Origin of the sequence: Streptomyces sp. NPDC052701 (assembly GCF_040678355.1) — a bacterium.
GTDB lineage: Bacteria > Actinomycetota > Actinomycetes > Streptomycetales > Streptomycetaceae > Streptomyces.
On sequence record NZ_JBFATO010000001.1, the window covers coordinates 187,328 to 297,628 of the forward strand.

The following is a 110,301-nucleotide window of genomic DNA, read 5'->3' on the forward strand; positions in this document are numbered from 1 at the left end:
CGAGACCGGCCCCGTGCGGTACGACGAGGGCCAGGGCGTGTGGCAGGTGACCGACCACCAGGGCGTCGCCGCGGTACTCGCCGACCCGGCGACGTACTCCTCGGACCTCTCCGCGATCGCCCCCACCCAGCAGGACTTCGAGGCCTTCCGGCAGGGCAACTTCGTCGGCATGGACCCGCCGGAGCACCGCAAGCTCCGCACCCTGGTGAGCCAGGCGTTCACCCCGCGGGTGGTGCAGGGGCTGCAGCCGCGCATCGAGGCCGTGTGCGCGCGTCTGCTGGACGCCGTCGAGGACCGCGACCGCTTCGACCTGGTCGACGAGCTGGCCTATCCGCTCCCCATCATCGTGATCGCCGAACTGCTCGGCGTACCGGCCGGCGACCACCGGCTGTTCCAGGAGTGGGCGAGCGTGCTGTTCGGCGGCGACCAGCTCGGCGAGGCGCCCGACATGGCCGACCTGGAGCGGGCGCTGGAGGCGATCGCCCCGACCGTGCGTGAGATGAACGGCTACATGCTGGACCACATCCGCCACCGCCGCGCCCATCCCGGTGAGGACCTCACCAGCAGACTGATCGCCGCGGAGGTGGACGGCGCCCGGCTGACGGACCAGGAGATGGTCGGATTCGTGGCCCTGCTGCTGGTCGCCGGGCACATCACGACCACGGCACTGCTCGGCAACGCCGTCGTGACCTTCGACCGGCATCCCGGCACGCTCACCGCCCTGCGCGCCGATCCCGGCCGGCTGCCGGACGCGCTGGAGGAAGTGCTGCGCTGGCTGCCGCCCTTCCCCGAACTCGGGCGCCGCGTCACCCGCCCCGTCGAACTCGGCGGCCACCGGCTCCCCGCCGACGCGCTGGTGATGGCCCACCTGGGCGCCGCCAACCGCGATCCGGCCCGCTTCACCGCGCCCGACGTGCTGGACGTGGGCCGCAGCCCCAATCCCCATCTGACCTTCGGACACGGCATCCACTTCTGCTTCGGCGCGCCGCTCGCCCGGCTGGAGGCCAGAATCGCGTTCCGCCTGATGACTGAACGTTTCCGCGACCTCGCCGTCCCCTCCTACGCGGACGTCGCCTTCCAGAACCCGGCCGTCATCGTCGGCGTGCGCCACCTGCCGGTCGAGGTCAAGAGGACGTAGACCCGCGGCCGCCCGGCGGCAACGCGACACGTCACCCGCACCGACGCAGCACCCGCACCGACGCGCCCCGGCCCGTCCCCCACCGCCAGCCGGCCGGCGCGTCCCTTCCATGAGCCCAACCAACGGGAGATCCCCCTCATGCCGTACACCCCTGCCGCTCGGGTCGTCGACCGGCGACCGCTCCTGACACACCAGACGCTGCAGTACCGCCTGGACGCCCTCGCCCGCACCCACCGGGTGCCCGGCGCCCAACTCGCCGTGCACACCGGCCGCGAGGTCCTGAGCGTGCACACCGGCACGGCCGACGCCGTCACCGGTACCCCGCTGACCGAGGGCACGGCCGTCCCCCTGGGGTCCCTCACCAAGACCTACACCGCCGCCGCCGTGGCGCTGCTGGCCGACGACGGCGACCTCGACCTGGACGAGCCCGCCGCCGTGTTCCTGCCGGAATTACGGCACATACCCGAGGTGACGGTTCGTCAGCTGCTCGGTCACACCGCCGGCCTGCCCACCGGGCCCGACTCGGACACCGCCGCCGGCACCACCGTCTCCCGCTACCTGTCGACGGTGTGCACCGCGCGCGACGCGCTCTTCCCGCCCGGAACCGGATTCTCGTACTCCAACGCCGGCTACGTCGCCGCCGGCCGGCTGGTGGCCGCGGTGACCGGCATGACCTGGCAGGAGGCCGTCCGGGCGCTGCTGCTGGACCCCCTGGGCACCGTCCCCGCCTTCCTCGGCGACACCTTCCCCGTCCGCCCGGTCGCCTCCGGCCACGCCCGCAACACCGCCTCCGGCCGGCTGATCCCGGCGCACCAGAACCTGGCGCCGCTGGAGGCACCGGCCGGCGGCCTGCTGGCGAGCGCCGCGGACCTGCTGACGCTGGGCAGGGCCCTGACCGGCCGCTCCGCCGCGCTGCCCGCCGACGCCGCCGCGCAGATGCGCCGCCCGCAGCCGGGCGCCGTCCCGGCCGGCCTGGCCGACGCCTGGGGGCTGGGCCTGGCACTGTTCCGCCAGGACGATCTGTGGTGGTGCGGCCACGACGGCAACGCCCAGGGCACCTCCTGCCATCTGCGGGCGGAACCGGACAGCGGCGTGGTGGTCGCCTTCACCGGCAACTCGAGCGGCGCGACCGCCCTGTGGCAGGACCTCGCCGACGACCTCACCCGCCTCACCGGCCTGCGGGTGCCCACCGTCTGCGCCCCCGTGCGCCGGGGCCCCGCCGTCCCCCTCCCCGACTGCGCCGGCACCTACCGCAACGGGCAGAGCGAGTACCGGATCACCCTCGGCGCGGACGGCTCCTTGACGCTGTCCGTGGACGGCGACCGCCCGATCCCCCTGATCTGCTACGAGGACCTCACCTGCGACCTGGTCGACCCGGACACCGGCCGGCCGCAGCCCGGCGGCCTGTTCCACCGCGACCGGACCACCGGCGTCATCGACCGCGTGCAGATCTCCGGGCGCGCCGCCCGCCGCTCCGGCACCGTCTGACCCGCGCCCGGCCGCCACCGGGCCCCGCCCTCCGCGCGGGCCCGCCGGCCGCCCGGCCCCACCTCCTGGACGACGTCCCCGGTCGTCCGTGCCCGCGTGCCCGCACCGTCCCCGCCCCGAAGGACTTCACCCATGACGGACCTGCACCACCAGCCCGCACCGGCGTCCTCCCCGCAGCAGACCGGCCCCGCGCGTCCCGCGGCGGACGGCGACGCGGACCGCCCGGCCCCGCACCCGCCGCTCGGCGAGCTGTTCGCCGCGTGGGCGGCCCGCACCCCGCACGCCCCGGCGGTCACCGACGGCCGGCGCACCTGGAGCTACCGGGAACTGGCGGCACGGACCCGGCGCCTGGCCGAGGACCTGGTGCGGCGCGGGGCAGGACCGGACCGCACGGTGGCACTGGTCCTGCCGCGCTCGATCGAACTCGTCGCGGCCGAACTGGCCGTGGCCCGGGCGGGCGCCGCCTTCCTGCCGGTGGACCCGGACTATCCCGCCGAGCGCCGGGCCCTGATGCTCGCCGACGCCCGGCCCGCCGTGGTCCTCGACGACCCGGCCGAGGTCCGCGGCCTGCTGGACGACCGCGCCGCGCGGCCGGCCGACGAGGCCGCACCGCCGGACCCGGAGCCGGGCGTCGCGGTGGGCGCCGACCACGCCGCGTACGTCATCTACACCTCCGGATCCACCGGGACGCCCAAGGGCGTGACGGTCACCCACCGGGGCATCGCCGGCTTCACCGCCGCCGCCGCCGAGCAGTACGCCGTCGGCCCCGGCGACCGGGTGCTGCAGTTCTCCTCGCCCAGCTTCGACGCCTCCGTCCTGGAGCTGTGCGTCTCCGTCCTGTCCGGCGCCACCCTGGTCGTCCCCCCGGACGGGCCCTGGCTGGGCGACGAACTCGCCGCCGTCCTGGACGAGCACCGCATCACCCACGCCCTCATCCCGCCCGCCGCCCTCGCCACCCTGCCCGACCCCGCCACGGCGGGCACGGCCCCGCACCTGCGCACGCTGATCGTGGGCGCCGAGGCGTGCCCGGCCTGGCTCGTCGACCGCTGGGCGCCCGGACGGCGCATGATCAACTCCTACGGACCCACCGAGGCCACCGTCGTGGCCACCTGGACCGGACCGCTGTCCGCGGGCGGCGGCACCCCGGCCATCGGCAGCCCCCTGCCCGGCACCGAGGCCCACGTCCTGGACACGGCGATGCGGCCGGTCCCGCCCGGCACCGACGGCGAACTGTACGTGGGCGGCGACGGCGTGGCCCGCGGCTACCTCGGCCGGCCCGGCCTGACCGCCGCCCGGTTCGTCGCCAGCCCCTTCGGACCGCCCGGCGCCCGGCTCTACCGCACCGGCGACCGGGTGCGCCTGACCGCCGGCGGGGAACTGGAGTTCCTCGGCCGGCTCGACCGCCAGGTCAAGCTGCGCGGCTTCCGGATCGAGCCGGGGGAGATCGAGGCGGCCCTGCTGCGGCACGGCGCGGTGCGCGACGCCGTGGTGGTGGTCCGCGAGGACGAGCCCGGACGGCAGCGGCTCGTCGGCTACGTCACGCCCGCCGATCCGCAGCGGCCCGCGCAGCCTGGCGAACTGCGCGCGGCGCTCGCCGCCGCCCTCCCGGCGCACCTGGTCCCCTCCGCCGTCGTCGTCCTCGACGCCCTGCCCCTCACCCCGCAGCGCAAGGTCGACCGGCGTGCCCTGCCCGCCCCCGGCCCCACGCCCGCCGAGGGACACGTCCCGCCGCGCACCCGCGAGGAACGGATCCTGGCCGCCATCTGGGCCGACGTGCTCGGGGCCGACCTCGTGGGCGTGCGCGACGACTTCTTCGACCTGGGCGGCGACTCGATCCTCGCCGCGCGGACGCTGTCCCGGATCCGGGAGGAACTGGGCGCGCGGCTGTCGGTGCGCGACGTGTTCACCGCCCGCACCGTCGCCGCCCTCGCCCCGCTGGCGGGCGACCCGTCCGCCGCCGCGCCGCCGGAGCCGATCCCGCCCGCCCCGCGCGACCGGCCGCTTCCCCTCTCCAGCGGGCAGCGCCGGCTGTGGTTCCTCGACGGCCTCACCGCCGGCGGCACCGAGTACAACACCGGCGTGGCGCTGCGGCTGCGCGGGCCGCTGGACACCGCGGCGCTGCGCCGCGCCCTCGACCGGCTCGCCGCCCGCCACGACTCCCTGCGGACCACGTTCACCACGGTGGACGGGCAGGTGATCCAGCGGGTGGACGACACCGCCGCCCTCCCGCTGCGCACGGCCGACCTGCGCGAACTGCCCGCCGAGCAGCGCGAGGAGGCCGCCGAACGCCTGCTGGCCGAGGAGCTCGGCCGCCCCTACGACCTGGCGGCGGGACCGCTGACCCGGGCCCTGCTCGTCCAGCGCGCCGACGACGACCGGCTGCTGCTGCTGGCCCAGCACCACATCGTCACCGACGGCTGGTCGGTGGGCGTCCTGACGCGCGACCTGGCCGCCCTCTACGCCGCGGAGGTGTCCGGCACCCCGCACGGCCTGCCCGCGCCGGCCGTGCAGTACCCGGACTTCGCCGTGTGGGAGCAGCGGCGCCCCTCGGACGGCGACGCCGGCGACCTCGCGTACTGGAGACGGCACCTGGCCGGGATGCAGCAGCTGGACCTGCCCGTCGACCGGCCCCGGCCCGCGGTGCGCACCACCGCGGGCGCCGCCCACCGCCACCGGATCCCGGCGGACCTGGTCACCCGGCTGCGCCACCTGGCCGCCGGCCGCGGCACGACCGTCTTCACGCTGTTCGCCGGGGCGTCCGCCGTGCTGTTCTCCCGGTACTCCGGGCAGCGGGACGTGGTGTTCGGCACCGTCACCAACGGACGGGACCGCCGGGACCTGGAGGACGTCACCGGCTTCTTCGTCAACACCGTGGTGCTGCGCGAGGAGGTGGACGACACCGTCACCGTCGACCGGTTCGTGCAGCGCATGCGCGCGACCGTGCTGGACGCCTTCGCCCACGGCGGTGTGCCGTTCGACCGCGTGGTGGAGGAACTGGCCCCGCCCCGGGACCCCAGCCGCACCCCGCTGGTGCAGGCGCTCGTGGTCCAGCAGACGGCCCCGGCCCACCCGCCGCGGGCCGGCGGGATACGCATCGAGGACCACCCGCTGCCCCGCCCGGCCGCCCGCTTCGACCTCGTCCTGGAATTCGCGCCGTGCCCGGACGGCGGGTACGAGCTGACGGTCGAGTACAACACCGACCTGTTCGAGGCGCGCACCGCCGAGCGGATGAGCCGCCACCTGCACCGCCTGCTGGACGGCATGGCGCAGGGACCGCACCGCACGCTCGCCGAGCTCCCGCTGCTGTCGGACGAGGAGCGGCGCACCCTGCTGGACGCCTGGAACCCGCCCGCGCCCGCCGGACGGGACGCCGCGGACCGCACCGGCCGCACCGGCCGCGCGGACCGCGCGGCCACGACGCTGCCGGCGCTGTTCGAGGCGCAGGTGGCCCGCACGCCGGAGGCGACCGCCGTGGTCCACGGCGGGCAGCGGCTGTCCTACGCCGAGGTGAACCGCCGCGCCGACCGGCTCGCCCGGCTGCTGAGGGCCCGGGGCGCGGGCCCGGAGACACTGGTGGCGCTGTGCCTGCCCCGCACCGCCGACCTGTTACCGGCCCTGTGGGCCGTCCTGAAGTCCGGCGCGGGCTACCTCCCCGTGGACCCCGCCTACCCGGCCGAGCGCATCCGCCTGATGCTCACGGACGCCGCCCCCGCCCTCGTCCTGGCCGCCCGCGAGACCGCCGGCGCGCTGCCCGGGGGATGCGAGCCGCTGATCCTGGAGGACTGCCTGGCCGGCCCCGCGTCCCCGGGCGACGGGGACCCCGGGAATCCCGCGGACGCTGACGCGGACCGTCCCCGGCCGCTGGACCCCGAGCATCCCGCGTACGTCATCTACACCTCGGGCTCGACCGGGCGGCCCAAGGGCGTCGTGGTCACCCACCGCAGCGTGGCGGCGCTCGCCGCCTGGGTCCAGGAGCGCTTCGGCGCCCGCCGCCTGGCGCACGTGGTGGCCTCGACCTCGCTGAACTTCGACGTCTCGGTCTTCGAGATGCTGTGCCCGCTGCTGGCCGGCGGCACCGTCGAGGTGGTCGCCGACCTGCCGGCCCTCGCCGACGGGTCCGGCCCGCGCCGGGCCGCACTGGTCAGCGGCGTGCCGTCGGTGGCCGGCCGGGTGCTCACCGGGGCCGCCGCCTTCGAGGCGGACACCGTCGTACTGGCCGGCGAGGCACTGCCCGCGCAGACCGTGCGGGACCTGCGGCAGGCCATGCCGTCCTGCGAGGTCGCCAACCTCTACGGACCGACGGAGGCCACCGTCTACGCCACCGCCTGGTTCGCCGGCGGCACCGTGCCCGACCAGGCGCCGCCGATCGGCACGCCCGTGGCCCGCACCCGCGCCTACGTGCTGGACCGGCTGCTGCGCCCGCAGCCCCCGGGCGTCACCGGGGAGCTCTACCTCGGCGGCGAGGGCCTGGCGCGCGGCTACCTGCGGCGTCCCGGCCTGACCGCCACCCGGTTCGTCGCCGACCCCTTCGCCGGGCCGGGGGAGCGCATGTACCGCACCGGGGACCTGGTGCGGTGGAGCGCCGACGGCGAACTCGAGTACCTCGGGCGCATCGACCAGCAGGTCAAGGTGCGCGGCTTCCGCATCGAACTGGGCGAGGTGGAGGAGGCGCTGCGGCACTGCGCGGGCGTGGCCGAGGCCGCCGCCGTCGCCCGGGACGGCGACGGCCACCGCCGTCTGGTCGGCTACGTCGTGCCCGCCGCGGGAGCGCGGGTGGAGCCGGAGGAGGTACGCCGGGAACTCGGCCGCACGCTGCCCGACTACATGGTGCCCTCGACCGTCGTGGTGCTCCCCGCCCTGCCGCTCAACCCCAACGGCAAGCTGGACCGGGGCAGGCTCCCCGACCCGGGGCCCGCCGGGCACACCGCGCGGCACGTCCCGCCGCGCACCCCCACCGAGCGGACCCTCGCCGCGATCTGGGCCGAGGTCCTGCACGTGGAGCGGGTCGGGGCGGACGACAACTTCTTCGCGCTGGGCGGCGACTCCATCCTGAGCATCCAGGTGGTGGCCCAGGCCCGGCAGGCCGGCCTGACGGTCACCTCCCGGGACGTCTACCGGCACCAGACCGTCGCCGCCCTCGCCCGGTGCGCGGACGCGGCGGGAAGCCGCCGGACCGCCGCGCCGGCCGCCGTGCCGGCCACCGGTCCGGCGCCGCTGACGCCCATCCAGCGCTGGCTGTTCGACGCCGTCGCCGAACGGGCCGGCCACTACGCCCAGACGCTGTCGGTGGAGCTGGCCGACCCGGTCGACGCCGCCGCGCTGGAGGACGCCCTCAACGACGTGGTCGCCCACCACGACGCGCTGCGCTCCCGCTTCCCCACCCGGGACACCCAGGGCACCCAGGACGCCCGGGACGCGGGCGGCGTCCGCTGGCACATCGCCGAGCGGGCGCCCCGCATCCGGCTGGCGCACCACACCGGACCGGACACCGACGCCCCGCACCTCGGCCCCTTCGACCTGCGGCACGGCCCGCTGCTGCGCGCCGTCCTGCACGACCGGGGAGCCGGCCGGCCGCGCGTCCTGCACCTGGCCGTCCACCACCTCGTGGTCGACGGGGTCTCCTGGCGCCTGCTGCTGGAGGACCTCGACCGGGCCTACCGGGCCCGCCGCGACGGCCGCGACGGCACGGCGGCACTGCCGCCCCGGTCCTCCGCACTGCGCCACTGGGCGCAGCGGCTGGCCGCGTACGCCGCCGAGGGCGGCTTCGACGGCGAACGGGAGTACTGGGCCCGCTCGGTCGCCGGCGCCGCGGCGAGCCTGCCCACCGACCTGGCCGGCGCCAACACCTACGCCACGGCCCGCGCGGTCACCGTGCGCCTCACCCCCGAGGACACCGCCGTCCTGCTGCGCACGCTGCCCGACACCTACCGCACCCGGATCAACGACGTGCTGCTCAGCGCCCTGGGCCGGGTGCTGTGCGCGTGGACCGGGCACGACCGCGTGCTGGTGGACGTCGAAGGGCACGGCCGCGAGGAGCTCTTCGCCGACGTCGACACCAGCCGCACCGTCGGCTGGTTCACCACCCGTCACCCCGTCGCCCTCGCCGTCCCCGCGGACGCCGGCTGGGACGCCGTGCTCAAACAGGTCAAGGAACAGCTGCGGGCCGTGCCCCGGCACGGCCTCGGCCACGACGCCCTGCGCCACCTGGCCCCGTCACCGGCACCCACGGACGGGCCCGCCGCGCAGGTCGGCTTCAACTACCTGGGCCGCTTCGCGCTGCCGGACCGCCCGGACGGCCTCTACCGCGCCCCGCTGCGCCCGCTGGAACTGGACGCGGACCCCGGCGCCGAGCGCCCGCACCGGCTGGAGGTCATCGGCCGGCTGGCGGACGACACGCTGGAGTTCACCTGGACGTACAGCGAGGGGCTGCACCGGGAGGAGACCGTCGCCGGCCTGGCCGGACGGTTCGCCGACGCGCTGGCCTCACTCGCCCGCCACGCCGCCCGGCCGGGCGCCGGCGGCCGTACCCCCTCCGACTTCCCGCTGGCCGCGCTCGACCAGGCGGCCGTGGACCGGATCACGGGGGAGGACCCCGCGGCGGTCGAGGACGTCCACCCGCTCACGCCCACCCAGGCCGGCATGCTCTTCCACGGCCTGGGCCAGGACGACCGCGGCACCTACTTCCAGCAGCTGACCTTCGTCCTGGACGGCGTGCCCGACCCCGGCGCGCTCGCGGACGCCTGGCAGCGGGTGACGGACCGGACGCCGGTGCTGCGCTCCCGCGTCCTGTGGCAGGACGTGCCCGAACCGCTGCTGGTGGTGGAGCGGCACGCGCCCGTGCCGGTCACCCGCCTGGACTGGCGGGACCTGTCCGAGGCCGAGCGGGACACCCGGCTGCGCGAGCTGATGGACCGCGACCGCGCGCGCGGCATCGACCTGGCGCGGGCCCCGCTCCAGCGCCTGGTGCTCGCGCGGGTCTCCGACACCGCCGTGCGCGTGGTGTGGTCCTTCCACCACCTGGTCCTGGACGGCTGGAGCCTGTTCCAGGTCCTCTCGGACGTCTTCGCCCGCCACGCGGGCCGGGCCCTGCCCGACCGCCGGCCCTTCCGCGACTACGTGGCCTGGCTGCGCGACCGCGACCGGGCCGAGGCCGAGCGGCACTGGCGGGCCCGCCTCGGCGGCGTCACCGGGACCACCGCGCTGCCCTTCGACCGCGAACCGCGCGAGACCCACCGCGCGGAGTCCACCCGGGCGGTGCGCGTCACGGTGCCCGCCGCCACCACCCGGGCCCTGGAGGAGACGGCCAGGAACGCGGGGCTGACGCTGAACACCCTGGTGCAGGGCGCGTGGGCCGTCCTGCTGAGCCGTCAGGCCGGCCGCGACGAGGTCGTCTTCGGCACCACGGTCTCCGGGCGGCCCGACGAACTGGCCGGGGCCGACACCATGACCGGCCTGTTCATCACGACCCTGCCCACCCGGGTCACGGTGCCGCGCCGGACGGCCCTGCTCGACTGGCTGCACCGGCTGCAGCAGGAGCAGAGCGAGGACCGGCGCTTCGGCCACGTACCGCTCACCCGTCTGAAGGCGTTCACCGAACTGCCCGAGAGGGCCGCCCTGTTCGACAGCATCGTCGTCTTCGAGAACTACCCGGTCGACGACGGTCTCGCCGCCGCCCACGGACTGCGCCTGAGCGGCCTGGACGGCATCGAGACCACCAACTACCCGCTGAGCCTGGTCGCCTACCCGGGCGAGCGGCTGGCCCTGCGCCTCGGCTACGACCCGGAGCTGTTCGACGCCGCGACGGTCTCCCGCATGGGCGAGTACCTCACCGTCCTGCTGGAGGGCATGGCCACCGGACCGGAGCGGGCCCCCGCGCGGCTGCCGCTGCTGACGCCCGAGCGCCGCGAGCAGGTCCTGCGCGCATGGAACGACACGGCGACCGACGCGCCCAGGGCCACGACGGGCGGCCTGTTCGCCGCCCAGGTGGAGCGCACCCCCGACGCCGTCGCCCTGACGGCCGGGGACGAGCACCTCACCTACCGGGAGCTGGACGAGCGGGCCGCGCGCCTGGCCGCGTCCCTGGCCGCGCTCGGGGTGTCGGCCGAGCGCCCGGTGGGCGTGCTGATGGACCGCTCCGTCCCGCTGGTCGTCGCCCAGCTCGCCCTCGCCCGCACCGGCGGCGTGTACGTGCCGCTGGACGGCCGGGCGCCGCGCGAACGGCTGCGGCGGATGACCGCCGAGGCCGGCGCCGACCTGCTCCTGACCGACGGGACGTGGGAGGAGACGGCACGCGCGGTGCTGGCGCAGGGGACGGTCGTACGGGCGGACCTCCCGGTCGCCGGGCCCGAACCGGCCGCCGCGCCGGACCCGGCCCCGGCACCGCACCCGGACAACGTCCAGTACCTGATGTTCACCTCCGGCTCCACCGGCACCCCCAAGGGCGTCGCCGTGCGCCACCGGGACGTCGCCGCGCTCGCCCTCGACCGGGCCTTCGCCGGCCACGACCGGGTCCTGGTGCACTCCCCGCACGCCTTCGACGCCTCCACCTACGAGCTGTGGGTGCCGCTGCTGCGCGGCGGCACCGCCGTCCTCGCCCCGCCCGGCGACGTGGACGCCGCCGTGGTCCGCCGCGCGATCACCGAGCAGGGCGTGCGGTGCCTGTGGCTGACCGCGGGCCTGCTCCGCCTCCTCGCGCAGGACGATCCGGCCTGCCTGCGCGGCGCCCGGGAGGTGTGGACCGGCGGCGAGGCCGTGCCGGGCGCGGTGGTGCGCCGGGTCCTGGACGCCTGCCCCGGCCTGACCGTCGTCGACGGCTACGGCCCCACCGAGACCACCACCTTCGCCACCCGGCGCGTCTTCCGGACCGGCGACCCGCTGCCCGCGGTGCTGCCCATCGGGCGCCCGCTCGACAACATGCGGGTCTACGTGCTCGACGACGCGCTCCAGCCGCAACCACCGGGCGTACCGGGCGAGTTGTACATCGCCGGTGCCGGACTGGCCCGCGGCTACGCCGGCCGGCCCGGCGCGACCGCCGCCCGCTACCTGGCCGACCCGTTCGGCCCGCCCGGCGGGCGGATGTACCGCACCGGCGACATCGTGCGCTGGAGCGCCGACGGCGAGCTGCACTTCGTGGGCCGCGCCGACGACCAGATCAAGATCCGCGGGTTCCGTGTCGAGCCCGCCGAGATCGAGGCCCGGCTCACCGCCCACCCGGCCGTGGCCGAGGCGGTGGTGTCGGTGTACGCGCACGACGGACGCAAGCGCCTGGCCGCCCACCTGGTGCCCGCCGGCGGGGCAGCCGTGCCGCCGGCGGCCGAACTGCGCGCCCACCTCTCGGCCGGCCTGCCCGACTACATGGTGCCCGCCGCGTTCGTCACGGTGGCGGAGCTGCCGCTGACCGCCAACGGCAAGGTGGACCGGCGCCGGCTGCCCGCCCCCGACTGGTCGGCGGCCGGGCAGGGCGCCTACCGCGCGCCGCGCACCGGTCCCGAACGCGTCCTGGCCGCCGTCTGGGCGGAGCTGCTGGGAGTGGAACGGGTCGGTGTCGACGACAACTTCTTCATGCTGGGCGGCGACTCGATCCTCAGCATCCAGGTCGTCTCCCGCGCCCGCGCCGCCGGTCTCGCGCTGACCCCCCGGGACCTGTTCCGGCACCCCACGATCGCCGCGCTGGCCGCCGCCACCGCCGCGGCCGGCGGCTCTGCCGCGCCCGTCGCCGGGACCGGGCCGGTGACCGGCGACGTCGAACTGACCCCCATCCAGCACTGGTTCCTGCGGCCCGGCCCCGAACGCCCGGAGTTCTTCGACCAGTCCGTGGTCGTGGAGAGCGCCGGCGCCCCCGACCCGGACGCCCTGCGCCGCGCCCTGGCCGCCCTGTGGACCCACCACGACGCCCTGCGCGCCCGCTTCGTCCGGCACGGCGACGGGACCTGGCACCAGCACTGCCCCGCCCCCGGCGAGGAACCGCCCGGGCTGCTGCGCGTGTGCGACCTCGCCGGGCTCGACGCGGCGGCGGCCGAGGAGGCAGAGGCCCGCCTGACGGCCGAGGCGCACGCCGCCTTCCGGCTGGACACCGGGCCGCTGTTCGCCGCCCGTCTGTTCACCCGGACCGAGGACCGGCCCGCCCGGCTCCTGCTGGCCGCGCACCACCTGGTCGTCGACGGCGTCTCCTGGCGCGTGCTGCTGGAGGACCTGGAGACCGCCTACCGGCAGGCCCGCGCCGGCGAGCCGGTGCGCCTGCCGCAGCGCACCACCTCCGTGCAGGAGTGGGCGCGGCGGCTCGCCGCGCACACCGCCTCCGGCGGGTTCGCCGCCGAGCGCGCCCACTGGGAGGCCGTCTCCCGGCACTGCGCCCACCCGCTGCCCGCCGACTCCGACGGCGGCAACACCGCCGCCGACCTGCGGGCGGTGACGGTCCGGCTCGATCCCGCACGCACCGACGCCCTGCTGCGCGAGGTCCCCGGCGCCTACCGCACCCGCGTCGACGACGTCCTGCTCACCGCCCTCGGCCGCGTCCTCGCGGACTGGACCGGGCGGAACACCGTCGCCGTCGGACTGGAGGGCCACGGCCGCGAGGACCACCTGTTCGACGACGTCGACCTGTCCCGCACGGTCGGCTGGTTCACCTCCCTGTTCCCCGTCGCCCTGGACGTGCCGCACGGGGACTGGGGCGCGGCGCTGAAGTCCGTCAAGGAGCAGCTGCGCGCGGTGCCCGGCCGGGGCCTCGGCTACGGCGCCCTGCGCTACCTGGCCGGCGACGAGGAGCTCGCCGCCGCGCCCGCGCCCGGCATCAGCTTCAACTACCTGGGCCGGTTCGACTGGTCCGCCGACGACACCGCCGCCCTGGTGCGCTCCGTGCCCGGCGGCCTGGGCGGCGCCGACGCGCCCGAGTCCGAGCGCCCGCACCTGCTGGACGTCGTGGCCCGCGTCCACGACGGCGAGCTGGAGATCACCTGGCACTACAGCGCCGGCCGGCACCACGAGCGGACGGTCGCCGGGCTCGCCTCCGGCATGCTGCGGGCACTGGAGGAGATCGTCGCCCACTGCCTGCGCCCGGACGCCGGCGGGCGCACCCCGTCGGACTTCCCGCTGGCCCGCCTGGACCAGACGGCCGTGGACCGGGTCGTCGGGGACGGCCGCGCGGTCGCCGACCTGTACCCGCTGACGCCGATGCAGGCGGGCATGCTCTTCCACAGCCTGATGGACCCCGACTCGCGCACCTACGTCAACCAGGTGCAACTGGTGCTGCGCGGCGTCACCGACCCGTACGCCCTGGCCGAGGCCTGGCAGCAGACGGCCGACGCCAACGCGGTGCTGCGCACCCGGCTGGTGTGGCAGGAGACCGCCGAACCGCTCCAGCTGGTGCAGCACCGGGCCACCGTGCCCGTCACCCACCACGACTGGTCCGGCCGGCCCGACCGGTGGTGCGCCCGCGAGCTGGACGCGCTGCTGGAGGCGGACCGCCGGGCCGGTGTCGACCTGACGGCGGCGCCGCTGATGCGGCTGGTCCTGATCCGGCTGTCGGCGGACCGGGTGCGGCTGGTGTGGACCTTCCACCACGTGCTGCTCGACGGGTGGAGCGCGGCCCAGGTCTTCGACGAGGTCTGCGAGCGGTACGCGGCACTGACCGCCGGGCGCCGCCCCGACGTCCCCGAGCGGGCCCCGTTCGCCGACTACCTGCGCTGGCTGGCCGGGCAGGACACCACGCGGGCGGAACGCCACTGGCGCGAGACGCTGGCCGGTTTCCCCGCCCCCACCGAGCTGCCGCGCGACCGCCGCCTCGCGCAGGCGCACCGCACCTCCTCCTCCGGGTCGGTGACGGTGACGCTCGACGCCGCGTGCTCGGCGCGGCTGCGGGAGACGGCCCAGCGCGCCGGGCTGACCCTCAACACCGTGCTCCAGGGCGCCTGGGCGCTGCTGCTGTCCCGCTACGGCGGCGGTGACGACGTGGTCTTCGGCACGACGGTCTCCGGCCGGCCCGCCGAACTGCCCGGCGTGGAAGGCATGGTGGGCCTGTTCATCAACACCCTGCCCACGCGGGCGCGGATCGACGGGCGGCGCGGCCTGCTCCAGTGGCTGGGCGAGCTGCAGGCCGCCCAGTCGGAGGCCCGGCGCCACGACTTCGTCTCCCTGGCCCAGTTGCAGTCCTGGAGCGAGGTGCCGGGCGGCACGAACCTGTTCGACAGCATCGTCGTCTTCGAGAACTACCCGTTCGACGAGGGCGCCCTGGCCCGGCACGGGCTGGCCGTCGAGCACGAACGCGACGTCGAGCCGACCAACTACCCGCTCAGCGTGGTCGTCGCCCCCGGCGAGCGCCTGACGGTGGCCCTGGACTACGACCCGGCCGCGTTCGACGCCGCGACGGTCGAGGAGCTCGGCGCGAGCCTGCGCACGCTGCTGACCGGCATGGCGGCCGACCCGGACCGGCCCCTGGCCGAGCTGCCGCTGATGGACCCGGCGCGGGGCCGCGCCCTGGTGGACCGGTTCGGCGGGCCGGTGGTGCGGGCGCCGCACCGGACCCTGCCCGCGGTCTTCGAGGAGCGGGCCGCCCGCACCCCCGACGCCGTGGCCGTCCTGGCCGGCGACGAGTCGCTGACCTACCGGGAGCTCGACGAGCGCGCCAACCGGCTGGCCCGGCTGCTCGTCGAGGCGGGTGCCGGACCCGAGCGGTTCGTCGCGCTGGCGCTGCCGCGCACCGCCGAGCTGGTCGTGGCGCTGCTGGCCGTCCTCAAGAGCGGCGCCGCCTACCTGCCGGTCGACCCCGGCTACCCGGACGAGCGGCTCGCGTTCCTCTTCGCGGACGTCCAGCCGGCCGCCGTGGTCACGACCACGCAGACCTCCGCCCGGCTCCCCGACGGCCCGTTCCCGCGGATCACGCTGGACGACCCGGCCTGCGCCGGCCGGCTGGCCGCCGCGTCCGCCGCCGGCCTCGGCGACGCCGACCGGATCGCGCCGCTGCTGCCCGCCCACCCGGCCTACGTCATCCACACCTCGGGCTCGACGGGCCGCCCCAAGGGCGTCGTCGTCGCCCACGCGTCGGTGGTGGCGCTGACCGACTGGGCCGCCGCCGAGTTCGCCGGCCGGGGCCTGGACCACGTGGTGGCCTCGACCTCGCTCAACTTCGACGTGTCGGTGTTCGAGATCTTCTCGCCGCTGCTCGCCGGCGGCCGCGTCGAGGTCGTCCGCGACGTGCTGGCCCTCGCCGAACGCCGCGGCCCGTGGCGGGCCGGACTGCTCAGCGCGGTCCCCTCGGCCCTGGGCCGGCTGCTGACGGACGACGGCGTCGAGGTCACCGCCGACACCGTCGTCCTGGCCGGCGAGGCACTGCCCGCCGCCACCGTCCGCCAGGTGCGCGCGGTGGTCCCCGGCTGCCGGGTGATGAACATCTACGGCCCCACCGAGGCCACCGTCTACGCCACCGCCTTCACCTGCGACCCGGCCGACCCCGACCGGGTCCCGCCGATCGGCCGGCCGGTCGGCGGCGCCCGCGCCTACGTCCTGGACGCCCGGCTGCGCCCGGTGCCCGCCGGAGCCCCCGGCGAGCTGTACCTCGCGGGAACCGGCGTCGCCCGCGGCTACCTGGGCAGGCCCGGACTGACCGCGTCCCGCTTCCTGCCCGACCCCTACGGCCCGCCGGGCAGCCGCATGTACCGCACCGGCGACCTGGTGCGCTGGAGCGCGCGGGGCGACCTGCTGTACCTCGGCCGCTCCGACGACCAGGTCAAGGTGCGCGGCTTCCGCATCGAACTGGGCGAGGTGGAGGCCGCGCTGGCCCGGCACCCGCAGGTCGCCGCGGCCGCCGCCCGGGTGGTGGAACGCGACGGCCACCGGCGGCTGGTGGCCTACGCGGTGCCGCGCGACACCGGGACCCCGGACCCCGCCGAGCTGCGCGCCTTCCTCCGGCGCACCCTGCCCGACCACCTGGTCCCCGCGGCCGTGCTGCCGCTGGACCGCCTGCCGCTCGGCGCCACCGGCAAGCTGGACCGGCGCGCGCTGCCCGAACCCGTGTGGGCCGCCCCGGCCTCCGGCGGCGGCCGGCCGCCGCGCACCGGCGCCGAGAAGACGCTCGCCGCGATCTGGTCCGAGGTGCTCGGCGTACCCGACGTGGGCGCCGAGGACAACTACTTCGCGCTCGGCGGCGACTCCGTCCTCGGCATCCAGATCGTCTCCGCCGCCCGCCGGGCCGGCCTCGCGCTGACCCCGCGGCACCTGTTCACCCACCAGACCGTCGCCGAACTGGCCGCGGCGGCCGAGGACCTGCCCGCCCCGGTGGTCACCGCCGAGCAGGGCGCGGTCGTCGGCGACGCGCCGCTCACCCCCGTCCAGCACTGGCTGCTGCACACCCTCACCGGCGACCCGGCGCGCTTCACCCAGACGGTCTCCTTCCACCTGGCCGCCGACACCGACCCGGACCTGCTGCGCGCCGCCCTGGCCGCCGTGACGGACCACCACGACGCGCTGCGCCTGCGGTTCGAGCCGGCCGGCGAGGGACGGTGGCGCCAGTACGGCACCGCGCCGGGCGCCGCACCGCACCTGGAGGTGCACGACCTCCCCGACGCCGCGGCGGCGGACGACCTCGCCGGCCGGCTGAGCGGCGGGTTCGACCTCACCGGCGGCCCCCTGCTGAAGGCCGCGCTGTGCCGCCCGGGCGACGGCGCACGCCCCGTCCTGCTGCTGGCCGCCCACCACCTGGTGGTGGACGCGGTGTCCTGGCGCGTGCTCCTGGAGGACCTGGACACCGCCTACCGGGCCCTGCGGACCGGGAACCCGGCGGACCTCGGGCCGAAGACCACCTCCTTCCGGGCCTGGGCGCAGCGGCTCGCCGCGCACACCGCCGCCGGCGGCTTCGACGACGAACTCGCCCACTGGCGGGACCTGGCGGACCCGGCGGACGCGGCCCCGCTGCCCACCGACCACGCCGGCGCCAACACCGCCGCCTGCGAGGAGACCCTCACGGCCGGCCTGGACGCCGAGGACACCCGCCGTCTGCTCCAGGACGTGCCGGACGTCTACCGCACCCGCGTCAACGACGTCCTGCTCACCGCCCTGGGCCGGGTCCTGGCCCGCTGGACCGGCCGGGACCGGGTCCTGGTGGCGCTGGAGGGCCACGGCCGCGAGGACCACCTGTTCGGCGACGTCGACCTGGCCCGGACCGTCGGCTGGTTCACCTCGATGTTCCCGGTCGCCCTCGACGTGCCCCGCGACGCGGACACCGGGACCGCGCTGAAGTCGGTCAAGGAGAGCCTGCGGGCGGTGCCGCGCGGCGGACTGGGCTACGGCGCCCTGCGCCACCTGCACCCCACGGCCGGCCCGGAGCTGCCCGGCCTGCCGCAGATCGGCTTCAACTACCTCGGGCAGCAGGACTGGAACGCGGCCCCCGGCGGCCTGCTGCACGCGCCGTCCGGCCCCCTGGCGGGCGGCATGGACCGCTCGGCCGGCCGGCCGCACCTCATCGACGTCCTCGGCCGGGTGACCGACAGGCGGCTGGAGTTCACCTGGGCGTACTCCCGCGAGGTGCACCGGCGCGAGACCGTCGCCCGGCTGGCGCAGGAGCTCACGGAGGAACTGCGCCGGATCGTGCGGCACTGCGCCGAGCCCGGCGCCGGCGGCCGCACCCCGTCGGACTTCCCGCTGGCCCCGCTCGACCAGGCGGCCGTCGACCGGCTGGTGGGCACCGGCCGCGACGTCACGGACGTCTACCCGCTCACCCCCACCCAGACCGGCATGGTCGTCCACGCCATGGACGAGGCCGGGCAGGGCCTGTACGTCGAGCAGATCACGTTCGTGGTGGACGGGGTGCGCGAGCCGAGGCTGCTGGCCGCCGCCTGGCAGCACGTCGTCGACCGCACGCCCGTGCTGCGCACCGCCGTCGCGCTGCGCGGGGTGCCCGTGCCGCTCCAGGTCGTGCACCGCACCGCCGCCCTGCCGGTCACCGAGCACGACTGGAGCGCCCTGGCACCGGCCGTGCGCGAGACCGAGCTGGAACGGCTGCTGGCCGAGGACAAGGCCCGCGGCCTCGCCCTGGACCGCGCGCCGCTGCTGCGCCTGCACCTGATCCGCCTCGCCGAGGACCAGGTGCGGGTCGTGTGGACCTTCCACCACGTCCTGCTGGACGGCTGGAGCGTCTTCCACGTCCTGTCGGACGTCCTGGCGAGCCACGCCGCGCTCGCCCGGGGCGAGGAGCCGCGCCTGCCGGAGCGCCGCCCGTTCGCGGACTACGCCGCCTGGCTCGCCGGCCGGGACACCGCCGAGGCCGAGGAGCACTGGCGCGCCGCGCTCGCCGGTCTCACCGCGCCCACCCCGCTGCCCTACGACCGCCGGCCCGGCCGGGACGCCACCGCCCGCTCCGGCACCTGGCTGTCCATGCGGCTCGGAGCGGGGGAGACCGCCCGGGTGCAGGACTTCGCGCGCCGCCACCGGCTCACCCTCAACACCGTCGCGCAGGGCGCCTGGGCGCTGCTGCTGGCCCGCTGGAGCGGCGAGCGGGAGGTGTGCTTCGGCACCACCGTCTCCGGGCGGCCCGCCGACCTGCCCGGCGCCGACACCATCACCGGCCTGTTCATCACCACCCTGCCCGCCCGGGTCGCCGTGGACGGCGACGCCCCCTGCGACGCGTGGCTGCGCGCGCTGCAGTCCGCGCGGGCCGAGGACCGCCGCTTCGACCACGTGCCCCTGACGGACCTGCACCGCCTCAGCGAACTCCCCTCCGGAACAGCCCTGTTCGACAGCCTGCTGGTGTTCGAGAACTATCCGGTCGGCGACGCGACGGCCGGTGAGCACGGCATCGCGGTGCGGGACCTGGACGCCCGCGAGGCCACCAACTACCCGCTCACCGTGGTGATCTCGCCCGGCGACGAACTGGTCGTCGAACTCGGCTACGACCCGCGCCACTTCGAGGAGGCCACCGCACGCTCCCTGGCCGGCCAGCTGCTGCACACCCTGCACGCCCTGGCCGCGGCGGACGGCACCGTACCCCTGGAGGCGCTGGACGTGCTGCCGCCCGGCCAGCGGGCGCGGCTGCTGGACGCGCCCGCCCGGCCCGCCTCCCCGCCCCCGGCCCCCGTGCCGCTGCCCGCGCTGGTCGAGGCCGCGGTGGACCGGTGGCCCACCGCACCGGCGCTCCAGGCACCGGGCCTGCTGCTCACCTTCGCCGAGGCCGAGACACGGGCCAACCGCCTGGCGCACCGCCTCATCGCGCGCGGCGCGGGCCCCGGCGACCTCGTCGCCCTGGTCCTGCCGCGCTCGGCGGACATGGTCCTCGCCCAGCTCGCGGTGGCCAAGGCGGGCGCCGCGTTCCTGCCCGTCGACCCCGGCTACCCGCCCGAGCGGGTCGCGCTGATGCTGCGGGACGCGGCCCCCGCCGTGACCCTCGACGCCGACGAGGTCGCCGGCCTGCTCGCGGCGGCCCCGGACGGCGGCCCGGAGCACCGCCCCACCGACGCCGACCGCACCCGGCCCCTGGACCTCGACGACCCGGCCTACGTCATCTACACCTCCGGGTCCACCGGCACCCCCAAGGGCGTCGTCGTCACCCACCGGGGCCTGGCCGCCTTCGCCGCCGCCGAGGCCGAGCACTACCGGGTCGCCCCCGGGGACCGGGTACTGGCCTTCGCCACGCCCAGCTTCGACGCCTCGGTCCTGGAGCTGTGCGCGTCCCTGCCGCACGGCGCCCGGCTGGTCGTCCCGCCGCCCGGCCCGCTGCTCGGCGCCGGACTGGCCGCCGTCCTGCGCGAGGAGCGCATCACCCACACCCTGCTGCCGCCGGCCGCGCTCGCCACCCTGCCGCCGGACACCCCCGGCACCCTGCCCGCCCTGAAGACCCTGATCGTCGGCGCCGACGCCTGCGGCGCAGACCTGGTGGCCCGCTGGGCGCCGCACCACCGGATGGTCAACTCCTACGGGCCCACCGAGGCCACCGTGGTCGCCACCTGGTCGGACCCGCTGGAACCGGACGGCACCGCGCCGCCCGTCGGCCGCCGCCTGCCCGGCACCCGGGCCTACGTCCTGGACGCCCGGCTGCGGCCGGTCACCGACGGCGTGCCGGGCGAACTGTGGCTGGCCGGCCCGGCCCTGGCCCGCGGCTACCTGAACCGGCCCGGCCTGACCGCGGCCCGGTTCACCGCCGACCCGTTCGGCCCGCCCGGCGGCCGCATGTACCGCACCGGCGACCTGGTGCGGCGCGACGCCCGCGGCGAACTGCACTACCTCGGCCGCACCGACCACCAGCTCAAGCTGCGCGGCCACCGGATCGAGGCGGGCGAGGTCGAGGCCGTCCTGGTGCGCCACCCGGCCGTGCTGGACGCCGTGGTCGGCGTGCGCGAGGACGAGCCGGGGCTGCCCCGCCTGGTGGCCCACCTGCTCGCCGCGCCCGGCGCCGAGCCGCCCGCCCCGGCCGACCTGCGGGACCTGGCCGCCCGCGCCCTGCCCGGTCACATGGTCCCGTCGGCGTTCGTGGTGATGGACCGCTTCCCGCTCACCGAGAACGGCAAGACCGACCGGGCCGCCCTGCCCGCGCCCGACGCCCTCCAGAGCGCCGGGGACCGCGGGCACATCGCCCCCCGCACCCCCACCGAGGAGGCCCTGGCCGCCCTGTGGGAGGAGGCCCTGCACACCGCGGTCGGCGCCGAGGACGACTTCTTCGCCCTGGGCGGCGACTCCCTGCGGGCCGTGCTCGTCGCCTCCCGGGCGGGCGAGATGTTCGGCGTGACCCTCACGCCCCGCGACGTCCTGGTCAGCCGCACGGTCGCCGCCCTGGCGGACCTGGTGGAGGAGCAGGTGCTCAGCGAACTCGAAGACGCCGCACGCGGCGACAGCGACCACGACGAACGGTGAGGACCGGACGACCATGACGTCTTCGAAGCGAAACCGCGCCGAGGCCCTGCCCCAGGACCTCCAGGAGGCACTGCGCCGCCGGCTGGCCGGACGGGCCGGCGCGGCGGACACGCCCGCCCGCCGGGGCATCCCGCGGGCGGACCGGACCCGGCCCCTGCCGCTGTCCTTCGCCCAGCAGCGGCTGTGGTTCCTGGACCGGCTGCGGCCCGGCGACGCCCGCTACAACAGCGCGGTCGCGCTGCGGCTGACCGGGGCGCTCGACCGCGCCGCCCTCGCCCGGGCGCTGGACCTGGTGGTGGAGCGCCACGAGGCGCTGCGCACCACGTTCGACGAGAGCGACGGCCGGCCGGTGCAGACCGTGCACCCGGCCGGCCCGGTGCCGCTGCCGGTCCGCGACCTGACCGCACCGGACGCACGAGCCCTGGACGCGCAGCTGCTGGCCGAGTACTCCCGCCCGTTCGACCTGCGCACCGGACCGCTGCTGCGCGCCCTGCTGCTGCGCGAGTCGGACACCGCGCACGTGCTGCTGCTGACGGCCCACCACATCGTCACCGACGGCTGGTCGATGGGCGTGGTGCTCCAGGAGCTGTGCGCCGCCTACGACGCCTTCGTGCGGGGCGCGGCCCCCGGGCTGCCGCCGGTGGCGACGCAGTACCCGGACTTCGCGGTGTGGCAGCGCGAGGACCTGTCCGGCGCCCGGCTGGAGCGCCACCTCGCGTACTGGTCGAAGCAGCTGTCCGGCGCCGTACCGCCCGAACTGCCGCTGGACCGCCCGCGCCGCGGCGAGGAGTCCGGGGCCGGGGCGGTCCACGCCTTCACCGTCCCCGCGCCCGTCACGGCCCGGCTGCGCGAGCTGGCGGCGCGGCAGCACACCACCCTGTTCACCGCTCTGGTCGCAGCCTGCCAGGCGCTGCTGGCCCGCTGGTCCGGGCAGGACGACATCACCGTCGGCTCCCTCACCCCCGGACGCTCGCGCACCGACCTCGAACGGGCCGTCGGCTTCTTCGCCAACACCGTCGTGCTGCGCACCCGGGTGGAGGCCACCGGCTCCTTCCGCGACCTGCTGAGCGCCGCCGCCGACACCGTCAACGACGCCTTCGCGCACGGCGACACCCCCTTCGAACGGCTCGTGGAGGCCGTGGGCGCGCCCCGCGAGGCGGGCCGCAACCCCCTGTTCGACGTGATGGTCCTGCTCCACCCGGACCCGCCCGCCGCGCCCGACCCGCAGGGCCTGGCCGCCGCCCCGGTCGCCGTGCCCCGGCAGGCGGCCACCTTCGACCTGAGCGTGGAGTTCGTGCCCGACGGGGAGGGCCTGACCGGGCTGCTGGAGTACCGCACCGACCTGATCGACCCGGACACCGCGCGGCGGATGGCCGACCAGCTGCTGCGGACGCTGGAGGGCGCCGCCGCCGAGCCGGACCGGCCGCTGGGCACCCTGCCCCTGCTCTCGCCGCGGGAGGTGCGGCGCGTCACCGACGAGTGGAACGCCACCGCCCGCCCGGTCCCCGCCACCCCCTGCCCGCAGCTCTTCGAACGGCAGGCCGCCCGCACCCCGCACGCCACCGCCCTGGTCGCCGGCGACGAACACCTGGACTACGCGACGCTCGACGCCCGCGCCGACCGGCTGGCCCACCACCTCGTCGCCCGGGGCGCCGGCCCCGAGAAGCTGGTGGCGCTGCGGCTGCCGCGCACCGCCGACATGATCGTGGCGATCCTCGCCGTGTGGAAGTCCGGCGCGGGCTACCTGCCCGTCGACCTCGCCCTGCCCGAGGACCGCGTGGCGTTCCTCCTCGACGACGCCCGGCCGGCCCTGGTCCTCGACGAGGCCGCCCTGCGCGCGGTGCCCGCCACCGCCCCGGACACCGCCCCGGCCGGCGTCGGCCGGCTCGCCCCGCCGCACCCGGACCACACCGCGTACGTGCTGTACACCTCCGGCTCCACCGGCCGCCCCAAGGGCGTCACCGTGACGCACCGCGCCCTGGGCAACCTGCTGGCCGCCCACCGCGAGGGGTTCGTCGCCGACGCGGGCGGCGGCCCGCTGCGGGTGGCGCTGACCGCGTCGTTCTCCTTCGACACCTCACTGGAGGGCGTCCTGCTGATGGCCGACGGCCACCGGCTGCACCTGGTCGACGAGGCCACCCGGCTGGACCCGGCCGCCCTGGTCGAGTACGTCGTGGAGCACCGCGTCGACTTCCTCGACCTGACCCCGTCCTACCTGCGGCAGCTGCTGCCCGCGGGGCTCCTCACCGACCCGCGCCACCACCCGCGGGTGCTGATGCTCGGCGGCGAGGCGATCGGCCCGGCCCTGTGGCGCGAACTGGCCGCGCACGACGGCGTCGCCGCGTACAACTTCTACGGCCCCACCGAGTGCACCGTCGACGCCCTGTCCTGCCGCATCGAGGGCGACGGCCGCCCGCTGGTGGGCCGGCCGCTGCCCAACGTGCGGGCCTACGTCCTCGACGACCGGCTCCGGCCCGTGCCGCCCGGGGTCGGCGGCGAACTGTACCTGGCGGGGGCGCAGCTGGCCCGCGGCTACGCGCGCCGCCCCGGCCTGACCGCCGCGCGGTTCGTGGCCGACCCGTTCGGGCCGCCCGGCGGGCGGATGTACCGCACCGGCGACCTGGCCCGCTGGACCGCCGACGGGCGCCTCGACTACCTCGGCCGCGCCGACGACCAGGTCAAGGTGCGCGGCCACCGCATCGAGCCGGGGGAGATCGAGGCCGCGCTGCTGGACCTGCCCGGGATCACCGCCGCGGCCGTCGTCGCGGTGGCCGACGCGCACGGCCACACCCGCCTGGCCGCCTACGTCGTCCCCGCCGCCGGTGCCGCCCGCCCCGCCGCCTCCGGGCTGCGCGAGGCCTGCCGCCGGGTCCTGCCCGAGCACATGGTGCCGTCCTCCTTCACCGTGCTCGACGCCCTGCCGCTGACCACCAGCGGCAAGCTGGACCGCCGGGCCCTGCCCGCCCCCGACGTCGACACGGCCTCCCGCGAACGGGAGTTCACCGCCCCGCGCACCCCGGAAGAGGAGACGCTGGCCGGCATCTGGTCCGAGGTGCTGGGCGTGCGCCGGGTCGGCGTCACCGACAACTTCTTCGAGCTGGGCGGCGACTCCATCCTCGGCATCCAGGCCGTCTCCCGGGCCCGCGCCGCCGGCCTGCACCTGAGCTCGCAGGACGTCTTCCGCCACCAGACCGTCGCCGACCTGGCCGCCGCCGTGGCCCGCCGGACCGGTCCCGCCGTACCCGCCCCCCGGCGGCCGCACCACGACGGACCCGCCCCGCTGACCCCCGTGCAGGAGTGGTTCCTCGCCACCCACGGCCCGCTGCGGCACTTCGGCATGTCGCTGCTGCTCGACCTGCCCCGCGACCTCGACGAGCCCGCCCTGGAGCGGGCGCTGGAGGCGCTGGCCGCCCACCACCCGGCGCTGCGCACCCGGTTCGCCCGCACCGGCGGCACCTGGGCCCAGTACCCCGGCGAGGGCCCGGCCACCGGCCTGCTGACCCGCCACCCCCTGCCCGCCGGCGACACCGCGGCGGCGGTGCGCGAACAGGCCGCCGACGCGGCCCGCGCCGCCCTCGACCCGGCCACCGGCGCCCTGCTGCGCGCCGCCCTGCTGCTGCCCCCGGCCGGGGAACGCCCCCAGCTGTTCCTGACCGCCCACCACCTCGCCGTCGACAGCGTCTCCTGGCGCATCCTCCTGGCCGACCTGGAACAGGCCTACCGCCAGGCGTCCGCCGGGGAACCGGTCCGGCTGGAGCCCGCCGGCACGCCGTTCACGGACTGGGCCGCGCACCTGTCCCGCCGGGTCCGGGCCGGCGACCTCGACGACGACCTGCCGTACTGGACGGCCGAGGCCGCCGTCCCCCGCACCCCGCTGCCCGTCGACCGCCCCGGGACGCCGCTGGCCGGGTCGGTGCGCACCGTGCGGACCCGCGTCGGCCGCGCCACCACCGAGGCGCTGCTGCGCCGGGTGCCCGGCGTCTACCGCACCCAGGTCAACGACGTCCTGCTCAGCGCGCTGGGCCGGGTGCTCGCCGACTGGGCGGGCAGCGAGCACGTGACCGTCGCCCTGGAGGGGCACGGCCGCGAGGACGACACCGTCGACCTGTCGCGCACGGTGGGCTGGTTCACCACGCAGTACCCCGTCACCCTCACCCCGGCCGGACCGTCCGGCGCGCCCGACTGGGGCGCCACCCTGAAGGCGGTCAAGGAGCGCCTGCGGGCGGTGCCCCGGCGCGGCCTGGGCTACGAGGCGCTGGCCCGCCTCGGCTCGCCCGACCCGGCCGCCCGGGCGCTGCGGGACCTGCCCCTGCCCCAGGTGTCCTTCAACTACCACGGGCAGTGGGAGACCCCCGCCGGGCGGGACTTCGCCCCGGCCGCCGACGTGCCCGGCCGGGACATCGCGCCCGACGAGCCGGTCGACCACCTGCTGGACGTCACGGCCGTGGTCGCCGGCGGCGAACTGGAGATCACCTGGCACTACAGCGACCAGGTGCACGACGCGGACACCGTCCGGTCGCTCGCGGACGCCCTGACCGGGGCGCTGACCGCGATCACCGAGCACTGCGCCCGGCCGGACGCCGGCGGCCGCACCCCCTCCGACTTCCCGCTGGCCCGCCTGGACCAGGCCGGCGTGGACCGGCTGGCCGGCGACGGCCGCGGCGTGGAGGACATCCTGCCGCTGACCCCGCTCCAGGAGGGCATGCTCTTCCACCGCCTGGTCGGCGGCCCCGACGACGTCTACGTCGACCAGGCAGCCCTGCTGCTGGACGGCGTGGCCGACCCGCACGCCTTCGCGCTCGCCTGGCAGCGGGTGACCGACCGCACGCCCGCCCTGCGCACCTCGGTGGTGTGGGAGGACGTGCCCGTCCCCCTCCAGGTCGTGCACCGCGACGTGCGCGTGCCCGTCACCCACCTGGACTGGCGGGAGACGGACCCGGCCGGGCGCGCCGAGCGGCTGGCGCGGCTGCGCGCCGAGGACCTGGCGCGCGGCATCGACCTCGGCACGGCCCCGCTGATGCGGCTCACCCTGGTCCGGCTGCCCGACGCGCGGCTGCACCTGCTGTGGACCTCCCACCACCTGATCCTGGACGGCTGGAGCCTGGCCCAGGTCCTCACCGAGGTCACCGAGGAGTACGCGGCCCTCACCGCCGGAAGCGCGCCGACCCCGCCGGTGCGCCGGCCCTTCGGCGACTACGTGCGCTGGCTGGCCGGCCAGGACACCGCCGCCGCCCGCGAGCACTGGAGCGAGGTCCTCGGCGGCTTCGCCGCCCCCACCCCGCTGCCCGTCGACCGCCCCCTGCGCGAGACGCACGAGACCCGCTCCGCCGCCGTCCACACCACCGCCCTGCCCGACGCGGCGTCCGCGGCGCTGACCCGCACCGCCCGGCAGGCCGGACTCACCGTCAACACGGTGGTGCAGGGCGCCTGGGCGCTGCTGCTGGCCCGCTACAGCGGCGAGACGGACGTCGTGTTCGGCACCACCGTCTCCGGACGCCCCGACGACCTGCCGGGCGCCGAGTCGATGGTCGGCATGTTCATCAACACCGTGCCCACCCGCGTCCGCGTCGACCGGCGGCGCACGACCGCCGCGTGGCTGCGCGACCTGCAGCAGGCGCAGGCCGAGTCGCGGCGCTTCGCCGCCGTCTCCCTGGCCGAGCTGACCGCCCTGAGCGACGTACCGTCCGGCACCCCGCTGTTCCACAGCATGGTCGCCTTCGAGAACTACCCCTTCGACGAGGCCCGCACGGCCGGCTCCGGGGTGCGCCTGGCGGACGTCACCTCCCGCGACGCCACCAACTACCCGCTCGTCCTCCGCGCCTACCAGGGCGAACGGCTCGGCTTCGACCTGGCCTACGACCCCGGGCTGTTCGACGGGGCGACCGTCCGGGCGCTCGCCGACCGGCTCCGCCTGCTGCTGACGGAGATCGCCGACGACCCCGGCCGCCCGCTGCGCGCCCTGGCCTGGACGACCGCCGGGGAACGGCGGCGGATGCTGGCCGACTGGAACGGCACCGCGCACGGCCGCCCCACCCGGACCCTGGTCGACCTGTTCGAGGAGCAGGCCGCCCGCACCCCCCACGCCACCGCCGTCACCTGCGGCGACGACCGGCTCGACTACGCCGCCCTCGACGCGGCGGCCGGCCGTCTCGCCCACCGTCTCGCCGAGGCCGGCGCGGGCCCCGAGCGCCACGTCGCGCTCGCCCTGCCCCGCTCCACGGACCTGGTCGTGGCGATCCTCGCCGTGCTGAAGGCGGGCGCCGCCTACCTGCCGGTCGACCCGAAGCTGCCCGCCGACCGCGTCGCCCGGCTGCTCGCCGACGCCGCGCCGGTCACCGTCGTGACCACCACCGGGACCGCCGGCCGGCTGCCCGGCGCCGGCGTGCCCGTCCTCGCGCTGGACGACGCCGCCGTACGGGACGATCTCGCCGCCCGCCCCGCCGGCCCGGACCCGGCCCGCCGCCCGCTGCCGGAGAACGCCGCCTACACCATCTACACCTCCGGCTCCACCGGCCGCCCCAAGGGCGTGGTCGTGCCGCACGCCAACGTGGTCCGGCTGTTCACCCGCACCCGCCACTGGTTCGGCTTCGACGAGCACGACGTGTGGACGCTGTTCCACTCCTACGCCTTCGACTTCTCCGTGTGGGAGCTGTGGGGGGCGCTGCTGCACGGCGGCCGGCTGGTGGTCGTCCCCGACGACACCGCCCGCTCCCCGGAGGACTTCCTGCGGCTGCTCGCCGACGAGCGGGTCACCGTCCTCAACCAGACCCCGTCCGCCTTCTACCCGCTGATCCGCGCCGACGCCGAACACCCCGAGCTCGGCGAGCGGCTGGCCCTGCGCACGGTCGTCTTCGGCGGCGAGGCGCTGGACGTGACCCGGCTGGCCGACTGGTACGCGCGCCACCCGGACACCGCGCCGCGCCTGGTCAACATGTACGGCATCACCGAGACCACCGTGCACGTCACCCACGCGCCCCTGGACCGCGCGACGGCCGGCGCGGGCGCCGCCAGCCCGATCGGCACGGGCATACCCGACCTGCGGATCCACGTCCTCGACGACGACCTCGCCCTCCTGCCGCCCGGCGCGGTCGGCGAGATGTACGTGGCGGGGGAGGGTCTGGCCCGCGGCTACCTCGGCCGGCCGGGACTGACCGCCGGCCGGTTCCTCGCCGACCCGTTCGGGCAGCCCGGCAGCCGCATGTACCGCACCGGCGACCGGGCCCGGTGGCGGGCCGACGGCACCCTGGAGTACCTCGGCCGCGCCGACCAGCAGGTCAAGATCCGCGGCTACCGCATCGAACCCGGCGAGATCGAGGCCGCCCTGCACACCCACCCGGGTGTCGGCGCCGCCGCGGTCGGCGTGTACGAGGACGGCGCCGGGACCCGGCGGCTGGTCGCCCACGTCGTCGGCGCGGGCGGGCGGGCGGAGCCGCCGCCCGCCGCGGAGCTGCGCTCCCACCTGGAGCGGCTGCTGCCGGCCCACATGGTGCCCGCCGCCTACGTCCCGATGGCGGCCCTGCCCCTGACCGCCAACGGCAAGCTGGACCGGCGGGCGCTGCCCGCGCCCGGACCGGACGGCTTCGCCGCCGGCACCGACCGCACCGCGCCGCGCACCCCCGCCGAACGCGCGGTCGCCGCCGCCTGGACGGACGTCCTCGACACCGACGAGGTGGGCGCCGGCGACGACTTCTTCGCCCTCGGCGGCGACTCGATCCTCGCCGTGCGCGTCACCTCCCGCCTGCGCGCGGCCTTCGGCCCCGACGTCTCCCCGAGGCTGCTGTTCACCCACCCCAGACTGGCCGACCTGGCCGCCGCCCTCGGCGACCCCGACCCACGCCGGGCGGCGGAGGTCATACCGGCCGCGGACCCGGACGCCCCGGCGCCGCTGTCGTACGCGCAGCAGCGCCTGTGGTTCCTGGACCGCTTCGAGCCGGGCAGCACCGAGTACACGACGCTGTCCGTCCTGCGGCTGCGCGGCCGGCTCGACGAGGCGGCCCTGCGCACCGCCCTGGACGGCCTGGTGGCCCGGCACGAGGCGCTGCGCACCACGTTCGCCGAGCGGGACGGCCGGGCCCGGCAGATCGTGCACCCGCCGCACCCGGTGGACCTTCCGGTGGACGACCTCACCGGGGGCGGGCCCCGGGCGCTGGACGACCTCCTCGAACGCGAGGCCGCCACCCCCTTCGACCTGGGCGGCGGGCCCCTGCTGCGGGCCCGGCTGGCCCGGTCGGGCGCCGACGAGCACGTCCTCGTCCTGGCCGTCCACCACATCGTCACCGACGGCTGGTCCGTCGCCGTCCTCGGCCGGGACCTGGCCGAGCTGTACACGGCGGCACACGAGGGCCGCGAGCCCCGGCTGCCCGAGCCGCGCGTACGGTACGCCGACTACGCCGTCTGGCAGCGCGCCCGCGCCGACCTGGCCGAGAAGCAGCTCGCCTACTGGCGCGCGGCCCTGGAGGGCCTGACCCCGCTGGAGCTGCCGACCGACCGGCCGCGCCCCGCGGTCCGCACCCGCGACGGCGCCCTGGTGACCTTCCACCTGCCCGCCGCGCTCACCGGACGGCTGCGCGAGAGAGGCCGGGACGCCGACGCCACGCTCTACATGACCCTGCTGACGGCCTGCAAGGTGCTGCTGGCCCGCTGGGCCGGCCAGGAGGACATCGCGGTCGGCACCGTCACCGCGGGCCGGGAACAGCCCGAACTGCACGACGTGGTCGGCATGTTCGTCAACACCCTGGTGCTGCGCAGCCGGGTGAGCCCCCATCTGACGTTCCGTCAACTGCTGGGCGAGGTCCGCACCACCGTCCTGGAGGCGTTCGCCCACCAGGAGGTGCCCTTCGAACGGCTCGTGGACGTCCTGCAGCCCGAGCGGGACACCAGCCGCACCCCCCTGTTCCAGGTCATGGTGGCCTTGCACAACCTGGGCGCCGAGACCCCCGGACTGCCCGGCCTGGACGTCGAACCGGTGACACCGCCGGTCCGCAACGCCGCCTACGACCTCGCCTTCGACTTCGTCGAGCGCGACGGGGGCGTCACCGGCTACCTGGAGTACAACACCGGCCTGTTCGACGCCGGCACCGCCGAACGCCTGGCCACCCGGCTGCGGCTGCTGCTGGAGGCCGCCGCCGAAGACCCCGACCGGGCCGCCGGCGCGCTGCCGCTGATGACCGGCGCCGAACGCCGGCGGGTGCTCCGGGACTGGCAGGGTGCCCGGCTGCCGGTGGACGCCGCCACCTTCCCGGCCCTGTTCGAGGCGCAGGCCGCCCGCACCCCGCACGCCACCGCCCTGGTCGCCCGGGACGCCACGCTCGACTTCGCCGCCCTCAACGACCGCGCCAACCGGCTGGCCCACCACCTCATCGCCCGGGGCGTGGGCGCGGAGCGCGTGGTCGCCGTCCGGCTGCCGCGCACCTGCGACGCGTACGTGGCGCTGCTCGCCGTGCTCAAGGCGGGCGGCACCCTGCTGTGCCTCGACCCGGACCTGCCCGAGGAGCGCGTCGCGTTCCTCCTGCGGGACGCCGCGCCGCACACCGTCCTGACGGCCGGCGCCCTGCGCGAGGTGCCCTGGGACCGGCTGCCCGCCCACGACCCGGCCGACACCGACCGCACCGCACCGCTGCACCCGGACAACACCGCGTACGTCGTCTACACCTCCGGCTCCACCGGCCGGCCCAAGGGCGTCGCGGTCGAACACCGCCACCTGGTCAACCTCTGCCACGACCACCGCGAGGGACTCGTCGCCCCGCACACCGCCGACGGGCGCCGGCTGCGCGCCGCGCTCAGCGCGTCCTTCGCCTTCGACACCTCCTGGGAGGGGCCGCTGCTGCTCGCCCTCGGCCAGGAGGTCCACCTGGTCGACGAGGACGTGCGCCTGGACCCCGACGCGTTCTGCGCACTGGTCGCCGAGCGCCGCCTCGACCTGGTGAACGTCACCCCGTCCTTCCTGCGCGAACTGACCGCCGCCGGGCTCCTCGCGCCCGGCCGCCACCATCCGCGGCTGCTGCTGGTCGGCGGCGAGGCGGTCCCCGCCGCCCTCTGGCGGGAACTGGGCGATGCCGAGCGGGACCTCGGCATCGCCGTGTACAACATGTACGGGCCCACCGAGTGCACCGTCGACGCCGTCTACGGCCGCGCCGGCCGCCGCGACCGCCCGGTCATCGGCCGGCCGGGCCGCAACCTGCGCGCCTACGTCCTCGACGGCGCGCTGCGCCCGGTCCCGCCCGGCGTCCCCGGCGAGCTGTACCTGGCCGGGGCCCAGGTCGCCCGCGGCTACCTGAACCGGCCCGGCCTGACCGCGGCCCGCTTCCCCGCCGACCCCTTCGGCGCCCCGGGGGAGCGGATGTACCGCACCGGCGACCGGGCCCGCTGGGACGACGACGGGCTGCTGGAGTTCCTGGGCCGCGTCGACGAACAGGTCAAGATCCGCGGGTTCCGCATCGAACCGGGCGAGGTGGAGGCCGCCCTGCTCGCCCACCCGGACGTCACGGAGGCCGTGGTGACCGCCCGCGAGCACGCCGGCCGGCTGATGCTCGTGGCGTACGTGGTGCCCGCCGCGGACCGCACCCCGCCGCCGGCCGACGAACTGCGCGTCGCGCTGCGCCGGACGCTGCCGGACCACATGGTGCCCGCGGCGTTCGTGCCGCTGGCCCGCATCCCGCGCACCAGCAGCGGCAAGACCGACCGGCGCGCCCTGCCCGCCCCGCCGGAGCGCCCCGACGACGGCACCCGGTACGTGGCTCCGCGCCCGGGCGCCGAGGAGCGCCTGGCCGCGATCTGGGCGGAGGTCCTCGGCGTCGCACGGGTGGGCGCGCGGGACAACTTCTTCGCCCTCGGCGGCGACTCGATCCTCAGCATCCAGATCGTCTCCCGGGCCCGCCAGGCCGGACTCGCCCTGACCACCAAGGACGTCTTCCGCCACCAGACGGTCGCCGAACTCGCCCTGTGCGTCACCGACGCGGACCCGCACCCGGCCGGTCCGCACGACGCCCGGGAACCCGCCGAAGCGCCGCTCACCCCGATCCAGCACTGGTACCTCGACGGCCGCCGCCCCGGCGACCCGCTGCGCTTCACCATGACCCAGCGCCTGGAACTGGCCCCCGGCACCGACGCCGCCGCCCTGCGGCACGCGGCCGACGCGCTGGTGCGCCACCACCCGGCGCTGCGCACCCGCTTCCGCCGCACCGGCGGCGGCTGGCGCCAGGAGGTCCTGCCGGACGCGCCGGACGGCGTCTTCACCCGCCACGACGTGGCCGCGCTGGACGACGCGGCGCTGGAGGCGGCGGTGCAGGACGCGGCGGACGCGGCCCAGGCCTCGCTCGACCCCGCAGAGGGCCGGGTCGTGCGGGTGCTGTTCCTGGACCGCGGCCCGCACCGCCCCGCCCAGCTCGTCGTCACCGCGCACCACCTGGTGATCGACGGCGTCTCCTGGCGGATCCTGCTGGCCGACCTGGAGACCGCCCACCGGGCCGCCGCCGGCGGCCGGCCCGTCGCCCTGCCCCCGGCGGGCACGCCGTTCGGCCACTGGGCGGCCCGGCTGGAGCGGCACACCCGCTCCGGGGCCCTGGACGCCGACCTCGCGTACTGGCAGGACACCTGCGCGGCCCTGGCCGGCCTGCCGCCCGGCCGCACCGGCCCCAACACCCACGGCACCGCCGCCACCGTCACCGTGCGGCTGGAACCCGAGGACACCGAGGCCCTGCTGCGCCGGGTCCCCGACGTGTACCGCACCCAGGTCAACGACGTGCTGCTCAGCGCCCTGGGCCGCACCCTGGCCCGCTGGTGCGGACGCGACACCGTCCTGGTCGGCGTGGAGGGACACGGCCGCGAGGACCTCTTCGACGACCTGGACCTGTCGCGCACCGTCGGCTGGTTCACCGCCGAGTTCCCCCTCGCCCTGCGCGTCGCCCCCGACGCCGGCTGGCACGACACCCTGCGGGGCGTCAAGGAACAGCTGCGGGCCGTGCCGCTGCGCGGCCTGAGCCACGGCGCGCTGCGCCACCTGCTGCCCGGCAGCCCCCTGGCCGGTGCCCCGCACCCGCAGGTCGGATTCAACTACCACGGCCGGTGGGACGCGGGGCGCGGCACCGGCGACGGCCTGTACCGCGCCGCCCTGGCGCCCGCCGGCCGCGACACCGACCCCGACGAGCCCCGCCCCTACCTGCTGGACGTCACCGGCGTCGTCCAGGACGGCCGGCTGGAACTGGGCTGGACCTACCCGGCGGCCGTCTACGACGAGGCGGTCGTACGGCGGCTCGCCGAGGAGATGCGCGAGGCGCTGCGCGAGATCGTCGCGCACTGCGCCCGCCCGGACGCGGGCGGCCGGACCCCGTCCGACTTCCCGCTCGCCGGCCTCACCCAGGACCGGCTGGACCACCTGGTCGGCGACGGGCGGGGGGTGGCCGACGTCCTGCCGCTGACCCCGCTGCAGTCCGGCATGCTCTTCCACGGCCTGGTCGACGACGCCGGGGCCTACTTCGACCGGACGGCGGTCCGGCTGTCCGGCGTGGCCGACCCGGAGGCGTTCGCCGCGGCCTGGCAGCAGGTCGCCGACCGCACCCCGGCACTGCGCACCTCCGTCCACTGGCGGGGCCTGCCGCACCCGGTGCAGGTCGTGCACGACCACGTCGAGCTGCCCGTCACCCACCTGGACTGGCGGCATCTCACCGACGAGGGGCGCGCGGCGGCCACCGAGCGGCTGCTCGCCCAGGACCGCGCGGCCGGCATGGAACTGACCACCGCGCCCCTCACCCGGATCACGCTCGCCGCGCTGCCGGGCGACGAGGTCCTGCTGCTGTGGTCCACCCACCACCTGATCCTGGACGGCTGGAGCACCGGACACCTGCTCACCGAGGTGTGCGAACGCTACGCCGCGCTCACCGGCGGCCCGCAGGCCGCCCCGCCCGCCCGGCGCCCGTTCGCGGACTTCCTGCGCTGGCTGCACGCCCAGGACACCGGCGAGGCCGAACGGTACTGGGCCGGCACCCTGGCCGGTTTCACCGCCCGCACCCCGCTGCCGTACGACCGCACGCCCACCGAGGCGCACCGCGCCCGCTCCGGCGCGGCCGTGACCCGCGAGCTGGACGAGGACGTCTCGCGGCGGCTGCGGGAGACCGCCGCCCGCGCCGGGCTGACCGTCAACACCGTGGTGCAGGGCGCCTGGGCGCTGCTGCTGGCCCGCTACGGCGGGCAGCGCGACGTGGTGTTCGGCACCACCGTCTCCGGCCGGCCCGCCGACCTGCCGGGCGTGGAATCCATGGTCGGCATGTTCATCAACACCGTGCCGACCCGGGTGAGGGTGCCCGAGGACGGCGGCGTGCTGCCGTGGCTGCGCGCCGTGCAGGAGGAGCAGAGCGAGGCCCGCCGCTTCGACTTCCTCGCGCTGTCCCGCATCCAGGCCCTCGGCGACCTCCCGGCCGGCGACACCCTGTTCGACAGCATGGTGGTCTTCGAGAACTACCCCGTCGACGAGTCCGCCACGGCCCGCACGGGCGTGCGCGTCGAGGAGGTCCGCGCCGACGACGCCACCACCTTCCCGCTGTGCCTGCGCGCCCACCTCGCCGACCGGCTCGCCTTCGACCTGGCCTACGACACCGCGCTGTTCGACCGGGCCACGGTGGAACGCGCCGCCGCCCGCCTGGCCACGCTGCTCACCGCCCTCGCCGACGGCACGGACGGCGACGTGGCCGCGCTGGACCCGCTCACCCCGGCCGACCGGGAGCTGCTGCGCGCCTGGAACGCCCCCGCGCGGCGGGCGACGCCCGCCTCGCCGGTGGACCTGTTCGCCGAGCAGGTGCGCCGCACCCCCGACGCCGTCGCCCTGCGGGACGGCGGCCGGCGGCTGACCTACCGCGACCTCGCCGACTGGTCCGACCGGCTGGCGGCCCGGCTGCTGGCCGGCGGCCTGGCTCCCGAGGACCGGGTCGCGCTGCTCATGGACCGCTCCGCCGAACTCGTCGCCGCCCAGCTCGCCGTCCTCAAGGCCGGCGGCGCCTACGTGCCGATGGACACCCGCGCCCCCGAGGAGCGCCGCCGCGCCCTGCTCGCCCGGGCGGGCGCCACGGTCCGGCTGACCGCCGGGGAAGTCGCCGCGGCCCGCACCGCCCCGGCGGACGGACCGGCCGCCTTGCCCACGGACCCCGCCCGGCCGGCGGCCCCGCCCGCCGACCCCGACCGGCTGGCCTACGTGATGTTCACCTCCGGTTCCACCGGGGAGCCGAAGGCGGTCGCGGTGCGGCACCGCGACGTGGCGGCGCTGGCCACCGACAGCCGCTTCGCCGGCGGCGTGGGCGCCCGCGTGCTGCTGCACTCGCCGGTGGCGTTCGACGCCTCGACCTTCGAGGTGTGGGTGCCGCTGCTGGGCGGCGGCCGCGTCGTGGTCGCCCCCGACGGCCCGGTGGACGCGGCCCTGCTGCGCACGCTGACCCGCGAGGACGGGCTGACGGCGCTGTGGCTGACGGCCGGCCTGTTCCGGCTGCTGGCGCAGGACGCGCCGGACTGCTTCGCCGGACTGCGCCAGGTGTGGACCGGCGGTGACGTGGTCCCCGCGGCGGCCGTGCGCCGGGTGCTCGCCGCCTGCCCCGGCCTGACCGTGGTGGACGGCTACGGGCCGACCGAGACGACGACCTTCGCGACCTCCCACGCCCTTGCCGACCCGGCCGCGGTGCCCGCCGCCGTGCCCATCGGCCGGCCCCTGGACGACATGCGGGTGCACGTCCTGGACACCCGGCTGCGGCCCGTCCCGCCGGGCTGCGCGGGCGAGCTGTACGTGGCGGGCGAGGGCGTGGCGCGCGGCTACCTGGGCCGCCCCGGCGAGACCGCCGCCCGGTTCCTCGCCGACCCGTTCGGCCCGCCCGGGGAGCGGATGTACCGCACCGGCGACCTGGCCCGGCGCCGCCCGGACGGCACGGTGGAGTTCCTGGGCCGCGCCGACGACCAGGTCAAGATCCGCGGGTTCCGCGTCGAACCCGGCGAGGCGGAGGCCGCGCTGGCGACCGCCCCGGGCGTCGTGGACGTGGCGGTCCTGGCCCGCGAGGACCGGCCGGGCAGCCGGCGCCTGGTGGCCTACGTGGTCGGCCCGGCCGGCGACGACCCGGCCGGGCTGCTGGCCCACGCCCGCCGCACGCTGCCCGACTACCTCGTCCCCTCGGCGTTCGTCCCGCTGGCGGCCCTGCCGCTGAGCGGCAACGGCAAGGTGGACCGGGCCGCGCTGCCCGTGCCCGGGCCCGGGTCCGCGACGGAGCCCGGCACGGCGAGGACCGAGCCCCGTACCGAGTCCGAACGCCGCACGGCGGAGATCTTCGCCGAGGTGCTGGGCGGCGAACGGCCCGGCATGGAGGACGACTTCTTCCGGCTGGGCGGCGACTCCATCCTCAGCATCCGCCTCGCCTCCCGCCTGGCCGAGGCCTTCGGCACGGAGCTGTCGCCGCGGGCCGTGTTCACCCACCCCACCCCGGCCGCGCTCGCCGCCCTGCTCGCCCGGGCGCGGTCCGGCGACGGCCCGGAGGAACGGCCCGCCATCGTCCCGGTCGCCCGCGACACCGCGGCACCCATGTCCTACGCCCAGCAACGCCTGTGGTTCCTGGAGGAGTTCGCGCCCGGCGGCGCCGAGTACGTCACCGCGCTCGCGCTGCGCCTGCGCGGCACGCTCGACACCGGGGCGCTGGCCGCGGCCCTGCGCGCGCTGGCCGCCCGGCATGAGTCGCTGCGCACCACCTTCGATACGGTGGACGGCCGCGGCGTACAGATCGTCCACCCGCCGCAGGACGTGCCGCTGCCGCTGCACGACCTCACCGGGCTGCCCGAACCGGACCGCACGGCCCGGCTGGAGGAGCTGCTGGCCGGCGAGCGCGACCGCCCCTTCGAGCTGCGCCGCGGCCCGCTGCTGCGCACCGCGCTGGTCCGGCTCGCCGACGACGACCACGTCCTCGCCCTGGCCCTGCACCACATCGTCACCGACGGCTGGTCGACGGCCGTGCTCACCGGCGACCTCGCCCACCTGTACCGGGCCGAAGTGGGCGCCGCCGAGGGGCAGTTGCCGCCGCTTCCGGTGCAGTACGCCGACTACGCCCACTGGCAGCGCACCACGGGCGCGGCGGACGCCGGCGAACAGCTCGCCTACTGGAAGGAGCAGCTGTCCGGCATCGAGCCGCTGGACCTGCCCACCGACCGGCCGCGGCCGGCGGTGCGCACCCGCGCCGGCGCCACCGCCCGGCTCACCCTGCCGCCGCACACCGCCCGCCGCCTGGCCCGGGTCGGCCGGGACCGGGGAGCCACCCTGTTCACCACGCTCGTCGCCGCCGCGCAGACCTTCCTCGCGCGGCTGTCCGGCGGGCGGGACATCGCCGTCGGCACCGTCACCTCCGGCCGGGACCGGGCCGAGACCCAGAACCTGATCGGGTTCTTCGTCAACACCCTGGTGCTGCGCTCGCGCGTCGAACCGCAGCAGCCGTTCCCCGAGTTCCTCGACGGGGTGCGCGCCACGGTGCTGGACGCCTTCGCGCACCAGGAGGTGCCGTTCGAGCAGGTCGTGGACGAGGTGCAGCCGGTGCGCGACACCAGCCGCACCCCGCTGTTCCAGGTGATGGTGGTCCTGCAGAACACCCCGGCCGCCGGCCTGGACCTGCCCGGCCTGGACGTCACCGACGTCGAGACGGACCTGCGGCACGCGGCGTTCGACCTCACCCTGGAGTTCGCCGAGACCGGCTCCGGGGCCCTGGACGGCCTGCTCACCTACAACACCGACCTGTTCGACGCGGCCACGGCCGAGCGCATGGCCGACCAGCTCGCCACCCTGCTGACCGCCGTCGCCGAGGACCCCGACCGGCCGCTGGGCGCCCTGCCCCTGGCCTCCGAGGAGACGCTGAAGGCCCTGCTGGAGCAGGGGCGGGGCACGGCCCGGCCGGTGCCGGCGGCGACCCTGCCGGACCTGTTCGAGCGGCAGGCGGCCCGCACGCCCGACGCCGTCGCCCTGGCGGACGGCGCCCGGCGGTGGACGTACGCCGAGGTCGACCGGTGGGCCAACCGGCTGGCCCACCGGCTCATCGGCCTCGGCGTAGGCCCCGAACGCGTCGTCGCCCTGGCCCTGCCCCGCGCCGCCGAGACGGTCGTCGCCCAGCTCGCCGTCGCCAAGGCCGGCGGCGCCTTCCTGCCCGTGGACCCCGACTACCCCGAGCAGCGGCGGAAGTTCATGCTGCGCGACGCCGGCGCCCACCTGGTCCTGGCCGACCCCGCGCAGGTCCGGGACGCCGACGGGCCGGACACCGCCCCCACGGACGCCGACCGCACCGCCGCGCTCACCCCCGGCCACCCCGCCTACGTGATCTACACCTCCGGGTCCACCGGCACCCCCAAGGGCGTGGTCGTCACCCACCGGGGCCTGGCCGGCTTCGCCGCCGGCGCCGCCGAGCGCTACGCGGCCGGCCCCGGCGACCGGGTGCTCCAGTTCGCCTCGCCCAGCTTCGACGCCTCCGTCCTGGAACTGTGCGTGTCCCTGCTCAGCGGCGCCACGCTGGTCACCGGCGAGGAGGGACCGCTGGTCGGGGAGCGGCTGGCCGAGGTCCTCGCCGGCCGCCGCATCAGCCACGCGCTGATCCCGCCGGCCGCCCTGGCCACCGTGGCGCCCGGGACGTCCGGCGCGCTGCCGGAGCTGCGGACCCTGATCGTCGGCGCCGAGGCGTGCCCGGCGGACCTGGTGGAGGTGTGGGCCCCCGGCCGCCGGATGATCAACTCCTACGGCCCCACCGAGGCCACGGTCGTCGCCACCTGGACCGGCCCGCTGGCCCCGGGGGCGGGCGTGCCGCCGATCGGCCGCCCGGCCGGCGCCACCCGCGTCCACGTCCTCGACCACGCCCTGCGGCCCGTCCCGCCCGGGGTGACCGGCGAGCTGTACGTGGCCGGACCCGGACTCGCCCGCGGCTACCTGAACCGTCCGGGCCTGACCGCCCGGCGGTTCGTCGCCGACCCGTTCGGCGCGCCGGGGGAGCGGATGTACCGCACCGGCGACCTGGCGCGCTGGGACGCCGACGGACAGCTCCGGTTCGCCGGACGCGCCGACGACCAGGTCAAACTGCGCGGCTTCCGCATCGAGCCGGGCGAGATCGAGAGCGCGCTGCGCCGCCACCCCCGGGTCCGCGACGCGGCGGCCGTCGTACGCGCCGACGGCCCCGGACGGCTCGTGGCCTACGTCGTCCCCGCCGAGGACACCGCCGGGGACGCCGCCGGGGAACTCGACGTGGCGGAGCTGCGCGAGCACCTGGCCGGGCTGCTGCCGCCGTACATGGTCCCGTCGGCGTTCGTGCCGCTGGAGCGCCTGCCGCTCACCCCGAACGGCAAGACCGACCGGCGGGCCCTGCCCGAACCGGGGCCCGGGCAGGCCGCGGCCGGGCCGCGCACCGCGCCGCGCACCGACACCGAACGCCGCATCGCCCGCATCTGGGCCGACGTCCTCGGGGTGGACGAGGTCGGCGCGCACGACAACTTCTTCCACCTGGGCGGCGACTCCATCCTGACCATGCAGGTGGTGTCACGACTGCGGCGGGACGGCCTGTACGTCGCCACCCGGGACCTGTTCACCCACCAGACCGTGGCCGAGCTGGCCGCCGTCGCCGGCGACGCGCCGCGGCGCTCCGAGGACGGCCCGGTCACCGGCGAGGTACCGCTCACCCCGATCCAGGAGTGGTTCCTCTCCACCCCGCGCGCCAGCCACGACCACTTCAACCAGTCGGCCCTGTGGGAACTGGAGGGCACACCCGACCCGGCGGCCCTGCGCACGGCCCTGGAGTCGCTGCTGGAGCACCACGACGCCCTGCGCATGCGCTTCACCCGGGACGCCGGCGGCTGGCACCAGTTCAACCCGCCGCCGGGCGGGGGCGACGACGTCCTCGCCCACCACGACCTGGCCGGACTGCCCCCCGCGGAGGCGGAGGCGGCCATGCGCGAGGCCGCCGACGAACTGCACGCCGGCTTCGACATCGGGCGGGGCCCGCTGCTGCGGGCCGCCCTGTTCACCGGTGACACCGGCCGCCCGGCCTTCCTCCTCCTGGTCGCCCACCACCTGGTGGTCGACGCCGTGTCCTGGCGGATCCTGCGCGACGACCTGGAATCCGCCTACGGGCAGGCCCTGCGGGGCGGCCCCGTCACGCTGGGGGAGCGCACCACCTCCTTCCGGGACTGGGCCCGCAGGCTCGCCGCCCACGTCGCCGACGGCGGCCTGGACCACGAACTGCCGTACTGGGAGGAGACGGTGGCCGCCGCACCGCCCCCGGCGGCCGGCGGCGACACGCCCCCGGCGGACGCGGGGGAGACCCGCACGCTCAGCGTGGAGCTGGACGAGGAGGACACCCAGGCCCTGCTGCGGGCCGCGCCGAGCGCCTACCGCACCCGCGTCAACGACGTCCTGCTGGCCGCCCTCGCCCTGGCGCTGGCCCGCTGGACCGGCGGTGACCGCGTCCGCCTGGACCTGGAGGGCCACGGCCGGGAGGACCTGCTCGAGGACGTGGACCTGTCCCGCACGGTCGGCTGGTTCACCACCGTCCACCCGGTCGCGCTCCGGGTCGACCGCCCCGGCGACCTCGCCCCGGACCGCGACTGGCGCTCCCTGGTGAAGTCGGTGCGCCGCCAGCTGCGCGCGGTGCCCGGCAACGGACTGGGCTTCGGGGCCCTGCGCACCTTCGGTCCGCCCGAGGTGCGCGAGCGGCTGGGCGCGGCGGCGCACGGGCAGGTGGTGTTCAACTACCTCGGCCAGTGGGACGCCCGCGCGGCCTCCGCCCCGAGCGGACCGCAGGGCGCCCTGGTGCGTGCCGAGCACGGCTCCTTCGGCCAGGACCACGATCCCCGGGACGGCGGGTCGCACCCGCTGGAGGTGGTGGGCGCGGTGCAGGACGGGCGCCTGGCCTTCACCTGGCACCACCGTCCCGCGGTCCACGACACCGCGGGCGTGCGGCGCGCCGCCGCCGACTTCGCCGAGGCCCTGCGCCACATCGCACGCCACGCCCGGGACCGCCGGTGACGCCGCCGCGCCCCCGGCACGGGCCGGGAGCGGCACGAGCGCCGTGCCCCGGCGCCACCGCCCGCACCACCGCGCACGACCGACCCGCACCACCCCGCACGACTCACACAGCCCGTACAGCCCGTACAACCCATACGGCCCGTACAGCCCGTACGGCCCTCACGACAGGAGAGCACGCGATGGACGAGAACACCCGCTACCAGGTCCTGCGCAACGACGAGGAGCAGTACTCGCTGTGGCCCGTCGACGTGGAGGTGCCCGCCGGCTGGCACCCCGTCGGCAAGGAGGGCACGGAGGCCGAGTGCTCCGCCTACGTGGACGAGGTCTGGACCGACATGCGGCCGCGCAGCCTGCGCGAGCGGATGGAGAACGCCGGAGCCTAGCCCACGGGGCCCGGGAGGGCGGGGCCGCGGACCGCTCCGCACCCTGCCCTCCCGGGCGCACTGCCATCCGAGGAGTCCCTGATGACGCCAGAACTGCGCACCGAACGGATCCGGTTCAGGCCCTACCGGCCCGAGGACGAGGACGCCTTCGTCGGCCTGCTGCGCGACGAGGAGGTCTGCCGCTGGATGGGCCAGGAGCTGATACCAGAGGCCGACATCCGCACGCTCTTCCGCGCCATCCTCACCGAGGTGTACCCCACGCGCCGGTTCGACGTGTGGGGTCTGTGGCACGAAGGTGCGTACGTGGGCCACGCGGAGGTGAAGAAGACCGGCAACGTCGACGGCCACGAACTCGTCACCGCCCTCGCCCCGCCGTACTGGGGCAGGGGCCTGGGCACCGAAGTGGTCCGCGGCCTGCTGCGCCACGCCGCCGGCGACCTGGGCCTGAAGGAGGCCTACGGCATGGTGGGCGCGGAGAACACCGCCAGTCTGGCCATGTGCCACCGCCTGGGCTTCCGGCACCTGCGCGACGTGGTGGGCGACGACGGTTCGGTGACGAAAATGCTGGTGATCTCCACGACGGACCCGGAGCCGCGAGGGGGATGACCGCGGGATCCGGGACCGCGCACTGGGGCTGCGCCGCCGTCGCATACGCGTTGTAATACGGACGTGGTCGGTGAGGGCGCTACGAGACGCAGAACGCGAACGCTGCGTGCCGAAAGCGCCCTCGGAGCGATCGCGGCCGATCAGGAATCACCCGAGCGGGTGCGCCGGGTCCTCGAACAGGCGCTCGTCTTCGCGGATGCGTCGTTCGCGGCCGTGTACGCGCCCGGTGACGGCGGCGAGCTGCTGTGCCTGGTGGAGTCGGCCGGGGTGCCGAGGGCGCTGTACGGCGTGCGGGACAGCTACTCCGCCGCCGGCGGGTCCCCGGTCGCCGAGGCCCACCGGGAGGGCCGGCCGGTGTGGCTCGGCCCCGAGGAGCTCACCTCGCGCGCACAGACGCGACGCGTGCCGTCCGACTTCTTCCTGGCGGCCCTGCCCCTGCGCGGGCGGGGCGGCGCGGGCTGTCTGCTCGCCGTGAGCGAGCACCCCGACGGCTTCGGCCCCGACGACCGCGCGTGCCTGGAGCTCGTCGCCGCGGCCGTCACCCTCCCGGCCCCGGCCGCGGCCGCCGACGGCGGGGAGCTCCCGCCCAACGCGTTCAGCCTCGTCGTGGACACCGGCCGGGTCCGGGTCGGCGACGCCATCCTGGACCTGTTCGGCCTGGACCCGGCCGCGTTCGACGGCCGCGTGGAGGCCCTGCTGGGCCTGACCGTGCCGGAGGACCTGCCCTCGCTGATGTCGGTCGTGGAAGCCGACCACATGTCCATCGGCGACCGGGAACTGGAGTTCCGGGTGCTGCAGCCCGCCGGCCCGCCCAGATGGCTGCGGCTGAGCGGCCGTCTGGTGCCCGGCGGCGAGGGCCGCCCGACCCGTCTGGTGGGCACCGTCGTCGACGCCTCCACGCTGCGTCCGGACGTCACCGACGTGGCCCGTGTGCAGCGCCTGGCAGCCGCCCTGGCCACCGCCGTCACCGTCCGCGACGTCGGCAGGGCCGTGGTCGCCGCCCTGCGCCGCCCGCTGCGGGCCGACCGGATCGCGTTCGCCGAGCTGGAGAGCGACCGGCTCGTCGTCACCGTCCTGGACCCGCCCGAACCGGAGGCCTGGCCCGAGCTGTGGCGCACCGAGTGGCGCAGCGAGTGGCCCGACGCGCCGGTGCGCGCCATGCCCACCCTCGCCGCCGCCCTGCGCGAGGGCCGCGCCCGGATCTGGCCCGCCGGAGCCCCGCTGGAACCCGCTCTCGCCGATGTCGGCCGCGGCGGCCTCGCCGTCCTGCCGCTGCCCGCCGGCAACCGCACGGCCGGCTGCTGCCTGATCGGCTGGGACGCCCCGCACGACTTCGGCGCCGACGAGCGCGCCCTGCTCACCGCCTCCGCCGGCCTGGCCGGACAGGCCCTGATGCGCGCCCGCGCCTTCGACGCCGAGCACGAACTCGTCGGCATGCTCCAGCGCCAGCTGCTGCCGCGCCGCCTGCCCCGGCTGCCGGGCGCGGTCGCCGTCGCCCGCTACCTGCCCAGCACGGCCGGTCTGGAACTCGGCGGCGACTGGTACGACGTGATCCCGCTGCCCGACAACCACGTCGCCCTCGTCATCGGCGACGTCCAGGGCCACAGCGCGGGCGCCGCCACCCTCATGGGGCAGATGCGCACCGCGCTGCGCGCCTACGCCGCCGAGGGGCACCCGCCGGACGTCGTGGTCTCCCACGCCAACCGCCTGCTGATGGACATGGAGACCGACCTCTTCGCCACCTGCGCCTACGTCGACGTCGACATGGAGGAGGGCTCCGCCTGGTGCGTGCGCGCCGGGCACCTGCCGCCGGTGCTGCGCCACCCGGACGGCAGCACCCGGCTCGCCGAGACCGAGGGCGGCCCGCCGCTCGGCGTGGTGACGCAGGCCGACTACCCGATGAGCCCGCTGCGGCTGCAGCCCGGCACGGTGCTGGTCCTGACCACGGACGGCCTGGTGGAGTCCTCCGGGACCGACATCGACGAGGGCGTGGACCGCCTCGTCCGCCGGCTGGCGGCCTGCGACCCCGCCCACCTGGGGCTGGTCGCCGACACCCTGCTCGGCAGCGCTCCGCGCAGCGACGACGTCGCCCTGCTCCTCATGCGCTACGACGGGATGGCGCTGCGCCCGCTGCGGGAGAGCTGGACGGTGTGGCGGGTGCCCCAGGCCGTCGGGCACGCCCGCCGCTTCGTCCGGCGCACGCTGCGTTCCTGGGGCGTGGGGGAGGGGATCGACGCCGCCCTGCTCATCGTCTCCGAACTCGTCACCAACGCCCTGGTGCACACCGACGGCCGGGTCCGCCTCGACCTCACCCTCCTCGGCAGCCGGCTGCGCATCACGGTCGCCGACGCCTCACCCCGCACGCCGATCAAGCCGGCCGGCATCGGCTGGGAGGCCACGGGCGGCCGCGGCATCCTCCTGGTCGAGGCGGTGTCGGCGGCCTGGGGGACGGTGCCGGCCAGCGGTGGCAAGCAGGTGTGGGCCGAGCTGGCGCTGGGGAGCTGAGCACCCCGCCCCGCCGTCCCGGCCGGCTCCGGCCCGGGACGGCGGGGCGGAGCCGGTGCGTCGTCTCAGGCCAGCTTCTTCAGCAGCTCGTCGGCGAGCGGGGCGGAGGAGGCGGGGTTCTGACCGGTGACCAGGGTGCGGTCGACGACCACGTTCGGCGCCCACGGCTGTCCGGCCCGTACCGTGATGCCGGCCTCGGTGAGGCGGTCCTGCAGCAGCCACCGCGCCTTGTCGCCGAGGCCGCCCTGGAGCTCCTCGGCGTTGGTGAACGCGGCCACCTCGTAACCCGCGAAGGCATTGCTCCCGTCGGCCCGCACCGCGGCCAGCAGCGCGGCCGGGCCGTGGCAGACCACACCGAGCGGCTTGCCCGACTCCAGCGCCTCGACCAGCAGCCGGCCGGAGTCGGCGTTCACGGCGAGGTCCTCCATCGGGCCGTGGCCGCCGGGGTAGAAGACGGCCGCGTAGTCGTCCAGGTCCACCTCCTCCAGCCGGACCGGGCGCCGCAGCTCACCGAAGGAGGCCAGCGCCTTCGCGATCCGGTCGGCGTTGTCCTGGCCGCCGTTCACCTCCGGCGCCAGGGACGCCTGGTCGACGGTGGGCACGACACCGCCGGGCGTGGCGACGACGACCTCGTGACCGGCCGCCCTGAACGCCTCGTACGGGGCGACGGCCTCCTCGGCCCAGAACCCGCTCGGGTGCCGGGTGCCGTCGGCCAGGGTCCAGTGGTCGGCGCCGGTGACGACGAAAAGGATCTTCGACATGTGGTGCTTCTCCTTGCATCGGTCGATGCCCCGACCGTAGGACCCCAGACCCCGGTGATTCCAATGACTGCTCCAATAGCTGCCATAGGGATCCCTATGGAGGCGTTGCCCTAGGCTCGGACCCGTGAGCCACCACGACCCGCACGGTTCCCCAGGGCCCGGCCCGGGCGTCCCCGCGCCGCCCGACCTCAATCTCCTGCGCACCTTCCTGGCCGTGTACCGCTGCGGGTCCTTCACGGCCGCCGCTCGTCTCCTGGGCCTGTCGCAGCCGACCGTGACCACCCAGATCCGCGCCCTGGAACGGCAGACGCGCCGCGAGCTGTTCGAGCGGCTGCCGCGCGGCGTCGCGCCGACCGCGGTGGCCGACGAGCTCGCCGCCCGGATCGCCGGACCGCTCGACGCGCTCGCCGCGGCCACCGGGCACGGCTCGCCCGCGCGGGCGCGGCCCGAGCCGGTCCACCTGGGCGGGCCCGCCGAGCTGCTGTCCACCCGTGCCCTGCCCGCCCTGGCCCCGCTCGTCACACGGGGAGTGCGGCTGCGGGTCACCACCGGGCTGACCGACCCGCTGCTCGACGAGCTGCGCGCGGGCCGCCACGACCTGGTGATCGCCACGACCCGGCCGCGCGGCCGCACCCTGTCGGCCGTGCCGCTGACCGACGAGGAGTTCGTGCTGGTGGCCGCGCCCGTCTGGGCCGACCGCGTCCGGGAGCGCCTGGCCGCCGAGGGACCCGCCGCCCTGCACGACGTGCCGCTGATCAGCTACGCCGAGGACCTGCCCATCGTGCGCCGCTACTGGCGGCACGTCTTCGGCAGGCGCCTGACCTGCCGGGCCGCCGTCTCCGTACCGGACCTGAGGGCGGTTTCGGCCCTGGTGGCGGCGGGCGCCGGTTTCAGCGTCCTGCCCCGCTACCTGTGCGCCGACCAGCTGGCGTCCGGCGCGCTGGTCCTCCTCGGCGAACCCGCGGACGCGCCGATCAACACCGGCTTCCTGGTCCAGCGGCCCGGCACCCCGGACAACCCGCACGTCGCCCTCGTACGCGACCGTCTGCTCCGGGCCGGCCGTAGCTGGTGACCGAGGCGGCCCGCCGGGTACCCGGAACACCGTCAAGACGGAGAAATCCGAGCGAAGCCGAGGAGACCTGCGCAAATCCCGCAGACCGGGGATCCTGCAGACCGGGAGAGCCCGGGGAACGCAGGGACACCGAGGCGCACCGAGAGAGAGGGACATCATGGTCCAGCACATCCGCGACATCATGACCAGCGCCCCGGTGACCGTCGAACCGCAGACGTCCGTCGCCCAGGTGGCCCGCATCATGCGCGACGAGGACCTCGGAGCCGTCCTGGTCACGGACGGCGACGAGCTGCGCGGCCTGGTCACCGACCGCGACCTGGTGGTCCGCTCGATCTGCGAGGGCGGCGACCCGGAACAGACCACCGTGGCCGGCGCGTGCAGCGAGGACCTGGTGACCGTCACGGCCGACGAGGACCTCGACCAGGCGATCCGGCTCATGCGTGAGCACTCCGTGCGCCGCATCCCGGTCGTCGACGAGGAGCGGCACCCCGTGGGCATCGTCTCCCTCGGCGACCTGGCCATGGAGCGCGACCCGGAGTCGGCGCTGGGCGACATCAGCGTGGCCAAGCCCAACACCTGACCTCGGTACGGCCCCCGCCACCCCGGTCCCGCCCGCGCCCCGGACGAGGGGCGCGGGCGGGACCGTCGTACGGCCCGGCGGTGAACCGCGGTGCCCGGAAGGCCGGTTGGACTGGGCCAGGGCCCGCCGGCGGATCCGGAGGGCGACATCACCAGGGGCGAGGACTGGCGGCGACGTGGGCGGGAAGCTGCCGTAATCAACAAGTAAACAAAGCTTGTTCCGTTCCGCCGGAGTGCGGCTAAGGTGAGGCAGATGAAGGCTCTCGTGCTCGCCGGCGGCGCCGGAACACGGCTCAGGCCGATCACCCACACATCGGCCAAGCAACTGGTGCCCGTGGCCAACAAGGCCGTGCTCTTCTACGGGCTGGAGTCCCTCGCCGAAGCCGGTGTCACCGAGATCGGCATGATCGTCGGGGACACCGCGGCCGAGATCGAGGAGGCGGTCGGCGACGGCTCCCGGTTCGGCCTGAAGGTCACCTACATCCCGCAGGAAAAACCCCTGGGGCTGGCCCACGCGGTGCTGATCGCCCGGGACTACCTCGGCGACGACGACTTCGTGATGTATCTGGGCGACAACTTCATCGTCGGCGGCATCACCGACCTCGTCGAGGAGTTCCGCCGGACCCGGCCCGACGCCCAGATCCTGCTCACGCGCGTGGCCGACCCGCGCGCCTTCGGCGTCGCCGAACTCGACGCCTCCGGACAGGTGATCGGGCTGGAGGAGAAGCCCGAGGACCCCAAGAGCGACCTCGCCCTGGTCGGCGTCTACCTGTTCACGCCCGTGATCCACGAGGCGGTGCGCGCCATCGAGCCGTCCTGGCGCGGCGAACTGGAGATCACCCACGCCCTCCAGCACCTGATCGACGCCCACGCCGACGTGCGCTGCACGATCATCCAGGGCTACTGGAAGGACACCGGCAACGTCGGCGACATGCTGGAGGTCAACCGCATGGTCCTGGAAGGCGTGGAGCGCCGGATCGACGGCCGGGTGGACGACGGCTCGCAGGCCATAGGCCGGGTCGTCGTCGAAGAGGGGGCCCGGGTCGTCAACTCACGCATCGTCGGGCCCGCCGTCATCGGCTCCGGGACCGTCGTCGACAACTCCTACGTCGGGCCCTTCACCTCCATCGCGGAGAACTGCCGGATCACCGACAGCGAGCTGGAGTTCTCCATCGTGCTGCGGGACTCCTCGATCCGCGGCGTCGGCCGGATCGAGTCCTCGCTGATCGGCCGGCACGTCGAGGTGACACCGGCCCCCGGTGTCCCCAGCGCACACCGCCTCGTCCTCGGAGACCACAGCAAGGTGCAGATCCATTCATGAACCTCCTCGTCACCGGCGCCGCCGGGTTCATCGGCTCCCGCTACGTCCGCATGCTGCTCGACTCCGACGCGCCGGACGCGCCGGACGCGCCGCGCGTCACCGTGCTGGACAAGCTCACCTACGCGGGAACCCTGGACAACCTCCGACTCGACCATCCCAGGCTGGAGTTCGTGCGGGGCGACATCCGCGACGCCGAACTCGTCGACAAGCTCGTGGCCGAGGCGGACCAAGTGGTGCACTTCGCCGCCGAGTCCCACGTGGACCGCTCGATCCTCACCGCCTCCGACTTCGTCCTCACCAACGTGGTCGGCACCCAGACCCTGCTGGACGCGGCCCTGCGGCACGGCCTGACGACCTTCGTGCACGTCTCCACCGACGAGGTGTACGGGTCGGTCGGGACCGGCTCGGCCACCGAGGAGTGGCCGCTGCGGCCCAGCTCCCCGTACTCCGCCTCCAAGGCCTCCTCCGACCTGCTCGCCCTGGCCTACCACCACACCCACGGCCTGGACGTGCGGGTCACCCGCTGCTCCAACAACTACGGCCCGCACCAGTTCCCCGAGAAGGTCATCCCGCTGTTCGTCACCAACCTCCTCGACGGCGGGACGGTGCCGCTGTACGGTGACGGCCGCAACGTCCGCGACTGGCTGTACGTCGACGACCACTGCCGGGGCGTCGACCTGGTGCGCACCAAGGGCCGGCCCGGCGAGGTCTACAACATCGGAGGCGGCACCGAGCTGACCAACAAGGAGCTCACCGGCCTGCTGCTGCAGGCCTGCGGCGCGGACTGGGACCGGGTCGAGTACGTGGCGGACCGCAAGGGCCACGACCTGCGCTACTCCGTCGACTGGAGCAAGGCCCGCGACGAGCTCGGCTACCGCCCCCGCCACGACTTCACCGCCGGCCTGGCCGAGACCGTCGCCTGGTACCGGGACAACCGGGCCTGGTGGGAGCCCCTGAAGCGGCGCGTCGCCGAGGAGCGCGCGTGAGGTGGCTGGTCACCGGCGCGGGCGGCATGCTCGGCCGGGACGTCGTCGACGAGCTCACCCGGCGCGGCGAGCACGTCACGGGCCTGGACCGCGCCGCCCTGGACGTCACCCGGCCCGAGGCCGTCGGGGCCGCCGTGGCGGACCGGCGCCCCGACATCGTGGTCAACTGCGCCGCGTACACGGCCGTCGACGACGCCGAGAGCGACGAGGAGCGCGCGCTGCGCGTCAACGGCGACGGCCCGCGCCTGCTGGCCCGCGCCTGCGCCGCGCACGGCGCCCGCCTGATCCACGTCTCCACCGACTACGTCTTCTCCGGCGACGCCCGCACCACCCCCTACCCGGAGGACCACCCCCCGGCCCCGCGCACCGCCTACGGCCGCACCAAGCTCGCCGGGGAGCGGGCCGTGCGCGAGGAGCTGCCCGGGGCGAGCGTGATCCTGCGCACCGCCTGGCTCTACGGCGCCCACGGCACCAGCTTCGTGCGCACGATGATCGGTCTGGAGGCCCGCCGGGACACCGTGGACGTCGTCGACGACCAGCGCGGGCAGCCCACCTGGAGCGCGGACGTCGCCGAGCGGATCGCCGACCTCGGCCCCCGCGTCGGATCCGGCGCGCACGGCGTCCTGCACGCCACCGGCTCGGGCGAGGCCACCTGGTACGACCTGGCCCGGGAGGTGTTCCGCCTGATCGGCGCCGACCCGGAGCGGGTCCGCCCCACCACCAGCGCGGCCTTCGTGCGGCCCGCGCCGCGCCCCGCCTACAGCGCCCTAGCGCACGGCCGCTGGCAGGAGATCGGCCTGCCCCCGCTGCGCGACTGGCGCGCCGCCCTGCACGAAGCACTGCCCAGCATCCGCAAGGAGAGTCCTCTTCGTGAAACGCCATGAGTTCCTGCGGGAACTGCACAAGGTCAGCGCCAACCGCAACTACCTGGAGATCGGTGTCAACGACGGCCGCAGCCTGCGGCTGTCCCGCGTGCCCAGCATCGCGATCGACCCCGCCTTCAAGGTGGTCACGGAGCTGAAGTGCGACGTCCACCTGGTGAAGGCCACCAGCGACGACTTCTTCGCCCGCGACAACCCCCTGCAGCACCTCAAGGGCGGCCGGCACCCGCTGCGCAACCTGCGCCGCGGCCGCAGCCCCTTCGGCTACTGGCGGCGCACCACCCTGGACCTGTCGTTCATCGACGGCATGCACCTGTTCGAGTACGCGCTGCGCGACTTCATGAACGTCGAGAAGCACTCCGACTGGTCCAGCGTGATCGTCTTCGACGACATGCTGCCGCGCAGCGTCGACGAGGCGGCCCGCGACCGGCACACCGACGCCTGGACCGGCGACGTCTACAAGATCACCGAGATCCTGGCCCGGTACCGCCCCGACCTGGTGACCGTCCTGGTCGACACCCGCCCCACCGGCCAGCTCGTGGTCTTCGGCGCCGACCCCGGGAACACCGTCCTGCGCGACAAGTACGACGAGATCGTCGCCGAGTACGAGGTGCCCGACCCGCAGAAGGTGCCGGAGGCGATCCTGGAGCGGGCCGGGGCGGTGCCGCCCCAGGCGCTGCTGGAGGCGGGCTTCTGGCGCCCGCTCGCCCAGGCCCGCAACCGCGGCCTGCCCCGTTCCGTCGGCTGGGAGCCCCTGCGCCGGGCCCTGCGGCAGGTCGGCGTCAGCCGCTGAGCCGCCTGCCGCGCAGCTCCTCGTAGTACGCGCGGCAGGCCTCGTACGACGGCAGCAGGCCCGTCCGCTCGGCCTCGGCCAGGGACGGCGCCTGCTCGTCCTTCGGCGACAGCACCGGCGTGATGTCCTCGGGCCACTCGATGCCGAGCGCCGGGTCCAGCGGGTGCACCCCGTGTTCGCGTTCCGGCGCGTAGCCCGTCGAGCACAGGTACACGACCGTGGTGTCGTCGGTCAGCGCCATGAACGCGTGCCCGAGGCCCTCGGCGAGGAACACCGCGCGCCGGGTGTCCTCGTCGAGCCGTACGGCCTCCCACCGCCCGTAGGTGGGCGAGCCCACGCGCAGGTCGATCGTCACGTCCAGGGCGGCGCCGCGCACGCAGGTGACGTACTTCGCCTGGCCGGGCGGCACGTCGGCGAAGTGCACCCCGCGCAGCACGCCCCGGCGCGAGATCGAGCAGTTGGCCTGCGCGAGCTCCAGGTCGTAGCCGACGGCCTCGCGGAACTCCGCGCCCCGGTACCACTCGTGGAAGCTGCCCCGGTCGTCCGGGAACACCTCGGGTTCCAGCACCCAGGCGCCTTCCATCCCCAGCGGTCGCATCAGGTCACCGTCCTGCGGACGTGACGCGGTGCCGGGCGGCGGCGAGCACGCGCCGTGCCCTGCGGACCAGCCGGCGTGCGGGGCCGGGGCGCGGCACCGGCACCACCCGCACCACGCCGCCGCGCGCGCCCCGCCCGCCGCGCAGGGCGAACGGCAGCCCCGTGAAGCGCGGTTCGGCCGCGTCCGGGGCGAGGCACAGCGCGGCCCGCCACACCCCGCGGGCCCGGGCGGAGGGCAGGGTGGCCGTCAGCAGCGCCCGGCCCTCCCCCGGGGCGGGGGACAGGGTGCCGGACACCTCCACGGACCTGCCGCCCGCGGTGAGCCGCAGCCGCACCCCGGTGTCGCCCGGCACGTGCAGCGGCAGCAGGGCGCGCAGGCGGTCGCCGGAGACGGTGGCGTCCGTGGGCTCCGCCCGGCCCAGCCCGAGCCGCCTGCCGCGGACCCCGGCGTCCAGGGAGAGATTGCCGTGCGGCTCGGTCCAGTAGGGCAGGACCGGGCGGCCGCGGACGAGTGCGGCGTGCGGTGCGGGGCGGCTCGCGCGCGGCGCCGGACCCAGCCGGCACTCCTTCGTCCAGCCGCCCAGCCTGACCCGGACCACGGCGTCCCAGACACCGTCGCCCGGCAGGGCGGACGGGTCGACCGCGGCCGTCGCCCGCAGCACCAGCCGGACCCGTTCGCCGTCCCCGACGGGCACGGTCTCGCGGGTGAGCTGCACGGGCTGGAAGTACTGGGCGGCGCTGGCGCGCTCGCGCAGCAGCAGGTCCGCCGTGGCCTGGCCGAAGCGGGCGGCGGTCTCCGCCTCCACCCACGCCACGGCCTCCCGGACGTCCTTGGGCGTGTCCTCCAGCGGGGTGCGGGCGGCGTCGGCGGGGAACGTCATGGGCTCACCGGACGAGGCGTACTCGGCGGTGAAGCCGATCCGCAGCGTGCCGCCGTCCCACGTCACGCCGCCGGGGGCCGTCTTGGGCGCGACACCGGCCTCCCACTCGGCGAAGGCCACCACGTCGTCGTACCGGTCGGCGGCGGTCAGCGCGGCGACGACCTGCTGCGTCGGCTGCAGTCCGGCCGCGACGCCGGGCCCGAAGCGCTCGACGACGACCTTGTGGATCTCCGCGAACAGCTCCCTGCGGTAGTCGTCCGGCAGTACGAGCAGACGCCGGCCGCGCAGCCGCTCCACCATCTCCACGCGCAGCCAGCGCCGGAAGAGCCGGTCGCGCACCGGACCCGGCTCGGTGTGGCGCTCGACGACGTCGAGCGCCTCGCGCAGGTTGGCGAAGTAACCGACGGGGTCGAAGCGCTGGAAGCCGGCGTTGGAGGCGTCGTCGCGCCGGACGTGGTAGTAGCAGACGTAGTCGCTGAGCACGGAGACGTTGTCCGCGCGCAGGAACGCCTCGGCGACGAAGACGTGGTCCTCCAGACGCCGCCGGCCCTCGGGGAAGCGCAGGCCGATGCGGTCCAGGAACGCGCGGCGGAACATCTTGTGCGGGGTGAGGCTGTCGATGAGCGGCGCGTTCTCGACGGTGGCCCGCGGGTGGTTGCGGCGGAAGAGCTCCACCGGCACCCCGCGGTTCCTGCCGGCCATCTTGCCGACGACGACGTCGGCGCCGTGGGCCACCCCGTAGTCGTACATCCGCTCCAGGGCCTCGTCGCCGAGGTAGTCGTCGTTGTCGACGAACATCACGAACTCGCCCCGGGAGGCCTCGATGCCGACGTTGCGCGGCTTGCCCGACCAGCCCGAGTTCTCCTGGTGGATGACGCGCACCCGCGGGTCCTCGGCGGCCAGGGCGTCCAGCCGGGCCGGGGTCGCGTCGGTGGAGCCGTCGTCGACGTAGATCACCTCGTACTCGTCGGGCGGCAGGGACTGCCTCTGGAGCGAGGCGATGCAGTCCTCGATGTAGGCGCCCGGGTTGTAGACCGGGACGATGACGCTGACCTTGACCGGCATCGGGATTTCAGGGCCCTTCGGGTCGTTTGCCGTTGACGTGCTGGTTGGCTGCGCGTTGCCTGATGCTAACCCTGCGGGGCGCTCCGTCTCACCCGCCGGCCGGTGCCGAGACCGTGCCGTGATCATTCCAGGCGCGCTGCGGCCCGGACGGCCGCACCCCTCATGTCCGCCTGTCCGCAGGTCAGTTGGCGAAGCCCCCGCCGGACGCGGACGGTTCGCCCCCGGTCGGCCGCGAGGCCGGACCGGCCGGTCCCGCGCCACCGTCCCGCGCGCACGTCCGTGCGGGAGCACACCCCCTGGGCGTGCTGTCCCGGGACGCCCTGCGCGCACTCCCGCCGCACCGGGCGCCGACCCGGGTACATCCCCGTACGGGGGCCGGCGCCCGGTGCGCCGGGAGCACGCACCCGACGCCGCGGGGCCCGCCCTCCGGCGGACGGCGGGAGTCCGACGACAGGCCTAGGCTGGATCCGTGCGTCTGCTCCTGATGTCCGACACCCACCTGCCCAAGCGCGCCAGGCAGCTGCCCGCCGGGCTGCTGGCGGAAATCCCGGACGCGGACGTCGTCCTGCACGCCGGGGACTGGGTCGACACGGCCACCCTCGACCTGCTGGAGGACCGCTGCCGCCGGCTCGTCGGCGTGTACGGCAACAACGACGGGCCGCAGCTGCGGGCCCGGCTGCCCGAAGTGGCACGCGTGGAACTCGGCGGCCTGCGCTTCGGCGTCGTCCACGAGACGGGCCCCGCCCAGGGGCGCGAGGCCCGCTGCGCGGCCCGCTTCCCCGACCTGGACGTCCTGGTCTTCGGCCACAGCCACATCCCCTGGGACAGCACCGCGGCCACCGGCCTGCGCCTGCTCAACCCCGGCTCCCCGACCGACCGCCGCCGCCAGCCCTACTGCACCTACATGACGGCCACGGTCACCGGCGGCCGGCTGGAGGACGTCGAGCTGCACCGCCTGCCGCGCCGCTAGGGCTGTGACCGCACGGGTTCACCGGGTTGGGTCCCCGGTCCGGTTGACGCGGCGGCCCACCGCGATGATCTCCTGCTGGTCGGCCTGCCGGGTCTCTACGGGATCGGGCAGGCCGAGCAACGTGGAGACTCGCGCCCGCGCCGGCCGACGGGTTCGACGGTCCGGTTCCGCCGGGTCACCTCGTGTCGCGCGGGGACCTGCCGTCCGCGGCGTCCGCGGTCAACGCGGCTCGGGCGGCGGGTCGCCGACGGCGGTGGCCCGGCGCCCGCGACGCTGTTCGCGCCGCGGGCCGGGGCCTTCGGGCAGGGAGGCGCACTCACGGGAGGACGATGTTGCGGCCGGGTCCGCCTTCGAGGGCGTCCTCTCCGGCGCCACCCCAGACGAGGTCGTCGCCGCCTTCGCCGTCCAGCGTGTCGTCGCCGGGGCCGCCGAGGACGATGTCGCGGCCGTCCCCGCCCATGGCGTGGTCGTCGCCGGGGCCGGCGTGCACGGTGTCGTCACCGCCGTAGCCCTCGATCATGTCGTCGCCCCGGCCGCCCCACATCTGCTGGTTGCCGCTGTCACCCATCAGGTGGTCCATGCCGTCGCCGCCGTGCAGGGCGGCGGGTCCCATGACCATGTCGTTCCCCGCGCCGCCCAGCACCGTGCGTGCGGTGTGGGCGTGCAGTTCGTCGTCGCCGGGGCCGCCGCTGACGGTGCCGACCCCGGGGGTGAAGGCGGCGATCGTGTCGTTGCCGTCGCCGAGGAAGACGTCGATCCTGTCGGGCCGGGGGCTGTCGGCGGGCAGTTCGCAGACGACGGAGGTGGTGTCCTCGGCTCTGGAGTACGCACAGTGGTCGCCCGGTTCGAGCGGGACCACGTCGCTGAAGCCGATCCGCCGGATCCCGTCGCTGGTGTACATGGAGAATATGTTGAGGTTGTTGGTCTGCCCTGCGGCGGCGGTGAAGACGATCGACTGAGTGGCCCAGTCGGCTCCGACGCGGGCCTTCGCCTCGGTGGCGGCGGCTGCCGGGCCGACGGCGAGACCGGCGGCGAGGCCGGCGGTGAGCAGGGTCACGGCGACCGCGCTGACGGCGGCTCGGTTTCGGTTCACGAGACCTCATCTCGGTGGAGTGACGGTGGACCGACCTGCTTGGCGTGGTGCTGCCGGGGACCGGGCGGACCCGGTCGTGAAGGCAGTCTCCCCTGCTGGTCCGGATCTGCAAGACCGCGAACTGACGCGGCGTCATGGTAAGCCGATGTCCCTCCGGATGTGAGGGCCGGGCTTCTTCGGCCAGGCATGGTCCCGCTGCGTGCCATCGGCCGCGTTCCCCGCCCGATGCGCCCTGCAGTCACAGCTCCTGCCAGGCGACTTGCCCGGCGAGGCCGACTCGGGTGTACGGAGGCGCACCATCGGGACCTGGGATCTCGCGTGGTGTGGAACCGGACCGCCCTCACGCCGGAACCAGGTCCCGTCGCCGTGCCGCGAACGCCCCTCCCCGGCATCGCCCCGCACACCGGTCCAGGCCGCATCCTCGCTTTCCGGTCCCGGGAACGGTTCTGGCTCCTGACTCCCGGCTCACGGCAGATTCCCTGCTCGCCGCCCGCCCCTGTGATCAACTCCGTTTGTTTCATTGACATTTCACTCAGAAGACCTACCGTTGGGAGCGCTCCCATAACAGCCTTGCAACTGGAAGGAGTTCCCCCCACATGCGCAAACAGAGTCCGTTAACCGGGCGTTCGCGGTCGTCCCTCCGCCGGCCTCTCCAGGTGCTCGTCATGCTGTTCGCCGTGGTTGTCGGCGCACTGACCTGGTCGGCCCCCGCCCAGGCGCACGGCACCATCGTCAACCCCGCCTCCCGCGCGTACCAGTGCTGGAAGACGTGGGGCAGCAACCACACGAACCCGGCCATGCAGACCGAAGACCCCATGTGCTGGCAGGCCTTCCAGGCCAACCCCGACACCATGTGGAACTGGATGAGCGCGCTCCGCGACGGCCTCGGTGGCCAGTTCCAGGCGCGGACCCCCGACGGGACGCTCTGCAGCAACAACCTCTCGAGGAACGCCAGCCTGAACAAGCCCGGGCAGTGGAAGACGACCAACGTCAGCAACAACTTCACGGTCCACCTGTACGACCAGGCGTCCCACGGTGCCGACTACTTCAAGGTCTACGTGAGCAAGCAGGGCTTCAACCCCAAGACCCAGACCCTGGGCTGGGGCAACCTCGACTTCATCACGCAGACCGGCCGCTTCGCCCCGGCGCAGGACATCACGTTCCCCGTCCAGACCTCCGGCTACACCGGACACCACATCCTGTTCGTGATCTGGCAGGCCTCGCACCTCGACCAGGCCTACATGTGGTGCAGCGACGTGAACTTCGGCTGAGCCGGGGAGCGCCGCACACGGCACCGGCCTCTGCCGGGCGCCGGTAACCCGCCGCCCGGCCGACCGAGCCCCGTCGGGGCAGGGGACCCCTTTGGTCACCCTGCCCCGACGGGGCCTCCTGCGCTCCTAGTGCTGTGACCGGGAACCTCTGCCGGGCCGCTCGTTGTGCTGGATGTCAGGACGGCGTGTGGCAGGGGGGCGGGTACGGCATCACCGGTGAGGGTTCGCCGGCCGACCGGGCAGGAGGGGCAGAAGCTGCAGCGGATCGTTCGGCGGGCGAGCACCGGTTCGGCGCGGTTCCGGCGGGCGATGACGCCGCCGGCCTCGTCGGGCAGGTCCCGGCCGAGGCGCTGCGCCGGGCGGGCGCCCGGGGTGCGAACCGGTGCCCCGTTTCCGTGCCGGGGCCCCGGCGGACCCGCCGGGCGCGGCCCGCGCCGGGCCGGCGCGGGCCGCGGAAGGGACCGGACGGAAGGCCGGACGGAAGGCCGGGCAGGAGGCCGGCCGGGGCCGGCCGCTGGTCAGCCGGCGGACGGACCGCTCCAGTCGGCCGCCACCCGGCCGAGCCGCACGCGTTGCGGATGGTCGCCGACCGGCACGGACACCGTCTTGCGCCCGGTGGCGAAGTCGATGGCCGTGACCCGGTCGGCGCCGCTCTCGGAGACGACGCAGGCCTTGCCGTCCCCGCTGACGGTCGCCCAGTAGGGTTTGGAGGCGGTGACGAGCGGGCCCTGCTGGAGGGTCGTGCGGTCGACGACCGTGGCGTAGTCGTCCATGGTGCCCGCGACGCACAGTTTGCTGCCGTCCGGCTTCATCGTGATGCCGTGGTGGCGCGAGTCGTTGACCCAGGTGGTGCGGTCTTCGCTGGTGTCCGGGTTCTCGGGCAGCGTCTTCACCCGGGTGATCCGGTCCGTCGCGACGTCGTACTCCAGGAAACCGTTGAAGAACGAGACCTGGAAGTACAGCTTGGACTCGTCCGGCGAGAACACGGCGGGCCGGACGGCGTCGGAGTGGTCCTCCAGCCCGATCGCGTCCAGACGCTCGCGCATGTCGATGACCTTGACCTGCCGGTACGTCGTCGCGTCGGCGACCGTGATGCGCCGGTCGCCCTTCGTCCAGTCCAGCCACGGGGCGTCCAGGGCGGTGTTCACCTCGCCGATGGACATGTTCCAGATGTACCGGCCGTCCCGGCTGAAGACGTTCTCGTGCGGCTTGTCGCCGGTGGCGAACGAGCCGAGCTGCCTGCCGGTGGCGATGTCCAGCACGTGCACGGTGTTCGCGGTCGAGGCGGAGACCGCGACCCGGGTTCCGTCGGGGGAGACGGCCATGTGGTCGGAGCGGTGACCGGCCACCGGGAAACGCCAGTTGATCCGGCCGGTGGCCAGGTCGATGGAGACGACGTCGGCGAAGCTCGGCCGGGAGACGACCACCGATCTGCCGTCCGGTGTGGAGTACATGTCGTCGACGAGCTGGTCGTGTCCCTCGCCGACGCTGTTGCGGATGGCCGTGAAGTAGATCCACTTGATCGGGTCGGCCTTGATCTCCGCCAGCCGCTCCTCCTTGTCGGGGACGACGTCGACGCGGCCGATCCTCGCGAAGTCGCCGGTGGATTCGATGACGTCGGCGGTGCCGTCCCAGTTGTTGCCCACGAACAGCACCTCGCGCAGGGCGGCGGGGGAGCCGGGGGCGGCGGTGGCGGCGGTCGCGGGGGCGGTCAGGACGAGGGCGAGGGCGGCGGCTACGGAGCACAGGTACCTGGGTCGCGGGGCAGGCATGACTGCTCCCTCCTGTGGAGGCGGGGTCTCATGGCGAATCGTGATCGGAACATGCCAAAAACGGGCCCGGAATCTGAACAGGCGTGCTTTCACAGTGAACTTACTGCAAAGTAAGGAGATGGTGGCCTTCTCCACAAGACCGCGTACACGACAAAATCGACCAGCGACCGGGGCAGGGAGGGCGGGTGCAGGGCAGACTCAGGGCGCCGACCGGCCGTTACGCGGGCAAGTCCGCCGAGGAACGGCAGGCCGAGCGGCGCCGGCGCTTCCTGGACGCCGCGCTCCAGCTGTTCGGCGGCGCTCCGGGGTTCCGCTCCACGACGGTCGCGGCACTCAGTGAGGCCGCGGGCCTGTCGACCCGCCAGTTCTACGAGGAGTTCCGCACCCTGGAGGACGTGCTGGCCGCGCTGCACCTCCAGGTCAACGACTGGGCCGAGGAGGCCGTGCTCAAGGCGGCGGCCGGCGCCACCGGCCTGCCGCTCCCCGAACGCGCCGCGGTGATCTTCCGCGCGTACGCCGGGAACGTCGCGGCCGACCCGCGCCGGATCCGCATCACCTTCGTCGAGATCATCGGCGTCAGCCCGCGCCTGGAGGAACAGCGGCTCGCCCGCCGCGCCCGCTGGATCGGCCTCATCCGCGCCGAGGCCGAGGCGGCCGCGGCCCGCGGGGAGGCGGCCGTGCGCGACTACCGCCTGCCCGCGGCGGGCTTCATCGGCAGCGTCAACGGCCTCCTGCACGACTGGAGCGCCGGCTGGGTGGACGCGACGCTGGACGAGGTCGTGGAGGAACTGGTCCGGCAACTGCTGGGCATCCTGCGGCCGCCCGGCTGGCGTCCGCCGCGGGAGCCGTGACCGGCGCCCACGTCCCCGTACGGGGGGACCGGGCCCCGTGCGGACGGCCGAGCCGCTCTCCGGCGGCCTCCCCCACCCCGCCCGGACGCCCGGCGTACGCCTCCGCCGGGGCGGGCGGCCCTCGCCCCCGGGACGGCACACGGCGCTCGCCCCTCCTCGCGAGCCCCCGGCGGGGCTTACGGGTACGACGACTCCGGAGTGCGCCGCACGCTGATCCTCGACCCGGCCACCGGGGCCGTACCGGCCCCGGGCCCGGGCCGGCGGTGGTGGCCCGGGCCCCGCGCCCGTCCTTCCTACTCGTCCCAGGCCTGGATCAGGGTCTGCTCGGTGATCTTGCCGTCCCGCAGGGAGAGCATCGACTCGGACAGGACCCGGACCCCGTCGCGGTACTCGCAGGACTCGCTGTAGGCGGCCTGATCGCCCTGGACGACGCACCGCTCCAGCCGGTGCGTCATGTCACGGCTGTAGACGTCGCCGAGCATCCGGGCGATCTCGTCCCGGCCGTGCAGCACCTTGGGGTGGCTGGGCTGGGTGGTGCGGTCCACGATGCGGTATTCCGCGTCGTCGGCGTAGAGGGAGACGAGAGGCTCGGGGCTCCGGCTCTCTATCGCCCGGCGCAGGGTCTCGGTGTCGAAGGCGGGGTCCGCCGCGGTTGCCATCATGACCTCCTTCGGGGCCCCGGCCCGGTCGGGAGCGGGCCGCGCGGGGCCTCCCCTTTCGAGGCTCCTCCGGCCCGGCGGGCCCGGCAACCGCGGCCGCGGTCGCCGGGCCCGCAGGCGGGGGCGCAAGCCGCCCGGGCCGGGGCGGCCCCCGGCGCCGGTCGGTACGCGCCCGGCGCCGCGGCTCAGTCGTCCGCGCCCAGGAACTGGGTCGCGGCCAGCTCGGCGTAGAGCGGGTCGGCGGTCACGAGCTCGCGGTGGGTGCCGACGGCGCGGACCCGGCCCGCGTCCATCACCACGATCCGGTCGGCCGCCGTCACCGTGGACAGCCGGTGCGCGACGACGAGGACCGTGGTCGTGCGGGCCACGTCGGCGACGGTGTCGCGCAGGGCCGCCTCGTTCACCGCGTCCAGCTGCGAGGTGGCCTCGTCGAGCAGCAGCAGCCGGGGGCGGCGCAGCAGGGCGCGGGCGATGGCGACGCGCTGCCGTTCGCCGCCGGACAGCTTGGTGCCGCGGTGCCCGACGAGCGTGTCGAGGCCCTCCGGCAGCCGGGCGACGAGACCGTCCAGGCGGGTCGTCTTCAGCACCCGCGCGAGCGCGTCGTCGTCCGCCTCCGGGTTGCCCAGCAGCAGGTTGTCCCGCAGCGAGCCCGACAGGACCGGCGCGTCCTGCTCCACGTAGCCGATGGCGGCCCTCAGCCGGGGCAGCTCCCAGTCGGCGAGGTCGCGCCCGTCGAGCGTGATCTCGCCCGAGTCGGGCTGGTAGAACCGCTCGATGAGGGAGAACACGGTGGTCTTGCCCGCACCGGACGGGCCGACGAACGCCGTCATGCCGCGGGCGGGCACGGCGAACGTCACCCCGTGGTGGACGTACGCCAGGTCCTCGGCGTAGCGGAAGCGGACGTCGCGGAAGGCGACACTGGCGGGTTCCGCGCCGGGGGAGGGCAGCGGGGCGGGCCGGGCGGGCGGCTCGGCGGGCAGGCGCAGCGCCTCCTGGATGCGGGCGAGGGCCGCCGCGCCGGTCTGGTACTGCGTGACGGCGCCGACCACCTGCTGGATCGGCGCGATGAGGTAGAAGACGAACAGCAGGAACGCCACGAGCGTACCCACGTCGATGGCTCCGGTCGCCACCCGCGCCCCGCCCACCGCGAGCACCGTGATGAACGCGACCTGGATCGCCAGCCCCGCCGTGTTGCCCGCCGCCGCGGACCACTTGGCGGCGCTCACGCTCTGCCGCCAGGACTCCTCGGCGGCCTCGTGCAGCGTCCGCTCCTCCCGGGGCTCGGCGCCCGACGCCTTCACGGTGCGCAGCGACCCCAGGACCCGTTCCAGCGCGGCCCCCATCACGCCGACCGCCTGCTGCGCCTGCTTGCTCGCCCGGTTGATGCGCGGCACGATCACCCCGAGCACGACGCCCGCGCCCGCGATCACGGCCAGTGTGACACCGAGCAGCACCGGTTCGACCAGGCCCATCAGCACGACCGTCGCGACGAGCGTGAGGCCGCCGGTGCCCAGCCCGATCAGCGAGTCGGTGGTGACCGACCGCAGCAGGGTGGTGTCGGAGGTGATGCGGGCCATCAGGTCGCCGGGCTCGCTGCGGTCCAGGGCGGTGATCCGCAGCCGCAGCAGGTACGACGACAGGGCGCGCCGCGCGCCGAGCACCACCGACTCGGCGGTGCGCTGCAGCACGTACGCGCCCAGCGCGCCCAGCGCCGCGTTGGCGACGACCAGGGCAGACATCGCCAGCAGCGCGCCGGTGACGGCCCGGTCGTGCGCCAGGTCGTCGATCAGCCTCTGCGCCACCAGCGGCAGCATCAGCCCGGTCGCCCCGGTCACCAGCGAGAGCAGGGCACCCGCCGACAGGGCCCTGCGGTGCGGCCGTACGTACTCGAGAAGCAGCCGCCAGGCGGGCGGGCCGGTCTCCGTCGCTGCGATGCTCACGTCTCTCCCTCGGCGTCGGCGGAGCACTCAGGCTACGTCGGCGCCCGCGCCCGCGACCTGGGAATTCCGGTAGGGGACGGCCGGCCGGCAGGACGCGCGGCCGGCCGCCGCCCGGTCGTGCCGTTACCGATCGGTCACGCGTAGGGTCGAGGGGACGGAGACCGGTCGACGAAGGGGTCAGCAGATGGCGCAGGAAGTACGCGGCGTGATCGCACCGGGCAAGGGCGAGCCGGTGCGCGTCGAGACGGTCGTGGTGCCCGATCCGGGCCCGGGCGAGGCGGTGGTGAGGGTCCAGGCGTGCGGGGTCTGCCACACCGACCTGCACTACAAGCAGGGCGGCATCGGCGACGACTTCCCGTTCCTGCTCGGCCACGAGGCCGCGGGCGTGGTGGAGGAGGTGGGCCCCGGCGTGACGGAGGTGGCGCCCGGTGACTTCGTGATCCTCAACTGGCGTGCGGTGTGCGGCCGTTGCCGGGCCTGTCTGCGAGGGCGTCCCTGGTACTGCTTCGACACCCACAACGCGCGGCAGAAGATGACCCGCACCGACGGCACCGAACTCTCCCCGGCTCTGGGCATCGGCGCCTTCGCCGAGAAGACGCTCGTCGCGGCCGGGCAGTGCACCAAGGTCGATCCGGCCGTGTCACCGCAGGCGGCCGGGTTGCTGGGGTGCGGGGTGATGGCGGGGATCGGGGCCGCGCTCAACACCGGCGAGGTCGGGCGCGGGGACACGGTGGCGGTCATCGGCTGCGGCGGTGTCGGTGACGCGGCCGTGGTCGGATCGCGCCTGGCCGGGGCGTCGAGGATCATCGCGGTGGACATCGACGACCGCAAGCTGGAAACCGCCCGCGCGATGGGCGCCACGCACACCGTCAACTCGCGCGAGAGCGATCCGGTGGCGGCGATCCGCGAGCTGACGGGCGGTTTCGGCGCCGACGTCGTCATCGAGGCCGTCGGCCGCCCGGAGACCTACCGGCAGGCCTTCTACGCCCGCGACCTGGCGGGCACGGTCGTGCTGGTCGGTGTGCCCACCCCGGAGATGAAGCTGGAGCTGCCCCTGCTGGACGTCTTCGGCCGGGGCGGCGCCCTGAAGTCGAGCTGGTACGGCGACTGCCTGCCCTCCCGGGACTTCCCGATGCTGGTCGACCTGCACCTGCAGGGGCGCCTGGACCTGGAGGCGTTCGTCACCGAGACCATCGCCCTGGACGAGGTGGAGAAGGCCTTCGAGCGGATGCACCAGGGCGACGTCCTGCGCTCGGTGGTGGTGCTCTGATGGCCGCGCGCGTCGAACGCCTCGTCACCTCCGGGCAGTTCACCCTCGACGGCGGCACCTGGGACGTCGACAACAACGTGTGGCTGGTCGGCGACGACCACGAGGTCGTCGTCATCGACGCCGCCCACGACGCCGACGCCATCGCCGAGGCCGTCGGCGACCGCCGGGTCACGGCCATCGTCTGCACCCACGCCCACAACGACCACATCGGCGCGGCCCCCGCGCTCGCCGAGCGCACCGGGGCCACCGTCTGGCTGCACCGCGACGACCTGCCGCTGTGGAAGCAGACCCATCCGGACCGGGAGCCCGACGCCTGGCTGGTCGACGGCCAGGTGATCGAGGCCGCCGGCGCCGGCCTGCGCGTGCTGCACACACCGGGCCACGCGCCCGGCGCGGTCTGCCTGTACGAGCAGGGGCTGGCGGCCGTCTTCACCGGCGACACCCTCTTCCGGGGCGGCCCCGGCGCCACCGGACGCTCCTACTCCCACTTCCCGACGATCATCGACTCGATCCGCGACCGGCTGCTCACCCTCCCGCCCGGGACGAAGGTCCTCACCGGGCACGGGGACGCCACCACGATCGGCGCCGAGGCCCCCCACCTGCAGGAGTGGATCGCCCGCGGCCACTGACCGCGATCGACGGAAAAGACGACAGAAGATGTCCGGCTTACCCGGCACTCTCGGAACGGTCACGACAGCAACGGGAGGCCGGACATGCCGGAACAGCCGCTCAAGGGCAGGGTCGCCCTGGTCGCCGGGGCGACCAGGGGAGCAGGACGCGGGATCGCCGTCGAACTCGGGGCGGCCGGTGCGACGGTGTACGTCACCGGGCGCAGCACCCGCGCGCAGCGCTCGGAGTACGACCGCCCCGAGACCATCGAGGACACCGCCGACCTCGTCACCGAGGCCGGCGGCGAGGGCGTCGCCGTACCCACCGACCACCTCGACCCCGGCCAGGTCCGCGGGCTCGTCGACCGCATCGCCCGCGAACAGGGCCGCCTCGACGTCCTCGTCAACGACATCTGGGGCGGCGAGAACCTCTTCGCCTGGGACGCCCCCGTCTGGGAGCACGACCTCGACGACGGACTGAGGCTGCTCCGGCTCGCGGTGGAGACGCACGCCATCACCAGCCACCACGCCATGCCCCTGCTGCTGCGCCGCCCCGGCGGCCTGGTGGTCGAGGTCACCGACGGCACCGCCGACTACAACCGCGACCACTACCGCGTCTCCTTCTTCTACGACCTCGCCAAGGCGGCCGTCCTGCGCATGGCGTTCTCCCTCGGCCACGAACTCGGCCCGCGCGGCGCCACCGCCCTCGCGCTCACACCCGGCTGGCTGCGCTCGGAGATCATGCTGGAGCACTTCGGGGTGCGGGAGGACAACTGGCGCGACGCCCTGGACCGCGTCCCCCACTTCGCCATCTCGGAGACCCCGCGCTACGTGGGCCGCGCCGTCGCCGCCCTGGCCGCCGACCCGGACGTCGCGCGCTTCAACGGCGCCTCCCTCTCCAGCGGCGGCCTGGCCCGGGAGTACGGCTTCACCGACCTCGACGGCAGCCGCCCCGACGCCTGGCGCTACCTCGTCGAGGTCCAGGACGCGGGCAAGCCGGCCGACACCACCGGCTACCGGTGAGCCCACGCGCGCGGCGCGGACGGCCGCGGGTGGCGCGCCGCCCGGCCCGGCGGCAGCGCCGGGCCTCCCGCACGGCCGCGCAGGGGCCCTTCCGCCCCGCGCGCCGCCGCCCGGCGGGGCCTGCCGGTCCCCCGGGCGCCCCGCGTCCGCGGGGCGCCCGGGGGAGAGCGCCGCGTGTGCCAATGTCACCGTTTGGTCGCAGCCCGGCCGTCCTTACAACCGGTGGCCCCCCGCACCGGTCTAGTGGGCAGAGACACAGGGACGAGCAGGGAGGAACCCACCATGGGGGACGTACGCAGACGGGGAGCCGTCGCTCTCGGGATCACCGCGCTGGTGGCACCGCTCACACTCGCGCTCGGCGCCGCGCCGGCGCAGGCCGCGAGCTGCACCACACAGGCCGGCCCGTACCAGAAGCAGGTGGAGAAGTTCCTCGGCCGTCCGGTCGACGGCAAGCAGTCCGCCGCCGACTGCAAGGCCATCCAGGCCTTCCAGAACAAGCACGGCATCAGGCCGAACATCGGGTACGCGGGCCCCGTCACCTGGGGCGTGATGGACCTGATGAACAAGCAGAAGGCCGTGGGGAAGAACCCCAACAAGGACGGCAAGTGCCCGGTGAACAAGGGCCGCATCGCCTGCGTGAACCTCACCCTCCAGCTGAGCTGGATCCAGGACGGCGACAAGCTGGTCCACGGGCCGGTGCCGGTGCGCACGGGACGTGACGGGTACGAGACCCGCACCGGCCTGAAGAAGATCTACTGGCGCAACATCGACCACGTCTCCTCCATCTACGACGTGCCCATGCCCTACAGCCAGTTCTTCGACGGCGGGCAGGCCTTCCACTCGGCCGGCGTCAGCATGTGGAACCCGCCGGGCTCGCACGGCTGCGTCAACATGACCACGGCCGAAGCGAAGAAGTACTGGTCGCTGCTGAAGAAGGGCGACGACGTCTTCGTGTACGGCCGCAAGCCGGGCACCTGACCGGCCCGGAGACCCGGAGCCCCGGCGCGCGGCGGCGCGTCACGCTGCGGAGGGCCGGTTCCCGGGATGCCCGGAGGTGAACCGGCCCGCGTTCCCCGGCAGATGGACGTGATCAGCGACACGGTCCTTAATGTCCGTTTAGCTCCTGATTACTCACACCGCCTTCACCTCCGGAGCCGTATGCTTCACAGCATGTCCACCACTGTTGAACCCTCTTCCGAGCGATCGGCTGACGAGGTCAACGAGGAGATCCGGGCCCTGTGGCTCCGGTCGGGCGGGACGCTGAGCACCGAGCAGCGCGAGGAGTACCAGCGGCTCGTCCTGGAATGGGCAGCCGCCCGCCCGCAGCCGGTGAAGGCCGCCTGAGCACCTCGTAGGCCGACCGCCGCATCGCCCCGCTGTCCCGGGGCACCCCTGATCGGACGGGTGCCCTTCTCGCCTCTGGCCCCGGCCGGGCGGGCGGCCCGCCCCCCGCCCGCGCCGCGTTCCCCGTGTCCGCGGACGCCGTTCACCTCGTTCACCCCGTTGCCCCGCCGAGGCGCACGCCGCCCGGCGCCGGTCGCCGGCCGCCGCCGTGCTCCGGCCCTTCTCCACCCGGCGCTCCTCCGTCGTCCCGGGCCGCCGGGGGAGCGGTCGCGGCCGTGCCGCCGGAGCCCGGCCCCGGCGGATCAGCTCCAGGTCGCCGAGTAGTGCTGGCGGTACGCCTTGCGGTCCTGCTCCGACCTGATCCAGCGCGTGGCCACCAGCGCGACCAGACTGCCCGCGACGACCAGCAGACCGGGCCCGATGTTCCGGGGATCGGCCAGCCGGGACAGCAGCGTCGAGACGTCCGCGCCGCCCACCGGTGCCGGCGAACCCGGCCCGGTGACGCCCGGGGCGGCGGCACCCTGGCCGGCCGACGCGGACGGCGCCGGCGAGGGCGCGGAGCTCGCGCCGCCCCGCGCGGACACGATCAGCCGCATGCCCAGCTCGGACAGCGCCTTGGTCACCGGCTGGAAGTACGTCGTCCCGCCCGTCGTGCAGTCCCCGCTGCCGCCCGAGGTCACACCAAGCGCGATCCCCTCGGAGAACAACGGGCCGCCGCTGTCGCCCGGTTCCGCGCACACGTCGGTCTCGACGAGCCCGCTGACCGTGCCCTCGGGGTAGTTCACCGTCGCGTTGAGCGCGGTCACCTGGCCGTCGCGCAGCCCGGTGGTGCTGCCGCTGCGGAACACCCGCTGCCCCACGGCCGGGTCCGCCACCCCCGTGATCCGCACGCCCTTGCCGTCGCCCACCGCCACGACGTCGGCTCCCGCGCCCGCCCGGCCGCCGTCGTACTTCACCAGGGAGTAGTCGTCGCCGGGGAAGCTCCTGCCGACCGTCGTGCCGACCCGGTCCCGGCCCGCCCCGTCGGCGAACCAGACGGAGCCGTCCGGCCCGCAGTGCCCGGCCGTGAGGATGTACTCGCTGCGCCCGTCGGTCACGTTGAACCCCGCCGAACAGCGCCCGGCCGTCGACAGGATGGGCCGCGCCCCGTTCAGACGGGTCGTGAAGGTGCCCTCGGTGCGCTCCATGCGGACGAAGCCGCCGATACCGTCCGCGACCTCGGTCAGCCGCGACCAGTCGGCCGCGGAGACGGTGCTGTCCCCCCGTACCACCACCTCGTTGGAGCGGTAGTCCAGGGCCCAGGCCGTACCCGTCACCCGGGGCGCCGAACGCAGGGTCGCGGTCGCCGACTTCAGTTCGCGCATGCTGTGGCGCACCCTCTTCGCCTCGGCGCCCGCCCGCCGGACCTCGGCGGCCGCCTTCTCGTCGGTGACCGCCACGACCGTCCGCCCGTCCTCGTCGACCCAGCTGCCCGCCGTACGGGACGGGCCGAGCCGCTCCACCAGGTCGGCGCCGGTGTCGGCGGCCGCCCGGGCGGAGGAGTAGGGGACGGCGGAGACCTCGGGAGGCTCACTCGCCACGGCGCGTGTGACCATCGCGCCTCCGAGGAGGAGTCCGCCGACGGCCGCCAGCCGTGTCACTCGCCGGACGACCCGTCGTCGTGCGTGCCTCATGCATGGCTCCCGAACCTCAACAGCGCGGCGGCGACGCCGCGGGGCTCTCCTTGAGTCGAGCACCCCCCTTCCATACGGGCCCGGGCCCGCGGCCGTTCAGCCCGGCGGAGGCGATTTCGCGGACGGTCCCGGCGAGCGGTGCGGCTCCCGCCGCCCGGCCCCGGCCCGCCGCGGACGACCTCCGGCAACGCCCCGGCGCACCCGCCCCGCCTCGTCGTGCCCGCTCGCACCACGGCCCCCTATCGTGTGGCCATGACGAGGACCCCGCACGAGACGTCCGGCGAACCGAACCCCTTGCGCGCCCTCACCCTGGACCGGCTCAGGCGCCGTACGAGCATGAAGTGGCGCACCTACCCCGAGGACGTGCTGCCGCTGTGGGTGGCCGAGATGGACGTGCCGCTCGCCGAACCCGTCGTACGCGCCCTGACCGACGCGCTGGCGCTCGGCGACACCGGCTACCCCGCGGGCACCGCCTACGCCGAGGCACTGGCCGCCTTCGCGGACAAGCGGTGGGGCTGGGACGGGCTCGCCGTGGAACGCACCGCGATCGTGCCCGACGTCATGCTGGGCGTCGTCGAGATGCTCAAACTGGTCACCGGCCCCGGCGATCCGGTGGTGGTGAACCCGCCGGTGTACCCGCCGTTCCACCAGTTCGTGACGCACCTGGACCGCCGGGTGGTCGAGGCCCCGCTCGGCGCCGACGGCCGCCTCGACCTCGCCGCCCTGGAGGAGGCCTTCCAGCGGGCCGTCGCGGACCGGACGGGACTCCCCTCCGGCGCGGCGCGGCCGGGCTCCCGGGGGAGGGCCGCCTACCTGCTGTGCAACCCGCAGAACCCGACCGGAGCCGCGCACACCGCCGAGGAGCTGTCCGCCGTCGCCGCCCTCGCCGAACGGTACGGCGTGCGCGTCGTCGCCGACGAGATCCACGCCCCGCTCGTCCTGCCCGGCGCGGACTTCGTGCCCTACCTGAGCGTGCCGGGCGCCGAGCGCGGCCTGTCGCTGATGTCGGCGTCGAAGGCGTGGAACCTGGCCGGGCTCAAGGCCGCGCTCGCCCTCGCCGGGCCCGGGGCCGCCGCCGACCTCGCCCGGCTGCCCGAGGAGGTCGGGGACGGCCCGAGCCACCTCGGCGTCATCGCCCACACCGCCGCCCTGCGCGACGGCACCGCCTGGCTGGACGCCCTGCTGGCCGGCCTCGAGGACAACCGGCGCCTGTTCGCCGGCCTGCTGGCCGAGCACCTCCCCGCGGTCCGCCACCGCCCGGGCGAGGCCACCTACCTCGCCTGGCTCGACTGCCGCCCGCTCGGCCTCGGCGACGACCCCGCGCAGGTCTTCCTGCACCGCGGCCGGGTGGCGCTCAACTCCGGGCTCCCCTTCGGCACGGGCGGCGCCGGGCACGTACGGCTGAACCTGGCCACCCTGCCCGAGGTGCTCACGGAGGCGGTACGGCGGATGGCGGCGGTCGTGCGGGGCGAGTGAGCGGCGGGCCGCGCCGTGCCCGCGCGGACCCGGCGCGGCGAGAGTGCGTGCGGGGCGCCGCGGGGCAGGCGGGAGGTCGGCGACAGGCCTAGACTGCCCGCCATGGACGACACCCCCTTGGACCGGCTCGGCGCGGGCAAGTACCTGCTGCTCACCAGCTACCGCAGGAACGGCACACCCGTCGCCACCCCGGTGTGGGTGGTGCGCGACGGGGACGCCCTCGGCGCGTGGACCGCCGCCGGCTCCTGGAAGGTGAAGCGGATACGCAACCGGGCCGACGTACTGGTCGGCCCGTGCGACCTGCGCGGCAACCCGACCGGCGACCAGGTCCCGGCCATCGCGGAGATCTGCGACGCGGCCACCACCGCCCGCTACCGCCGGCTGATCGCCCGCAAGTACGGTCTCACCGGCCGGCTCACCCTGCTGGGCAGCCGGCTGCGCAGGGGCCTGGACGGCACCGTCGGGATCCGGATCATGTTGATGCCCCGCGTCTGAGCGAGCGTTTTCCGGCGGCGGGGGCGGGTGCCCGGGCGACGGCCACCGAATGCGACGGTGCCCGCGCCCTCACCGCCGGCCCGGCGGCCGGCCACAGCTTCGGGACGGGCCGGGCCGTGCGCACCGGGGAGCTGATTCCCCGGCCCCGGGCCGGGTGAACGGAGCGGTTGCCGGCTGTGGGCCGGAGCGGTTGCCGGTCACGGGCCCGGTGCCGTCGGCGCCCGGTGCGGGCGGCCCCGGTCACGGCGAGTCCGGCCGTCGGCCGCGGATCCTGCGGGCGGCCGGCCGCAGGCCCGTCCGGCCGTCAGGTCCAGGCGCGGTACGGCTCGTCGATCAGCTGGAAGACCGGCTCGCCCCGTACCGGGTCCTTCGCCGTCGACAGGCGCACCCGGTCACCGCTGTGGATGCCGATGGGCGGGCCCATGACCCGGCCCCGCACGACGAAGCCCTCCGCCATCTCGACCAGTGACACGTTGCGCGCGGCCGGGGTGTTGCGGTGCACCACCGTGGAGTGGCGCACCGTCCCCACGCCCTCGCTGCGCTCGGTCCGCAGGTCGCTGCCCCGGCAGACCGGACACAGCAGCCGGTGGTACATGGCGGTGCCGCACCAGGTGCAGCGCTGGAAGAGGAGGGCGTCCGTGTCCGCGCCGCGCGGATCGAGCAGGCCCGTCGCGGAGCCGGCTGCCTGCTGGGCGGGGCTTCCTGAGGGGTGGTACACGCTGGTCAACTCCCTGCACTCGGCCGGAATCCGCGTGCGCGGTCACCCGGGCACGCGCGTGCGCGGTGCGCCGTGCCACCGTGCACACCGACAATGTATGGCACTCAGTGCCACGCGTAAAGGCACTCCGTACCCTCAAAAGTCCGGGTCCGGCACCCGGCTCAGCCCTGCCCGAGGGCGGACTCGATCTCCCGCACCACCCGCCACAGCGGGGCCCCGCGCCGGGACACGACGACCACCACGTCCTCGGGCCGCTCCTCGGCGGGCCGCACCGGACCGGCGCCGAAAGCGGACTGCACCCAGCCCAGGGCGTGGTCCACGGCGGCGTTCGCGTCGCCCCGGCCGTGCGAGCGCAGCCAGGAGCGCAGCGCGTTGTTGTGCGCCGCGACGACGGCCGCCGCGATCACGTCGGCCCGCAGGCTGCCGTCGCGCAGGCCGGCGTAGCGCCCGCGCAGGTACTCGGCCAGGGCGCGCTCGTAGCGCCACACCACCGACAGCTCGTACGCGCGCAGGCCGGGCACCTTCTTGGTGAGGCGGTAGCGCTGCACGGAGAAGGTGGGGTTCTCCGCGTACATCCGCAGCACCAGCCGGGCCGCGTCGCAGACCCGCCGCACGGGGTCGTCGTCCTCGGCGCCGGCGGCCAGGAAGGCCGTCATGTCGGCCAGGCACCGCTCGTGGTCGGGGAAGACCACGTCCTCCTTGGAGGGGAAGTAGCGGAAGAACGACCGCCGCCCGACCCCGGCGAGCGCCACGATGTCGTCGACGGTGGTCCGCTCGTACCCCCGCTCCAGGAACAGCCGGAAGGCCGCCGAGACCAGCGCGTCGCGCATCGGCGGTTTCCCGGTGCCCGCCTCCGCCGGCTCCGGCCCGCGCGTCTTCTCCGTCCCCTCCGTCTTCCCGGAGGTGCCGGGCGTCCCGGCGTCGCGCGCCCTGCCGCCGCGGCCGGACGCCGTCCTGCTGGAGCTCATGGACGGGAACGTAACACCTGACCGGTGCGGATGGCACTCGGTGCACTCCTGACGAGGTACTGAGTACCGCCGGCCGGGCCGGCCGTATGATCGGCTCCCGCCGCCGCCGAGGAGAGCCCCGCATGCCGACCGCCCGCCCCCGCCTCCTGTACGTCACCGACCTGGCCTATCAGGCGCGCGGGCGCCGCTACTGTGACGAGGACGTCTTCCTCACCTCGCGCCTGCGCGAGGAGTTCGACCTCGCGCTGTGCAACCCCCGGGACGCCGCCGCGCTGCTGGACGGCTTCGACGCCGCCGTGGTCCGCAACAGCGGCCCGGTGCTGACCCACCTGGCCGCCTACCACGCCTTCCGCGAGCGGGCCGCCGCGACCGGGATCCCGGTGTACAACCAGCTCACCGGCAGGGCCGACATGGCCGGCAAGCAGTACCTGCTGGACCTGAGCGCCGCCGGTCTCCCGGTGATCCCCACCGTCGACCACCCGGACGACCTGCACCGGCTGCCGCAGGCGGCGCAGTACGTCGTCAAGCCCAAGCTCGGCGCCGACTCCACCGGCCTGCGCACGGTCCCCGCGGCCGAGGTGCCCGGCCTCGTCGACGGCGGCGTCCTGGTGCAGCCGCGCGTCGACTTCGCCTACGAGGTCTCCTTCTACTTCGTCGACCACGACTTCCAGTACGCCCTGTACGCCCCGGACCCCGGCCGGCGCTGGGGGCTGGAGCCGTACGAACCCACCCGTGAGGACCTGGAGTTCGCCCGGCGCTTCATCGACTGGAACACCATCGACCACGGCATCCAGCGCGTCGACGCCTGCCGCGCGCCGGGCGGTGAGCTGCTCCTGGTCGAGCTGGAGGACCTCAACCCGTACCTGTCGCTGGACGCGCTCGACGACACCCGCAGGGACGCTTTCGTGGCCACCGTGACGGCGTCCCTGCACCGCTATGTGCGCACGGGCGGCGGGGGAGCCCGCTGAACTCCGGGGGCAGCGGGCGCGTATCTCTCCTCAAGGCCCGGGTCGTCGGAGCCTCGCGGGCGGACCCGCCCCGCGTCCCGGGACGGAAGGAGAGCAGCGTGCCGACACCGTCCGGACCCCGGCAGCCGCACGACGGCCCGGCCCTGGAACCGATCCGTGTCCTGCGCCCCCGCCGCACCGACGCCCTGGCGGAGCTGTTCCGGGAACTGTCGCAGGACCCGGATCTCGAGTCCGTCGCGGTGCCGGGGCGGCCGGCCGGCTCCGAGGACGACACGCGTGAACTCCCTCCCGTGGAGGAGGGCCACCGCCGGCCGGCCGACGGACGGGATCGCGGACGGGGACGCGGACGGGGACGCCGCCGCGCGGCCCTCGCGCTCGCCGTCGTCGCGGCCGCGGTGACCGGTTTCGGCACCGCCCTGCTGCTGCCGGACCGGGACACCGGCGACCGCGCGGCGCCCGCTCCCCGGCCCTCCGCGCCGCCCCCGGCCCCGCCCCCTTCGCCGGCCCCGCCCCCTTCGCCGGTCCCCGGCCCCGGCGGCGCCGGTGTCCTCGGCGAGGGCGACACCGGCGCCGAGGTGACCGAACTCCAGCAGCGCCTCCTGCGCGTCCCGGACGTCTACCCGGACGGCTCCACCAGCGGCCGCTACGACGCCACCCTGGCCGCCGCGGTCGCCCGCTTCCAGCTCTGGTACGGCGTCCGGGGCGACGAGACGGGCGTGTACGGCGACGACACCCGCCGCGCGCTGGAGTCCCGCACGACCGTGCACGGTGGCTGAAACCGAGCGCCCGATGCATGAGTTCGCCCGGCCCGGTGAGGAGATGCCCGAGACGCAATCGTGGAAGGGGAGCGGTGTGGGCATGGCCGACGCGGACGCGTTCACCGGACGGCTGGACCCCGACGTGTACGTGGTGACGGCCGCCGCGGGCGGCGAACGGGCGGGCTGCCTGGTGGGATTCGCCTCGCAGTGCTCCCTGCGGCCCGTGCGGTTCGTGGTGTGGCTGTCGGAGGCCAACCACACCTACCGGGTGGCACGGTCCGCGCGGTTCCTGGCCGTGCATCTGCTCGGCCGCGAACAGCGCGCGCTCGCCGAGCTGTTCGGCGGGCGGACCGGGGACCGGGAGGACAAGTTCCGGCACGCGCGCTGGCGGGAGGGGCACGGCGGGGCCGTGATCCTCCAGGACGCGACGGCGTGGTTCGTCGGCCGGGTCCTCACCCGGACCGGCGGCGGCGACCACGTCGGCTTCGTCCTCGACCCGGTCGAGTGGGGGCAGCGGGAGACGGACGACGGACCGCTGCTGCGCCTGGGCGACGTCATCACCATCCCCCCGGGGCACCCGGTGGACTGATCCGGGGCCCGGCATGCGAACCCCCGGCAACGCCCGGGGGAAGGACCGGTGCGCGGGCGGCGGCGGGCGTCACCCAGGGCCCGGGACGCCGTACGGGGTGCCCCGTACCGCCGCGAACCGAAGGCGACGCCGATGGACGGCTCCCGCGTCCCGGGCCTGGTCCTGCCCGTCGTCTTCCTGCCGGCCCTCGTCGTGGGCCTGTACCGGTACCGGCGTCACCGCGGTGACGAGTGACGGGCCCTACCGCCGCGGACCGCGCGGGACCCGGATGTCCAGGACGCAGACGTCGTCCCGGCGCTCCTCGGCCAGCATCGCCCCGAGCAGCGCTCCCAGCGACCCGGACTCGTCGGTGTGGTGGGCCGCGACGGCCTCGGCGAGCCGCTCCAGACCCCGGTCGATGCTCTCCGGGGGCCGCTCGACCAGGCCGTCCGTGTACAGGATCAGCCGGTCGCCCGGTTCGAGGCGGCACTCCGCCTCCTCGAAGACGGGCGCGGTGCACGCACCGAGCAGCAGGCCGCGCGGGCGGTCGAGGCGGCGCACCTCGCCGTCCCGCAGCAGCAGCGGCGGCGGGTGTCCCGCCTGCGCCCACACCAGGCGCCGCTCGCCGGGGCTGTAGCGGGCCAGCACCAGGGTGGCGGTGCCGTGGGAGTCGCGGGAGTGCAGCAGCAGCGTGTTGAGCCGGGTGAGCGCGCCGGTCAGGGAGGAGCCCGTGATGACCATGCCCTTGGCGGTGAAGCGCAGCTGCGCCATCGTCGCGACGGCGTCCACGCCGTGTCCGGCGACGTCGCCGACCACGAACAGGGCGTCGCCGTCCGGCAGTTCGATGGCGCTGAACCAGTCGCCGCCGACGTGGATCCCCGACTGCGCGGGCAGGTAGGCGACCTCGACGCGCAGCCCGGCCAGGTCCACCGGCCGTTTCGGCAGGGGCAGCAGCGCGTGCTGCAACCGGGCGGCCAGGGCTCGTTCGGCCTGGAGCACGTCGTGCTGCGTGAGGATCGCCCGCTCGCTCTCGACGAGGGCCAGCTCGGCCCGCCGCCGCGCGGTCAGGTCCTGTACAAAGCCGTGCACCTCGACGGGCGTTCCGCGGCTGTCCGTCACCGCCTCGGCCACCAGCCGCAGATGCCGCACGCCGTGCGGCGTCAGGATCCGGAACGGGAGGTCGAACGGCCGCCCCGCCTCGACCAGGTCCTCGATCGCGCGGGTCAGGGCCGGCACGTCGTCGGGCAGCGCGAGGCGCGGCAGGTCGGCGAGGCGGGCCGGGCCGTGCGCGGGGTCCCGGCCGAGGAGGGCGAAGACCTGGCTGGACCAGGAGGCCTCGTGGGTGGCCAGGTTCCAGTTCGCCCAGCCGAGGCTGCCCAGCCGCTGCAGGTCCGCCAGCCGCTGCTCCTGCCGGTCGGAGGAGCCGTGCCGGACCCAGGTGACGACCAGCGCCTCACCCAACCGCGCCACCCGGACGGAGTAGGTGGACAGCTCCGCGACACCGTCCGCGACCTCCTGCTGGGCGAACGGTTCGCTCTCGTACGGCTCACCCGTGGCCAGTGTGTGCAGACAGCCCCGCCACAGCGGCTCGTGCGCCGCGTCCGGCCGGCACTCCAGCAGCCGCCGCCCGGCGAGGCCGTCGTCGGCGCGGCCCAGCAGGCTGCCCGCCTGGGCGGTCGCGGCGTCGACGCGGAAGTCCTGGACCTCGCCCGACGCGGTGCGCAGCGGGGTGAGCAGCAACGCCGCGACCGGCAGCACCCCGAACACCGCCTGCACGGCGGGCCCCACGGTGGCGGCGGGCGGGCCGGGCCGGGCGCCGAACGTGCGCAGCCAGCCCGCGCACAGCCGCGTCACACCCCGCAGGTGGGCGCGGTCGCGCGGGGTGAACGGCCCGGCGCGGCCGCGCAGCACCCCGACGCAGACCTCGGGCGCGCCCGGGGCCGGCACGGGCAGCCAGGCACGGGAACGCCACCGCTCGGGCGGATCCCCGATCAGCAGGTACCGCTCCCTGTCCTCGGCGGGGTCCTCCAGCCAGCAGGGCTCGCCCGCCCGGAGGGCGTCCAGTGCCGCGACCCCGCTCACCGGCGGCACCTGGTGCCACTCGGCGGCCAGGGCGGCGCCGACACCGGCGTGCCCGGCCAGTTCCAGCCCGCCGGTGCGCCGCCGGACGTAGATCATGACCGCGTCCGTGCCCGTGTCAGGCATGAGGTGTTCCAGCAGGCAGCGGGCGAGGTCCTGGAAGGTGTGGACGCGGGCGAGGGCCTGCCCGAGACGGCCCAGAGCGGTGCGGACGTCCTCCGGCGCGGCCGCCTCCACCAGGGCCTCGGTGCCGTCGGCGCCGGGCAGGACCGGCTCCTCGCCCGCGGCGGTCTCCGGCTGCCCGGCGGGGCCCCCGGGGGGCGGCGTCAGGCTCCCCAGCGTGATCCAGCACTCCTCCAGCAGCGTGCGCCGTGCCGATTTGGCCCGCTGCAGCAGCAGTTCGCCCGCGGCGTCCGCGGAACAGCCGGTGAGTGCCATGACGGCGCCCTTGGCCCGCTCCACGACCGCGGACGTCGCCGCCTGGCCGCGCAACCGGTCCATCTCGGCGCGTTGCCGGGCGACGACCTTGGCCAGTTCGGCCAGGTCCGGCGCGGCACCGGTCTCCGCCGGGGTAGCGGGCTCGCTCGTCACGCGTCGAGCATCGCACACGAAACCGGGTGGGAAGACCGGCTTGGCGGCAGGAACCGGGCCCCCGGCCGGACCGCCCGGACCGCCGGTTCCCACCGCCGCGGGTCAGCGGTCGCCGGTCCGGTACAGCCACAGCCGCAGCAGCCGGCTCAGGCGCGGCATGACGAGATACGTGAGCACCGGCAGCAGCACCAGCGGGAAGACGGCGGCGCGCAGCGGCAGGGGCCAGTCGGCGGTGCGGGGCGCCAGCAGCCACTGGATGAGCAGGGTGCACGGATAGGCGCCGAGGAAGGTGGTGATCACCATCTTCCACCGGGGCGGGGCCTGCACGGTGGTGCCCGGCAGGCTGAACCAGGTCTCCATTCCGGTCGTCGACTGGCGTTCGCTGCTGATCTCGGTGGCGATGTCCTCGATCCGGCGGTGCCAGTCCGCGCGCTCCGCGGAGTCCAGCCAGGCGGCGAGCCGGTGCGGATCCGACCAGCGCAGCACCGCGTGGTAGCGGTGGCCGCCCTCGGGCCGCAGCCAGGAGACGCCCTCGTTGCCCGGGAACCGTCTGGCGCACCGGGTGATCCCGTGCGTCCACTCCTCGAACTGCTGCTGGCGGCCCGGGCGCACCTGCCAGGTGAGGATCGTGGTCACCGGCTCGCTGCGCCGGGATTCGGTGGCGCTCATTCCGTCACGTGTGCCACGCGTGGCGCGGCCCATGCGCGCGACCGCGGCGCCGTGGCCGGACGCCCGGCGCCGCGACCGCCGGCGCCCGACGGTCGCGGCCCCGCCCCGGTCAGCGCCCGGCGTTGCGTTCGGCCAGGGCCTCGGTGACGGCCCGCACGCTGCGCGCGATGTGCTGCAGCTGCATCACCTCCGCCGCGTACAGCTTGATCGTGTGCTCGATGACCGACTCGGGCAGCCCCAGCCGCGGCAGGTCGGCCCGGGCGGTCTGCAGGGCGGTGCGGGCCACCCGGATCTCGTGCTGGACCTGGATCTGCGCGTGCCGGGCGAGCAGGACGGGGTGGCGCAGGAGCGCGGGATAGCCGGCGTAGCGCGCCGGCACCAGCTCGCGCAGCCACTTGGCCGCCGAGCGCTCCCAGTCGTAGCTGCCGGGCATCTTGACCTGGCAGGGCCAGTCCGGGCTGGTGCGCGTGGACGTCAGGGGCATGGTGTTCGCTTCCGGGTGTGCGGCGTCGTGGGGGTGGACGACGGGGGCGGGCGGCCCCGGCCTAGGGGATGACCGGGGCCGCCCCGGGCGGCCGGGCGGGTGAGGCCCGGCCGAACACCCGGGACGCCGGAGCGGGCAGGAGCCGGCGGTGTCGGGTGCTCGCGCAGGAACCCGGTGCGGGCAGGTGCCGGCCGCGCGGCGGATGGAGCGGAGTGCGCATGGCGGACCGTCGGCTTTCCGGGCGGAGCGGGTGGTGCGTGAGCAGTATTTATATATGCCATCTGCTTTGCAAGACGTATGAAAACATTCATGCGTGCTCTGATCGGGAACCCCGTGTGCGGCGGGGTGCGCCGCGTCGGCCGGTGCGGAGGCGGGGAGCGCCGTCCCCCGGAGGAAACAGGGGCGTTGCGCCCCGGGAGGAAGCCCCGGGGAAGAAGATTCCGGGAAAAGCCGGGAAGAGCCGGGAAGAGCCGGGAAGAGCAGGGAAGAGCCGGGAAGAGGGGGAGCAGGGGACGTTCAGTCCCGGAGGAAGAAATGGTGCTGGTCGGCGACCTGCTCGTACTCCTCCAGGCGGGCCTGCGTCCGCTCGGGGTCCGCGTCGGTCATGGCCTGCAGCAGGGCCGCGCACATCACGCCCGGGGCGGCGTAGGAGTCGAAGACCAGACGTGATCCGGTGCCGGTGGCGAAGGCGACGTCGGCCGCGTCGGCGATCGGCCCGAGGGCCAGGTCGGTGATCAGCGCGACCTTCAGGCCGGCGCCGCGCGCGACCCGTACGGCGGTCAGGGTCTCCTGGGCGTGCCGGGGCATGGAGAACGCCAGCACCCAGGTGCCGCCGGCCTCGCGCGACTGCAGCAGCGCGTCGTAGGCGACGCTGCCGCCCCGCGTCACCAGCCGCACGTCCGGGTGGACGCGGCGGGCGGCGTACGCGAAGTACTCGGCCAGCGAGACGGAGATGCGCAGCCCGAGGACCGTCAGCGGGGTCGACGCCGACAGCTCGCGGCCGACCTCGATCACACGGTCGGCGTCGGCGAAGTCCCGCCGCAGGTTCTCCAGGTTCTCGATCTCGGCGTCCACGGCCGCCTGCAGCTCGTTGGCCCGGTTCTCCTCCGCCGGGCCTCCGGTGAAGGTGCCGAGCGCGATCGACTGGAGCCTCTCCCGCAGCGCGGGGTAACCGCTGAAGCCGACCGCCGAGGCGAACCGCGTCACCGAGGGCTGGCTGACGCCGACGCGGTCCGCGAGGTCCGTGATCGACAGGAACGCCGCCTCGGTGATGTGCTCGATCAGGTACTGGGCGATGCGGCGCTGGCCGGGGGAGAGCCGGGGCCCGTCGAAGAGCGCCCGCAGCCGGGACGTCGGGGACACCTCCGCCTCCGGGTCCGCCTTCCCCGAGGTGATCGCGGACGCCTGTGCGCGTGCCTGCTGCGGCGATGGCACCGGTGTGCCTCCTTCGTCTCCCACGGAAGTTCAACATAGCTCACGCACCGTGGTGACCAGGGCCTGCTCACGGTCGCACGGGACCGCCCGCCCCGGGCCGGAAAGGCATCCGGTCCCCGGCGGATGGATAGCCGCGCCATGTGCGGGAACCCGCCGCGGCAGAAGACCCGACACGGCGGACGGGCCCCGGCGGCACGCCGGGGGATCGTCCGGAACGACGCGATGGGAGTTCGGCATGACCGTCCCCGAGGAGAACCGGGCCAAGACCCACACGACCGACGAGGTCGTCGGGAACCAGGACCAGGAGCACGACGAGTCCCGGCCGCAGGGCGCCACCGGCCGCACCCTGCGTGAGGCGCTGGAGGAGGCCGAGGTGCGGCCCGACGACTTCGACGAGCGGTAGACACCGGTCCACCCCATCCACCCGACGACGCTTGCGGCAGGTGAGAGACATATGGGCGCACTGAGTGCGCTGGAAGAGGCCCTGGAGAACCGATGGGAGGCACTGTGGGTGCGGATGTTCGACAAGGAACCGGTCGAACTCCTCGACGCCCTGCACCGTGAATGCGACGACAAGGCCGTGGTGTGCCCCGCGGGCCGCGTCCTGGTGCCGAACGCCTACGAGGTGGAGCTCGCCGGCCCGGTCCACGAGGAACTGACGCGCCGGGGCAGCCGGGTGGACCAGGTGCTCACCGACAGCCTCGCCCGGCACGCCGAACGCCACGGCTACGAGTGGGCCGGCCCGCTCACCGTGCACGTCACCCGGTCCGCCGACGTGCCCAACGGCCGCTACCGCGTGGCGAGCAGCGTGATGACGCACGTCAGCGCCGAGGGCTTCCAGCACGCGGAGCGGTAGGAAGCGGTGGCGGCGGCCGACGGCGGCGGATCGTGATCGAGTGACCGGCCGTGTCGACCGGACGGCTGGTGCGGATCGACCCGGTCGGCCGCCCCGTCGCCTTCGCGGCCGAGGAGCCGGACACGACCAGCGGCCCCCGCACCCGGTCGGCGGGCACGGCGAGCGGATCGGCGGCCTCGATCCCGTGGAAGGACGGCACACCGCTGCCCTTGCACACGAGCCGGATCCGCTCGCCGCGGTACCGCGCGCGCAGCCGGTCGGCTAGCCGGCCCAGTCCTGGCCCCGGTCCACGTCGGAGTCGTGCAGCCGCAGACGGATACGGCCCGCACCGCCCCGGAGGCCGGCTCGATCCGGCCGGACCGGCCACGCGGACGCGGCAGAACCGTCGAGGGACGGAGGAGGACCGGTCGGTCAGGGGACGGCCGGTCTCCTCGGGGCGTCCCCGCCGGACGAAGTGGCCGCAGGCGGCGAGAAGGTGAGAGAACGTCAGGCCACGCGGGGGACGGGGGACGCCTCGACGGCGTGCGCCGACCGGCCCTCCGGTCCCGGTCCACGCTCGGTCCCGGACCCTGCTCCGATCCCGGTCCCGGTCCACGCCCCGGTCCTGGACCCTGCTCCGATCCCGGTCCCGGTCCACGGTCTGGTCCGGTTCAGCGCTCCGGTCGTGCCGGTGCGTTCCCGTCCGCCCGGTGGGCATGGACCGGCAACGCGGACGCCGGCACGACCAGGTCGGCCCGGTCCCGGGTCGCGGCGACCAGGTCGGCGTTGCGCTGGTCCGTGCCCAGCACCCACGCCACCGCCTCGTCGCGGCCCTTGCCGAACTCCTCGTGGCGGGCGACCAGACGCCGGACGCGCTCGGCCTCCTCCACCTCGCAGAACCACACCTCGTCGAGCTGCGGCCGGACCCGGGCCCAGGCACCGGTCTCCAGCAGGAGGTAGTTGCCCTCCGTCACGACCAGCCGGGCCGTCGGCGGCACCGGCACGGCCCCCGCGATCGGCTGCTCCAGCACGCGTTCGAAGCCGGGCGCGTAGACCACCTCCCCGTCCGGTTCCTCGCGCAGGCGGCGCAGCAACGCCGCGTACCCGGCCGCGTCGAAGGTGTCGGGCGCGCCCTTGCGGTCCCGGCGGCCGAGCCGGTCGAGTTCGGCGTCGGCGAGGTGGAAGCCGTCCATCGGGACGTGCGCGGCCCAGGGCTCCCCGCCCGTGTTCAGCTCTCGCACCAGGTGCTCGGCGAGCGTCGTCTTGCCCGCGCCGGGACCGCCGGCGATGCCGAGGACCGCGCGTCGGCCGTCCCGGGGCAGAGCACGGGCACGCGTGAGCAGGTCGTCGAAAGTCAGCGGCACACAGCAGAGTGTGCCACCCCGTGCCCGGCCGGCCGCGCCCGGTCCCGCACGGCACCGGGCATGTGGTGTGCGCCACAAAGTGGACGCCCCCGCCGCGGGGAACGGGTCCTGTATGACGGAGCTCGGTCTTCCCGAAGACATCCAGGCCTGCCTCTTCGACCTCGACGGGGTCGTCACCAAGACGGCCGTGGTGCACGCGGCCGCCTGGAAGGAGACGTTCGACGCCTTCCTGCGCGAGCGCGACGGCGAGCACTTCCGGCCGTTCGACACGGCCCGCGACTACGACGAGTACGTCGACGGCCGCCCACGCGCCGACGGCGTACGCACCTTCCTCTCCTCCCGCGGCATCGAACTGCCCGAGGGCACCCCCGACGACCCGCCCGACGCCCCGACCGTGCACGGGCTCGGCAACCGCAAGAACGCGCTCCTCCTGGAGAAGATCCGCACCGAGGGCGTCCAGGCCTACGACGGCACCCTGCGCTACCTGGAGGCGGTCCGCGCCCAGGGACTGCGCACCGCGATCGTCTCCTCCAGCGCCAACTGCCAGGACGTGCTGCGCTCGATCGACGCCGAGCACCTGTTCGACGTACGGATCGACGGCGTGGTCGCCGCCGAGCGCGGGCTGCCGGGCAAGCCGCACCCCGACACCTTCCTGGCCGCCGCCCGCGACCTCGGCGTCGAACCGGCGCGGGCGGCCGTCTTCGAGGACGCGCTGGCCGGCATGGACGCGGGCCGCGCGGGCCGCTTCGGACACGTCGTCGGTGTCGACCGCGTCGGGCAGGCCGACGCCCTGTACGCGCACGGCGCCGACCGCGTCGTGAAGGACCTCGCCGAACTGGGGGGCAAGGAGTGATCACGCAGCGGGCGTACGCCGTCGAGCCGTGGGCCGTGCGCGAATCGGACCTCAACCTCGATCTGCTGGCCCAGAGCGAGTCCGTGTTCGCGCTGTCCAACGGCCACGTCGGCTGGCGCGGCAACCTCGACGAGGGCGAACCGCACGGCCTGCCCGGCTCCTACCTCAACGGCGTGTACGAGCTGCACCCGCTGCCGTACGCCGAGGCCGGCTACGGCTACCCGGAGTCCGGGCAGACGGCCATCAACGTCACCAACGGCAAGGTGGTGCGGCTGCTGGTCGACGACGAACCGTTCGACCTGCGCTACGGGCGGCTCGTGCACCACGAGCGGACGCTGGACCTGCGCCGGGGCGTGCTGGAGCGGACCTGCGAGTGGACCTCCCCGGCCGGTTCGACGGTACGGGTGCGCTCCACGCGGCTGGTCTCCCTGACCCAGCGGGCGATCGCGGCCGTGGCGTACGAGGTGGAGCCGGTCGACAGCCGCACCCGCGTGGTCGTGCAGTCGGAACTGGTCGCCAACGAGAGCCTGCCCGAGCCGGACGGCGACCCGCGCGCGGCCCGGGCGCTGAAGTCGCCGCTGGAGCCGGAGGAGGACCTCGCCTCCGGCAGCCGGCTGCGCCTGGTGCACCGCACCCGCCGCAGCGGCCTGCGGGTCGCCGTCGCCGCCGACCACGTCGTCAGCGGGCCCGGGCCGACCACCACCAGCAGCGAGAGCAACGTGGACGTCGCCCGTCTGACGGTCACTTCCGTCCTGGAACCGGGCCAGGTCCTGCGCGTGGAGAAGCTGGTCGCCCACGGCTGGTCCGGCGCCCGCTCCCGGCCCGCGATGAGCGACCAGGTGGAGGCGGCGCTCGCGGCGGCCGCGCACAGCGGCTGGCAGGGCCTGCTGGAGGAGCAGCGGTCCTACCTGGACGACTTCTGGGCGCGGGCCGACGTCGAGGTCGACGGCGACGAGGAGATCCAGCAGGCCGTCCGCTTCGCCCTCTTCCACGTCCTGCAGGCCGGGGCCCGCGCCGAGCAGCGCGCGATCCCCGCCAAGGGGCTGACCGGCTCCGGATACGACGGCCACGCCTTCTGGGACACCGAGGTCTTCGTCCTGCCCCTGCTGACCTTCACCGCCCCGGACGCCGCCGCCGAGGCGCTGCGCTGGCGCCGGAACACCCTGGACGCGGCCCGGGAGCGCGCGGCCCAACTCGGGCTGCGCGGCGCCGCGTTCCCCTGGCGGACCATCGAGGGCTCCGAGGGCTCCGCGTACTGGCCGGCCGGCACGGCCGCGTTCCACGTGGGCGCCGACATCGCCGACGCCGTCGTACGGTACGTGGCGGCGACCGGCGACGAGACCTTCGAGCGCGAGGTCGGCGTCGAACTGCTGGTGGAGACCGCCCGCCTGTGGCGCTCCCTCGGCCACCACGACGACCGGGGCGTCTTCCACATCGACGGCGTCACCGGACCCGACGAGTACAGCGCGATCGCCGACGACAACACCTACACCAACCTCATGGCCCGGGCCAACCTGCTGGCCGCCGCCGACGCCTGCAAGCGCCACCCCGACGAGGCGGCCGGGCTCGGCGTCGACGAGGAGGAGAGCGCCGCCTGGCGGGCCGCCGCCGAGGCCGTGCACGTCCCGTACAACGACGAACTCGGCGTGCACGAACAGCACGCCGGCTTCACCCGCTACCAGCGCTGGGACTTCGCCCGCACCCGCCCGGACCAGTACCCGCTGATGCTGCACTTCCCGTACTTCGACCTGTACCGCAAACAGGTCGTCAAACAGGCCGACCTGGTGCTGGCCATGTACACCTGCGGCAGCTTCTTCGAGGAGTTCTACGACGAGGAGCAGATCGCCCGGAACTTCGCCTACTACGAGCCGCTGACGGTCCGGGACTCCTCCCTGTCGGCCTGTGTCCAGGCCGTGATCGCCGCCCGGGCGGGCCATCTGGACCTGGCCTACGACTACACCGCCGAGGCCGCCCTGATGGACCTCGGGGACCTGGAGCACAACACCCGCGACGGTCTGCACATCGCCTCCCTGGCGGGGACGTGGACGGCGCTGGTCGCCGGGTTCGGCGGCATGCGGTGCGAGGACGGCACGCTGCACTTCGCGCCGCGCCTGCCGGGCAGGTTCAGCCGCCTGGCCTTCACGCTGCGCTTCCTCGGCCGCTGCCTGCGCGTGGAGATCACCGCGGACCGGGCCACCTACACGCTGCACTCCGGCCGGCCCCTGACGATCAGCCACCACGGCAGCGAGCTCACGGTGGGCGAGGACGCCCCCGTGGTGCGCGACGTGCCCCCGGTCGCACCGCGGCCGGTCCCCGAGCAGCCCCCGCACCGCCGGCCGAACGCCCGCTGACCCCGGCGCGGGAGGCGTCCGGCCGGCGGCGCCGCGGGGCGCGGGGATCAGGCGGTTGGCCGTATATCGGCCTGCACGCCTGTCGCACACGGGTTAGTTTGACCGTGTTTTCCCTTGCTTCCGTCTTCAGCCCCCGGCCGTGGGGTCCAGCAGCCCTGCGACACGTAGGGGAAAGGGGTGGACGATGACCGGTGGCGCGGGCGCCATGCTGGTCGGTATACGACGACGTGAGCAGACGAACGCCTCCGGCGTGTTCCGCCGGGTCCGCGGCAGCGGTCCGCTCGCGGCGGTGGCCGGCGTCTTCACCCTGGCGCAGCTCGTCCTCGTGCGCCCGGTGCTGGGCCTCGGCTGGGACGAGGTCGTCTACGTCAGCCAGGTCGGCGACCAGGCGCCGGCGGCCTTCTTCAGCGCGCCGCGCGCCCGGGGGGTCTCCCTGCTCGTGGCGCCCGTCGCGTCCTGGTCGTCGTCCACCCCGCTGCTGCGCGTCTACCTCGCCCTGCTGTCCGGCCTCGCCCTCTACCTGGCCCTGCGGGTCTGGCGCGGCCTGTTCCCCACGCGGGTCCTGGCCCTCGGCGGCGCCCTGTTCGCCTCCCTGTGGATCACCCTCTTCTACGGACCGCAGGCGATGCCCAACTACTGGGTCGCCGTCGGCGCGCTGATCTGCGTCGGCTGCTTCCTGCGGCTGCGGTCCGACCCCACCGCGCGGGCGGCGCTGTGGGGCGTCGCCGCCGCCGCGATGCTCATGGCGTGGATGCGCCCCACCGACGCGGTCTGGGTGACGGCGCCCCTGCTCGCCCTCGCGCTCGTGCGCCGCTCACGGCGCCTGCTGCTCGTCCTCCTGGCGGGCCTCGCGGCGGGCGCCGTGGAGTGGGTGATCGAGGCGTACACCGGCCACGGCGGACTTGCACAGCGACTGCACGAGGCCTCCCGCATCCAGGGCGGCCTCGGCTGGCAGATCGCCGTCGACGACCAGCTGCGCAGCCTCGGGGGGCGGGCTCTGTGCCGTCCGTGCACCGGGTCGATGCCCCACCCGGTGGTCACCCTGTGGTGGTTCGCCCTGCCCCTGCTCGCCGCCCTGGCCCTGGCCGTCGCGGTCCGGGCCCGCCGCACCGCCCGCACCCTCCTCCCGCTGGCCTGCGCCACGACGGCCGCCCTGCCCTACCTGTTCATGATCGGCTACGCGGCCCCCCGGTTCCTGCTGCCCGCCTACGCGCTGCTCGCGATCCCCGTCGCCGACGCGCTGTGGCACCTGGCCAGGACCCCGGGCGGCCGGTGGCGCCCGGCGGCCGCGGCCCTCGTCGCGCTGGGGCTGGCCGGACACCTGGCCGTGCAGCTCGCCGTCCTCGTGCACACCGTGGACCGCAACACCGACAGCCGCCGCGCCTGGGCCCGCACCGCCACCGAGCTGCACCGCCTCGGCGTCCGCCCGCCCTGTCTGCTCACCGGCCACGAGGCCATCCCCATCGGGTTCTACACCGGCTGCGCCTCCGGCGCGACCGGCGGCCACAACGAGAACACCACCACGGCACGGATCCTGGACACCGCGCGCCGGATCCCCGTCGCCCACCTCACCCTCCCCGGCGGCGCACCGGCCGGCTACGCCCGGTCCTGGACCGTCCACCGCGTCGGCGACCTGCAGGTCCGCGTCGCACCGGCGGACCTGCGGGACGGCCCGGGATGACGTCCGAGCAGGCCCTCGCGCCCCCCGGCCGCGGACGGGCCCACTGGCACACCGCCCTCGCCCTCGCCGTCCTGGTGGCCGCTGCCGTCCTGGCGCGGCACCACTGGCCCGTGCTCGAGAACGGCGCCGGCCGGCTCGCCGGCGCCGACCGGGGCACGCTGCTGGCGGGTGCCGCCGCCGCGGCCGGGACCTGGGGGTGCTCGGCGCTCGCCCTGCAGGGCGCGGTAGTGCGGCGACTGCCCGGACGGCGGCTGGTGGCCGCCCAGTTCGCCGCCTGCGCCGCCAACCAGGTCCTGCCCTCGGGGCTCGGTGCGGGCGCGGTGAACCTGCGCTTCCTCACGCGCTGCGGCATGACGGCCCGCCGCGCGGTGGCGGCCCTCGCGGTCAAGACCGCGGCCGGAGCGCTCACCCGAGCCGTCCTCGGCGCGGGGCTCGCCCTGACCTGCCCCGGCATGCTGCGGATCCCGCAGGTCTCCCGGACGGCGGTGGCCGTCGCCCTCCTCCTCGCCTGCGGGGCCGTCCTGCTCACCGTTTCGCTGGGGCCCCGGGTGCGGCGGGCGTGGTCGGCGGTGTCGGCGGACCTCAGGGCCGTGCACGCGCGACCGCGCCGGGCCGCGGCCCTGTGGGGCGGCTCGCTGGCCTTCCTCGTCCTGCACTGCCTGGTGCTGATCGCCGTCACCCAGGCGGTCGCCCTGCCGCTGCCCCCGGCCCGGGTGGCCCTGGCCTACCTCGCCGCGAGCGGCGCCGCCGTCCTGCTGCCCACCCCCGGCGGCCTCGGCTCCCTCGACGCGGCGCTCGCCCTGGGCCTCGCCGTCGCCGGGGCCCCGGCCCCCGCGGCGGCCTCCGCGGTCCTCGGCTACCGGCTGCTGACCGTGTGGCTGCCGCTGGTGCCGGGCCTGCTGGTGCTCGCGGTGCTGGTGCGCCGCAGGGCACTGTGACCGTCGGCGGCGTTCCCCGCCCGCCGGGGCCGGACGGGAGACGGCCGGCAGCCGACGGCGGGGGGAGGACAGGGCGGTGGCGGAGCACGACGGCCGGCCCGGCCCCGCACGCCGCCGACCGGGGCGCCTTCGCCGGCACCCTCGCCGTCGTGGCCCGCCGCGCGGCCCCGCGCCCGGACCGCACCCGCCTTTTCCGGGACCGACGGCCGGCTGCCGAGGTTAGAGATCGCGTAACGGGAAACGCGGATCAGGCACGAGAGACGAACGAGTCGACGCAGCGCGACAGGGAGGCAGTCATGGGCACGGAACCGATGGGCCCCGAGGCGATGGCGGACGACGCGTACCAGCCCACCGGAACCAACGAGGAACAGGAGGACGCCGCGCCCCTGGACCTGCAGGACGCCGTCGACGAACGGACCTACGACGACATGCTCGACGAGGGCTACTCCCCGCCGGAGAAGCCGCTGGGCGTCACCAAGCACGGCATCACGGCCGCCGAGCAGCGCGAGGGCGAGACCATCGACCAGCGGCTGGCCCAGGAGGTGCCCGACGTGTCCGGCCCGGTCGGCGACGGCATCGGCGACACCCCCGCGGGCGAGGGCGAACCGGTCGATCCCGAGGCCGGCACGGACCGCGCCGGCCGCCTGGTCGCCCCGGACGAGGGCGTACGCACCGACACCACCAAGGAGACCGTCGCCGCCGACGTGGGCATCGACGGGGGAGCGGCCGGCGCCGAGGAGGCGGCCATGCACGTGGTGGAGGACGACGTCGCCCTGCCGGAGGACGAGCGGGGGACCTGAGCGCACCGGGCGCCGCACCCACCCGGCGCCGGCCGGCGGGACGGCACCCCCTCGGCCGCCGAGGGGGTGCCGTCCCGTACGCGCCCGGTCACCGCGGCGGTCGCCGCCCCGGACGCACCCGGGGGCCGGTCCGGTACACACCCGTACCGGACCGGCCCCCGGCGCGTCCGCGGCATCAGGGCAGCAGTTTGTCCAGGGCGGCGGGGCCCTCGGCCGCCAGCTTGCGCTCGGCCCATTCCAGGGTGCGCGGAGTGAGGTCCTTGCCCGAGGCGAGCACCACGTCCTCGGGCGACACGTCGGTGCCGTTGCGGGTGTGGAGCAGGCGGTCCGGGGTGGCACGGTCCTCGGGCTGCCGGGACGCGGACGCGTCGGGCTGTGACGTCGACATTCTCTGCTCCTCGGGTCCGGATCACTGTTGCGGCCCCGGTGGTGGCATCGGGTCCGATATCACCATTCAACGCGGGGGCGCGCCGTGCATCCGGAAGGCGCGGGCACCGCTGTGAGGGGGCCGCTTCCTCTGGGTGCAGGGGTACCTTCCCGGGGGCCGCGGAAACCTGGCCCGGACCGGTGCGCCGGCCCGCCGGGCCCCGTCCGCACGCCCGCCGGTGCGCGCCCGCCGCCACCGCGGCGGGCGCGCAAGCCCGTGTCCCCGCCGCCGGCAGCGGCGGCGTCCTCCTCGGCCGTGTCGTCCGGGGCCCGGCCGGCGTCCAGGGTCGTGCCCGCGGCACCCCGACCACCGTGGTGGGCCCGCGGACCCCGCTGCGGCAGCCACCGCGCCGTCGGGGACCGGCCCTGCTTTGACGACCCGACGGCGCCCCGGGAACGCACCGCATGGGCGCGCCCCCGGGGCGCCGTCAGGGGCGACCCGGCCGGCCGGGCGTCACTCGAAGGGCGTGAGCGTCAGCCGCAGACCCGTCGGGGCGGTGTCCTGGATGTAGGAGGCGAAGTCGACCACGTCGTCGAAGGCGAAGCCGTACGCCTTGCCGTCCTCGCTGGCCGCGTGCAGGGCCTTGGAGTAGTGGTTGGTGATCTCGGTGCGGTAGAACGACGAGGGGTCGGTGGTCGGCTGGGCCGGCGAGGAGAGCAGCGTCGAGCGGTTGAACCCGGCACCGAGCACGGCGGCCACCGGACCGGTCTTGCCGTCGTTGGGAGCGGCGAGGGCGCCGTCGCAGAACAGCACGTCCCGCGTGGACGGCTTGCCGAACGAGACCGAGGCGGGCCCGTCGAAGGTGAGCCGCTCGCCGCGCACCCGGCCGGTGAAGGTGCCGGCGTTGGTGGTCACCGTGAGGTCCCGGCCGGTGTACGTGCTCCACACCTCGTCGATGTACGGGGCGAAGTAGTCCTTGGGGAACAGGCCCGCGTCCAGGCCGTGGCCGGGGGCGATGATCCGGGTGTCGTCCACGACGAGCGGGGCGAACTCCTCGACCTGGCGCACGGCGGCGAACGCGGCCGCCCGGCCGCCCTTGCGCAGGGTGCCCGTGGTCTGGTCCTTGGCGCCGGTCAGCCGGATGCTCAGCGGCACGCTGAACATGTCGACCATGGTCGTGTTGCAGAACATGCCCGAGGAGTTGTACGTGAACTCGGCGCAGTCGTGCAGCACTCCGTAGCTGGGGTCCGACTTCACCCAGCCCGCCGGGTACTGCAGCGCGGGGTTGCCGTTGCCGTCGGCGACGACCTTGAACTTCAGCTTGGCGCCGAGCGAGACGTAGATCCGGCCGGACATGTACGGCAGGGACAGCCGGGTCTCGCCGCTGCCGGCCAGGCTGATCGCGTAGTCGGCGAAGCCGTCGGGGCCGTTGTCCGACATGGCCACCGGCGCCAGGGTGCCGTCGGGCTTGACGCGCACCTGCCGGCCGTCCTGATTGCCGACGATGTAGACGTGGATGTTGGCGTTGGCGAAGGAACCGCTGTCGTTGGCGATCGTCAGGGGCAGGGAGCCGGCCGCCGCCTTGCTCTCGCCCTCGTCCGGGCCCGCGAGGGCGTGGGGGGCCAGCGCGGCGACGGCGGGTGCGGCGACGACCGTTCCCGCGAGGGCGGCGAGGAGGGTGCGGCGGCCGGGACGACGCTGGTGACGAGGAGTCATGTGGGGGGTCTCCTGAGGTACTCGTGCGGGTGCTCGTTGTGCGGGTGCGCGAGCGGGTGCTCGTGCGGATGCCCTGTCGCTGCGGCAGGCGCGGGGGAGCGGGGTGAGAGCGCTCTCACCCCGTGCGCCGAGGCCGTCGCGGGGCCCGATGCTACGACCCGGAACCTCCGCCGCCAACCCGCCCGACTTGTCCCGAACCCCTGTGACCTGGGCTTACGTGAGGAGAGTCGTCTCGGCTCATGATCACTTGAGGAGCGCTTAAGGACGGCTTAAGGAAAAGGGGAGGGGAGAGGGAGCCGAACTCCCGCGCACCGCTTCCCGGCGGATCGAGCCGGGGACGAACCCGCCCTGCGGCCGGCGCGACCGGCCGGCCGGGAGGAACTCGACTCCTTCCGCCGGCACCCCTCACCGCGCGTGGCGGCAGGCCCCTCGCCCCGCGGGGCGAGCCCGTGGGCCCTCGCGCCCCCGGGTCCCCGTGCGCGACCCGGTGAGGCCCGCCCGGTGCCCGGCGCGCCGGGAGCACGCACCCGACACCGCGGGGTCCGCCCTCCGGGCGGACGACGGGAAAGTGAGGACAGGACCTGGAAGGCCGATGAAGATCTTGCTCCGGCCGCCCGGCTCGCCCTGGGCCGCCGGTGGACGGCGTTCGCCGGGAACAGGTGCGGCCCGGGCGCGATTCCGAGATCTTCAGGGCACTTCAGGGCACTTCTGGCGGGCGCCGCCCAGCAGCGCCTCGGCCGTGGCGAGCACCTGCGTGACCCGCAGGCCGAACGCGGCGTCACACGGGTGCGCCCGGCCGGTGCGGGCGGCGGTGAGCAGGGCGTCCGCCGCCCGCACCAGGGCGGGGACCGCTCCCTGCGAGCTCTCCGGGAGGAGCGTGACCCCGGCCTCGCCCCGGAGCTCCACGGCGGCGCCGGCCGCCGAGGGCGGCGCCGTCAGGCTCAGCGTGAGCGTGCTGGAGGCACCGCCGGCGTGGTCGAGGACGAGATGGACGGTGTCCCCGGGGCCGTGCGCCGCCGCCGTCACCCGCCGCGCGTCGCCGAGCACCGGCAGCAGCACGGACAGGGCATGGGGGCCCACGTCCCACAGGGCGCCCTTGTCCCGGCGCCACGGCGAGGCCGCGAACGGGCTGTCGCCGGTGAACACCGCGCCGAGCCACTGCGCCCGCGCGGTGAACCAGCCCGGTACCTCGGCCTGTTCGGCGATCCACGCCTCGGCCTCGGGCTGGAAACGGGTGGTGAAGAAGACGACGGAGGCGACCTGGGCCTCCCGGACGGCGTCGGCCACGGCCCGCCCCTGCTCCACCGTCGGGGCGAGGGGCTTGTCCAGCAGCAGATGACATCCCGCGCGCGCCGCGCGCACCGCGAGGTCGGCCTGCACGTCCGGAGGCAGGGCGACGGCGACCGCGTCCACGTCGGCGAGCAGGGCGTCGACGTCGTCGTACGCCCGCGTGCCGTGCCGGCCGGCCAGTTCCTCGGCGGCCTGCGGGCGGCGGCCCCAGACGCCGGCGAAGTCCAGTTCCCCGTGCAGGGCCAGGGCGGGGGCGTGCGCCGCCTGCGCCCACGGGCCGGTGCCGAGCAGTCCGATGCGCATGCCGCCGCCTCTCCCCGGTGCCGGGGTCCGCCCCCGGCCGGCCGTGCCCCGACGGCCGGCCGGCGAAGAGCGTGTCACATCCACCCGGCCGGCGGGCAACCCCGGCGTGCGCGGCTCGGTCAGGCGCCGGCCGGGACGTGCTCGCCGAAGCCGAGCTCCCGCAGCGCGGCCCGCAGCCGCGTCGCCGCGTCGTCGAGCGCGGCCTCGTCCTTCTCCACCTCGGCCCGGGAGAAGTCGAAGTCGCCCATGCCCCACGCGGGAGCGACATGGATGTGCAGGTGCGGCACCTCGAAGCCGGCGACGACCAGTCCGGCCCGGGGCGCGTCCCAGGCGTGCTTCACCCCGCGGCCGACCGCCTGGGCCACGTGCACGCAGCGGGCCAGCAGGTCGCCGTCCGCGTCGGTCCACTGGTCCACCTCCTGCCGCGGCACGACCAGGGTGTGACCGGGCGTCACGGGAGCGATGCTGAGGAACGCGGCCACGTCGGGGTCCTGCCAGACGAACCGGCCGGGCAGTTCCCCCGCGAGGATCCGGGAAAAGAGCGTGGACATGCGGTGAGTATCACATCCGGCCGTTCCGCGTCCGCGGCCGGGCCGCGCGTCCGGCCCGGCCGCGGACCCGCCGTTCCGGCGGAACCGGGGATCAGCCGAACGCCGGCATGACCCGGTCGTGGATCAGCCGCAGCTGGGTGTTCACGTCGGCCACCTCCACCAGGTCACGGCCGGTGAAGGCCCTGACGAGGGTGCGGTCGGTGACGGCGCAGATCACGTGGTTCACGCCGCTGGGGGCGATCTCCCGCCGGATCTTCTCCGCGCACTCCTCGGGCGTCCCGGCGACCGAGAGCCGTTCGGCGATCTCCGGGGTGGTCAGCTCGATGCCGCGGGCCAGGTCACCGGCGGCGATGGCGTCGACGACGGGCTTCAGCTCGTCCGGGTCCACCCCGTTGCGGCGCAGCTGCTCCTCGGGCATCGAGGAGGCGTAGACACCGACCATGCTGCGCGCCGCGTCCTTGGCGGCCGCCGAGTCCGGCCCGGTCGCGAAGACGATCCACGCCCCGATGTCCAGCGCCCGCCAGTCCCTGCCCGCGCGTTCCGCCCCGGCCCGGATGTGGCGCACCGCGTAGTCGTAGGCCTCGCGGGTGTAACTGAGCGCGTGGTGGCAGCCGTCGGAGAGCTCGCCCGCCGCTTCGAAGGACTTCGGCCCGCGCATCGCGCCGAGCTTGACCGGCAGCCGGGCCTGGACCGGCCGGGCGAAGGTGAACAGGCCGTCGTAGGAGAAGAACTCCCCGTCGTGGGTGATGGCCCCCTCGTCCAGCAGGGTGCGCACCACGTGCAGGGCCTCTTTGACCCGGGACAGCGGCCGGGTGCGCGCCCAGTCGATGCGGTACTGCGCCAGCAGCCCGAAGTTGCCGCTGGACAGCACACCTTCGGCGCGCCCGCCCGACAACTCGTCGAGGGTGGCCAGCGCCTGGGCGATCAGGGTCGGCTCCCGCAGCGTCACGGGGGAGACGCTCGGGCCCAGGCGGATCCGGCGGGTCCGGCCGGCGGCCGCGGCGAAGAGCAGCCACAGGTCCTTGTGCCAGGTCTCGTCGGCGGCGTAGCAGGCGTGGAAGCCGAGCTCGTCGGCGAGCCGGATGGAGTCCAGCGCCTCCGTGAGGGGGTAGTCGGGGAGCATCGCGTAGCTGAACTTCACAGGTGCCACCTTCCGGAGAGGGAACCGTGGTGCGGGCGTGCCGTTCTCGCGCTCCGCCGAGCATGTGGACGCCGCCCCGCGCTGTCCAGAGGGCCCGAACCGGTGGACGCGCCGGTGCGCGGCGCAATGACGTCACCGCGATCCGGTGTCCACACGTCCGAGCGGGGTGCGAGTGATGACGGTCCGAGCCACGGCAGCCGGCCGCAGCCGGCTGTCCTTCGCGAACCCGACGACCCCGTCGAACGCGAGGAACCTCCCCTGTGGACCTCCCACGGATCTTCACCCTGCGCGAAAGCAGCCACCGCATCCACGACCCCTTCACCGCTGACAAGCTCGCCACCCTGGGGCGGGCGCCGCGTCTGACGCCCGGCACCCGCGTGCTCGACCTCGCGAGCGGCGCGGGCGATCGCCGGGCAACAGGATTCCGTCAATTCCGGCCAGGTGTGAGAAGGACGTGAATGGTTTCGCACGGTCCGGGCATACGCAGCGAAAACCGAGAGAGGGGCGCTACGTGCTCGTACCGGATCCGAAGGTCGTCAGGAACCTGCTGACGCGGTACGCGTCGCTGCAGATCGCTCAGGCAGAGAGGCCGTCGCCGGCGGCGGCACGCGAACTGGACGACGTCAGCTACACCCTGTGCGTGATGATGGGAACGACCAGCATCCACGACGCCATCGCCAAGGCGGACGAACTCCTGCTCGCCAAGGGACGGCCGACGGCCGTGCCGGCCGCGGACCCGGACGGGGAGAACGACCTGTCGCTGGCCGTCTGATCCCTCGCCGGGCCCGGGGCGCGAACCGGGCGGTGACCGACGAACCCGTGGGGAGGGGTGCGGTGCACACGCACCGCACCCCTCCCCACGGGCGTGTCCGGTGCCGTCCCCGCCCGCAGCGCGAGTTCCGCGCCCGCCCGCGCGCCCGGGACGGCGGCGAGCGACTCCCACCGCGTCCGGGGGCGGGCCGGGACAGGCGGCCGGCTTCTTTCCGCAGCCCGTGGACCACGTCCCGCCGCCCCGGCAGGGCGGCGGGCGGCGCTTCCTAGCCGGCGGCCCTGCCCTGGAACGCCGCGCGGTAGGCGTACGGGGTCGTGCCGGCCACCTTGCGGAACCGCTCGCGGAACGCCGTGGCCGAGCCGAACCCCGCCTGCCGCGCGATCCGCTCGACGGAGTGATCGCTGTTCTCCAGCAGGTACTGGGCGCGCCGCACCCGGGCCCGCAGCAGCCACTGCAGCGGTGTCGTGCCCGTCTGCTCGCGGAACCGGCGGCTGAGGGTGCGCTCGCTCATCCCGGCGCGCGCCGCCATCGCGCCCAGCGTGATCTCGCCGGCCAGGTTGTCCTCGATCCACTCCAGCAGCGGTTCGAGCGCCGACCCGCGCGGCACGGGCGGATGCTCGTGCACGATGAACTGGGCCTGCCCGCCCTCCCTCTCCAGCGGCATCACCGACATCCGGGCGGCGTTCGCGGCGACGGCCGACCCGAGGTCCCGCCGGATCATGTGCAGGCACATGTCCAGCGCGGCGGCGGCACCGGCCGAGGTGAGGATCTGCCCGTTGTCGACGTACAACACGTCCGGCTGCACCTCCACCCGTGGATGGCGACGGGCCAGTTCGGCGGCGGCCACCCAGTGGGTGGTGGCGCGCAGCCCGTCCAGCAACCCGGCCTCGGCCAGCACGAACGCGCCCACGCACACGGACGCGATCCGCGTCCCCGCCCGCGCGGCCTGCCGCAGGGCGTCCAGCACCCGTGCGGAGGGCGGCGCCGCCCGCGGTGAGCGGCCGGGCACGATGACGGTGTCCGCGTCCGCCAGCGCCTCCAGCCCTCGGTCGACGCGCAGGGCGAAACCACCGTCCGCGCGCACCTGCGGCGACTCGGCGCACAGGCGCACCCGGTAGGCCGGCCGGCCGTCGGGCAGCCGCGTCCAGTCGAACACCTGCATGGGCGCCGCCATGTCGAACGGCACCACCTCGTCGAGAACCAGGATCACCACGGAGTGCACGACGGCCACGATAAGCGGATTCCCGCCCCGCGCACGACCGGCGGTGTCCTCTCCGTCCGAGGGGAAACCCCAGGCCGACGGTGTTGGCGGGAATCCGTTGGAAGCTGTCGTTCCAGCCCCTGGGAGATCACCTCCCGGCTGCCTAGCGTGAGGCACCGCCGATCACCTCACGGAAAGGGTTCCGGTGACCAAGCTCCTGTTGTCCCTCCACGTCCTGGCCGCCATCGTCGCCATCGGCCCCGTCACGGTCGCGGCCAGCATGTTCCCGCCGGCGGTACGCCGCGCGGCGGCCGCCGCCGGCGACGGCCCCGACCCGGCGGCACTCGGCACGGCCGCCCTGCTGCACCGCATCTGCCGCGTCTACGCCGGCGTCGGACTGACGGTGCCCCTCCTCGGGTTCGCCACCGCGGCCGCCATGGACGTCCTGGGCAGCGGATGGCTCGTCACGTCCATCGCCCTGACCGCCGCGGCCGCCGGCGTCCTGGTCGCCTTCGTGCTGCCGCGCCAGGACGAACTCCTGGGCCTGCTGAACGAGGCCCGGCCCGTCGAGCGGGCGGGCACCGTCCGGCTCGCCATGTTCACCGGCGTCTTCAACCTGCTGTGGGCGGTCGTCACCGTCCTGATGATCGTCCGGCCGGGCTCCACCACCGGGGCCTGAGCCCCCGCCCCCGGCCCGCGGCGAACGCCGCGCGCACCCGCCCGGTGTCAAGCGCCGCCGGATAATTCGCCCTCCCGGGTGTCCGGGCGCCTAGACTCGCAGTCGCGTCCCTGTACGAGGGCCGACGAGCAGAAAGGCACGTTGACGGGTGTTCCAGGATTCCCCCATCTACGACCGACTCATCGCGGAGTGCGGCGACGTGCCCGCGCAGGTTCGCCGTGAGGCCGAACGCGTGAGCAGGGAACTGGAGCTGGTCATGCGGCCTCTGCAGTCTCCCGGCTACGCGCCGGGGCTCGACCGGCCGCAGAACCCGGGCGCGGGCTGGCAGCGCACCGCCCTGCTGCCGGGTCCGCGGCCGCAGTGACGGCGGCGGACCCGGCCGTCAGGAGGCCGCCGTGCTCCCGTCGTTGAGGTGCGCCGTCACCTCCTCCCCGGCGGGGCCCGCCAGCCACCGGGCGATCGTGCGCGCGATGGGCTGCCCCGTCTCCACCTCCACGAATCCGAACTGACCGGACTGGTTGCACTCCAGGAACCACCAGGTTCCGTCGGCGTCCTCCACGAAGTCGAAGGCGCCGTAGGCCAGTTCGGCGTCACGGACGTAAGCGCGGACGGCCGCGGCGGTGCGCGGCGGGACGTCGACGGGCCGCCACGGCGGGCCGGGTGCGGCGAAACGCACGTCGACCTCGTCGGGACCGGCGTCCGGCGCGGTCTCCTTGCGGGCCGCCAGCAGCCGGTCGCCCACCACGGTCAGGCGGATGTCGGCCCGCTTGGCGATCCGCCGTTGCAGCAGCGTCGGCCCGAACGCGACGGCGGAGAAGTCGGCGTCCGGCGCGACCCGGCTGGTCGGCACCGCCCGGGGCGGGTCCTGCGGATGCGCGCCCGAGACCGGCTTGACCACCAGGTCCGGGTAGCGCTCCGCGAACTCCCGGGCGGCCCGCGGGAACGTCGTGATCAGCGTGGCGGGCACCGGCAGACCGCACTGCTGGGCCAGTCGCAGCTGCCAGGGCTTGTGGCGGGCCCGGCGAGCCGCGTCGGGGTGGTTCATCCAGCGCGCGCCCGAGCCGCGCAGCATGCCGTAGAGCGCCTGCGAGGCCTCCTCGGTCAGCCACGCGGACGGCTGGGGCGCGTGCCCCGCCGGGGCGCCCGGCCGGCGCACCCAGACGGACCGCAGCCCGGCGATGCCCACCAGCCGTCCCCCGGCGGACAGGTGGCCCCGGAAGGAGCCGTGCACGTACTCGCCCGACAGGGCGACGCCACCGGTCAGGTCGGCCGGGTCCAGCCGGACCACCGGTACCCCCGAGGCGTTCAGGTGCACGACCACCATGTCGGCGGTCACGTCCTCCTCGCAGGTGAGGATCAGTACGGTCATGGTCGCGGCCCGTGGTCAGTCGTCGAAGTGTGTCTTCGAGCCCGCGGTGGACGTGGTGGTTCCCACCTCTCTCAACAGGGCGTGGTCGCAGGCGGCGACCCGGCCGTCGAAGAGCACGTTCAACTGGAGCCCGGAGTCGTACACATATGGAGTGGTCGCCTCCAACTGCACTGCTGGGCGGGCATAGTTGAGCGCGAACGGTTGCATCGTCTCTCCCTCGTCGGTGCTGCGCCGATCAGGCGGCGGCCCGCGTACGCCACCGTCTGGTCCGCCGACTTCCTTCGGCTTCCAGAGACTTATACGAGTCGAACGGGTGGTTGGTTTCCTTACGCTCCGTGATCACGGTGCGAACGCGCGTCCCCGGCCACCCGCAGCCGCGCGTCCGTCCTCATCGCACGCCGGCGCGCTCGGGCCGCCGCGCCGCGCCGGAGTCCCGTCCGCCGAGGGAGCCGCGGAGGGTGCGCAGAGCCAGCAGGAGGACGCCGATGTCGTCCAGGTACACCGGGTCGGGCAGCAGGTCGGTCGGCAGCACCAGATAGAGGACCGCACCCCAGAACACCCAGCGTGGCCCGGTGGGCAGGCCCGCGCGGCGCAGCTCGCGCCGGGTGCGCACCAGTCGCACCAGAAGCGCGACGGCGAGGGCGAGCAGGACGGCCGCGAGGACCGCGGCCACGGTGATCATCGCTGTGGTCGCATCCACGGGCCACCTCCCACTACCGGCGTGCCGTGATGCACGCGTCCCCGTCCTGATTCCCGTTTCCGGCGGCCGTATGGCGTCCAGGACCGGACATGTGTTTCTCGGCACACCGCGGGCGGTCCCGGGCGGGACGAGCGGGGCCGGGCCGTCGTCCCGGTGGCCCGCCCGGGCGGCACGGGCCGACGGGGGTGCCGTCCCGCCGGGACACCGGCCGGGACGGCGCCCCCGTGCCTCGCGAACCCCGGTACGCCGCCGACCGGTTTCCGCCGTTCCGCCGACCGGCCGGCGGCCGTCAGCGCTCGGCGGCGGCCGTCAGCGCTCGGCCCCGGCGGGCTCGGCCGCACCGCCCTCCAGGTGAGCCGGCTCCCGGTCCGCCCGCTCCCGGTCGTCCGGCTCCCGGCCTTCCCGCTCCCGGTCCCGGTCCGGCTCCGCGAGGGCGGCCGGCCGCAGGGCTCTGGCGGTGCCCTTCAGCCGCTCCAGCGTCCGGGTCAGCTGCTGGAGCGGGGACGCGGCCTGCGGCTGCGCGGGCCCCGCGAGGGTCCCGGCGGTCTCGCGGTAGGCGGCCAGCGCCTCGTGGGCGTGCTCGGCCGCCTCCCGGTACAGGTCCCGGGACTTCGTCATGGCCTCCAGCGCCTCGGCGTACATGGCCACCAGCTTCCGCTGGCGGTCCAGTTCCTCCTCCATCGTCGGCAGGTGCCACTCCTCCCGCAGCGCGGCCAGGGCGTCCCCGGCGCCGTCCGGCAACGGCCTGGGCAGTGCGGCGAACCGCGTCACCGCCGCCGTGAGGTCGGCCGGCTCCGCACCGTCCAGGAACACGGCGCGCACGGAGAAGTCCCGGGCGTCGTAGCCGGACGGCACCGGCGCGCCGGGCAGCACCACGGCCCCGCCGCGCGGCACCTCGACGCCGTGGTCGCGCAGCGCCCAGTTCACCACCCGCAGCTGCTGCGGCGCCGCGCGGTGCTCGACCACGCGGTGCCGCAGGCTCGGCGGGAGCCACCGCGCCAGCGGCAGACGGCCGCGTTCGTCGGTGGTCATGGCCTCGTGGACCACGACGTGGATGTTCCAGCCACTGCGGGCGGAGTGCCGCAGCAGGCGGCGCACGGCCTTGTCGTCGTCGGGGAGCGGGTTGATCCGGCTCAGGGACAGGCCGGTGACGGCGTCGTGGTCCCAGCCGGCGTCCGGCTCCTGGGGCCAGAACACGGCGGCGGGGGACGGCCAGGCCGGCTCCCAGGGCTGTTCGGCCTCGGCGAGCAGCGTCCACTCCCGCTCGCCGCCGGAGCCCCGGGCCAGGCTCAGCCGGGCCCGCACGATCACCCGGTCGGGGACCTGCCAGCGGGCCTCGAAGACCCGCTCGGAGGAGTCCTCCCCGGAGGCGGGCACCTCCAGGAAGTCGTCGATGGCCCGGATGTCCTTGCGCTGCTGCAGCGAGCGCCGCAGGACGTCCTCGGCGGCGGGTCCCGTGTGGCGGCCGCGGGCCAGCCACACCGTGGGGGGAGTCGTGGGGCGGACGGTGGCGGAGGTCGGCATGAGTCCATCTAGGAGTGGGGGCACGTGCCCTGCCAGTATCGTCGCCGCGGCCCGACGGCGATCACGCGGGGCCTGCCTGGCCCGCGCCGCCGTTCCGTGCGCGGCTACCGCTGCTCACCTCCCCGGTCGTCCTGGGGCTCGCGGCCCGTCACGAGGTCGGTCACGCCCGACTCGTCGGCCGTGTCCTCCCCGCCGGGGCGAGGGGTGCCGCGGCCGCCGGCCTGGCCGCCGCCGGTGGTGCCGTAGCCGCCGGGCACGCCGGGGACGCTGTCCGCGTCGGCCTGTTCCCGGCTGATGTGCCGGGTGGCGCGGACGCCTGCGCGGCGTTCGGGGTGCGGATAGCTGAAGGGACGGGCCGCGGCCCGCTCCTCCTCCGTGCGTTCCGCCGAGTCGGTGCCGTCGGGTTCTTCCGGAATCCTGCCTTCGGTCATGCGCTCCGCGTACCCCCGGTGGGCGGGGACATGTGGCGCACGGGGTGTGCGCACCGCGCACAAGGTGGTGGACCTTCACCCGTGTCCCCGGCGGAGGGCGCTCACGACAATGGCGGACGAGCGGGGCCCGCCCACCATCCGCATCGGGGCGGGCCCCGTTCGTGCCGTGACGGCACGAGCGTGCCGTGCCGTGACGGCACGGCCGTACGCGGGCCGGTCCGGGGCGCCCCCGCCCGGGCGGGGGCGAGGATAGCGGATCGCAATCCCTTTCCGTGCACGTTCCATTGGAAAATGCCAATGCCCTCACCTGGGTCGAGCACGTTCCGTAGTCTCGCTCTCACGTTCGCGGTACAGCCGTGCAGGGAGGGGATCCGGCGTGCCCGGAATCGACGAGAGTCTGCTGGAAGCCATGAGACTGCCCGGTGCGCGGGGTGCGTCGGTGGTGGACTGGATCAGTGGTCTCCCCCTGGGCGCGGTGGGCGACGCGCCGGGCGGCGACATCGAGGCGACGGCGGCGGAGACGGCCGAGCTCGCCCGTCTCGCCACCGAGAGCGGCGCCCTCGCCCCCGCCGACGGCGGCGGGGCCGCGGCGTCCGGCAAGGAACCGCCCGTCCAGGACCTCATCCTCACGAACACGGACTCGTACCACCTGCTGAGATTCGTCACCACCCCCTTCGACAGCACCGTGTTCGTGCACCTGTGGCTCGACCGCCGCGACGGCAACCTGGCCCTGGCCCGCATCCGGCTGGCCGAACTGGCGGACCGCCTGGTGCTCGGATGACCACGGCATCCCGTACGGACCAGCCCGCCTCGGCCCTGCTCGCCGCTCTCGCCGCCGAGCGCGCCACCGGGGCCCTGTCGACCGAGGCGGGGATCGTCTACCTCGCGGCGGGGCACGTCGTCCACGTCGAGTCGGCCCTCACCCCCGACCTCGGCACCCTGCTCACCGGCAGCGGCGCCGTCGCCGCCGACGGCTGGTGGGAGGCGGTCGACCGGGCCGGCGCCCGCCGGCGGGTCGGCCGGCAGCTGGTGGACAGCGGCCGCCTCACCGCCGGCGCGCTGGAACTGTGCCACCTCGGCGCCCTCTTCGACGCGGCGTACTTCGTCCTCGCCCACGACACACCGGCCCTGCGCTTCAGGCCGGACGCCGCGCACTGGCTCGGCGCGGTCCGCCCCGTACCGGTCCACACCGTGCTGCGCGAGTCGCGGCGCCGCCGGGCCCTGCTGCACCGCATCTGGCCCGAGTCCGACGTCGACACCGCCGCGCTCGTCCGGGTGCCCGGCGCCGGACCCGCCGAGCTGCCCGCGCGCCGGCGCCGGACGCTGGCGCAGGTCGACGGCGTCCGCACCGCCGCGCAGATCGCCGCGAACCTCGCCTGCCGCACCTTCCACACCCTCGTCGAGCTGCGCCGCCTGGCCGCCGACGGACTGGTCACCCCCGCGCCCCCGGCCCCCGCGCCCGGCCCCGACCGGCGGACGGAGGCGCGGGAAGAGCCCGACACCGCCCTGCTGCGACGGCTCCTGGACGCCTTGGAGGCACTGTGATCCGCGCGCGACGACAGCGTGCCGAAAGGAGAATGCTGATGGCCGTCGAGACCGACGTCCTGGACGAGCTGCGGCGGCTGCGGACCCGCGTACCCGCTTTGACCGGCTCGCTCTCGGCCACCGTCGACGGACTCGTACTGGCTCACGACGTGCCCGGGACCGAACCCGAGGGCCTGGCGGCGCTCACCGCCGCCGCCCTCGGTGTCGCCCACCGCATGGCGGACGACGCGGCGCGCGGGGAGTTCCGCGAACTGCTCGTGCGCGGCACCCGCGGCTACGTGGCGACGTACGCGGCGGGTCCGACGGCCGTCCTCACCCTCCTCGCCGACGACCGCGTCAACGTCGGCCGCCTCCACCTGGAGGGCCGGCGCAGCGGCGCGCGGATCGCGGACCTGGTGGCCGCCCACATCGGCCCGGGCGGCGGCCGGCACGCCGGCCGGACGCCGCCGGAACACCCCGCCCCCGCCCCCGCGGACCCGGCCCGCCCCATCGGCACCCTCCCGGTGCGCACCCCGCAGCGGCCCGCCCACCAGCCGCGCCCCCAGCCCGGCGGCTGAGTCCTCGCTCCCGCCCGCCACGGACGCCCGGACCGAACCGGACGCCCGATCCGGCCCACCCACCGCGACCCACACCACACCGACGGAAAGGAAAACCTCCCATGGCCAACACGGAGACCGCGCTGAAGGAATGCCTGAGCTCCATCGACGGAGCCACGGCCGTGGCGCTCGTCGACTACACCAGCGGCATGGCCCTCGGAACGATGGGCGGCAGCAAGGACTTCAACCTCGAGATCGCCGCCGCCGGCAACACCGACGTCGTACGGGCCAAGCTGCGCACGATGGAGATGCTGGGGCTGAAGGAGGAGATCGAGGACATCCTGATCACCCTGAACAGCCAGTACCACCTGATCCGCCTGCTCAAGGGCCGCGGCGGCAACGGGCTGTTCCTCTACCTCGTCCTGGACGCGAGCCGGGCGAACCTGGCGATGGCCCGCCACCAGCTCCGCAGGATCGAGAACGACCTGGAGGTCTGAACCGGCCGCGGACCCGGTCCGGAGCAGCCGAGGGCCCCGCGCGAAGCCCGTCGCGCGGGGCCCCGGCGCGAACGCGCCGACGCCTGCCGGGAGGCGGGCGTCCCGCAGCCGCGGGTCCCGGACCCCTCGCACCGGTGGCGGCCCGGCCGCTCACGCACCGCTGGCGCGCAGCATGTCCTCACGCTCGACGATCTTCACGCGCTCGCGCCCCTGCGGCTCGCCCAGCGCCTTCTCCGCGGCGTCCAGCCGGTACCAGCCCTCCCAGGTGGTGAAGCGGACGTTCCGCTCGGCGAGGAAGGCGTCCACCGCCTCGGGGGCGGGGGAGGAGGGCGTGTGGAGCCTGCCGTGCGCGAAGTCGTCCAGCAGGTTGGCCACCGTCTCGTTGGCGTCGCCCTTGGTGTGGCCGATCAGGCCCACCGGGCCGCGCCGGATCCAGCCGGTGACGTACGTCGACTGCACGTGCTCGCCGGTCTCGCCGACGACCCGGCCGCCCTCGTCCGGGACGGTGCCCGTCTCCAGGTCCCAGGGCAGCTTGGGGAGCCTGTCGGAGAGGTAGCCCACCGCGCGGTAGACCGCGGTCACGTCCCAGTCCTTGAAGGTGCCGGTGCCCCTGACGTTGCCGGTGCCGTCCAGCTCGGTGCGCTCGGTGCGCAGGCCGACCACCCTGCCGTCCTCGCCGAGGACCTCCACCGGCGACTCGAAGAAGTGCAGGTACAGCTTGTGCGGGCGGTCGCCGACGTCGCGGATGGCCCAGTTCTCCAGGGTCTTGGCGACCATGTCGGCCTGCTTGTTGCCGCGCCGGGTCGCGATCGAGCCCTCGTCGTAGTCGATGTCCTCGGGGTCGACGATGACCTCGATGTTCGGGGAGTGGTCGAGCTCCCGCAGCTCCATCGGGCTGAACTTCGCCTGCGCCGGGCCCCGGCGGCCGAACACGTGGATCTCCTTGGCCCGGTTGGCCTTCAGGCCCTCGTGGACGTTCGGCGGGATCTCGGTCGGCAGCAGCTCGTCCGCCGTCTTGGCCAGGATGCGCGCGACGTCGAGCGCGACGTTGCCGACGCCGAGCACGGCGACCTTCTCCGCCTCCAGCGGCCAGGTGCGCGGCACGTCCGGGTGACCGTCGTACCAGGAGACGAAGTCGGCGGCGCCGTACGAGCCGTCGAGGTCGATGCCCGGGATGGGCAGTTCCCGGTCGGCCATCGCGCCGGTGGCGAAGATCACGGCGTCGTAGAAGGCGCGCAGGTCGTCCAGGCCGATGTCGGTGCCGTAGTCCACGTTGCCGAACAGCCGGATCTGCGGCTTGTCCAGCACCTGGTGCAGGGCGGTGATGATGCCCTTGATCCGCGGGTGGTCGGGGGCGACGCCGTACCGGATCAGTCCGAACGGCGCCGGCATGCGCTCGAAGATGTCGACGGACACGCCGGGTTCGGCGGCCGCCTCGGACTTGAGCAGGGCGTCGGCGGCGTAGATCCCGGCGGGGCCGGATCCGACGATGGCTACCCGCAGGGGGCGGGACATGGTCAGTTCCCTTCGAGCGAGGACAGGTGATCTCGTCGGGAAGCCTAAGCTGAGGCATGCCTAAGTCGGTACGCGGGTCCGCTCTATGAGCTCATAAGCAGACCTTATGACTCATCCCCTGTGCCGCTTATGGCCGGGGCAGCGGCTGCTCGGCCCAGATGATCTTCCCGGCGGGCAGATAGCGGGTGCCCCAGCGCTCGGCGAGCTGCGCGACGAGGAACAGCCCCCGTCCGCCCTCGTCCGTCATCGTCGCGTACCGCAGGTGCGGCGAGGTGCTGCTGCCGTCGAAGACCTCGCAGATCAGGTTGCGGTCCCGCAGTACCCGGACGCGGATCGGGCCGCCGCCGTACCGGATCGCGTTGGTGACCAGTTCGCTCAGGATCAGCTCCGTGGTGAACGACAGCTCCTCCAGGCCCCACGCGGCCAGCTGCCGGGTGACCGCCGCGCGCACCTCCCCGACCGCCGCCGGATCGGAGCGCACCGGCCACTGCGCGACGTGGCCGGCGGGCAGGGCCCGGGTGCGGGCGACGAGCAGCGCGATGTCGTCGCTCGCCCGGACCGGGCGCCGCGCGTCCAGCACGGCCCGGCAGGTGTCCTCCGGCGACCCACCGGCCCCGGACAGGGCCTCGCGCAGCAGCTCCAGGCCCACGTCGATGTCCCGCTCCCGGTCCTCCACCAGCCCGTCGGTGTACAGGACGAGCCGGCTGCCCGCCGCCAGGTCCAGCTCGGCCGTCTCGAACGGCAGGCCGCCCAGCCCGAGCGGGGGACCGGCGGGCACGTCGGGGAACTCGACTTCGCCGTCGGGCCGGATCAGGGCGGGCGGGGGGTGGCCGGCCCGCGCGACCGTGCACCGCCGGGACACCGGATCGTAGATCGCGTACAGGCAGGTCGCGCCGGTGACGGGGGCGGTGGCGCCCTCCTGTGCCTCGTCCTGGTCGATGCGGCTGACCAACTCGTCGAGCAGGACGAGGAGTTCGTCGGGCGGCAGGTCGAGCGAGGAGAAGTTGTGCACCGCGGTGCGCAGCCGCCCCATCGTCGCCGCGGCGTACAGCCCATGGCCGACGACGTCGCCGACCACGAGGGCGACACGGGCGCCGGACAGCGGCAGGACGTCGAACCAGTCGCCGCCCACCCCGGCCTGCGCCGGCAGGTAGCGGTAGGCGATGTCGAGCGCGCCCTGCTCGGGCAGGGTGCGCGGGAGCAGACTGCGCTGCAGCGTCACCGCCATGCTGTGCTCACGGGTGTAGCGGCGCGCGTTGTCGATGGAGACGGCGGCCCGGGCGACCAGCTCCTCCGCCAGCGCCAGCTCCTCCACGTCGAACGGCTCGGGCTTCTCGGAGCGCCAGAAGCTGACCACGCCCAGCACCAGGGCACCGGCCCGCAGCGGCACGGTGATCAGGGAGCGGATGCCGTACTCCACGATCTGTGCGGACCGCTCGGAGTCCTGGGCCTGCCAGCCGGGCGCCTCCTCCAGCCGAGGCTCGAGGAGAGGGCGGCCCTCGGCGAGGCTGCGGCCCTGCGGGGAGGAGCCGACGAACCGGATCCTCTCGCCCACGGGGTAGAGCGGTGCGTCCTTGCGGATCCCGCTCATCGCCGTACGGCGCAGCGCGGCCGCCGCGTCCGGCTGCCCGCCGCCGAGCACCGCGTCGAACAGGTCCACGGTGCAGAAGTCCGCGAACCGGGGCACGGCCAGTTCCGCCAGTTCCTCGGCGGTCCGGGTCACGTCCAGACTGGTGCCGATGCCCACCCCGGCGTCGTACAGCATGTTCAGCCGCTCGCGCGCCGCCTCTGCCCGGCCGGACAGGGCGCGCAGCTCCGTCGAGTCGCGCAGGGTGGCCACGCTGCCGGGCGGGCCTCCGGCGCGGTCCGTGGGGCGCTGGTTGACCGCCAGCAGCCGGTCGCCCACCAGGTGCACCTCGTCCGTGGCGACGCGCCCGGAGGCCAGCAGCTCGGCGGTTCCGGGGTCGAGTCCGAGGCCGAGCACGTGCCGTCCCTCGGCGTCGGAGGGCAGGTCGAGCAGGCGGTGGGCCTCGTCGTTGGCGAGCAGCAGCGTCCCCGAGTCGTCGAGGATGATCACGCCCTCCCGCACCGCGTGCAGCACCGCGTCGTGGTGCTCGTACATCCGGGTCATCTCGTGCGGGCCCAGCCCGTGGGTCTGGCGCAGCAGCCGTCTGCTCACCAGCGCGGCACCCCCGGTGGCCAGGACGAGCGCCGCGCCGGCGGCGGACAGCACCAGCGGCAGCTGCTGGTTCGCGGCGCCGCCGACGTGCGCGGTCGTGATCCCCGCCGAGACGAGGCCCACGACCCGGCCGCCGGGACCCCTCACCGGGACCACGGCCTGCACCAGGGGGCCGAGGGTGCCCGTGATCTCTTCGGTGACGGGCTCCCCGGCCAGCGCGGGCCCGGTCGTGCCGACGAACTTCTTCCCGATGCGGTCCGGCTCGGGGTGGGTGTAGCGGATCCCCTCGGTGTTCATGACGACGATGAAGTCGACCTCCGCCAGCCTGCGGGCGCTCTCGGCACGCGGTTGCAGCACGGCCGTCGGGTCGGGTCCGCTCAGCGCCTCGCGGGTGCCCGGGGCGGCGGCGAAGGTCTCCGCGACGGCCAGCGAACGGTTGCGGGCCTCACGGGTGGTGTCGTGCCGCACCTGGAGGACCAGCGCGCCGACGGCGGCCACGACCAGCAGCAGCACGATCACCACGTGCAGCAGGAACACCTGCCCGGCGACGCTGCGCCCGCTCAGCACCGACCGCAGGCCCGCCACCGGATGCCACCGCGACGGGCCCGCCCCCCGCCGCCCTCCGGACGGCGGACCGCCGGGCCGCAGGGGAGACCGGGTCCCGGATCGACCCAGGAGTCGGACCATGTGCCATGTCTACACTGCCGGGCCCCCTGAGGCGAGGGTGTCACTCCTGGCGGCGGGAGGTCCTCACGCTTTCGTCACTCCTGGCGGCGGGAGGTCCTCACGCTTTCGTCACCCGCGGTGGCAGGTGGTCCCCGCGCCCCCGGCATCCGGCGCCGCGCCGCCGCGGTCCGCCGTCACTCGGCCAGGGCGCGGGCGAGTTCCGTGGTGGCCTGGGCGATCTCGCTGTCCTCGTCGGCCACCAGCCGGGTCAGATCGCCGCGGCGGGCGCGGACCGCCTGCCGCGCCGCACGCTCCCACACCACGGGGTTCTCGCGACGGTTGAGCAGCTTCGGATACACGGCGGCGGTGCTCTCCCACTGCCGGGCGTCGGCGATGTTCTTGAGCAGCCGGATGATCTGCGCGCGGCAGGTCACCCGGGGAAGCTGAGCGAGCTCCCACAGGAAGGGCACCGTGGCGGCGGTCGCCTGCTCCACGACGAAGCCGTACTGGCAGATCCGCTTGCGCAGGTCGTCCAGGGCGGCCCGGGCGGTGTCGGCGTCGCCCCAGGCGATGCCGTTGAGCAGCAGGGGAATGGCCGCCGCGGAGCCGGTGGAGTCCCGGATGTCGCGCCAGGGCACGCGGTCCAGTGCCATCAGCGGTGTGGTCCGGGCCACCCCGGTGGGCGGGTCGTCGCGCTCGGGGCGCTCGCTGCTCGGCTGCTGTGTCGAAGCGCTGCGCATGGCGGGAAGCCTTTCCGCGGCAGTCGTGTCAGGTGGGTGGACAGGTCGACAGCCTGGCCCAGACCGTCTTGCCCGCGGGCGGTGTGGGGGACCAGCCCCACGTCTCGGCCAGGGCGTCGACGATGCACAGGCCCCGGCCGTGCTCCTCCAGGGGGGAGTCGGCGGAGCACGCGCGCACGGGCGGGTCGTCGTCGGGGTCGGAGACGGTGAGCAGCAGGTGAGCGGGGTCCAGGCGGAGCCCCAGCCGGATGTCCGGCGCACCCGCGATCCGCCGTGCCGCGTGCGTCGCGGCGTTGGCGGTGAGCTCGGCGACCACGAGGGCGGCGTCGTCACTGCGGTGGCCCAGCGACCAGACGCGCAGTGTGTCGCGCGTGAAGGACCGGGCCCGGGCGAACCCCTCCCGGCTGCACTCGATGCTCAGCACGGCGAAGGCGGGCGGGGCGCTCGACGGCTGCGGCATCGGGGGTGGCTCCTCGTACGGCGTGGGGGTGTACGGGCCGCGCGGGAATCCCAGGGGTGCGCCGGGACCACTCGTGCGCACCGCGGCCCCACTCGGCGGGCGGAGCACATGAGGCGCAGGTGATGACACGGCATCTCCCCGATGCGACGTCAGGACGGGGCGCCAGCACGGGGGTTGACGCCACGGCTAGTATCCACGCTGACAGCGCTCGTGTGCAATTGCACGAGAAATTGCGTGAATTTCGAGCCACGTGCCCGCGGTCGGACGCCGTGGCCGTCCCGACCGGGCGGCCGGGCAGCCGGACGGCCGGGACGGCCGGGCGGAGCGCACGGCAGCAAACGCGAACAGCAAGGAGACTGCGGTGGTGCCCACAGTGCGGAACGGAGTGCGGGCGAGCTCGTTGGACGCCCGCTGGATCAAGAGCCGGCACAGCAACGCCGAGGGCAACTGCGTCGAGGTGGCCGCCCTCGGCGGCGGCGGTGTCGCCCTGCGCAACTCGCGTGACCCCGACGGGCCCGCGCTGGTCTACACGGCGGCCGAGGTGGCGGCGTTCGTGGCCGGGGCCAAGGACGGCGAGTTCGACCATCTGCTGTGAGACCGGCGCCGAAGCGAGTGGAGCCCAACTCCCCACTCGAAGACGGACGTTCGGAGGCGGATGCGGCGGCGCCCGGAGAAGTGCGATAGTGTTAACTGCCCTTGTGCCGGTTTGCTGGGAGCCTTGATGTCCGCCGCATCCCATCGCATCTCCCGCCTGGAACCCTATCTGGACAAGCCCGAGCCGGCTCCGACTCTGCTGAAGATGCTGGTCGGAGTTCAGCTGGCGGGCTTCCGCGAGGACGCGGGGCTCGCCCAGGACCAGGCGGCGCGCGCAGTCGGGTTCAGCCCGGCGAAGCTGTCCCGCATCGAGTCCGGAAAGGGCCGCCGCCCGCCGTCGGAGAGCGACGTCCGCGCCCTGCTGGAGCTGTACGGCACCGACGCCTACGAGTCCTCGGTGCTGCTCAAGCTGTTGCAGCGCGCCGGGGAGCCGGGCTGGTGGCAGCGCTACGACAAGCGGCTGATGCCCGAGTGGTTCGACCGGCTGGTCGGGCTGCAGGAGGCGGCCGCCGTCATCCGCACCTTCGAGATCCAGTACGTCCCCGGCCTGTTGCAGACACCCGCCTACACCCGGGCCGTGGTGGAACGCGGCCTGCCCAACGCGCCCGCCGGCGAGGTGGGGCGCCGGGTGGAACTGCGCACCCGCCGGGCCCAGTTGCTGCTGCGCGCGGACGCTCCGCAGCTGTGGGCGGTGCTCGACGAGTCGATACTGCTGAGGGTCCTGGGCGGTCCCGAGGTGATGCGCGAGCAGCTCGCGCACCTGATCGAGATGGCCCGGCTTCCCCACGTGACGGTGCAGATCGTGCCGCTGAGCGTGACGAACGCCTCGGCGCCGGCCATCCCGATCACGTATCTGCGCTTCGGCGGCCTGGACCTGCCCGACGTGGTCTACCTGGAGCACATCAGGAGCGCGAACTTCCTCGAGGACCGCGACGAGACGGAGGAGTACCGGATCGCGCTGGACCGGCTCGCCGACGAGGCCCTCAAGCCGCGCGAGTCCCTGGAGCTGCTGCGCACGACGATGGAGCAGCGCTACCCGGCGTGAACGGCGGCGCCCCGCACCGTGCGGGGTCGCCGCTGAAGGACACCTGGTTGATGTCGAAGTCTAAGGTCTATTCGCCGGGCGCTA

72 protein-coding genes and 2 pseudogenes (1 of these 74 running past the window's edge) are annotated in these 110,301 nt (G+C 75.3%); 43 read left to right on the plus strand and 31 right to left on the minus strand.

The genetic code is table 11. From position 1 onward, the window contains the following. The 7 genes from AB0L29_RS00830 to AB0L29_RS00860 form a co-directional block, all read left to right on the plus strand. Window positions 1-1,138, plus strand: partial view of a cytochrome P450 gene (locus tag AB0L29_RS00830; protein ID WP_365821878.1) — the 3' portion only. It extends 71 nt beyond the left edge of the window; 1,138 of the gene's 1,209 nt are visible here — the last part of the coding sequence; its start codon lies off the left edge, out of view; the stop codon is at window positions 1,136-1,138. Between the two features lie 138 nt (window positions 1,139-1,276). Continuing rightward, window positions 1,277-2,626, plus strand: coding sequence for a serine hydrolase domain-containing protein (locus AB0L29_RS00835; protein ID WP_365821880.1), 1,350 nt, complete (start codon window positions 1,277-1,279; stop codon window positions 2,624-2,626). A 132-nt stretch (window positions 2,627-2,758) separates the two neighbouring features. Next, window positions 2,759-21,457, plus strand: a complete 18,699-nt coding sequence (locus tag AB0L29_RS00840) for a non-ribosomal peptide synthase/polyketide synthase (RefSeq protein WP_365821882.1) — start codon at window positions 2,759-2,761, stop codon at window positions 21,455-21,457. Window positions 21,458-21,470: 13 nt separating this feature from the next. Beyond that, complete coding sequence (locus AB0L29_RS00845; RefSeq protein WP_365821884.1) at window positions 21,471-41,462, plus strand: non-ribosomal peptide synthase/polyketide synthase; 19,992 nt, start codon at window positions 21,471-21,473, stop codon at window positions 41,460-41,462. A gap of 179 nt (window positions 41,463-41,641) precedes the next feature. Beyond that, complete coding sequence (locus AB0L29_RS00850; protein WP_155072829.1) at window positions 41,642-41,845, plus strand: MbtH family NRPS accessory protein; 204 nt, start codon at window positions 41,642-41,644, stop codon at window positions 41,843-41,845. An 81-nt stretch (window positions 41,846-41,926) separates the two neighbouring features. Continuing rightward, window positions 41,927-42,451, plus strand: coding sequence for a GNAT family N-acetyltransferase (locus tag AB0L29_RS00855; protein WP_365821886.1), 525 nt, complete (start codon window positions 41,927-41,929; stop codon window positions 42,449-42,451). A gap of 63 nt (window positions 42,452-42,514) precedes the next feature. Then, entirely contained in the window at window positions 42,515-44,956 is a 2,442-nt protein-coding gene (locus tag AB0L29_RS00860; protein ID WP_365821888.1) for a SpoIIE family protein phosphatase, read from the plus strand. Between the two features lie 65 nt (window positions 44,957-45,021). Here the strand turns inward: AB0L29_RS00860 and AB0L29_RS00865 are convergent, their stop codons facing one another. Further along, window positions 45,022-45,717, minus strand: coding sequence for a type 1 glutamine amidotransferase domain-containing protein (locus tag AB0L29_RS00865; RefSeq protein ID WP_365821890.1), 696 nt, complete (start codon window positions 45,715-45,717; stop codon window positions 45,022-45,024). A gap of 124 nt (window positions 45,718-45,841) precedes the next feature. Here AB0L29_RS00865 and AB0L29_RS00870 point away from each other — a divergent pair, with 124 nt between their 5' ends. The 6 genes from AB0L29_RS00870 (at window position 45,842) to AB0L29_RS00895 (ending at window position 51,349) form a co-directional block, all read left to right on the plus strand. After that, window positions 45,842-46,789 (plus strand): LysR family transcriptional regulator, encoded by a 948-nt coding sequence (locus AB0L29_RS00870; RefSeq protein WP_365821892.1) that lies wholly within the window; start codon window positions 45,842-45,844, stop codon window positions 46,787-46,789. A 157-nt stretch (window positions 46,790-46,946) separates the two neighbouring features. Next, window positions 46,947-47,369, plus strand: coding sequence for a CBS domain-containing protein (locus AB0L29_RS00875; RefSeq protein WP_365821894.1), 423 nt, complete (start codon window positions 46,947-46,949; stop codon window positions 47,367-47,369). Window positions 47,370-47,621: 252 nt separating this feature from the next. Further along, the gene (locus AB0L29_RS00880; protein WP_365821896.1) at window positions 47,622-48,689 is read left to right on the plus strand and encodes a glucose-1-phosphate thymidylyltransferase; all 1,068 of its coding nucleotides are present in this window, start codon (window positions 47,622-47,624) and stop codon (window positions 48,687-48,689) included. Beyond that, complete coding sequence (gene rfbB / locus AB0L29_RS00885) at window positions 48,686-49,675, plus strand: dTDP-glucose 4,6-dehydratase (protein WP_365821898.1); 990 nt, start codon at window positions 48,686-48,688, stop codon at window positions 49,673-49,675. Before AB0L29_RS00880 ends, rfbB begins: the two co-directional genes overlap by 4 nt. Further along, window positions 49,672-50,559 (plus strand): dTDP-4-dehydrorhamnose reductase, encoded by an 888-nt coding sequence (gene rfbD, locus AB0L29_RS00890; protein WP_365821900.1) that lies wholly within the window; start codon window positions 49,672-49,674, stop codon window positions 50,557-50,559. Before rfbB ends, rfbD begins: the two co-directional genes overlap by 4 nt. Further along, a complete protein-coding gene (locus AB0L29_RS00895; RefSeq protein ID WP_365821902.1) occupies window positions 50,546-51,349 on the plus strand; it encodes a class I SAM-dependent methyltransferase in 804 nt (267 codons plus the stop codon). Before rfbD ends, AB0L29_RS00895 begins: the two co-directional genes overlap by 14 nt. Here the strand turns inward: AB0L29_RS00895 and rfbC are convergent. After that, on the minus strand, window positions 51,339-51,947 hold the full coding sequence (gene rfbC, locus AB0L29_RS00900; protein ID WP_365821903.1) for a dTDP-4-dehydrorhamnose 3,5-epimerase: 609 nt from the start codon (window positions 51,945-51,947) through the stop codon (window positions 51,339-51,341). The two genes, AB0L29_RS00895 and rfbC, sit on opposite strands and share 11 nt — an antisense overlap. 4 nt (window positions 51,948-51,951) lie before the next feature. Next, on the minus strand, window positions 51,952-53,892 hold the full coding sequence (locus AB0L29_RS00905) for a glycosyltransferase family 2 protein (protein WP_365821905.1): 1,941 nt from the start codon (window positions 53,890-53,892) through the stop codon (window positions 51,952-51,954). 469 nt (window positions 53,893-54,361) lie between these two features. On the opposite strand from AB0L29_RS00905, the gene AB0L29_RS00910 reads away from it, so the two are divergent. Beyond that, a complete protein-coding gene (locus AB0L29_RS00910) occupies window positions 54,362-54,862 on the plus strand; it encodes a metallophosphoesterase (RefSeq protein ID WP_365821907.1) in 501 nt (166 codons plus the stop codon). Window positions 54,863-55,178: 316 nt separating this feature from the next. Here AB0L29_RS00910 and AB0L29_RS00915 read toward each other — a convergent pair whose 3' ends face one another. After that, window positions 55,179-55,955, minus strand: coding sequence for a calcium-binding protein (locus AB0L29_RS00915; RefSeq protein WP_365821909.1), 777 nt, complete (start codon window positions 55,953-55,955; stop codon window positions 55,179-55,181). Window positions 55,956-56,620: 665 nt separating this feature from the next. On the opposite strand from AB0L29_RS00915, the gene AB0L29_RS00920 reads away from it, so the two are divergent. After that, window positions 56,621-57,226, plus strand: coding sequence for a lytic polysaccharide monooxygenase (locus AB0L29_RS00920; RefSeq protein ID WP_365821911.1), 606 nt, complete (start codon window positions 56,621-56,623; stop codon window positions 57,224-57,226). 518 nt (window positions 57,227-57,744) lie between these two features. Here AB0L29_RS00920 and AB0L29_RS00925 read toward each other — a convergent pair. After that, complete coding sequence (locus AB0L29_RS00925) at window positions 57,745-58,998, minus strand: YncE family protein (protein ID WP_365821913.1); 1,254 nt, start codon at window positions 58,996-58,998, stop codon at window positions 57,745-57,747. Between the two features lie 185 nt (window positions 58,999-59,183). On the opposite strand from AB0L29_RS00925, the gene AB0L29_RS00930 reads away from it, so the two are divergent. Beyond that, window positions 59,184-59,849 carry a TetR/AcrR family transcriptional regulator gene (locus AB0L29_RS00930; protein ID WP_365821915.1) on the plus strand — a complete coding sequence of 222 codons (666 nt, stop codon included), beginning with the start codon at window positions 59,184-59,186 and terminating at the stop codon, window positions 59,847-59,849. A gap of 293 nt (window positions 59,850-60,142) precedes the next feature. Here AB0L29_RS00930 and AB0L29_RS00935 read toward each other — a convergent pair whose 3' ends face one another. Beyond that, window positions 60,143-60,508, minus strand: a complete 366-nt coding sequence (locus AB0L29_RS00935) for a nuclear transport factor 2 family protein (RefSeq protein ID WP_365822665.1) — start codon at window positions 60,506-60,508, stop codon at window positions 60,143-60,145. Window positions 60,509-60,693: 185 nt separating this feature from the next. Continuing rightward, window positions 60,694-62,448 (minus strand): ABC transporter ATP-binding protein, encoded by a 1,755-nt coding sequence (locus AB0L29_RS00940; protein WP_365821917.1) that lies wholly within the window; start codon window positions 62,446-62,448, stop codon window positions 60,694-60,696. Between the two features lie 184 nt (window positions 62,449-62,632). Here AB0L29_RS00940 and AB0L29_RS00945 point away from each other — a divergent pair, with 184 nt between their 5' ends. The 5 genes from AB0L29_RS00945 to AB0L29_RS00965 all read left to right on the plus strand — a co-directional run bounded on the left by AB0L29_RS00945 (window position 62,633) and on the right by AB0L29_RS00965 (window position 66,693). Next, the gene (locus AB0L29_RS00945; protein WP_365821919.1) at window positions 62,633-63,718 is read left to right on the plus strand and encodes an S-(hydroxymethyl)mycothiol dehydrogenase; all 1,086 of its coding nucleotides are present in this window, start codon (window positions 62,633-62,635) and stop codon (window positions 63,716-63,718) included. Further along, window positions 63,718-64,347, plus strand: coding sequence for an MBL fold metallo-hydrolase (locus tag AB0L29_RS00950; protein ID WP_365821921.1), 630 nt, complete (start codon window positions 63,718-63,720; stop codon window positions 64,345-64,347). Before AB0L29_RS00945 ends, AB0L29_RS00950 begins: the two co-directional genes overlap by 1 nt. A gap of 84 nt (window positions 64,348-64,431) precedes the next feature. Next, window positions 64,432-65,349, plus strand: a complete 918-nt coding sequence (locus AB0L29_RS00955) for an SDR family oxidoreductase (protein WP_365821923.1) — start codon at window positions 64,432-64,434, stop codon at window positions 65,347-65,349. 282 nt (window positions 65,350-65,631) lie between these two features. Continuing rightward, on the plus strand, window positions 65,632-66,327 hold the full coding sequence (locus tag AB0L29_RS00960; RefSeq protein ID WP_365821925.1) for a L,D-transpeptidase: 696 nt from the start codon (window positions 65,632-65,634) through the stop codon (window positions 66,325-66,327). A 180-nt stretch (window positions 66,328-66,507) separates the two neighbouring features. Then, on the plus strand, window positions 66,508-66,693 hold the full coding sequence (locus AB0L29_RS00965; protein WP_365821927.1) for a hypothetical protein: 186 nt from the start codon (window positions 66,508-66,510) through the stop codon (window positions 66,691-66,693). Between the two features lie 302 nt (window positions 66,694-66,995). Here AB0L29_RS00965 and AB0L29_RS00970 read toward each other — a convergent pair whose 3' ends face one another. Further along, complete coding sequence (locus AB0L29_RS00970; protein ID WP_365821929.1) at window positions 66,996-68,366, minus strand: S1 family peptidase; 1,371 nt, start codon at window positions 68,364-68,366, stop codon at window positions 66,996-66,998. A 252-nt stretch (window positions 68,367-68,618) separates the two neighbouring features. Between AB0L29_RS00970 and AB0L29_RS00975 the strand changes: the two genes are divergently transcribed. Both AB0L29_RS00975 and AB0L29_RS00980 read left to right on the plus strand, forming a co-directional pair. Continuing rightward, window positions 68,619-69,842, plus strand: a complete 1,224-nt coding sequence (locus tag AB0L29_RS00975) for an aminotransferase class I/II-fold pyridoxal phosphate-dependent enzyme (protein ID WP_365821931.1) — start codon at window positions 68,619-68,621, stop codon at window positions 69,840-69,842. A 102-nt stretch (window positions 69,843-69,944) separates the two neighbouring features. Next, the gene (locus tag AB0L29_RS00980) at window positions 69,945-70,337 is read left to right on the plus strand and encodes a PPOX class F420-dependent oxidoreductase (protein ID WP_365821933.1); all 393 of its coding nucleotides are present in this window, start codon (window positions 69,945-69,947) and stop codon (window positions 70,335-70,337) included. Between the two features lie 304 nt (window positions 70,338-70,641). Here AB0L29_RS00980 and AB0L29_RS00985 read toward each other — a convergent pair whose 3' ends face one another. Together AB0L29_RS00985 and AB0L29_RS00990 are read right to left on the minus strand one after the other, a co-directional pair. Next, entirely contained in the window at window positions 70,642-71,055 is a 414-nt protein-coding gene (locus AB0L29_RS00985) for a zinc ribbon domain-containing protein (RefSeq protein WP_365821935.1), read from the minus strand. Window positions 71,056-71,216: 161 nt separating this feature from the next. Further along, a complete protein-coding gene (locus AB0L29_RS00990; protein ID WP_365822667.1) occupies window positions 71,217-71,885 on the minus strand; it encodes a TetR family transcriptional regulator in 669 nt (222 codons plus the stop codon). Between the two features lie 260 nt (window positions 71,886-72,145). On the opposite strand from AB0L29_RS00990, the gene AB0L29_RS00995 reads away from it, so the two are divergent. The 3 genes from AB0L29_RS00995 (at window position 72,146) to AB0L29_RS01005 (ending at window position 74,338) form a co-directional block, all read left to right on the plus strand. Further along, the gene (locus AB0L29_RS00995) at window positions 72,146-72,991 is read left to right on the plus strand and encodes a hypothetical protein (protein ID WP_365821937.1); all 846 of its coding nucleotides are present in this window, start codon (window positions 72,146-72,148) and stop codon (window positions 72,989-72,991) included. 98 nt (window positions 72,992-73,089) lie between these two features. After that, window positions 73,090-73,767, plus strand: coding sequence for a peptidoglycan-binding domain-containing protein (locus AB0L29_RS01000; RefSeq protein WP_365821939.1), 678 nt, complete (start codon window positions 73,090-73,092; stop codon window positions 73,765-73,767). A gap of 82 nt (window positions 73,768-73,849) precedes the next feature. Continuing rightward, entirely contained in the window at window positions 73,850-74,338 is a 489-nt protein-coding gene (locus tag AB0L29_RS01005; protein WP_365822669.1) for a flavin reductase family protein, read from the plus strand. Window positions 74,339-74,578: 240 nt separating this feature from the next. Here the strand turns inward: AB0L29_RS01005 and AB0L29_RS01010 are convergent, their stop codons facing one another. The 4 genes from AB0L29_RS01010 to AB0L29_RS01025 form a co-directional block, all read right to left on the minus strand. Next, a complete protein-coding gene (locus AB0L29_RS01010; RefSeq protein ID WP_365822671.1) occupies window positions 74,579-76,897 on the minus strand; it encodes a SpoIIE family protein phosphatase in 2,319 nt (772 codons plus the stop codon). A 192-nt stretch (window positions 76,898-77,089) separates the two neighbouring features. Continuing rightward, complete coding sequence (locus AB0L29_RS01015) at window positions 77,090-77,656, minus strand: antibiotic biosynthesis monooxygenase (protein WP_365821941.1); 567 nt, start codon at window positions 77,654-77,656, stop codon at window positions 77,090-77,092. Window positions 77,657-77,765: 109 nt separating this feature from the next. Further along, a complete protein-coding gene (locus AB0L29_RS01020; RefSeq protein WP_365821943.1) occupies window positions 77,766-78,140 on the minus strand; it encodes a hypothetical protein in 375 nt (124 codons plus the stop codon). Window positions 78,141-78,656: 516 nt separating this feature from the next. Then, a complete protein-coding gene (locus AB0L29_RS01025; protein WP_365821945.1) occupies window positions 78,657-79,574 on the minus strand; it encodes a MurR/RpiR family transcriptional regulator in 918 nt (305 codons plus the stop codon). A 235-nt stretch (window positions 79,575-79,809) separates the two neighbouring features. Here AB0L29_RS01025 and AB0L29_RS01030 point away from each other — a divergent pair, with 235 nt between their 5' ends. Together AB0L29_RS01030 and AB0L29_RS01035 are read left to right on the plus strand one after the other, a co-directional pair. Further along, window positions 79,810-79,977 carry a hypothetical protein gene (locus AB0L29_RS01030; protein WP_365821947.1) on the plus strand — a complete coding sequence of 56 codons (168 nt, stop codon included), beginning with the start codon at window positions 79,810-79,812 and terminating at the stop codon, window positions 79,975-79,977. A gap of 51 nt (window positions 79,978-80,028) precedes the next feature. Continuing rightward, window positions 80,029-80,430 carry a DUF3662 domain-containing protein gene (locus tag AB0L29_RS01035; protein WP_365821949.1) on the plus strand — a complete coding sequence of 134 codons (402 nt, stop codon included), beginning with the start codon at window positions 80,029-80,031 and terminating at the stop codon, window positions 80,428-80,430. Here AB0L29_RS01035 and AB0L29_RS01040 read toward each other — a convergent pair. Beyond that, a pseudogene (locus AB0L29_RS01040) lies at window positions 80,396-80,742 on the minus strand (hypothetical protein); the annotation flags it as partial. The gene AB0L29_RS01035 and the pseudogene AB0L29_RS01040 overlap by 35 nt on opposite strands. A 338-nt stretch (window positions 80,743-81,080) precedes the next feature. Then, window positions 81,081-81,773: a nucleoside/nucleotide kinase family protein gene (locus AB0L29_RS01045; protein WP_365821951.1), complete on the minus strand. Its 693-nt coding sequence runs from the start codon at window positions 81,771-81,773 to the stop codon at window positions 81,081-81,083. A 112-nt stretch (window positions 81,774-81,885) separates the two neighbouring features. Here AB0L29_RS01045 and AB0L29_RS01050 point away from each other — a divergent pair, with 112 nt between their 5' ends. From AB0L29_RS01050 to AB0L29_RS01070, 5 genes are all read left to right on the plus strand, one after another. Next, the gene (locus tag AB0L29_RS01050; RefSeq protein WP_365821953.1) at window positions 81,886-82,626 is read left to right on the plus strand and encodes a beta-phosphoglucomutase family hydrolase; all 741 of its coding nucleotides are present in this window, start codon (window positions 81,886-81,888) and stop codon (window positions 82,624-82,626) included. Continuing rightward, on the plus strand, window positions 82,623-84,977 hold the full coding sequence (locus tag AB0L29_RS01055; RefSeq protein WP_365821955.1) for a glycosyl hydrolase family 65 protein: 2,355 nt from the start codon (window positions 82,623-82,625) through the stop codon (window positions 84,975-84,977). Before AB0L29_RS01050 ends, AB0L29_RS01055 begins: the two co-directional genes overlap by 4 nt. Window positions 84,978-85,161: 184 nt before the next feature. Next, window positions 85,162-86,658 carry a hypothetical protein gene (locus AB0L29_RS01060; protein WP_365821957.1) on the plus strand — a complete coding sequence of 499 codons (1,497 nt, stop codon included), beginning with the start codon at window positions 85,162-85,164 and terminating at the stop codon, window positions 86,656-86,658. Then, a complete protein-coding gene (locus tag AB0L29_RS01065) occupies window positions 86,655-87,596 on the plus strand; it encodes a lysylphosphatidylglycerol synthase domain-containing protein (protein WP_365821959.1) in 942 nt (313 codons plus the stop codon). The genes AB0L29_RS01060 and AB0L29_RS01065 overlap by 4 nt, the downstream gene beginning before the upstream one ends. A 296-nt stretch (window positions 87,597-87,892) precedes the next feature. Continuing rightward, window positions 87,893-88,396 (plus strand): DUF5709 domain-containing protein, encoded by a 504-nt coding sequence (locus AB0L29_RS01070; protein WP_365821961.1) that lies wholly within the window; start codon window positions 87,893-87,895, stop codon window positions 88,394-88,396. 175 nt (window positions 88,397-88,571) lie between these two features. On the opposite strand, the gene AB0L29_RS01075 is transcribed toward AB0L29_RS01070, so the two are convergent. From AB0L29_RS01075 to AB0L29_RS01095, 5 genes are all read right to left on the minus strand, one after another. After that, entirely contained in the window at window positions 88,572-88,784 is a 213-nt protein-coding gene (locus tag AB0L29_RS01075; protein ID WP_365821963.1) for a hypothetical protein, read from the minus strand. A gap of 492 nt (window positions 88,785-89,276) precedes the next feature. Further along, on the minus strand, window positions 89,277-90,479 hold the full coding sequence (locus AB0L29_RS01080) for a glycoside hydrolase family 64 protein (protein ID WP_365821965.1): 1,203 nt from the start codon (window positions 90,477-90,479) through the stop codon (window positions 89,277-89,279). Between the two features lie 687 nt (window positions 90,480-91,166). Beyond that, window positions 91,167-92,072, minus strand: a complete 906-nt coding sequence (locus AB0L29_RS01085; RefSeq protein WP_365821967.1) for a Gfo/Idh/MocA family oxidoreductase — start codon at window positions 92,070-92,072, stop codon at window positions 91,167-91,169. Between the two features lie 119 nt (window positions 92,073-92,191). Then, the gene (locus AB0L29_RS01090; RefSeq protein ID WP_365821969.1) at window positions 92,192-92,623 is read right to left on the minus strand and encodes an HIT family protein; all 432 of its coding nucleotides are present in this window, start codon (window positions 92,621-92,623) and stop codon (window positions 92,192-92,194) included. 91 nt (window positions 92,624-92,714) lie between these two features. Next, on the minus strand, window positions 92,715-93,764 hold the full coding sequence (locus AB0L29_RS01095) for an LLM class flavin-dependent oxidoreductase (protein ID WP_365821971.1): 1,050 nt from the start codon (window positions 93,762-93,764) through the stop codon (window positions 92,715-92,717). A gap of 260 nt (window positions 93,765-94,024) precedes the next feature. Between AB0L29_RS01095 and AB0L29_RS01100 the strand changes: the two are divergent. Together AB0L29_RS01100 and AB0L29_RS01105 are read left to right on the plus strand one after the other, a co-directional pair. After that, a pseudogene (locus tag AB0L29_RS01100) lies at window positions 94,025-94,171 on the plus strand (SAM-dependent methyltransferase); the annotation flags it as partial. Window positions 94,172-94,275: 104 nt separating this feature from the next. Further along, window positions 94,276-94,536 (plus strand): DUF5133 domain-containing protein, encoded by a 261-nt coding sequence (locus AB0L29_RS01105; protein WP_365821973.1) that lies wholly within the window; start codon window positions 94,276-94,278, stop codon window positions 94,534-94,536. A 265-nt stretch (window positions 94,537-94,801) separates the two neighbouring features. Here the strand turns inward: AB0L29_RS01105 and AB0L29_RS01110 are convergent, their stop codons facing one another. Continuing rightward, window positions 94,802-95,758 (minus strand): helix-turn-helix domain-containing protein, encoded by a 957-nt coding sequence (locus AB0L29_RS01110; RefSeq protein WP_365821975.1) that lies wholly within the window; start codon window positions 95,756-95,758, stop codon window positions 94,802-94,804. Window positions 95,759-95,942: 184 nt separating this feature from the next. Here AB0L29_RS01110 and AB0L29_RS01115 point away from each other — a divergent pair, with 184 nt between their 5' ends. Both AB0L29_RS01115 and AB0L29_RS01120 read left to right on the plus strand, forming a co-directional pair. Further along, window positions 95,943-96,416, plus strand: coding sequence for a hypothetical protein (locus AB0L29_RS01115; protein WP_365821977.1), 474 nt, complete (start codon window positions 95,943-95,945; stop codon window positions 96,414-96,416). 148 nt (window positions 96,417-96,564) lie between these two features. Beyond that, complete coding sequence (locus tag AB0L29_RS01120) at window positions 96,565-96,780, plus strand: hypothetical protein (RefSeq protein WP_365821979.1); 216 nt, start codon at window positions 96,565-96,567, stop codon at window positions 96,778-96,780. Window positions 96,781-96,798: 18 nt separating this feature from the next. Here AB0L29_RS01120 and tgmB read toward each other — a convergent pair whose 3' ends face one another. From tgmB to AB0L29_RS01145, 5 genes are all read right to left on the minus strand, one after another. Further along, window positions 96,799-97,785 (minus strand): ATP-grasp ribosomal peptide maturase, encoded by a 987-nt coding sequence (gene tgmB / locus AB0L29_RS01125; RefSeq protein ID WP_365821981.1) that lies wholly within the window; start codon window positions 97,783-97,785, stop codon window positions 96,799-96,801. Window positions 97,786-97,800: 15 nt separating this feature from the next. Then, entirely contained in the window at window positions 97,801-97,992 is a 192-nt protein-coding gene (tgmA, locus tag AB0L29_RS01130; RefSeq protein WP_365821983.1) for a putative ATP-grasp-modified RiPP, read from the minus strand. A gap of 181 nt (window positions 97,993-98,173) precedes the next feature. Then, window positions 98,174-98,485 (minus strand): YkvA family protein, encoded by a 312-nt coding sequence (locus AB0L29_RS01135; protein ID WP_365821985.1) that lies wholly within the window; start codon window positions 98,483-98,485, stop codon window positions 98,174-98,176. 309 nt (window positions 98,486-98,794) lie between these two features. Continuing rightward, entirely contained in the window at window positions 98,795-100,009 is a 1,215-nt protein-coding gene (locus AB0L29_RS01140) for a hypothetical protein (RefSeq protein ID WP_365821987.1), read from the minus strand. A gap of 104 nt (window positions 100,010-100,113) precedes the next feature. Beyond that, window positions 100,114-100,440 carry a hypothetical protein gene (locus AB0L29_RS01145; RefSeq protein WP_365821989.1) on the minus strand — a complete coding sequence of 109 codons (327 nt, stop codon included), beginning with the start codon at window positions 100,438-100,440 and terminating at the stop codon, window positions 100,114-100,116. 376 nt (window positions 100,441-100,816) lie between these two features. Between AB0L29_RS01145 and AB0L29_RS01150 the strand changes: the two genes are divergently transcribed. The 4 genes from AB0L29_RS01150 to AB0L29_RS01165 all read left to right on the plus strand — a co-directional run bounded on the left by AB0L29_RS01150 (window position 100,817) and on the right by AB0L29_RS01165 (window position 103,018). After that, window positions 100,817-101,221 (plus strand): hypothetical protein, encoded by a 405-nt coding sequence (locus AB0L29_RS01150; RefSeq protein ID WP_365821991.1) that lies wholly within the window; start codon window positions 100,817-100,819, stop codon window positions 101,219-101,221. Next, window positions 101,218-101,985 (plus strand): hypothetical protein, encoded by a 768-nt coding sequence (locus AB0L29_RS01155; protein WP_365821993.1) that lies wholly within the window; start codon window positions 101,218-101,220, stop codon window positions 101,983-101,985. The genes AB0L29_RS01150 and AB0L29_RS01155 overlap by 4 nt, the downstream gene beginning before the upstream one ends. A gap of 38 nt (window positions 101,986-102,023) precedes the next feature. Continuing rightward, the gene (locus AB0L29_RS01160) at window positions 102,024-102,542 is read left to right on the plus strand and encodes a roadblock/LC7 domain-containing protein (RefSeq protein WP_365821995.1); all 519 of its coding nucleotides are present in this window, start codon (window positions 102,024-102,026) and stop codon (window positions 102,540-102,542) included. A 101-nt stretch (window positions 102,543-102,643) separates the two neighbouring features. Continuing rightward, on the plus strand, window positions 102,644-103,018 hold the full coding sequence (locus AB0L29_RS01165) for a hypothetical protein (protein ID WP_365821996.1): 375 nt from the start codon (window positions 102,644-102,646) through the stop codon (window positions 103,016-103,018). Window positions 103,019-103,168: 150 nt separating this feature from the next. Here the strand turns inward: AB0L29_RS01165 and AB0L29_RS01170 are convergent, their stop codons facing one another. From AB0L29_RS01170 to AB0L29_RS01185, 4 genes are all read right to left on the minus strand, one after another. Further along, window positions 103,169-104,533 (minus strand): FAD-dependent oxidoreductase, encoded by a 1,365-nt coding sequence (locus AB0L29_RS01170; protein WP_365821998.1) that lies wholly within the window; start codon window positions 104,531-104,533, stop codon window positions 103,169-103,171. 127 nt (window positions 104,534-104,660) lie between these two features. Further along, on the minus strand, window positions 104,661-107,399 hold the full coding sequence (locus AB0L29_RS01175; protein WP_365822000.1) for a SpoIIE family protein phosphatase: 2,739 nt from the start codon (window positions 107,397-107,399) through the stop codon (window positions 104,661-104,663). 173 nt (window positions 107,400-107,572) lie between these two features. Beyond that, window positions 107,573-108,118 (minus strand): hypothetical protein, encoded by a 546-nt coding sequence (locus AB0L29_RS01180; protein WP_365822002.1) that lies wholly within the window; start codon window positions 108,116-108,118, stop codon window positions 107,573-107,575. A gap of 28 nt (window positions 108,119-108,146) precedes the next feature. Beyond that, entirely contained in the window at window positions 108,147-108,578 is a 432-nt protein-coding gene (locus tag AB0L29_RS01185; RefSeq protein WP_365822004.1) for an ATP-binding protein, read from the minus strand. Window positions 108,579-108,942: 364 nt separating this feature from the next. Here AB0L29_RS01185 and AB0L29_RS01190 point away from each other — a divergent pair, with 364 nt between their 5' ends. Both AB0L29_RS01190 and AB0L29_RS01195 read left to right on the plus strand, forming a co-directional pair. Beyond that, the gene (locus AB0L29_RS01190; RefSeq protein ID WP_365822006.1) at window positions 108,943-109,173 is read left to right on the plus strand and encodes a DUF397 domain-containing protein; all 231 of its coding nucleotides are present in this window, start codon (window positions 108,943-108,945) and stop codon (window positions 109,171-109,173) included. A gap of 126 nt (window positions 109,174-109,299) precedes the next feature. Next, window positions 109,300-110,217 (plus strand): helix-turn-helix transcriptional regulator, encoded by a 918-nt coding sequence (locus AB0L29_RS01195; RefSeq protein WP_365822008.1) that lies wholly within the window; start codon window positions 109,300-109,302, stop codon window positions 110,215-110,217. The last annotated feature ends 84 nt before the right edge of the window (window positions 110,218-110,301 follow it).

What these genes read in the sequence shown, in the direction of transcription:
- AB0L29_RS01195 (WP_365822008.1), top strand. Translation starts at nt 109,300, where the DNA reads ATGTCCGCCGCATCCCATCGCATCTCCCGCCTGGAACCCTATCTGGAC.
- AB0L29_RS00840 (WP_365821882.1), top strand. Translation starts at nt 2,759, where the DNA reads ATGACGGACCTGCACCACCAGCCCGCACCGGCGTCCTCCCCGCAGCAG.
- AB0L29_RS00970 (WP_365821929.1), bottom strand. Translation starts at nt 68,366, where the DNA reads ATGAGGCACGCACGACGACGGGTCGTCCGGCGAGTGACACGGCTGGCG.
- AB0L29_RS01155 (WP_365821993.1), top strand. Translation starts at nt 101,218, where the DNA reads ATGACCACGGCATCCCGTACGGACCAGCCCGCCTCGGCCCTGCTCGCC.
- AB0L29_RS01010 (WP_365822671.1), bottom strand. Translation starts at nt 76,897, where the DNA reads ATGGACCGGTTGCGCGGCCAGGCGGCGACGTCCGCGGTCGTGGAGCGG.
- AB0L29_RS00975 (WP_365821931.1), top strand. Translation starts at nt 68,619, where the DNA reads ATGACGAGGACCCCGCACGAGACGTCCGGCGAACCGAACCCCTTGCGC.
- AB0L29_RS00925 (WP_365821913.1), bottom strand. Translation starts at nt 58,998, where the DNA reads ATGCCTGCCCCGCGACCCAGGTACCTGTGCTCCGTAGCCGCCGCCCTC.
- AB0L29_RS00995 (WP_365821937.1), top strand. Translation starts at nt 72,146, where the DNA reads ATGCCGACCGCCCGCCCCCGCCTCCTGTACGTCACCGACCTGGCCTAT.
- AB0L29_RS01020 (WP_365821943.1), bottom strand. Translation starts at nt 78,140, where the DNA reads ATGCCCCTGACGTCCACGCGCACCAGCCCGGACTGGCCCTGCCAGGTC.
- AB0L29_RS01090 (WP_365821969.1), bottom strand. Translation starts at nt 92,623, where the DNA reads ATGTCCACGCTCTTTTCCCGGATCCTCGCGGGGGAACTGCCCGGCCGG.
- AB0L29_RS01160 (WP_365821995.1), top strand. Translation starts at nt 102,024, where the DNA reads ATGGCCGTCGAGACCGACGTCCTGGACGAGCTGCGGCGGCTGCGGACC.
- AB0L29_RS00945 (WP_365821919.1), top strand. Translation starts at nt 62,633, where the DNA reads ATGGCGCAGGAAGTACGCGGCGTGATCGCACCGGGCAAGGGCGAGCCG.
- AB0L29_RS00955 (WP_365821923.1), top strand. Translation starts at nt 64,432, where the DNA reads ATGCCGGAACAGCCGCTCAAGGGCAGGGTCGCCCTGGTCGCCGGGGCG.
- AB0L29_RS00880 (WP_365821896.1), top strand. Translation starts at nt 47,622, where the DNA reads ATGAAGGCTCTCGTGCTCGCCGGCGGCGCCGGAACACGGCTCAGGCCG.
- AB0L29_RS01060 (WP_365821957.1), top strand. Translation starts at nt 85,162, where the DNA reads ATGACCGGTGGCGCGGGCGCCATGCTGGTCGGTATACGACGACGTGAG.
- AB0L29_RS00845 (WP_365821884.1), top strand. Translation starts at nt 21,471, where the DNA reads ATGACGTCTTCGAAGCGAAACCGCGCCGAGGCCCTGCCCCAGGACCTC.
- AB0L29_RS01005 (WP_365822669.1), top strand. Translation starts at nt 73,850, where the DNA reads ATGGCCGACGCGGACGCGTTCACCGGACGGCTGGACCCCGACGTGTAC.
- AB0L29_RS01080 (WP_365821965.1), bottom strand. Translation starts at nt 90,479, where the DNA reads ATGACTCCTCGTCACCAGCGTCGTCCCGGCCGCCGCACCCTCCTCGCC.
- AB0L29_RS01065 (WP_365821959.1), top strand. Translation starts at nt 86,655, where the DNA reads ATGACGTCCGAGCAGGCCCTCGCGCCCCCCGGCCGCGGACGGGCCCAC.
- AB0L29_RS01185 (WP_365822004.1), bottom strand. Translation starts at nt 108,578, where the DNA reads ATGCCGCAGCCGTCGAGCGCCCCGCCCGCCTTCGCCGTGCTGAGCATC.
- AB0L29_RS00865 (WP_365821890.1), bottom strand. Translation starts at nt 45,717, where the DNA reads ATGTCGAAGATCCTTTTCGTCGTCACCGGCGCCGACCACTGGACCCTG.
- AB0L29_RS01165 (WP_365821996.1), top strand. Translation starts at nt 102,644, where the DNA reads ATGGCCAACACGGAGACCGCGCTGAAGGAATGCCTGAGCTCCATCGAC.
- rfbC (WP_365821903.1), bottom strand. Translation starts at nt 51,947, where the DNA reads ATGCGACCGCTGGGGATGGAAGGCGCCTGGGTGCTGGAACCCGAGGTG.
- AB0L29_RS00990 (WP_365822667.1), bottom strand. Translation starts at nt 71,885, where the DNA reads ATGCGCGACGCGCTGGTCTCGGCGGCCTTCCGGCTGTTCCTGGAGCGG.
- AB0L29_RS01085 (WP_365821967.1), bottom strand. Translation starts at nt 92,072, where the DNA reads ATGCGCATCGGACTGCTCGGCACCGGCCCGTGGGCGCAGGCGGCGCAC.
- AB0L29_RS00935 (WP_365822665.1), bottom strand. Translation starts at nt 60,508, where the DNA reads ATGGCAACCGCGGCGGACCCCGCCTTCGACACCGAGACCCTGCGCCGG.
- AB0L29_RS00950 (WP_365821921.1), top strand. Translation starts at nt 63,718, where the DNA reads ATGGCCGCGCGCGTCGAACGCCTCGTCACCTCCGGGCAGTTCACCCTC.
- AB0L29_RS01015 (WP_365821941.1), bottom strand. Translation starts at nt 77,656, where the DNA reads ATGAGCGCCACCGAATCCCGGCGCAGCGAGCCGGTGACCACGATCCTC.
- AB0L29_RS01145 (WP_365821989.1), bottom strand. Translation starts at nt 100,440, where the DNA reads ATGACCGAAGGCAGGATTCCGGAAGAACCCGACGGCACCGACTCGGCG.
- AB0L29_RS01140 (WP_365821987.1), bottom strand. Translation starts at nt 100,009, where the DNA reads ATGCCGACCTCCGCCACCGTCCGCCCCACGACTCCCCCCACGGTGTGG.
- tgmB (WP_365821981.1), bottom strand. Translation starts at nt 97,785, where the DNA reads ATGACCGTACTGATCCTCACCTGCGAGGAGGACGTGACCGCCGACATG.
- AB0L29_RS00965 (WP_365821927.1), top strand. Translation starts at nt 66,508, where the DNA reads ATGCTTCACAGCATGTCCACCACTGTTGAACCCTCTTCCGAGCGATCG.
- AB0L29_RS00960 (WP_365821925.1), top strand. Translation starts at nt 65,632, where the DNA reads ATGGGGGACGTACGCAGACGGGGAGCCGTCGCTCTCGGGATCACCGCG.
- AB0L29_RS01175 (WP_365822000.1), bottom strand. Translation starts at nt 107,399, where the DNA reads ATGGTCCGACTCCTGGGTCGATCCGGGACCCGGTCTCCCCTGCGGCCC.
- AB0L29_RS01070 (WP_365821961.1), top strand. Translation starts at nt 87,893, where the DNA reads ATGGGCACGGAACCGATGGGCCCCGAGGCGATGGCGGACGACGCGTAC.
- AB0L29_RS01030 (WP_365821947.1), top strand. Translation starts at nt 79,810, where the DNA reads ATGACCGTCCCCGAGGAGAACCGGGCCAAGACCCACACGACCGACGAG.
- AB0L29_RS01180 (WP_365822002.1), bottom strand. Translation starts at nt 108,118, where the DNA reads ATGCGCAGCGCTTCGACACAGCAGCCGAGCAGCGAGCGCCCCGAGCGC.
- tgmA (WP_365821983.1), bottom strand. Translation starts at nt 97,992, where the DNA reads ATGCAACCGTTCGCGCTCAACTATGCCCGCCCAGCAGTGCAGTTGGAG.
- AB0L29_RS01035 (WP_365821949.1), top strand. Translation starts at nt 80,029, where the DNA reads ATGGGCGCACTGAGTGCGCTGGAAGAGGCCCTGGAGAACCGATGGGAG.
- rfbB (WP_365821898.1), top strand. Translation starts at nt 48,686, where the DNA reads ATGAACCTCCTCGTCACCGGCGCCGCCGGGTTCATCGGCTCCCGCTAC.
- AB0L29_RS01170 (WP_365821998.1), bottom strand. Translation starts at nt 104,533, where the DNA reads ATGTCCCGCCCCCTGCGGGTAGCCATCGTCGGATCCGGCCCCGCCGGG.
- AB0L29_RS01050 (WP_365821953.1), top strand. Translation starts at nt 81,886, where the DNA reads ATGACGGAGCTCGGTCTTCCCGAAGACATCCAGGCCTGCCTCTTCGAC.
- AB0L29_RS00835 (WP_365821880.1), top strand. Translation starts at nt 1,277, where the DNA reads ATGCCGTACACCCCTGCCGCTCGGGTCGTCGACCGGCGACCGCTCCTG.
- AB0L29_RS00850 (WP_155072829.1), top strand. Translation starts at nt 41,642, where the DNA reads ATGGACGAGAACACCCGCTACCAGGTCCTGCGCAACGACGAGGAGCAG.
- AB0L29_RS00875 (WP_365821894.1), top strand. Translation starts at nt 46,947, where the DNA reads ATGGTCCAGCACATCCGCGACATCATGACCAGCGCCCCGGTGACCGTC.
- AB0L29_RS00905 (WP_365821905.1), bottom strand. Translation starts at nt 53,892, where the DNA reads ATGCCGGTCAAGGTCAGCGTCATCGTCCCGGTCTACAACCCGGGCGCC.
- AB0L29_RS01075 (WP_365821963.1), bottom strand. Translation starts at nt 88,784, where the DNA reads ATGTCGACGTCACAGCCCGACGCGTCCGCGTCCCGGCAGCCCGAGGAC.
- AB0L29_RS00855 (WP_365821886.1), top strand. Translation starts at nt 41,927, where the DNA reads ATGACGCCAGAACTGCGCACCGAACGGATCCGGTTCAGGCCCTACCGG.
- AB0L29_RS00920 (WP_365821911.1), top strand. Translation starts at nt 56,621, where the DNA reads ATGCTGTTCGCCGTGGTTGTCGGCGCACTGACCTGGTCGGCCCCCGCC.
- AB0L29_RS00980 (WP_365821933.1), top strand. Translation starts at nt 69,945, where the DNA reads ATGGACGACACCCCCTTGGACCGGCTCGGCGCGGGCAAGTACCTGCTG.